Annotated in this window: 108 protein-coding genes, 2 tRNA genes and 1 other RNA gene; 70 read left to right on the forward strand and 41 right to left on the reverse strand. The window is 65.1% G+C overall.

Annotation, left to right across the window (positions count from 1 at the left end; translation table 11 throughout):
• Positions 1-252: 252 nt before the first annotated feature.
• Entirely contained in the window at positions 253-1,812 is a 1,560-nt protein-coding gene (gene guaA / locus G404_RS0112335; RefSeq protein WP_028641358.1) for a glutamine-hydrolyzing GMP synthase, read from the reverse strand.
• 109 nt (positions 1,813-1,921) lie between these two features.
• On the opposite strand from guaA, the gene G404_RS20380 reads away from it, so the two are divergent.
• The 6 genes from G404_RS20380 (at position 1,922) to G404_RS0112365 (ending at position 5,307) form a co-directional block, all read left to right on the forward strand.
• A complete protein-coding gene (locus G404_RS20380) occupies positions 1,922-2,110 on the forward strand; it encodes a hypothetical protein (protein ID WP_156906294.1) in 189 nt (62 codons plus the stop codon).
• Between the two features lie 158 nt (positions 2,111-2,268).
• Positions 2,269-3,114, forward strand: coding sequence for a tRNA glutamyl-Q(34) synthetase GluQRS (gluQRS, locus tag G404_RS0112345; RefSeq protein ID WP_028641359.1), 846 nt, complete (start codon positions 2,269-2,271; stop codon positions 3,112-3,114).
• A complete protein-coding gene (locus G404_RS0112350; protein ID WP_028641360.1) occupies positions 3,111-3,347 on the forward strand; it encodes an HIG1 domain-containing protein in 237 nt (78 codons plus the stop codon). Before gluQRS ends, G404_RS0112350 begins: the two co-directional genes overlap by 4 nt.
• An 8-nt stretch (positions 3,348-3,355) precedes the next feature.
• Positions 3,356-3,934, forward strand: a complete 579-nt coding sequence (locus G404_RS0112355) for a cob(I)yrinic acid a,c-diamide adenosyltransferase (protein WP_028641361.1) — start codon at positions 3,356-3,358, stop codon at positions 3,932-3,934.
• 72 nt (positions 3,935-4,006) lie between these two features.
• Complete coding sequence (locus tag G404_RS0112360) at positions 4,007-4,879, forward strand: 3-hydroxybutyryl-CoA dehydrogenase (RefSeq protein WP_028641362.1); 873 nt, start codon at positions 4,007-4,009, stop codon at positions 4,877-4,879.
• A gap of 80 nt (positions 4,880-4,959) precedes the next feature.
• Positions 4,960-5,307 (forward strand): DMT family protein, encoded by a 348-nt coding sequence (locus tag G404_RS0112365; protein WP_028641363.1) that lies wholly within the window; start codon positions 4,960-4,962, stop codon positions 5,305-5,307.
• 1 nt (position 5,308) lies between these two features.
• Here G404_RS0112365 and polA read toward each other — a convergent pair whose 3' ends face one another.
• The 3 genes from polA to G404_RS0112380 form a co-directional block, all read right to left on the reverse strand.
• Positions 5,309-8,134, reverse strand: a complete 2,826-nt coding sequence (polA, locus tag G404_RS0112370; RefSeq protein WP_028641364.1) for a DNA polymerase I — start codon at positions 8,132-8,134, stop codon at positions 5,309-5,311.
• A gap of 145 nt (positions 8,135-8,279) precedes the next feature.
• Entirely contained in the window at positions 8,280-8,732 is a 453-nt protein-coding gene (locus tag G404_RS20650; RefSeq protein WP_169719706.1) for a hypothetical protein, read from the reverse strand.
• A gap of 51 nt (positions 8,733-8,783) precedes the next feature.
• A complete protein-coding gene (locus G404_RS0112380; RefSeq protein WP_245584513.1) occupies positions 8,784-9,692 on the reverse strand; it encodes a serine hydrolase in 909 nt (302 codons plus the stop codon).
• A gap of 283 nt (positions 9,693-9,975) precedes the next feature.
• Here G404_RS0112380 and G404_RS0112385 point away from each other — a divergent pair, with 283 nt between their 5' ends.
• Positions 9,976-11,316, forward strand: a complete 1,341-nt coding sequence (locus tag G404_RS0112385) for a phosphotransferase (protein WP_028641366.1) — start codon at positions 9,976-9,978, stop codon at positions 11,314-11,316.
• The gene (locus G404_RS0112390; RefSeq protein ID WP_028641367.1) at positions 11,316-12,596 is read left to right on the forward strand and encodes an acyl-CoA dehydrogenase family protein; all 1,281 of its coding nucleotides are present in this window, start codon (positions 11,316-11,318) and stop codon (positions 12,594-12,596) included. Before G404_RS0112385 ends, G404_RS0112390 begins: the two co-directional genes overlap by 1 nt.
• A gap of 23 nt (positions 12,597-12,619) precedes the next feature.
• Here the strand turns inward: G404_RS0112390 and metK are convergent, their stop codons facing one another.
• From metK to hisS, 6 genes are all read right to left on the reverse strand, one after another.
• Positions 12,620-13,837, reverse strand: a complete 1,218-nt coding sequence (gene metK, locus G404_RS0112395; RefSeq protein ID WP_028641368.1) for a methionine adenosyltransferase — start codon at positions 13,835-13,837, stop codon at positions 12,620-12,622.
• A gap of 37 nt (positions 13,838-13,874) precedes the next feature.
• Entirely contained in the window at positions 13,875-15,491 is a 1,617-nt protein-coding gene (lnt, locus tag G404_RS0112400) for an apolipoprotein N-acyltransferase (RefSeq protein ID WP_245584514.1), read from the reverse strand.
• Positions 15,492-15,508: 17 nt separating this feature from the next.
• A complete protein-coding gene (locus G404_RS0112405; RefSeq protein ID WP_028641370.1) occupies positions 15,509-16,483 on the reverse strand; it encodes a DUF4167 domain-containing protein in 975 nt (324 codons plus the stop codon).
• Positions 16,484-16,775: 292 nt separating this feature from the next.
• Positions 16,776-17,621: a peptide chain release factor N(5)-glutamine methyltransferase gene (gene prmC, locus G404_RS0112410; protein WP_028641371.1), complete on the reverse strand. Its 846-nt coding sequence runs from the start codon at positions 17,619-17,621 to the stop codon at positions 16,776-16,778.
• Positions 17,618-18,688, reverse strand: coding sequence for a peptide chain release factor 1 (gene prfA / locus G404_RS0112415; protein ID WP_028641372.1), 1,071 nt, complete (start codon positions 18,686-18,688; stop codon positions 17,618-17,620). Before prfA ends, prmC begins: the two co-directional genes overlap by 4 nt.
• On the reverse strand, positions 18,685-19,941 hold the full coding sequence (gene hisS, locus G404_RS0112420) for a histidine--tRNA ligase (RefSeq protein WP_028641373.1): 1,257 nt from the start codon (positions 19,939-19,941) through the stop codon (positions 18,685-18,687). Before hisS ends, prfA begins: the two co-directional genes overlap by 4 nt.
• A gap of 205 nt (positions 19,942-20,146) precedes the next feature.
• Here hisS and G404_RS0112425 point away from each other — a divergent pair, with 205 nt between their 5' ends.
• The 3 genes from G404_RS0112425 (at position 20,147) to ppa (ending at position 23,439) form a co-directional block, all read left to right on the forward strand.
• The gene (locus G404_RS0112425) at positions 20,147-22,111 is read left to right on the forward strand and encodes a M61 family metallopeptidase (protein ID WP_245584515.1); all 1,965 of its coding nucleotides are present in this window, start codon (positions 20,147-20,149) and stop codon (positions 22,109-22,111) included.
• A gap of 20 nt (positions 22,112-22,131) precedes the next feature.
• Positions 22,132-22,818: a DUF1345 domain-containing protein gene (locus G404_RS0112430; RefSeq protein ID WP_245584516.1), complete on the forward strand. Its 687-nt coding sequence runs from the start codon at positions 22,132-22,134 to the stop codon at positions 22,816-22,818.
• An 87-nt stretch (positions 22,819-22,905) separates the two neighbouring features.
• Positions 22,906-23,439: an inorganic diphosphatase gene (gene ppa, locus G404_RS0112435; protein WP_028641376.1), complete on the forward strand. Its 534-nt coding sequence runs from the start codon at positions 22,906-22,908 to the stop codon at positions 23,437-23,439.
• A 57-nt stretch (positions 23,440-23,496) separates the two neighbouring features.
• Here the strand turns inward: ppa and G404_RS0112440 are convergent, their stop codons facing one another.
• Positions 23,497-24,843, reverse strand: a complete 1,347-nt coding sequence (locus G404_RS0112440; RefSeq protein WP_028641377.1) for a TldD/PmbA family protein — start codon at positions 24,841-24,843, stop codon at positions 23,497-23,499.
• A gap of 117 nt (positions 24,844-24,960) precedes the next feature.
• Positions 24,961-25,362 (reverse strand): hypothetical protein, encoded by a 402-nt coding sequence (locus G404_RS18975; RefSeq protein ID WP_245584517.1) that lies wholly within the window; start codon positions 25,360-25,362, stop codon positions 24,961-24,963.
• Between the two features lie 207 nt (positions 25,363-25,569).
• Here G404_RS18975 and lptB point away from each other — a divergent pair, with 207 nt between their 5' ends.
• The 6 genes from lptB to G404_RS0112475 all read left to right on the forward strand — a co-directional run bounded on the left by lptB (position 25,570) and on the right by G404_RS0112475 (position 31,230).
• A complete protein-coding gene (gene lptB, locus G404_RS0112450; protein ID WP_028641378.1) occupies positions 25,570-26,361 on the forward strand; it encodes an LPS export ABC transporter ATP-binding protein in 792 nt (263 codons plus the stop codon).
• Positions 26,362-26,385: 24 nt separating this feature from the next.
• Complete coding sequence (rpoN, locus tag G404_RS0112455; RefSeq protein WP_028641379.1) at positions 26,386-27,924, forward strand: RNA polymerase factor sigma-54; 1,539 nt, start codon at positions 26,386-26,388, stop codon at positions 27,922-27,924.
• A 115-nt stretch (positions 27,925-28,039) separates the two neighbouring features.
• Positions 28,040-28,846 carry a tetratricopeptide repeat protein gene (locus G404_RS0112460; RefSeq protein WP_028641380.1) on the forward strand — a complete coding sequence of 269 codons (807 nt, stop codon included), beginning with the start codon at positions 28,040-28,042 and terminating at the stop codon, positions 28,844-28,846.
• A gap of 166 nt (positions 28,847-29,012) precedes the next feature.
• Positions 29,013-29,714, forward strand: a complete 702-nt coding sequence (gene ctrA, locus G404_RS0112465) for a response regulator transcription factor CtrA (RefSeq protein WP_028641381.1) — start codon at positions 29,013-29,015, stop codon at positions 29,712-29,714.
• 173 nt (positions 29,715-29,887) lie between these two features.
• Positions 29,888-30,619, forward strand: a complete 732-nt coding sequence (gene trmB / locus G404_RS0112470; RefSeq protein WP_028641382.1) for a tRNA (guanine(46)-N(7))-methyltransferase TrmB — start codon at positions 29,888-29,890, stop codon at positions 30,617-30,619.
• Between the two features lie 83 nt (positions 30,620-30,702).
• Positions 30,703-31,230 carry a hypothetical protein gene (locus G404_RS0112475; RefSeq protein ID WP_028641383.1) on the forward strand — a complete coding sequence of 176 codons (528 nt, stop codon included), beginning with the start codon at positions 30,703-30,705 and terminating at the stop codon, positions 31,228-31,230.
• A gap of 4 nt (positions 31,231-31,234) precedes the next feature.
• On the opposite strand, the gene G404_RS18980 is transcribed toward G404_RS0112475, so the two are convergent.
• Positions 31,235-32,056, reverse strand: coding sequence for a TorF family putative porin (locus G404_RS18980; protein WP_051280647.1), 822 nt, complete (start codon positions 32,054-32,056; stop codon positions 31,235-31,237).
• Positions 32,057-32,131: 75 nt separating this feature from the next.
• Between G404_RS18980 and G404_RS18985 the strand changes: the two genes are divergently transcribed.
• Positions 32,132-32,944, forward strand: a complete 813-nt coding sequence (locus G404_RS18985; protein WP_342663713.1) for a metallophosphoesterase — start codon at positions 32,132-32,134, stop codon at positions 32,942-32,944.
• A gap of 36 nt (positions 32,945-32,980) precedes the next feature.
• Here the strand turns inward: G404_RS18985 and mtgA are convergent, their stop codons facing one another.
• The 3 genes from mtgA to G404_RS0112500 all read right to left on the reverse strand — a co-directional run bounded on the left by mtgA (position 32,981) and on the right by G404_RS0112500 (position 35,830).
• A complete protein-coding gene (gene mtgA / locus G404_RS0112490) occupies positions 32,981-33,721 on the reverse strand; it encodes a monofunctional biosynthetic peptidoglycan transglycosylase (protein WP_084601297.1) in 741 nt (246 codons plus the stop codon).
• A gap of 59 nt (positions 33,722-33,780) precedes the next feature.
• The gene (gene rpoH / locus G404_RS0112495) at positions 33,781-34,698 is read right to left on the reverse strand and encodes an RNA polymerase sigma factor RpoH (protein ID WP_028641385.1); all 918 of its coding nucleotides are present in this window, start codon (positions 34,696-34,698) and stop codon (positions 33,781-33,783) included.
• A gap of 187 nt (positions 34,699-34,885) precedes the next feature.
• On the reverse strand, positions 34,886-35,830 hold the full coding sequence (locus G404_RS0112500; protein WP_028641386.1) for an RluA family pseudouridine synthase: 945 nt from the start codon (positions 35,828-35,830) through the stop codon (positions 34,886-34,888).
• Between the two features lie 162 nt (positions 35,831-35,992).
• Here G404_RS0112500 and G404_RS0112505 point away from each other — a divergent pair, with 162 nt between their 5' ends.
• From G404_RS0112505 to G404_RS0112515, 4 genes are all read left to right on the forward strand, one after another.
• Complete coding sequence (locus G404_RS0112505) at positions 35,993-36,646, forward strand: histidine phosphotransferase family protein (RefSeq protein WP_028641387.1); 654 nt, start codon at positions 35,993-35,995, stop codon at positions 36,644-36,646.
• Positions 36,647-36,651: 5 nt separating this feature from the next.
• Positions 36,652-37,356: an N-acetylmuramoyl-L-alanine amidase gene (locus tag G404_RS0112510; protein WP_028641388.1), complete on the forward strand. Its 705-nt coding sequence runs from the start codon at positions 36,652-36,654 to the stop codon at positions 37,354-37,356.
• Positions 37,357-37,386: 30 nt separating this feature from the next.
• Positions 37,387-37,824, forward strand: an RNA gene (rnpB, locus tag G404_RS19865) — RNase P RNA component class A.
• Positions 37,825-37,876: 52 nt separating this feature from the next.
• Positions 37,877-38,833 carry a cation diffusion facilitator family transporter gene (locus G404_RS0112515; protein ID WP_028641389.1) on the forward strand — a complete coding sequence of 319 codons (957 nt, stop codon included), beginning with the start codon at positions 37,877-37,879 and terminating at the stop codon, positions 38,831-38,833.
• A 43-nt stretch (positions 38,834-38,876) separates the two neighbouring features.
• On the opposite strand, the gene clpX is transcribed toward G404_RS0112515, so the two are convergent.
• Together clpX and clpP are read right to left on the reverse strand one after the other, a co-directional pair.
• Positions 38,877-40,130, reverse strand: a complete 1,254-nt coding sequence (gene clpX / locus G404_RS0112520; protein WP_028641390.1) for an ATP-dependent Clp protease ATP-binding subunit ClpX — start codon at positions 40,128-40,130, stop codon at positions 38,877-38,879.
• Positions 40,131-40,278: 148 nt separating this feature from the next.
• Positions 40,279-40,986: an ATP-dependent Clp endopeptidase proteolytic subunit ClpP gene (clpP, locus tag G404_RS0112525; protein ID WP_028641391.1), complete on the reverse strand. Its 708-nt coding sequence runs from the start codon at positions 40,984-40,986 to the stop codon at positions 40,279-40,281.
• A 168-nt stretch (positions 40,987-41,154) separates the two neighbouring features.
• On the opposite strand from clpP, the gene G404_RS0112530 reads away from it, so the two are divergent.
• On the forward strand, positions 41,155-42,630 hold the full coding sequence (locus G404_RS0112530) for an amidase (protein ID WP_028641392.1): 1,476 nt from the start codon (positions 41,155-41,157) through the stop codon (positions 42,628-42,630).
• Here the strand turns inward: G404_RS0112530 and G404_RS19855 are convergent.
• From G404_RS19855 to sppA, 4 genes are all read right to left on the reverse strand, one after another.
• The gene (locus tag G404_RS19855; RefSeq protein WP_051280651.1) at positions 42,627-43,331 is read right to left on the reverse strand and encodes a hypothetical protein; all 705 of its coding nucleotides are present in this window, start codon (positions 43,329-43,331) and stop codon (positions 42,627-42,629) included. The genes G404_RS0112530 and G404_RS19855 overlap by 4 nt on opposite strands.
• A 148-nt stretch (positions 43,332-43,479) precedes the next feature.
• Positions 43,480-45,027: a trigger factor gene (gene tig, locus G404_RS0112545; protein ID WP_028641394.1), complete on the reverse strand. Its 1,548-nt coding sequence runs from the start codon at positions 45,025-45,027 to the stop codon at positions 43,480-43,482.
• Between the two features lie 85 nt (positions 45,028-45,112).
• Positions 45,113-45,197: transfer RNA gene (locus G404_RS0112550), tRNA-Leu, on the reverse strand.
• Positions 45,198-45,257: 60 nt separating this feature from the next.
• Complete coding sequence (gene sppA / locus G404_RS0112555; protein ID WP_028641395.1) at positions 45,258-47,153, reverse strand: signal peptide peptidase SppA; 1,896 nt, start codon at positions 47,151-47,153, stop codon at positions 45,258-45,260.
• Between the two features lie 220 nt (positions 47,154-47,373).
• On the opposite strand from sppA, the gene G404_RS0112560 reads away from it, so the two are divergent.
• A complete protein-coding gene (locus G404_RS0112560; RefSeq protein WP_028641396.1) occupies positions 47,374-48,411 on the forward strand; it encodes an aspartate carbamoyltransferase catalytic subunit in 1,038 nt (345 codons plus the stop codon).
• Positions 48,408-49,643: a dihydroorotase gene (locus G404_RS0112565; protein WP_028641397.1), complete on the forward strand. Its 1,236-nt coding sequence runs from the start codon at positions 48,408-48,410 to the stop codon at positions 49,641-49,643. Before G404_RS0112560 ends, G404_RS0112565 begins: the two co-directional genes overlap by 4 nt.
• Before the next feature lie 17 nt (positions 49,644-49,660).
• On the opposite strand, the gene G404_RS18995 is transcribed toward G404_RS0112565, so the two are convergent.
• The 3 genes from G404_RS18995 to G404_RS0112580 are packed head-to-tail and all read right to left on the reverse strand — an operon-like array spanning position 49,661 to position 52,174.
• Positions 49,661-50,971 (reverse strand): SPOR domain-containing protein, encoded by a 1,311-nt coding sequence (locus G404_RS18995; RefSeq protein WP_245584519.1) that lies wholly within the window; start codon positions 50,969-50,971, stop codon positions 49,661-49,663.
• Between the two features lie 50 nt (positions 50,972-51,021).
• Positions 51,022-51,444 carry a hypothetical protein gene (locus G404_RS19860; protein WP_051280653.1) on the reverse strand — a complete coding sequence of 141 codons (423 nt, stop codon included), beginning with the start codon at positions 51,442-51,444 and terminating at the stop codon, positions 51,022-51,024.
• 7 nt (positions 51,445-51,451) lie between these two features.
• On the reverse strand, positions 51,452-52,174 hold the full coding sequence (locus G404_RS0112580) for a ParA family protein (protein WP_028641398.1): 723 nt from the start codon (positions 52,172-52,174) through the stop codon (positions 51,452-51,454).
• A gap of 230 nt (positions 52,175-52,404) precedes the next feature.
• Between G404_RS0112580 and G404_RS0112585 the strand changes: the two genes are divergently transcribed.
• The 3 genes from G404_RS0112585 (at position 52,405) to G404_RS0112595 (ending at position 55,541) form a co-directional block, all read left to right on the forward strand.
• On the forward strand, positions 52,405-53,532 hold the full coding sequence (locus tag G404_RS0112585; protein WP_245584520.1) for an SPOR domain-containing protein: 1,128 nt from the start codon (positions 52,405-52,407) through the stop codon (positions 53,530-53,532).
• A complete protein-coding gene (locus tag G404_RS0112590) occupies positions 53,516-54,769 on the forward strand; it encodes a DUF418 domain-containing protein (protein ID WP_245584521.1) in 1,254 nt (417 codons plus the stop codon). The genes G404_RS0112585 and G404_RS0112590 overlap by 17 nt, the downstream gene beginning before the upstream one ends.
• 76 nt (positions 54,770-54,845) lie before the next feature.
• Positions 54,846-55,541 carry a L,D-transpeptidase family protein gene (locus G404_RS0112595; RefSeq protein WP_028641401.1) on the forward strand — a complete coding sequence of 232 codons (696 nt, stop codon included), beginning with the start codon at positions 54,846-54,848 and terminating at the stop codon, positions 55,539-55,541.
• Between the two features lie 39 nt (positions 55,542-55,580).
• Here the strand turns inward: G404_RS0112595 and G404_RS0112600 are convergent, their stop codons facing one another.
• The 10 genes from G404_RS0112600 to G404_RS0112645 all read right to left on the reverse strand — a co-directional run bounded on the left by G404_RS0112600 (position 55,581) and on the right by G404_RS0112645 (position 63,612).
• Positions 55,581-56,375: an SDR family oxidoreductase gene (locus tag G404_RS0112600; RefSeq protein ID WP_028641402.1), complete on the reverse strand. Its 795-nt coding sequence runs from the start codon at positions 56,373-56,375 to the stop codon at positions 55,581-55,583.
• Positions 56,376-56,386: 11 nt separating this feature from the next.
• Entirely contained in the window at positions 56,387-57,169 is a 783-nt protein-coding gene (locus G404_RS0112605) for an SDR family oxidoreductase (protein ID WP_028641403.1), read from the reverse strand.
• A 148-nt stretch (positions 57,170-57,317) separates the two neighbouring features.
• Positions 57,318-58,049, reverse strand: coding sequence for a sigma-70 family RNA polymerase sigma factor (locus G404_RS0112610; protein WP_028641404.1), 732 nt, complete (start codon positions 58,047-58,049; stop codon positions 57,318-57,320).
• Positions 58,046-60,202 (reverse strand): flagellar biosynthesis protein FlhA, encoded by a 2,157-nt coding sequence (locus tag G404_RS0112615; protein ID WP_028641405.1) that lies wholly within the window; start codon positions 60,200-60,202, stop codon positions 58,046-58,048. The genes G404_RS0112610 and G404_RS0112615 overlap by 4 nt, the downstream gene beginning before the upstream one ends.
• Before the next feature lie 3 nt (positions 60,203-60,205).
• Positions 60,206-61,033 (reverse strand): transglycosylase, encoded by an 828-nt coding sequence (locus tag G404_RS0112620; protein ID WP_036521335.1) that lies wholly within the window; start codon positions 61,031-61,033, stop codon positions 60,206-60,208.
• A 155-nt stretch (positions 61,034-61,188) separates the two neighbouring features.
• Complete coding sequence (locus tag G404_RS0112625; RefSeq protein ID WP_028641407.1) at positions 61,189-61,569, reverse strand: hypothetical protein; 381 nt, start codon at positions 61,567-61,569, stop codon at positions 61,189-61,191.
• A complete protein-coding gene (locus tag G404_RS20100) occupies positions 61,569-61,862 on the reverse strand; it encodes a flagellar biosynthesis anti-sigma factor FlgM (RefSeq protein WP_028641408.1) in 294 nt (97 codons plus the stop codon). The genes G404_RS0112625 and G404_RS20100 overlap by 1 nt, the downstream gene beginning before the upstream one ends.
• A gap of 111 nt (positions 61,863-61,973) precedes the next feature.
• Positions 61,974-62,468: a flagella basal body P-ring formation protein FlgA gene (locus G404_RS0112635; RefSeq protein WP_028641409.1), complete on the reverse strand. Its 495-nt coding sequence runs from the start codon at positions 62,466-62,468 to the stop codon at positions 61,974-61,976.
• 17 nt (positions 62,469-62,485) lie between these two features.
• Complete coding sequence (locus tag G404_RS19005) at positions 62,486-62,962, reverse strand: hypothetical protein (RefSeq protein ID WP_051280656.1); 477 nt, start codon at positions 62,960-62,962, stop codon at positions 62,486-62,488.
• On the reverse strand, positions 62,959-63,612 hold the full coding sequence (locus G404_RS0112645) for a MotA/TolQ/ExbB proton channel family protein (protein ID WP_028641410.1): 654 nt from the start codon (positions 63,610-63,612) through the stop codon (positions 62,959-62,961). The genes G404_RS19005 and G404_RS0112645 overlap by 4 nt, the downstream gene beginning before the upstream one ends.
• A 276-nt stretch (positions 63,613-63,888) precedes the next feature.
• Here G404_RS0112645 and flgB point away from each other — a divergent pair, with 276 nt between their 5' ends.
• Genes flgB through G404_RS0112710 form a run of 13 tightly spaced genes read left to right on the forward strand, consistent with a single transcriptional unit; the run spans position 63,889 to position 73,680 of the window.
• A complete protein-coding gene (gene flgB / locus G404_RS0112650) occupies positions 63,889-64,236 on the forward strand; it encodes a flagellar basal body rod protein FlgB (RefSeq protein WP_028641411.1) in 348 nt (115 codons plus the stop codon).
• 4 nt (positions 64,237-64,240) lie between these two features.
• Positions 64,241-64,666 carry a flagellar basal body rod protein FlgC gene (gene flgC, locus G404_RS0112655; protein ID WP_036521338.1) on the forward strand — a complete coding sequence of 142 codons (426 nt, stop codon included), beginning with the start codon at positions 64,241-64,243 and terminating at the stop codon, positions 64,664-64,666.
• A complete protein-coding gene (locus G404_RS0112660; RefSeq protein WP_028641413.1) occupies positions 64,663-64,941 on the forward strand; it encodes a flagellar hook assembly protein FlgD in 279 nt (92 codons plus the stop codon). Before flgC ends, G404_RS0112660 begins: the two co-directional genes overlap by 4 nt.
• A gap of 34 nt (positions 64,942-64,975) precedes the next feature.
• Positions 64,976-65,797: a flagellar hook-basal body protein gene (locus G404_RS0112665; RefSeq protein ID WP_028641414.1), complete on the forward strand. Its 822-nt coding sequence runs from the start codon at positions 64,976-64,978 to the stop codon at positions 65,795-65,797.
• 13 nt (positions 65,798-65,810) lie between these two features.
• Complete coding sequence (locus tag G404_RS0112670) at positions 65,811-66,554, forward strand: flagellar basal body rod protein FlgF (RefSeq protein WP_028641415.1); 744 nt, start codon at positions 65,811-65,813, stop codon at positions 66,552-66,554.
• A 22-nt stretch (positions 66,555-66,576) separates the two neighbouring features.
• Positions 66,577-67,368, forward strand: a complete 792-nt coding sequence (gene flgG, locus G404_RS0112675) for a flagellar basal-body rod protein FlgG (protein WP_028641416.1) — start codon at positions 66,577-66,579, stop codon at positions 67,366-67,368.
• Positions 67,365-68,099: a flagellar basal body L-ring protein FlgH gene (locus G404_RS0112680; RefSeq protein WP_084601301.1), complete on the forward strand. Its 735-nt coding sequence runs from the start codon at positions 67,365-67,367 to the stop codon at positions 68,097-68,099. Before flgG ends, G404_RS0112680 begins: the two co-directional genes overlap by 4 nt.
• 23 nt (positions 68,100-68,122) lie before the next feature.
• Complete coding sequence (locus G404_RS0112685; RefSeq protein ID WP_084601303.1) at positions 68,123-69,298, forward strand: flagellar basal body P-ring protein FlgI; 1,176 nt, start codon at positions 68,123-68,125, stop codon at positions 69,296-69,298.
• Complete coding sequence (locus G404_RS0112690) at positions 69,295-69,615, forward strand: rod-binding protein (RefSeq protein ID WP_028641419.1); 321 nt, start codon at positions 69,295-69,297, stop codon at positions 69,613-69,615. Before G404_RS0112685 ends, G404_RS0112690 begins: the two co-directional genes overlap by 4 nt.
• Positions 69,612-70,979 carry a flagellar hook-associated protein FlgK gene (gene flgK, locus G404_RS0112695; protein WP_028641420.1) on the forward strand — a complete coding sequence of 456 codons (1,368 nt, stop codon included), beginning with the start codon at positions 69,612-69,614 and terminating at the stop codon, positions 70,977-70,979. Before G404_RS0112690 ends, flgK begins: the two co-directional genes overlap by 4 nt.
• A 37-nt stretch (positions 70,980-71,016) precedes the next feature.
• The gene (locus G404_RS0112700; RefSeq protein ID WP_028641421.1) at positions 71,017-71,949 is read left to right on the forward strand and encodes a flagellin N-terminal helical domain-containing protein; all 933 of its coding nucleotides are present in this window, start codon (positions 71,017-71,019) and stop codon (positions 71,947-71,949) included.
• A 28-nt stretch (positions 71,950-71,977) separates the two neighbouring features.
• The gene (gene motA, locus G404_RS0112705; protein ID WP_028641422.1) at positions 71,978-72,841 is read left to right on the forward strand and encodes a flagellar motor stator protein MotA; all 864 of its coding nucleotides are present in this window, start codon (positions 71,978-71,980) and stop codon (positions 72,839-72,841) included.
• 2 nt (positions 72,842-72,843) lie between these two features.
• Positions 72,844-73,680, forward strand: a complete 837-nt coding sequence (locus tag G404_RS0112710) for a flagellar motor protein MotB (RefSeq protein WP_028641423.1) — start codon at positions 72,844-72,846, stop codon at positions 73,678-73,680.
• A gap of 25 nt (positions 73,681-73,705) precedes the next feature.
• Here the strand turns inward: G404_RS0112710 and G404_RS0112715 are convergent, their stop codons facing one another.
• The 3 genes from G404_RS0112715 to G404_RS0112730 all read right to left on the reverse strand — a co-directional run bounded on the left by G404_RS0112715 (position 73,706) and on the right by G404_RS0112730 (position 76,456).
• Positions 73,706-74,128, reverse strand: a complete 423-nt coding sequence (locus G404_RS0112715; RefSeq protein ID WP_028641424.1) for a hypothetical protein — start codon at positions 74,126-74,128, stop codon at positions 73,706-73,708.
• A 205-nt stretch (positions 74,129-74,333) separates the two neighbouring features.
• Positions 74,334-75,221: a flagellin N-terminal helical domain-containing protein gene (locus G404_RS0112725; RefSeq protein WP_028641425.1), complete on the reverse strand. Its 888-nt coding sequence runs from the start codon at positions 75,219-75,221 to the stop codon at positions 74,334-74,336.
• Positions 75,222-75,568: 347 nt separating this feature from the next.
• Entirely contained in the window at positions 75,569-76,456 is an 888-nt protein-coding gene (locus G404_RS0112730; protein ID WP_028641426.1) for a flagellin N-terminal helical domain-containing protein, read from the reverse strand.
• Positions 76,457-76,675: 219 nt separating this feature from the next.
• Here G404_RS0112730 and G404_RS0112735 point away from each other — a divergent pair, with 219 nt between their 5' ends.
• From G404_RS0112735 to G404_RS0112820, 18 genes are all read left to right on the forward strand, one after another.
• Positions 76,676-78,004 carry a sigma-54 interaction domain-containing protein gene (locus G404_RS0112735; RefSeq protein WP_245584522.1) on the forward strand — a complete coding sequence of 443 codons (1,329 nt, stop codon included), beginning with the start codon at positions 76,676-76,678 and terminating at the stop codon, positions 78,002-78,004.
• Positions 78,001-78,366, forward strand: a complete 366-nt coding sequence (gene fliE, locus G404_RS0112740; RefSeq protein ID WP_028641428.1) for a flagellar hook-basal body complex protein FliE — start codon at positions 78,001-78,003, stop codon at positions 78,364-78,366. Before G404_RS0112735 ends, fliE begins: the two co-directional genes overlap by 4 nt.
• Before the next feature lie 6 nt (positions 78,367-78,372).
• Complete coding sequence (gene fliF / locus G404_RS0112745) at positions 78,373-80,040, forward strand: flagellar basal-body MS-ring/collar protein FliF (protein WP_028641429.1); 1,668 nt, start codon at positions 78,373-78,375, stop codon at positions 80,038-80,040.
• Positions 80,037-81,053, forward strand: coding sequence for a flagellar motor switch protein FliG (gene fliG / locus G404_RS0112750; RefSeq protein WP_028641430.1), 1,017 nt, complete (start codon positions 80,037-80,039; stop codon positions 81,051-81,053). Before fliF ends, fliG begins: the two co-directional genes overlap by 4 nt.
• Positions 81,046-81,642 (forward strand): FliH/SctL family protein, encoded by a 597-nt coding sequence (locus G404_RS0112755; protein WP_028641431.1) that lies wholly within the window; start codon positions 81,046-81,048, stop codon positions 81,640-81,642. Before fliG ends, G404_RS0112755 begins: the two co-directional genes overlap by 8 nt.
• Positions 81,636-82,964: a FliI/YscN family ATPase gene (locus G404_RS0112760; protein ID WP_028641432.1), complete on the forward strand. Its 1,329-nt coding sequence runs from the start codon at positions 81,636-81,638 to the stop codon at positions 82,962-82,964. Before G404_RS0112755 ends, G404_RS0112760 begins: the two co-directional genes overlap by 7 nt.
• Positions 82,954-83,376, forward strand: a complete 423-nt coding sequence (locus G404_RS0112765; protein ID WP_028641433.1) for a hypothetical protein — start codon at positions 82,954-82,956, stop codon at positions 83,374-83,376. The genes G404_RS0112760 and G404_RS0112765 overlap by 11 nt, the downstream gene beginning before the upstream one ends.
• A 69-nt stretch (positions 83,377-83,445) precedes the next feature.
• The gene (locus G404_RS0112770; RefSeq protein WP_028641434.1) at positions 83,446-84,726 is read left to right on the forward strand and encodes a hypothetical protein; all 1,281 of its coding nucleotides are present in this window, start codon (positions 83,446-83,448) and stop codon (positions 84,724-84,726) included.
• A 37-nt stretch (positions 84,727-84,763) separates the two neighbouring features.
• Positions 84,764-85,354 carry a flagellar basal body-associated FliL family protein gene (locus G404_RS0112775; RefSeq protein WP_028641435.1) on the forward strand — a complete coding sequence of 197 codons (591 nt, stop codon included), beginning with the start codon at positions 84,764-84,766 and terminating at the stop codon, positions 85,352-85,354.
• Complete coding sequence (locus G404_RS0112780) at positions 85,351-86,247, forward strand: FliM/FliN family flagellar motor switch protein (RefSeq protein ID WP_028641436.1); 897 nt, start codon at positions 85,351-85,353, stop codon at positions 86,245-86,247. Before G404_RS0112775 ends, G404_RS0112780 begins: the two co-directional genes overlap by 4 nt.
• A 40-nt stretch (positions 86,248-86,287) precedes the next feature.
• The gene (gene fliN, locus G404_RS19010; protein ID WP_051280658.1) at positions 86,288-86,590 is read left to right on the forward strand and encodes a flagellar motor switch protein FliN; all 303 of its coding nucleotides are present in this window, start codon (positions 86,288-86,290) and stop codon (positions 86,588-86,590) included.
• The gene (locus G404_RS0112790; RefSeq protein ID WP_028641437.1) at positions 86,590-86,871 is read left to right on the forward strand and encodes a flagellar biosynthetic protein FliO; all 282 of its coding nucleotides are present in this window, start codon (positions 86,590-86,592) and stop codon (positions 86,869-86,871) included. The genes fliN and G404_RS0112790 overlap by 1 nt, the downstream gene beginning before the upstream one ends.
• On the forward strand, positions 86,861-87,667 hold the full coding sequence (gene fliP, locus G404_RS19015; RefSeq protein WP_084601305.1) for a flagellar type III secretion system pore protein FliP: 807 nt from the start codon (positions 86,861-86,863) through the stop codon (positions 87,665-87,667). Before G404_RS0112790 ends, fliP begins: the two co-directional genes overlap by 11 nt.
• Positions 87,668-87,680: 13 nt before the next feature.
• Positions 87,681-87,953, forward strand: coding sequence for a flagellar biosynthetic protein FliQ (locus tag G404_RS0112800; protein WP_028641439.1), 273 nt, complete (start codon positions 87,681-87,683; stop codon positions 87,951-87,953).
• On the forward strand, positions 87,950-88,732 hold the full coding sequence (fliR, locus tag G404_RS0112805) for a flagellar biosynthetic protein FliR (RefSeq protein WP_028641440.1): 783 nt from the start codon (positions 87,950-87,952) through the stop codon (positions 88,730-88,732). The genes G404_RS0112800 and fliR overlap by 4 nt, the downstream gene beginning before the upstream one ends.
• 1 nt (position 88,733) lies before the next feature.
• On the forward strand, positions 88,734-89,888 hold the full coding sequence (locus tag G404_RS0112810; protein ID WP_028641441.1) for an EscU/YscU/HrcU family type III secretion system export apparatus switch protein: 1,155 nt from the start codon (positions 88,734-88,736) through the stop codon (positions 89,886-89,888).
• A gap of 30 nt (positions 89,889-89,918) precedes the next feature.
• Positions 89,919-91,475, forward strand: a complete 1,557-nt coding sequence (gene fliD, locus G404_RS0112815) for a flagellar filament capping protein FliD (RefSeq protein WP_028641442.1) — start codon at positions 89,919-89,921, stop codon at positions 91,473-91,475.
• Between the two features lie 4 nt (positions 91,476-91,479).
• Positions 91,480-91,860: a flagellar export chaperone FliS gene (locus G404_RS0112820; protein ID WP_028641443.1), complete on the forward strand. Its 381-nt coding sequence runs from the start codon at positions 91,480-91,482 to the stop codon at positions 91,858-91,860.
• Positions 91,861-91,958: 98 nt separating this feature from the next.
• Here G404_RS0112820 and G404_RS0112825 read toward each other — a convergent pair whose 3' ends face one another.
• Positions 91,959-92,987, reverse strand: coding sequence for a chemotaxis protein CheB (locus tag G404_RS0112825; protein ID WP_028641444.1), 1,029 nt, complete (start codon positions 92,985-92,987; stop codon positions 91,959-91,961).
• Positions 92,988-93,208: 221 nt separating this feature from the next.
• Between G404_RS0112825 and G404_RS0112830 the strand changes: the two genes are divergently transcribed.
• The 9 genes from G404_RS0112830 to G404_RS0112870 all read left to right on the forward strand — a co-directional run bounded on the left by G404_RS0112830 (position 93,209) and on the right by G404_RS0112870 (position 100,098).
• Positions 93,209-93,493, forward strand: coding sequence for an STAS domain-containing protein (locus G404_RS0112830; protein ID WP_028641445.1), 285 nt, complete (start codon positions 93,209-93,211; stop codon positions 93,491-93,493).
• The gene (locus G404_RS0112835; RefSeq protein WP_028641446.1) at positions 93,490-95,664 is read left to right on the forward strand and encodes a chemotaxis protein CheA; all 2,175 of its coding nucleotides are present in this window, start codon (positions 93,490-93,492) and stop codon (positions 95,662-95,664) included. The genes G404_RS0112830 and G404_RS0112835 overlap by 4 nt, the downstream gene beginning before the upstream one ends.
• The gene (locus G404_RS0112840; RefSeq protein ID WP_028641447.1) at positions 95,661-96,533 is read left to right on the forward strand and encodes a CheR family methyltransferase; all 873 of its coding nucleotides are present in this window, start codon (positions 95,661-95,663) and stop codon (positions 96,531-96,533) included. Before G404_RS0112835 ends, G404_RS0112840 begins: the two co-directional genes overlap by 4 nt.
• On the forward strand, positions 96,530-97,567 hold the full coding sequence (gene cheB / locus G404_RS0112845) for a chemotaxis-specific protein-glutamate methyltransferase CheB (RefSeq protein WP_028641448.1): 1,038 nt from the start codon (positions 96,530-96,532) through the stop codon (positions 97,565-97,567). Before G404_RS0112840 ends, cheB begins: the two co-directional genes overlap by 4 nt.
• A 3-nt stretch (positions 97,568-97,570) precedes the next feature.
• Entirely contained in the window at positions 97,571-98,131 is a 561-nt protein-coding gene (locus G404_RS0112850) for a chemotaxis protein CheD (protein WP_036521347.1), read from the forward strand.
• A gap of 46 nt (positions 98,132-98,177) precedes the next feature.
• Positions 98,178-98,549 carry a response regulator gene (locus G404_RS0112855; RefSeq protein WP_084601306.1) on the forward strand — a complete coding sequence of 124 codons (372 nt, stop codon included), beginning with the start codon at positions 98,178-98,180 and terminating at the stop codon, positions 98,547-98,549.
• Between the two features lie 25 nt (positions 98,550-98,574).
• Positions 98,575-99,018 (forward strand): chemotaxis protein CheW, encoded by a 444-nt coding sequence (locus G404_RS0112860; RefSeq protein WP_028641451.1) that lies wholly within the window; start codon positions 98,575-98,577, stop codon positions 99,016-99,018.
• Between the two features lie 32 nt (positions 99,019-99,050).
• Positions 99,051-99,305, forward strand: coding sequence for a hypothetical protein (locus G404_RS0112865; RefSeq protein WP_028641452.1), 255 nt, complete (start codon positions 99,051-99,053; stop codon positions 99,303-99,305).
• 121 nt (positions 99,306-99,426) lie between these two features.
• The gene (locus G404_RS0112870) at positions 99,427-100,098 is read left to right on the forward strand and encodes a glutathione S-transferase family protein (protein ID WP_028641453.1); all 672 of its coding nucleotides are present in this window, start codon (positions 99,427-99,429) and stop codon (positions 100,096-100,098) included.
• 32 nt (positions 100,099-100,130) lie between these two features.
• Here the strand turns inward: G404_RS0112870 and G404_RS0112875 are convergent, their stop codons facing one another.
• Positions 100,131-101,075 carry a complex I NDUFA9 subunit family protein gene (locus G404_RS0112875; protein ID WP_028641454.1) on the reverse strand — a complete coding sequence of 315 codons (945 nt, stop codon included), beginning with the start codon at positions 101,073-101,075 and terminating at the stop codon, positions 100,131-100,133.
• Between the two features lie 224 nt (positions 101,076-101,299).
• Here G404_RS0112875 and G404_RS0112885 point away from each other — a divergent pair.
• Positions 101,300-101,386 (forward strand) — tRNA-Leu (locus tag G404_RS0112885).
• 179 nt (positions 101,387-101,565) lie between these two features.
• Positions 101,566-101,952, forward strand: coding sequence for a DUF6538 domain-containing protein (locus tag G404_RS20995; RefSeq protein WP_028641455.1), 387 nt, complete (start codon positions 101,566-101,568; stop codon positions 101,950-101,952).
• Positions 101,953-102,135: 183 nt separating this feature from the next.
• On the opposite strand, the gene G404_RS20105 is transcribed toward G404_RS20995, so the two are convergent.
• Entirely contained in the window at positions 102,136-102,447 is a 312-nt protein-coding gene (locus tag G404_RS20105) for a transposase (RefSeq protein ID WP_211230780.1), read from the reverse strand.
• Between the last annotated feature and the right edge of the window lie 67 nt (positions 102,448-102,514).

The raw sequence follows: 102,514 nt of genomic DNA on the forward strand, positions 1-102,514 counted from the left end.
CGCTGCTCGATAAGAACCTTATCAAACAGCCAGATTCTGCCGTCGTTTGCCTTGACGCGATGTGACATTAGCCACCCCCAGCTATGCGAACCCAAACATCAACGTCGCCTACGATTGAGAGTAGTGACACGAATGTGCAGGTCCTTGTGCAGATAGAAACGCACTGAGACTGGAAATCAACGGTTTTTTGAACGTCACGGAAGTTTTGTGTAACTAAATAACTTAATAAAAACAGTTATTTAGAAACGTATTCTACTCCCACTCGATCGTGCCCGGCGGCTTTGATGTGTAGTCGTAGACCACCCGGTTGATGCCCTTGACCTCGTTGACGATGCGCGTGGCCACGCGCGCCAGGAACGCGGCGTCAAACGGATAGATGTCGGCGGTCATGCCATCGGTGGACGTGACGGCGCGCAGCGCGCAGACCGAATCGTACGTGCGGAAATCACCCATCACGCCGACCGTGCGCACCGGCAGCAGCACCGCAAACGCCTGCCAGATCGCATCGTACAGCCCCGCCTTGCGGATTTCATCAAGATAGACCGCATCGGCCTTGCGCAGGATATCGCAGCGTTCGCGGGTCACTTCGCCGGGGATGCGGATGGCAAGGCCCGGGCCCGGGAACGGATGCCGGCCGACGAAAATGTCGGGCAGGCCCAGTTCGCGGCCCAGCGCGCGCACTTCGTCCTTGAACAGTTCGCGCAAGGGTTCGACCAGCTGCATGTTCATGCGTGCGGGCAATCCGCCGACATTGTGGTGGCTTTTGATCGTCACCGACGGGCCGCCGGTGAAAGACACGCTTTCGATCACATCGGGATAGAGCGTGCCCTGCGCCAGGAAATCGGCCCCGCCGACCTGGCGCGCCTCCTGCTCGAACACGTCGATAAAGGTCTTGCCGATGAACTTGCGCTTGGCCTCGGGGTCGGTGATCCCGGCCAGGCCACCCAGAAACAGGGTCGACGCATCGTGATGCACCAGCGGAATGTTGTAATGGTTGCGGAACAGGCCAACCACCTGTTCGGCCTCACCCAGCCGCATCAGCCCGTGATCGACAAACACGCAGGTCAGCTGATCGCCGATCGCTTCGTGGATCAGCACCGCGGCCACTGCCGAATCGACCCCGCCCGACAAGCCGCAGATCACCCGCGACGATCCGACTTGCGCACGGATCTCGGCAATCTTGGTCTTGCGGAATTCGGCCATCGTCCAGTCGCCGCGGCAGCCGCAGACATGCCGCACGAAATTGGCGATCAGCCGGCCGCCATCGGCGGTGTGCACCACTTCGGGATGGAACTGCGTGCCGTAATATTTGCGTTCATCGTCGGCAATCACCGCAAACGGTGCGCCGTCGGACACCGCCACGAGCCGGAAACCCGGGGCAAAGCGCGTGACTTTGTCGCCATGGCTCATCCACACCTGGTGGCGTTCGCCCACTTGCCACAGACCGTCGAACAGCACGCACGGCTCGGTCACGGTCAGGAACGCACGGCCAAATTCGCCCGAATCGCCCGGATCGACCTGGCCGCCCAGCTGCTCGCTCATCACCTGCTGGCCGTAACAGATGCCCAGAATGGGCAATCCGCTGTCGAACAGCACCTGCGGTGCCCGCGGGCTGCCGTCTTCGGGTACGCTGGCGGGCGATCCCGACAGGATGATCCCCGAAGGCTTCATCCGGGCAAACGCCGCTTCGGCCTGGGTGTAGGGCGCAATTTCGGAATAGACCCCGGCTTCGCGCACGCGGCGCGCGATCAGCTGGGTTACCTGGCTGCCGAAATCGACGATGAGGATGGATTCGCTGGGCTGTGTGCTCATGGCTGGCGGATAGAGATGCGCGCGTGGCCTGTCCAGCCTGCGCACATTGTCCACCAATTGCATTATTTGCAACTTGCGGCGCGCGATGCGCATTTGCCCTATACGCTATTTGGCGTATTGGCGGCGGCGTTCAGTTTGCTCCGCGCATTTACACCCTGCCGGCGCACCGAACTGGGAGAAGAGCCTGGAAGTGCCTCAACCTTTGGAGGACTCCATGCGCAGCATCACATCCATCGTGCTGCCGATCATCCTGGCTGCTGGTATCAGCGGCCTGATGTTCACCGCCACGCTCGCGTAAGCGTCTGGCCGCAAGGACCGGTTAACCCCGGGCGGCCATGATGTTCGCGAACCACGGTTCGGCAACCGATCTTTCCGCACGGCGGCTGGTCATGGGGGCGATTTAGCCCCTTTGGCCGGCCGTTTTGCTTTTTGGCGCGGCCTGGCCAATATGGCGGCGTGACTGTCACCCGCTTTGCCCCCAGCCCCAACGGACCGCTGCACCTGGGCCATGCCTATGCGGCGATCGTGGCGCATGATCGCGCGCAATCCTGCGGCGGCGAATTCCTGCTGCGGATCGAGGATATCGATGGAGCGCGCAGCCGCCCCGAATGGGCGGATGAATTCCGTGCCGATCTGGCCTGGCTGGGCCTGACCTGGCGCGAGGTGCCCGCGCAATCGACCCGCATCGCGCATTATCGCGAAGCGCTCGAATCGCTGGTGATCAACGGCCTGGTCTATCCCTGCCGGTGCACCCGCACCGATATTGCCCGCAATGCCCTGCGCATGGGGCCCGATGGCCCGGCCTATCCGTCGACCTGTTTGCGCAACCCGGTGCCGCCCGGGCCCGATGTGGTGTGGCGGCTCGACATGGAACAGGCCATCGCGCTGACCGGCGATCTGACCTGGCGGGATGAACGGCGCGGCTTGCAACAGGTGCGGCCCGATCTGTTTGGCGATGTCGTGCTGTGGCGCAAGGATGCGCCGGCCAGCTATCACCTGGCCGCCACCGTCGATGACGCCGCCGACGGGGTCAGCGTGGTTACGCGCGGCGCCGACCTGTTTGCCGCAAGCCATGTCCACCGCGTGTTGCAGGTCTTGCTGGGTCTGCCCGAGCCGGTGTGGCACCATCACCCGGTGCTGATCGAGGCGGACGGCCGCAAACTGGCCAAGCGACGCGGGGCCGACGCGATTGCCCGGCGCCGGCTTGCCGGAGAGGACGGCCGGGCGGTTGCCGCCGAATTGCGCGCGGCCCTCTTTGACACTGGCCTTTCGCTGTCGGAGTACGTAAACCCTCCGTCATGATATTTGTCCTGATCCCCGTTCTGCTCGTGCTGATGGGCCTCGTCGTGTGGTCGCTGGCGCGGGGCATTTACGCATTCCTGAACACGACACGCGCCGGGCTTGAAGGCGGCGATGCGGCGCTGCGCGAAATGCAGGACCTGCAGAACCGGATGATGTTCAACCGCGTCAAGTACCAGGGTCTGGCGATCGTTGTGGTCGCCATCCTGCTGGCTGTCGGTGGCGGGCACAAGTAAGCACCGACGTGGTCAAGCTCAACAAGATCTACACCCGCACCGGCGATGACGGCACCACCGGGCTGGTCGATGGCTCGCGCCGCGCCAAGCATGATGCGCGCATGATCGCGATCGGCGAAGTCGATGAACTGAACAGCGCGCTGGGCCTGGCGACGATGGCGGTGGCATATGACGTGCACGGCGAACTGGTGCGCATCCAGAACGATCTGTTCGATCTCGGCGCCGATCTGGCCACCCCGCTGGGCGCATTCGACACCCCCGATTTCGCGCCGACCGACATGGTGCTGCGCATCGTGCCCCGCCAGGTCGACTGGCTTGAAGCCGCGATCGACCGCCACAACGCCGCGTTGCCCCCGCTGACCAGTTTTATCCTGCCCGGTGGCAGCGAAGCCGCCGCGCGGGTGCATCTGGCCCGCGCCATCGCACGTCGCGCCGAACGCGCCATAACCGCGGTGGCAGGGGCAGAGCCGGTGAACCCGGCGGCGCTGGCCTATGTCAACCGGTTGTCCGACTATCTGTTCGTGCTGGCGCGTGCGATCAACGCAGGAAACGATCCCCTGTGGGTACCGGGCGCCTCGCGCACCTGATCGGCAAACTCCATCGATGACGTTGCGTCGTGCATGTGGCAAAGGCCCCCGGCACAAGCAAAGGAACAGGCGATGAAGACAGTTGGCGTGATCGGTGCAGGGCAAATGGGTTCGGGCATTGCCCAGGTCACCGCGCAGGCCGGGATCCGGGTGCTTCTGTGCGATGTCGATCTGGCGCTGGCGGAAAAGGCCGCAGCCAGGATCGCCAAGGGCCTGGCCCGTCTCGTCGAAAAAGACAAGATCACCGTTGCGGCCGCCGATACGGCCATCGCGCTGATCCACCCGGTGGCCGACTATGCGCCAATGGCCGAGGCCGACCTGATCATCGAGGCGGCGACCGAACGCGAAGACATCAAGGCGCGCATTTTCGATGCCGTGGGCAAAGTGCTGGGCGCGCAGGCCATCCTGGCATCGAACACCAGTTCGATCCCGATCACCCGCATGGCCGCCGGCACGACCGACGCGGCGCGCTTTGTGGGGGTTCACTTCTTCAACCCGGTGCCGCTGATGAAGCTGGTCGAGATCATTCCCGGCCTGGCGACATCGTCTGCCACCATCGACACGGTGCGCAGCTTTGCCGCCGACCGGCTGGGCAAGGACGTGGTGCTGTCGCAGGACGAGCCCGGCTTTATCGTCAACCGCATCCTGGTGCCGATGCTGAACGAGGCGTGCTTTGTGCTGGGCAGCGGCACCGCCAATGTGGCGGACATCGACAAAGGCGTGAAGCTGGGGTTGAACCACCCGATGGGCCCGCTCGAACTGTCGGATTTCATCGGGCTGGACACGATCCTCGAAATCATGCGCGTGCTGCTGAACACCACCGGCGACAGCAAGTACCGCCCCGCGCCGCTGCTGATGAAATATGTCGAGGCCGGCTGGTTGGGGCGCAAGACCGGTCGCGGGTTTTACGATTACAGCGGCGAAGTGCCCGTCCCCACGCGGTAAAGCGGGGTGCGCGCAACGCTTGCCACCGGGTTGACCGGATCCCATGTCAGCCCGCGAAACCCGCGCGGAAGGGCCCCCTTGTGCAGACCATCCTCCTGCTGATCGCATCGAACACCTTCATGACCACCGCGTGGTACTGGCACTTGCGCGGCGGCGTCGCCGTGGCCGAAGCGCGATCGCTGCCGATGGTCATTGCGATCAGCTGGGGGCTGGCATTTTTCGAATATTGCCTGGCGGTGCCGGCAAACCGCGCGGGCTTTGCCGCCGGGTGGAGCGCGGGTCAGTTGAAAGTGACGCAGGAGGTGATCGCGCTGGTCATCTTTGGCGTGTTCATGGTCGTGGTGCTGGGCGAACCGCTGCAATGGCGGCATTTCGCCGCCTTTGCCTGCCTGATCGGCGCGGTGGGATTCATGTATCTGGGCAAATGATTCAGTGCGCCGCACCCCATGACGCGCCATGGCCAATCTCGACGCCCAACGGCACGGTCAGCTTCACGCTGGGTTCGGCGGCGCTGACCATCACGTGTTCGATCACCGCGCTGGCCGCGGCAACGTCGCCTTCCGGCAGCTCGAACACCAGTTCGTCGTGCACTTGCAGCAGCATGCGCACATGGCCCAGCCCCGCCTGGTCAAGCGCGGGCATCATCCGCGCCATCGCGCGCTTGATGATATCGGCGCACGTGCCCTGGATCGGCGCGTTGATCGCGGCGCGTTCGCTGCCGGTGCGTTCGTTCTGGTTCTTGGCATTGATCCGGGGAAACCAGGTCTTGCGCCCGAACAACGTGGTCGAATGGCCGCGTTCGCGCACCTGTTCCAGCGTTTCGTGGATATAGCGCTGAATACCCGGAAAGCTTTCGAAATAGCGGTCGATCATCGCCTGCGCTTCGTCGGCGCTGGTGCCCAGCCGCGCCGCCAGGCCCCAGCGGCTGATACCATACAGGATCGCGAAATTGATCGTCTTGGCACGGCCGCGCGTGTCGCGGTTGACCTCGCCAAACAGTTCGAGCGCGGTGCGCGCGTGGATGTCCTGGCCTTGCGCAAACGCCTCGCGCAGCGCGGGCACGTCGGCCATGTGCGCCGCCAGCCGCAATTCGATCTGGCTGTAATCCGCCGACAGCAGCACATGGCCGGGCGCGGCCACGAACGCGGCGCGGATCTGGCGGCCGATCTCGGTGCGCACCGGAATGTTCTGCAGGTTGGGATCGTTTGAACTCAATCGCCCGGTCTGCGCACCGACCAGCGAATAGCTGGTGTGGACGCGGCCAGTAGACGGCTTGATCGCGGCCTGCAGCGCGTCGGTATAGGTCGATTTCAGCTTGGACAGCTGGCGCCATTCGAGCACCAGGGTGGCGACTTCGGCGCCCTGTTCGGCCAGGCCTTCCAGCACCGACTGATCGGTTGAATATTGTCCGCTCTTGCCTTTTTTCCCGCCCTTGTAGCCCAGCCTGTCGAACAGCACGTCGCCCAGCTGCTTGGGGCTGCCGATGGTGAACGGTCCGCCGGCCTTTTCATGAATAACCGTTTCCAGATCGGCGATGCGTGCGGCAAATTCGCCCGACAGGCGGGCCAACTGGTCGCGGTCGACCTTGATCCCGGTCGCCTCCATCCGGGCAACCACGGGCACCAGCGGGCGATCGACCCGCTGGTAGATGCGCGATCCGCCTTCGTCGGCCAGACGCGGGCTTAACAGCTGATGCAACCGCCAGGTCACCTCGGCGTCTTCGGCGGCATAGCGCGTGGCATCGCTCAGCGGCACTTCGCCAAAGCCGATCGCCTTCCGGCCGGTGCCGGTTACGTCCTTGAAGCTGATCGTGGTGTGCCCCAGATTACGCTGCGACAGTTCATCCATGCCATGGCCCCACGGCGCCACATCGCCCTGCCCTGCATCGAGGCAGAAACTGATCACCATGGTGTCATCGATCGGCGCCACGGCAATGCCGTGGCGCGCCAGCACGACCATGTCGTATTTGATGTTCTGCCCCACCTTCAGCACCGCATCGCTTTCCAGCAGCGGCTTCAACAGCGCGCAGGCGGTGGCGCGGTCGATCTGGCGCGGCACTTGTGCGAACATGTCGGTGCCGCGATGGCCCAGCGGGATATAGCACGCCGCGCCCGGCCCGGTGCACAGGCTGATCCCGACCAGATCTGCCCCCACCGCGTCCAGCGCGCTGGTTTCGGTATCCACCGCGACCACGCCGGCCGCAAAGGCGCGCGCGATCCAGCCCTGCAGCGCATCGACATCCTGCACGCAGGCATAGCCCGCGGTGTCGATCGCCGGCCATTCGGGGCCTGCCTGGCGATCGCCGGCAGGGGCCGTTGCAGACGTCACAGGCGATTCGCCCGGCAAAGGCGCAGGCGTGCGCATGCCCAGCTTTTTCAGCAGGCTGGTAAACCCGTGCTGGCCCAGAAACGCCGCCAGCGGATCGGGCGGGATCGGCCCCAGCGCACAATCGTCGAGCGGAACCGGCAGCGCGCAATCCTCTTTCAGCGCCACCAGGCGGCGCGACAGGCGCGCCATCCCGGCCTCTGCAATCAGGCTTTCGCGCAATTTGCCCGGTTTCATCGTGCCGGCATTGGCCAGCGCGGTTTCCAGATCGCCGTTTTCCTGGATCAGCTTGGTCGCGGTCTTTGGCCCCACGCCGCGAATCCCCGGCACATTGTCGACCGCATCGCCCATCAGCGCCAGCACATCGCCCACCCGTTCAGGCTCTACCCCGAATTTTTCGATCACTTCGGGGATAAAGATGCGCAGGTTCTTCATCGTGTCGAGCATGTCGATGCGCGCACCATCGGCGCCTTCGCCCACCAGTTGCATCAGATCCTTGTCCGACGACACGATCGTCACGTCCCAGCCGCGCGCCGCGGCGGCGCGCGCGTAAGACGCGATCAGATCATCGGCTTCAAGGCCCGCCTCTTCGATGCAGGGCAGGCTGAAGGCGCGCGTGGCATCGCGGATCAACGGAAACTGCGGCACCAGATCTTCGGGCGCAGGGGGGCGATTGGCCTTGTACAGCGGGTACATGTCGTTGCGAAACGTGATCGACCCTTTGTCGAGCACCACCGCCATGTGCGTCGGACCATCGGCCGCATGGAGATCCTCGGCCAGTTTCCACAGCATCGTCGTATAGCCATAGACGGCCCCGACCGGTGTCCCTGCCGGATTTGTCAGCGGCGGCAGGCGATGATAGGCGCGAAAAATATAGGCCGAACCATCGATGAGATAGAGGTGGCTACGGGGCTTGGCGATTGGCTGCATAGTTTGCGTGTTAGAGCCTGACGCAAAATTCGCCAGAGGGCATTTTCCGGCACGATTTGCCGCACTGCACACCAAAAAACGGTCTGGCGTGCATGGAAACCGGCTTGGCGCAGGGCCGTTAAAGGGGAAAAAACCCTTGGCTTCCCTAGGTATATGACAAGGGTGGGGGCGAAGGTGCGTTGAAAGCTTGCAACGCGATGAATTGCCGATTAATTGGGGCGCGAAGTCTATCGCCAGAATAGGCTTTGCGGCGGGCTGCTTGCCCGGCGCGGTTCACTTCAATCCAGGGATTGTAACGCATGCGCAAGCTCATCCTCGCCGCTGTGATCGGCACTTCTTTTGCTCTCGCAGGCTGCACCGGCGAGAAGCCGGCATCGACCGAAGCTGCTGTTGAAGCCACCGACACCGGTTCGGCCGGCGCTTCGGACGCAGCTGAAGCCAGCACGCCTGCTGCTGACGCGACCAAGATGTAATCTTCGTCCTTTCGGGACAGATTGCGTCCGAGCTTCGGCTCGACGAAAATATAGGGAAGGGAGTCTGGCGCATTGCGCCGGGCTCCCTTTTTCTTGTTTGCGCACCCTGACAGACGGCTGCGCATGAAAAAGGCGCCCGAAGGCGCCTTGTTTTTGCGAAACCGGTGCGCGCGCAGTCAGCGACGGCTTTGCTGCGCCTCGTAGTGCGGCGTGAACGGCGTATAACCATCATACAGCGCCCGGGTGATCTGCGCGATCAGCATCGCGTGCGATGTGTGCCCTTCGGGCCCCGCCACGAAAATGACCAGCGCCAGATGCCGCCCGTCGGGCAGGCGAATGATGCCGACATCATCGGTGACCCCCTGCAAAGTGCCCGTCTTGTGCGCAAACACGGTGCCATCGGGCAGGCCCGCACGCATCCGGTTCTTGCCGGTACTGGTGCGCGTCATCGTATCAAGCAGGACAGCGCGCGATTGCGGGCTAAGCGCGGTGCCCCGATCAATCGCCGCCAGCAGCGACAGCATCGCCCGCGGCGTGCTGGCATTGCGTGTATCGATTGTCGTTGCCGGGTTTACCCGGCCGTCGTCGCGCACCAAAGTGGCGATCGTGCTGTCGACGTGCTGCCCGACGATTCCGGTGCGGGCAAGCCAGGCGTTGACCGCGCTGACCCCGCCGACTGCGGAGATCAGACCATCGGTGGCATGATTGTCGCTGCGCGTGATCATCAGTTCCATCAGCTGCTGCGCCGACATCACCGGGCCCGGGCGCACCGGCGCCTGCGCCGATCGTGCGCCGCGTTCCGCCACGGGCATCATCATCGGCAGCGACTGGTCCAGCCGGTAGCGGCCCTGTTCGACACCCGTCAGAAAAGTGCCGGCCACCGCGATCTTGACCGTGCTGGCCATCGGAAACGGCATGTCACCGTGGATCAGCACTTCGCCCCCGCCGTCAAGATCGGCCGCGGCCACCCCGACTCGGCCCCGCGCGCGCGCAACGATCGATTCGATATTCTGCTGAATCGCCAGATCGCGCTGATCCTGAATGGTGACCGGGGCGCGGCTGTGCACGCTGGACGTGGTAACCAACAGCGCGCAAAAGGCCGCGACGGCGGCAAGTGCGGGGACAAAAGTTCGTGGCGTGCGGCGCGGCATGTAAGACCCTGATCGGCAGCGCGCGAGCGGCGGCAACGCGGATCGCCCCGATTTTGACCGCGTGTCTAACCGATTGTGATTCGCGCGCAAACCCCTGCGGTAATCATCCGGACGCGGGCGACGGGCGGACTGGCTTGACGCGCATTCGGCGCTGGACTTTAATTGATCGATTAAGGATAGTTTCCCGAGCCCGGTCAATCGGGCCGATGGAGGATGCATGACCGACGATGCCGCCACCCTCGCACACGGGCTGGCCAAGGCCATGGCGCGTGCGGGCCATGCCGGCGGGATCGACGATCTGCGCCGGCTGAGCGGCGGCGCCAACATGGAATCGTGGCTGTTCGCGTGCGCCGGCCGCCGCTTTGTGCTGCGCCGCGCGCCGTCGGCGCAATGGCTGGCCGGACGCAGCCTGACCATGGTTGACGAGGCGCGCCTGATTCGCCTGGCCAGGGCCGGCGGGGTGCCGGCGCCCGACGTGGTGGTGGAACTGTGCCCCGACGATGCGCTGGGCATCGGGTTCGTGATGGCGTGTCTTGAGGGCACCGCCGATCCCGAGGCGGTGCTGGCGTCACCCCCGGCGCTGGCGGCTGAAATCGCTGCGGCAATGGCAAAAATCCATGCGCTTGATGCGGCGCAGGCCGATCATCTGCCCGTGCTCGATGCTGCAACCGGCATTGCCAGGCTTTGCGAACAGTTTGCGGCCGCAGGCGGCGATCGCCCGATCATCGCGCTGGGGCTGGCATGGCTTCGCGTCAACTGTCCGCCAAAGGTGCCGCTGTGTGTGGTCCATGGCGATCTGCGCATCGGCAATGTGATGGTCGATCAGGGACACCTGACCGGTGTGCTCGACTGGGAACTGGCGCACCTGGGCGATGGGCACGAGGATCTGGCCTATGGCTGCATGACAGTCTGGCGATTCGGGCGGCTGGACAAACAGGGCCTGGGCCTGACGGATCTGGCCGATCTGGTGCACGCCTACCGCCGCGCCGGGGGGGAACGGTTTGACCCGGCACGATTCCGGTTCTGGCTGATCTATCGCACGGTGTGGTGGGCGCTGGGCTGTCTCGACATGGGCAAAGCCTGGCGGTCGGGGGCGGACCGTTCGCTGGAACGCGTGGTGGTGGCCCGCCGCGCCGCCGAGCAGGAGCTTGACCTGCTGCTGTTGCTAGAAGACGACGCGCCAGAGGCCGAACGCGCGCGCGTCCTGCCCCCTGCACCGGCCGCATCGCCACAGCCGGCGGGCGAACCCGATGCCGGCGAAATCCTGACCGCAATTTCCGAATGGCTGGCCGCAACGGTCAAGCCGCGCCTCGACGGGCGCGAACGTTGGGAACTGGCCGTGGCGCAAAACGCGCTGGGCATTGTCCGGCGCGAACTGGCCGGTCGTGCGGCACCGTGCGATCGCGTCATGGCGCAGGCGATTCTCGATGGCACTGCGGGCCTTGCTACACCTGGCCTGCTGGCCGATCTCAAACGCCGTGCGCTGACCACGCTGGCCTCTGACATGCCGAAATATCCCGCGTTGGCCCGGGCCCGCGCGCTATGGGAGACACGCTGATGGATTTTGACCTGCCCGCAGATCTTGTTGCCTATCTGGCCGAACTCGACACCTTCATCGCGGCAGAGATCAGGCCGTTGGAGGCTGCGGATGACAACATCCGCTTTTTCGATCACCGCCGCGAATGGGCGCGCACCGACTTCGACAATGGTGGGTTGCCGCGCCACGAATGGGAAGATCTGCTGGCGCAGGCCACCCGGCGGTCCGACCGCGCCGGGCACTGGCGTTTTTCCGCGCCGAAAAAGTATGGCGGCAAAGACGGGTCCAATCTGTGGATGGCGGTAATCCGCGAACATTTTGCCGCGCAAGGCCTGGGCCTGCACAACGATCTGCAGAACGAACATTCGATTGTCGGCAATTTTCCGTTCGTTGCGATGTTCGAACATTTCGGCACGCCCGAACAGCAGCAGGAATTCATTGTCGGCGGGTTCGAACGCACCCGCCGTGCCGCGTTCGGCCTGACCGAGCCGGGTCACGGGTCTGACGCGACGCATATGGAAACCCGCGCGGTGCCCGAAGTGCGCGACGGGGTGCCGGGCTGGCGTATCGATGGCGAAAAGATGTGGACCACGGGCATGCACGTGGCGACGCATTGCGCGACGTTTGCCCGCACCGGTGGCAACGATGGCGATGCGCGCGGGATCACCTGTTTTCTGGTGCCCAACCCCACGCCAGGTCTGGTGATCGAGGAATATCTGTGGACGTTCAACATGCCCACCGACCATCCGCGGGTGTCCTTCACCAATGTGTGGGTGCCCGATAGCGCGATCCTTGGCCCGGTGGGCGGTGGCCTGGCAATCGCGCAAAGCTTTGTACACCAGAACCGTATTCGCCAGGCCGCCTCGTCGCTGGGCGCAGCCAGCTACTGCATCGCCGAATCGGTGCGCTATGCCCGCGAACGGAAACCGTTCGGCCAGGAACTGGCGCGCAACCAGGCGATCCAGTTTCCGCTGGTGGAACTGGCGACGCAGGCCGAAATGCTGCGCCTGCTGATCCGCAAGACGGCGTGGGAGATGGACCGCCTGGATCACAAGGCGATCGAGCGCGAACTGTCGGACAAAGTGTCGATGTGCAATTACTGGGCCAATCGGCTGTGCTGTGAAGCGGCCGATCGCGCGATGCAGGTGCATGGCGGCATCGGCTATTCGCGGCACAAGCCGTTTGAACACATCTATCGCCACCACCGCCGGTATCGCATCACCGAAGGATCCGAAGAGATCCAGATGCGCAAAGTGGCGGGGTTCCTGTTCGGCTATATGGGGCCTGACAAGACACGCTGATCCGGGCTGTCTGCGAAAACGATTTACACCCCGGCGGCGGCGTTCAGCGCGTCGGCCAGGTCGGTGCGTTCCCACGGGAACAGATCGCCCTGGGCCTTGCGACCGAAATGGCCATAGGCGGCGGTGGGCGAATAGATCGGCTTGTTCAGCGACAGCGCGGTGCGGATGCCGCGCGGGGTCAGCCCGCCCAGCCGGTCGCGCGCGACGGTCGTGACCACGGTTTCCAGATCGCCATCGGCAATCACCCCGGTGCCGTGGGTGTCGATATAAAGCGACAAGGGTTCGGACACGCCGATGGCATAGGCCACCTGGATCGTGCAGCGCCGCGCCAGGCCGGAAGCGACCACGTTCTTCGCCAGATAGCGGGTGACATAGGCGGCCGACCGGTCGACTTTGGTCGGGTCCTTGCCCGAAAAGGCGCCGCCGCCGTGCGGGCTGGCTCCGCCGTAGGTATCCACAATGATCTTGCGCCCGGTCAGCCCGGCATCGCCATCGGGTCCACCCACGACAAAGCTGCCGGTCGGGTTGATATGATAGACCGTGTTGGCGGTCAGCAGGTGCGCCGGGATCACTTTGGCAATCGCGCCCTTGACCCAGGCCTTGAGCTGCGCGTCGTTTTCGCCTTCGTCCCAACCGGCCTTGTGCTGGGTCGATACCACGATCGCGGTTGCCTCTACCGGTTCGCCACCGGCAAAGCGCAGCGTGACCTGGCTTTTGGCATCGGGCTCAAGGAACGGAGCCGCGCCCGAATGGCGATCATCGGCCAGTTGCTGCAGGATCTTGTGGCTGTAATCCAGCGTGGCCGGCATCAGGTCGGGGGTTTCATCGCAGGCAAAGCCGAACATGATGCCCTGGTCGCCCGCGCCTTCGTCCTTGTTGTCGCCCGCATCGACACCCTGGGCGATATTCAGCGACTGCCCGTGCAGGTTGTTTTCAAAGCGAAGGTTCTGCCAATGAAAACCGGCCTGTTCGTAACCGATGCGCCGCACCGTGGCGCGCACCACCTGTTCGATTTCCTCGGGCACACCGGGCGCCCACTGGCCGTCTTCGTAGATGCCCTTGCCGCGGATTTCACCCGCCAGCACGACCAGCTGCGTCGTGGTCAGCGTTTCGCAGGCGATCCGCGCCTCGGGATCCTTGGTCAGGAACAGATCGACAATCGCGTCGCTGATCTGGTCGGCGACTTTGTCGGGATGGCCCTCGGACACGCTTTCGGAAGTGAACAGGTAGTCGCTGCGCATTGCCACACCATATAAAGGATTCTTTATATGACGCCCCTTAGCGCGACTTGCGCCGTGTGGCAACCAGCCCGCACACAAGAACAACTACGGCCCAGCCAAGCGAGAGAATGTTACCAAGCCGTGCAAACACCGTCGGCGCGCGCGCCTGTGGCACAAATCCGTCGACCCGCGCCGCCACGCCGTGGGCGATCGCCTGGCGCACGCCGCCGCCCGGATCGATCACTGCACTGATCCCGGTGGTGGTCGAACGCAGCACGGGCAGGCCTTCCTCGATGGCCCGCAGCCGCGCCTGGGCCAGATGCTGCGGCGGGCCCCAGGCACCGAACCAGCCGTCGTTCGATGGGTTGAACAGGTAATCGGGGCGATTTGCGCGGTCGGCAACATGGCCGGGAAACACGATCTCGTAACAGATCTGGAACCCTGCACGGCCCCAGCCGCCCCGCGCCGGCGTGCCCAGGTCGATCGTGCGCGGACCAGGCCCGGGCGCGAAATCGAGATCGCCCGACACCAGTCGCGACAGGCCGATCGGTGTCAGCCATGATCGCAAGGGCAGGTATTCGCCAAACGGCACCAGGTGCGCCTTGGCATAACCGCCGCGCAAGGTGCCCGCCGGATCGATCAGCGTGATCACGTTCCACGCGCCCCTGACCTGCCGGTTGGTGACGACAAGATCGGTGGCGCCGGTCATCAGCAGGCTGTTTGCGCCGATGACCCGCCCCATGCGTTCGCGCGCCAGCGCGGGATCGCCGCCAAAGGTGGTCTGATCGTACCAGGTCTGATCATAGCCCGGGCGAAGATAGTCGGGTATTGCGCCCTCGGGCCAAAGCACGATCCGCGGCCCCGTCCCATCTGCCGCGATCCGGCCGGAAAGTCCGGCCAGGACACGAAACTGGGCTTCGAAAAGACGCTGATCGTTGATCTGATCCTGCGCCAGATCGGGCTGCACCAGGGTATAGGCAAGGCGGCTGTCGCGCTGATCACCGGCAATCGGCAGCAGCATCAGCCCGATCGGCACCGTTGCCAGGGCCAGCGCCGCGATCCGTTGCCCGCGCAACCCCGCACGCATCGCCGCGTACCAGGCCCCGGCCAGCAGCACGACCAGCCCCGACAGGCCATACGTGCCGCACCACGCGGCAAGGCTGGCCAGGCCGGGCCGATCAAACGGACCCAGCGCCACTGCGCCCAGCGGATTCCAGGGAAAGCCGGTAAAGACCCAACCGCGCAGCCATTCGCCCACGATCCACCATGCAGCCAATCCGGGCACCACCGCGACGGCAAAGCGCCGGCGCAGCCATGCCGCGCCCCAGGCGGCCAGGGCCGGATAGATCGCCAGAAACAGGCCCAGCAGGACCACTGCGATCCAGCCGAGCCACGCCGGCATCTGCGCCTGATAGGTAAAGGCGGTGGCGATCCAGCAATTGCCGACGGCAAAAATACCGACGCCGAACAACCACCCGGTCAGCGCGGCATGGCGCGGGCACGGCGCAGCGTCGATCATGAGGATCAGCGCCGCCACGCCTGCCAGCGTGGCCGGCCACAGCATCAGCGGCTGAAAACCGCACGCGGCAAGGGCCCCTGCGAACAGCGGCAACAACCAGCGGATTACACCGGCGCGCAGCACCGCGCCGGGATGCGCATCGGTCGGTTTACGCATCCCGGATCAGGTCCCGATCAGCCTTCGTCGACAGGCAGCGGGTTCTTGCGCGGGCGGCCGCGCTTTTTGGGTGCGGGGGAATCCGCCTCGGCGGATTCGATCGGTGATGGTGCGGATGCAGGCGCCGGCGCGGCGGTGGCGGCGCGCAGCGTGCGCGAACGCTCGGCACGAACCGGGGCCTCGTCGATCACTTCGCTGCGCGGGCCAATCGCGGGGGGCAGGCTGGCCGGATCGAAGCGCGGTGCGGGTTCGGCGGCTTCTGGCTGTGCATCGGCGAAATTGCGCGGCGGACGCGGCGCATCGTTTTCGCCGCGACGACCGCCACGGCGATCGTTGTTGCGGCCACGCTGGCCGCGGGCATCGCGCACAAACGGATTGTCGGACGCCGAAGTGATCGGTTCGCCTTCGACCACGCGCGGCCCTTCGGGCGGCGCCGCGTCGGTTACTGCGGGTTCGGGCGCGCGATAGCGCGAATCGCGATCCTGCCGCGGTTCACGGTCCTGGCGCGGTTCGCGATCCTGGCGTGGTTCGCGATAATCGCGCTGCTCACGCTCGGGCCGCGGTTCACGATCGTCGCGGCGGGGGGCCTGCGGCGCACGTTCGAAGGTCGGAAAATCGCGATCGACACCGAATTCCATCGAATCGTCTTCGCCGTCGGCATCCTGCCAGTTGTCGCCGCTGACACTGCCACCGGCGGGATAGGGCTGACCATAGGCTGCCCCGCCGTTCTGGCGCAGGCGCTGTTCTTCCTGGCGGACGCGGGTATCGGCCACGACGCGAAAATAGTGATCGGCAAATTGCAGATAGTATTCCGCCTGGACCCGATCGCCGTTGAGATGCGCGTCTTGCGCCATCTTGCGATATTTTTCCAGCATCTGCGGGGCATTGCCCCGGGCACGGCTGTCAATACGGTTGATCTGCTGCCCACCGTTCTGCGGGCGGTTGTTGTTCCCGCGACCGCGCCGACGGTTGTTTCCACGATTGTTGTTCAAGTCAGGCACGTCCTTGTTTCGGCGGGCTTTTCACAGGGCTTGTCCGGAATTTTCAGGAAACAGCCCAGATGCAGCGCAACCTTTGCCTACGCTCCCACGCCGTTGCACATACGGGGCGGGTAAAACCCAGCACTTGCCTTGCACCGGTGTAACACCGGCCAAGCGTTGCAAATGGTGGAGCAGACCGGGGGTGGGAAGCGATCATCCACCCCGCTGTCTGTGCTGCTAATTAGTGGGGCTGTTGCAGCTTGCCAAGTGAAATATTCGGTCAAATTTCATGAATTTGGGCAATTCATGCAACAATTTCGACCGCGCGGGGCCTGCCGGCCAGGTCGTGATGCACCCGCGCGGCAAGCCCGGCCGCCTGCGACAGCGCACCAACGGCGTCCGCCTGGGTCCAGCCGATCTCGATCAGCGCGATCCCGCCGGGGGCCAGCAGATCGGCCAATTGCGGGATCAGCACGCGGTAATCGTCAAGCCCGTCTGCCCCGGCAAACAACGCGCCATGCGGTTCGTGCGCCACGACCGAGGCATCAAGCCGCGCGCCGGTTTCGACATAGGGCGGATTGGCAAGAATCAGGTCAAACCGGCCAAGCGTCGCCGCCCAGCCGTGTTGCGTCCAATCGGCCGCAAGCATCTGTGCGCGTGCGTTCAACCCAAGCCGTGCCGCGTTGGCTTGCGCGATATCGAGCGCCGCGGTGGACCGGTCGATGCCGATGCCACGGGCGTCGGCCCAATGTGCCAGCGCCGTCAGCAACAGCGCGCCCGACCCGGTGCCAAGGTCGATGACGCGGGCGGGCGGACGCCTGGCCAGCCGATCGATCGCGACCGCGATCAGCGTTTCGGAATCGCCGCGCGGGATCAGCACAGCAGGGCCGACCAGCAGGTCCAGCCCCCAGAATTCCTGATGCCCGGTGATGTAGGCCACCGGTTCATGCGCGATTCGCCGTTCAATCAGCGCAGCAAACCCCGGCGGGGGCACATCGCGCATATGGCGCAGCAACAGTTCGCCGCGCGTTACCCCCACGGCGTGGGCCATCAACACTTCGGCATCGAGCCGCGCGGTGTCGCTGGCGGGCGTCAGCGCCTGCGTGGCGGACACCAGCGCCGCGGCAATCGTCGCGCCCATTGCGGTCATTCGCCCATCGCCGCCAGCCGCTTGGCCTGGTCTTCGGCAATCAGCGCGTCGACCAGTTCGCCAAGCCCGGTGCCCGCCAGCACTTCGGGCAGGCGGTGCAAAGTCAGATTGATACGGTGATCGGTGACGCGGCCTTGCGGAAAATTGTAGGTGCGGATGCGTTCCGACCGGTCGCCCGACCCCACCATCGCCTTGCGCGCCTCGGCCTCGGCACCCTGCGCCGCCTCGCGCCGCATGTCATAGACGCGCGTGCGCAGCACCTGCAGCGCCTTGGCCTTGTTCTTGTGCTGGCTGCGTTCGTCCTGGCAGATCACCACGATACCGGTCGGCAGGTGGGTGATGCGCACCGCCGAATCGGTGGTGTTGACATGCTGTCCGCCCGCGCCCGAGGCGCGATAGATATCGATCTTGAGATCCCGGTCATCGATCGTGACGTCGACTTCATCGGGTTCGGGCAGCACCGCGACGGTGGCGGCCGATGTATGAATGCGGCCGCCGCTTTCGGTAACCGGCACGCGCTGCACGCGGTGCACGCCGCTTTCATATTTCAGCCGCGCAAATACGCCCTGTCCTGCGATATGCGCCACGACGTCCTTGAACCCGCCGATGTCGCTGACACTGGCCGAGATCATTTCGACCTTCCAGCCCTGTTCGGCGGCAAAGCGTTCGTACATGCGGTACAGGTCGGCAGCAAACAGCGCGGCCTCGTCGCCGCCGGTGCCGGCGCGGATTTCCAGCATCGCAGGACGTGCATCGGCGGTGTCGCGCGGCAACATGGCTAGCGCAAGCGCGTGTTCGGCATCGGGCAATTCGGCGCGGATGCGCGCCACTTCCTCATCCGCAAGCACGCGCATTTCGGCATCGGCGTCGTCCATCGCGACCAGATCGGCCAGTTCGCTGCGCAGCGCGCGCACGTGGATCGCCGCGCGCGCCACCGGTTCGAGTTCGGCATAGTCGCGGCTGGCGGCGATGAACGCATCGCCTTCGAGCGTGCCCGAGGCCAGTCGCGCCTCAAGCTCGGCAAAGCGCGCGGCCATCTGTTCCAGCCGCGTGTCCGCGATCGTCATGCGGCGCCCGGTTCAGGCAGGATCGCGCGCAACGCAGCCTGCACCGCATCGTCCCCGCGCAGACGCCAGCGCGACGCACCTTCGACCAGCGACAGCCCGGCGATCACTTTGGCCGGAATCCTGGTGGCCTTGTCGTACCGTTTGCGGGGGCTGCCCGTGGCGACAATTTCGCCCGACAACCCGGCCCGGCGCAGCGCCGCAAGCGCGCGCAGCGCCTCGGTCAGCGCGGCATCGTCTTCGACCGCAATCACCACATCGGCTGCCGCTTCGTCGCGCGCGCCGACCAGCATGGCCAGCCGTTCGATCCCGGCAGCCCAGCCCACCGCAGGCGTGTGTGGTCCACCCAGCGCCTCGATCAGGCCGTCATAGCGCCCGCCGCCCAGCACGGTGCCCTGCGCGCCCAGCCGGTCGGTCACGAATTCGAACGCGGTGTGGCGATAATAGTCGAGCCCGCGCACCAGCGCGGGTGCGCGCACCCAGTCCACGCCCGCCGCATCGAGTCCGCCTGTCACCCGGCCAAAGAAATCCTGCGCCTCGGCCGACAGATAGTCGTCGATGCGCGGCGCCCCGTCGGTGAACGGTTTGTCGCGCGGGTCTTTCGAATCGAGAATGCGCAAGGGATTGCGTTCCAGCCGGTCTTGCGAATCTTCGCTGAGATCGGCGCGGTGATCGCGGAAATAACCGATCAGTGCGTGGCGCCACGCCTCGCGACTGGCGGCATCGCCCAGCGTGTTGAGCTGCAGCGTTACCCCGTCGGCTATGCCCAGTTCGTGCAGCAGATGGTCGGCCAGGCACAGCAATTCGACATCGGTTTCAGGCTCGGCCGAACCGATCACTTCGGCATCGAGCTGGTGAAACTGGCGATAACGGCCCTTTTGCGGGCGTTCATAGCGAAACAGCGGCCCGTGTGTCGCCAGCCGCAGCGGCGCATGGTGCTGCCAGCCATTGGTCAGAAAGGCGCGCGCGATCCCGGCGGTGAATTCGGGGCGCAGGGTCAGCGATTCGCCGCCACGATCGTCGAAGGAATACATTTCCTTCGACACCACATCGGTGGTTTCACCCAGGCTGCGCGAAAACACCTGGGTCTTTTCAAACACCGGCATTTCGACCCGGCGAAACCGGTACAGCCGCCGCACGCGTTCGAAGGTTTCGACAACATGGCCGAAACTTTCGGCTTCGGCGCCGAAAATGTCCTGCGTGCCGCGAATGGCCTGGGGGGTTTCAGGGCGGACGCTGTCTTTGGGGTTGGTCATGCAGGGCATCTAGGCGGCGTGGACAAATTCCGCAACGCCACGGTTGCCCTGTAAATGCCCCAGACAAGGCGCGCAGACGCAGGTGGAGCGGGCCTCCATCAAGGCGAAGCAACGCCGCTGACGCGGGATGACGCACGATAAAAGGCGGCGACAGCGCCGCTGGGGTGGTTGCGCGTTTCGCCTCAGCCCGGCATGGATGCGGTCTATGACAAAACCCTTTACGCTGTTGTGTGGCGCAGCGCTGCTCGCCGCCACGTTCGCCCCCGTTGCCCACGCCCAGGTTCAACCGGGCACCAACACCTTTCCCGCCAATGTGCCGGTGACGCGTGCGGTGCCCGATCCGCAGGATGTGGCCTATCCGGGCACGATCACGGTCGATATCGACGCCACCGATCTGGCGACAGGCGCCGAACGCATCACCGAAACGGTGCCCGTGGCACCCGGCGCAACGCAGCTGACCCTGCTGCTGCCCGAATGGATCCCCGGGCATCACAGCCGTTCGGGCCTGCCCGCCGAACTGGTCGGCATGCATTTCACCGCCGACGGCAAGGATCTGGCCTGGCACCGCGATCCGGTCGACGTCTATGCCTATATCATCGACCTGCCCGCGGGCACGCACGACGTGGTCGCGCGGATGATCCACACGCCTGCGCTGAAACAGGAACCGGGCGACCGCGTGACGGTAACGCGCGAAATCATCAATCTGGAATGGGACCAGATGGTGCTTTATCCGGCAGGGCATTATGTCCGCCAGATCCGGGTCAAACCCAGCGTAACCTTCCCCGAAGGCTGGACCGCCTATACTGCTCTGGATGGCAAGGCGCAGAGCGCCAACCGCTATGCCTGGGATGTCACCGATTACGAAACGCTGGTCGATTCGCCGATCTTTGCCGGCAAATATGCGCATCGCTATCCGGTCGGCGAAAACGTGTTCATCGACGCGGTGGCGGACAAGCCCGAATATCTGTCGATCAAGCCCGAACACCTCGAAACCTATCGCAATCTGGTCAAAGAGGCCGATATCGCGTTCGGCGCACGCCATTTCGATCACTATGATTTCCTGCTGGGCCTGACCGACAAGCTGAGCGGCGTGGGGCTTGAGCACCACCGTTCCAACGAAAGCACCTATCTGCCCAAGGCGTGGACCGACTGGGCGGCGATGGACTGGGACCACAATGTCGTGCCGCACGAATATTCGCATTCGTGGGATGGCAAATACCGGCGCCCGGCGCGGCTGTGGACGCCCGATTATCGCCAGCCGATGATCGATGATCTGCTGTGGGTCTATGAAGGACAGACCCAATTCTGGGGCCTGGTGCTGGCAGCGCGTTCGGGCGTGCAGTCCAAGGCGATGGTGCTGGCCGAACTGGCCGGATACGCGGGTGGCTTTTCGGTGATGGCAGGGCGCGAATGGCGATCGGTGGCCGATACCACCACCGATCCGGTGTTCGCATCGCGCCGGCCGAAGCCTTTTGCATCGATGTCGCGCGGCGAAGACTATTACACCGAAGGCGCGCTGGTCTGGCTTGAAGCCGATCAGATCATTCGCGACGGCACCGGCGGAAAAAAGAGCATCGATGATTTTGCCCATGCGTTTTACGGCATGCGCAACGGCGATTGGGGCGTCTTGCCCTATACCCGCGCCGATGTCGTGGCGACGCTGCAAGCAGTCTTTGCCTATGACTGGGATACGTTCCTGAAGACACGCATCGAAACCCCGGGGCAGCCGGTGCCGCTGGGCGGGATCGAACGCGGCGGATACCATCTGGTGTGGAAAGCCGAACCCAACGTCTATGACCAGGGCCGCATGTCGGAAAACAAGGCGCTGGGCCTGACGTATTCGCTGGGCATTTCGCTCGATCGCGAAGGCAAAGTGACCCAGACCTTGTGGGGCAGCCCCGCGTTCAAGGCGGGGATCGTGCCGGGATCGCAGATCATGGCGGTCAATGGCGATGCCTATGACGCCGATGGCATCAAGACCGCGATTGCTGCGGCCAAGGGCACCGACAAGGCGATTACGCTGCTGATCCGGCGCGACAGCCATTTCGACACGGTGACCATCGCCTATCACGACGGCATGCGCTATCCATGGCTGGAACGCGATGCCGCGGCCAAGGGTCCGGGCGGGCTTGATGCCCTGCTCGCACCGCATCGGCCGATGTCGCGCTGACAACGAGGGAGACGGCGCACGTGACCGAAACGACCGGACGTGCGCCGATCACCCAGATCGGGGGCTGGCTGGCCCCGCCGCGCTTTCTCGTGTTCATCGCGTTGTTCGCACTGGGCACCTGGGGCTGGCACCGGGCGGGGCACACGCTGGCCGATTCGCTCGATCTGGGGTTTGACGGCGCGGGCCTGGTGTTTCTGGCCAGCCTGGTACCGGTGGTCCTGACCCGCTGCGACAGCGGCGCGATGCGCCGACAGGCCGCGCGCAACGATGCCAACCGGGTGGTGGTGCTGGGGATTACGTCGCTGCTGACCGTGGTGATCATGGCCGCGATCGCGGGCGAATTGCCGCATGTCGGGCATGGTGGCGGGCATGGCGCACTGGTCAAGCTGATCGGCACGCTGATCCTGACCTGGCTGTTTGCCAACGTGGTCTATGCGCTGCACTATGCGCATCTGTATTACAGCCCCGGCGACGTGCCCGGCGAAGACATGCGCGGGATCGACATTCCCGGTGGCGAAGATCCGGATTATCTCGATTTCGTCTATTTCGCCTTTACCCTGGGCATGACCTTCCAGACCGCCGACATCAATATCACCGGCCGGCCAATCCGCCGGATCGCGGTGCTGCACGGATTTGCCGCGTTCATTTTCAACATCGGGGTCATCGCCTTTACCATCAACGCCATCGGTGGCGCGGGCGGCGGTTGAAGTTTGTTGCGGCGCACAACGGGGCAGGCTAGAGGCGGGCGCACCAGACAAATCGACCCTGCGGGGTCCATGCATTAAGGGCTCAGCATGCGCATCGACATGATTCCCACCGGCGAAAATCCGCCGGAAAGCCTGAACGTCGTGATCGAGGTGCCGGTTGGCGGCGAACCGGTAAAGTATGAATTCGACAAGGCCTCGGGCGCGCTGTTCGTCGACCGCATCCTGCACACACCGATGCGCTATCCCGCCAATTACGGCTTTATCCCGCACACCCTGTCGCCCGATGGCGATCCGCTGGATGCGCTGGTGATCGCACGATCGCCATTCGTTCCCGGATCAGTGGTGCGCGCACGCCCGATCGCGGTGCTGAACCTGGAAGACGAACACGGCGGCGATGAAAAGCTGATCTGCGTGCCCGACGACAAGACCTTTCCCTATTACACCGACGTCGTGGAAAAATCCGACCTGCCCGAAATCGTGCTTGCGCAGATCGAGCATTTCTTCACCCATTACAAGGACCTGGAAAAGGAAAAGTGGGTGCGTGTCGGCACCTGGGGCGGCGCCGAAGATGCCAAGCGCATCACGATCGAAGCCATCGAGCGCTACAACGCGAACAAGTGATCCAGACCAGGCGCGAACCCGATCCCCCCCGCAACCCGGGGGGGATTTTTTTGCGCCTCAGTCCCCCGCCACGGTCATGCCATCGACGCGCAGCGTCGGCACATCGATGCCATGGATGCGCGCCAGATCGTCGGCCGGGATCAATGCCGCAAACATGTCGATCAGATTGCCCGCCACGGTGAATTCGGCCACCGCTTCGCCGATCACCCCGCCGGTAATGCGGTATCCGCTGGCACCCCGGCTGTAATCGCCGGTCACGCCGTTGACACCGCTGCCGATCAGTTCGGTCACATAGACGCCATCGGCAATGTCGGCGATCAGCGCTGCCGGGCTGAGGGTGCCGGGCAACAGTGCGACATTGCCGGTGGTCACATGCGGCGCACCAGACCCGCCCCGCGCGGCATGACCAGTGGGTGCGCGGCCCAGCTGCCGCGCTGCGGCGCTGTCCATCAGCCATCCGGTCAGGCGTCCGGCATCGACCAGGGCACCGCTGGCGCAGGCCAGGCCCTCGCCATCGAAGGGGTGCGATCGCAATCCGCGCAGGATATGCGGATCATCGACAATCGTCACCGCGCTGTCGAACAGTTGCGCCCCGTCGCGATCCAGCAGAAAACTGGCCCGGCGCGCAATGCTGGCGCCATTAATCGCCCCGATCAGATGCCCGACCAAAGACGCACCGACCCGCGGATCGAACACCACCGGCATCGGGCCGCTGCGCATCCGTGCGGGATTCAGCCGGCGGGTTGCGCGTTCGCCCGCCTCGCGCCCGATCACGCAGGCGTCGGGCAAGTCTGTCGCATGGCGCGTGCTGCGATAGGCATAATCGCGCTGCATCGCGCTGCCTTCGCCCGCCAGCACGCTGGCCGAGATGCCGTGGCTGCTGGCCGAATAGGCCCCGGCAAAGCCATGGCTGGTGGCCAGCGCAAACACCGAGCGGCCGCTGCTGGCGCTGCCGCCATTGCTGTTGGTCACCCCCGGCACGGCCAGCGCGGCTGCCTCGACCGCCTCGGCCATGCGGCGCAGCGCCTGCGGCTCGGTTTCGCCACCATCGTCAAGATCAAGGTCGGCAGGCGCGACATGCATCAACAGCGCCGCGTCGGCCAGCCCGGCAAAGGCATCGGGCGGGGCCAGCCGCGCCATCGCCACCGCGCGCTGCGCCAGTTCGTCAAGCGCCGCATCGCCCAGATCGCTCGATCCGATCGAAGCCGATGCTCCGCCTGTGAACACGCGCAGGCCAATATGTTCGGATTCGGACCGTTCGACATCCTCTAGCAACCCCAGTCGCACCGACACGCTTTGCGAGGAACTGGCCACATAGACCGTATCGCCGGCGTCGGCACCGGCCGCCTTGGCGCGGCGCAGCAGTGCCTCGCACCGTTCGCGGGCTTCGTTGGGGGAAAGCATCGGCGGTCGTGATCCGTTCAATCTGGAGGAGAGCCGCGCTTAGCCCTGCCCCGCGCGATCATCAATGGTCAGCGTTTGTTGCGAAAGCCGCCTTCAGGCCGCTTTCCAGGCAAACGCTCAAAGATGCCCGAACGCCTTGAACAGGCCGGTCACGGCGAACGGCAGACCCACGGCAAACAGCCACACCGCCGTCTGATCGCGGCGATACAGCGGCCGCAGCGCGGGATCGGCGGCGGCCGCATCGTCCAGCCCTTCCCAATGGCGTTCGTAATGGCGAAACAGCGGGATGATCCCCGCCACCAGCACCACCAGCGCAAACATCGGCAGGGTGGAGGCATTGCCTTGCGACATCACGTGCATCGTCACCAGTATCTGCAACGCGGTATAGACCAGCAGGGCATAGGCGACAGTGTCGCTCATCTTCTTGCGCCAATCGCGCGCGCGTGCGGTGGGGCCGCTCCAGGCGGTTGTCGGCGCGGGTGCGGTGCCGTTGTGCGAACCGGTCGTGGCTTTGGCCATCACTGGGGTCCTTCTCTCCGATCGGCATACTAGATCATGCGCGCTGCCGGCTGGCAAGCGCGATCGTTTGCCACACTGCGCGCGCCGCGACAGGCAGGGCATAAATCGTGCCAGATTGGATCGCACAGGCTTTGCCGTTAAGAATTCAGCCGCTATGGCACACAGGATCGGTCCGTTCCGGCCGCCCCCAACACGGTTACGCCCATCATGACAGCGCTTGCTGAAACTGCCCCCCTCTCCCCCGGCAAGGCTGGCGATTTTCCCTCGGTCGCCGAAGCCGGCGGGTTGGAAGTGGTGTCGATTGCCAAGTCTTATGACAAGCGCGCGGTGCTGAGCGACATTTCGCTGTCGGTGGCCAAAGGCGAAGTGCTGGGCCTGCTTGGCCCGAATGGCGCGGGCAAGACCACCTGTTTTTATTCGATCATGGGCCTGGTAAAACCGGATTCGGGCCGCATCCTGCTCGATGGGGTCGATATCACGCGGTTGCCGATGTATCGCCGGGCGATCCTGGGGCTGGGCTATCTGCCGCAGGAAACATCGATCTTTCGCGGCCTGACGGTGGAACAGAACATCGCCACCGTGCTCGAACTGATCGAGCCCGATCGCGATACGCGCGCGGCCGAATTGGAGCGCCTGCTCGAAGAATTCGGGCTGACCCGGCTGCGCAACAGCGCCGCGATGGCGTTGTCGGGCGGTGAACGCCGCCGCTGCGAAATCGCCCGCGCGCTGGCGGCGCGGCCCTCGATCATCCTGCTTGACGAACCGTTCGCCGGAATCGACCCCTTGTCGATCAGCGATATCCGCCATCTGGTGACCGATCTGAAACGGCGCGGCATCGGTGTGCTGATCACCGATCACAACGTGCGCGAAACGCTCGACATCGTCGATCGCGCCTGCATCATCTATGGCGGCCAGGTGCTGTTTGCCGGCAGCCCCGAGGCGCTGGTTGCCGATCCCAATGTGCGCCGCCTCTATCTGGGCGAGGGCTTTACGCTCTGATGCCGGTCCGGGGGGACTGAGTCTATGGCGATCGGACCAAGGCTGGATCTGCGTCAGAGCCAGTCGCTGGTGATGACGCCGCAATTGCAGCAGGCGATCAAGCTGCTGACGCTGTCCAACCTCGAAGTCGAAATGTTCATTGGCGAGGCGCTTGATGCCAACCCGCTGCTCGACATTGCCGAGGCGGGGGAAAGCATCGCGCTGCCCGCCGATCCGGCCGACCCCGATTTGCGCCGCACCCATCTGGAATCCTCTCCGGTCGATCAGCTGGTCGGTGAAGGGCGCGCCGCCGAAGACCGTCCGCTCGACATCGATCCCGCAACGCTCGACCGCGATCGCGATACCGGTGATGGCGAACGGATGCAGACTGCCGATTCGGGCGACTGGAGCGCAGGCGGCAGCGGCACCGACTTTGGCGGGGCCGACGGTGAAGCGCCGGGAATCGATTCGCATGGCGCGGCTGCGGCCAGCCTGGCCGACCATCTGCACGCCCAGATCGGCGCGGCAACGCGCGATCCGCAGCTGTTGTTCGTGGCGCGCTGGCTGATCGATCAGATCGACGAGGCCGGATACCTGACGCAGCCGCTGCGCGAGGCGGCAGCGATGCTTGGCGTGCCGATCGCGCTGGCCGAAGCGGGGCTGGCGCTGGTCCACACGCTTGATCCGACGGGGGTCGGCGCGCGCAGCCTGGGCGAATGCCTGGCGTTGCAGGCCCGCGAAGCTGACCGATACGACCCGTGCATGGCACGCCTGCTTGACAATCTGGACCTGCTGGCGCGTGGCGAACTGGCCCGGCTGCGGCGGATGTGCGGCGTGGACGACGAAGATTTTTCCGACATGCTGGCCGAATTGCGCGGCTATGATCCCAAACCGGGCCTGCGGTTCGGCAGCACCTCGGCCGCGGCCGTGGTGCCCGATATCCTGGTGCGAGCGGCGATCGACCGCGATGGCAACCCGGGCTGGGACATCGCGATCAACCAGGCGACTTTGCCGCGCCTGATCATCAACCGCACCTATTACCTGGAAATGCGCGGGGCCGCGGTCAGCAAGGATGCGCGCGCCTGGCTGGGCGAGCGGCTGGCCGATGCCAACTGGCTGTTGAAGGCCCTGGACCAGCGGCAGAAGACGATCCTGAAAGTGGCCGCCGAAGTGGTGCGCCAGCAGGACGGATTTTTCCGGCACGGCGTATCGCATTTGCGTCCGTTGACGCTGCGCACGGTGGCAGAGGCGGTGTCGCTGCACGAATCGACCATCAGCCGCGTAACCTCGAACAAGTACCTGCATTGCGCGCGCGGCACGTTCGAGCTGAAATATTTCTTTACCTCGGGCGTCGCCTCGTCCGATGGCGAAGGCGCGGTTTCGGCAGAGGCGGTCAAGGCCGCGATCCGCCAGTTGATCGATGCCGAAGACGCCAAGGCAATCCTGTCGGACGATACGCTGGTCGATCTGTTGAAGGCGCGCGGGTTTGATCTGGCGCGGCGCACCGTGGCCAAGTATCGCGAGGCGATCGGCCTGGGCAGTTCGGTGCAGCGGCGCCGCCAAAAGACATTGGCGCGCGCGTGATAATGGCGCAAAGGCCATGGCATGACACCGGGCCTGCCCGGCACATCGGGGCAACAGAGGATCGGGGCGGCGTGCAGCGGGCACAAACGGCGGCAGAACGACCAGGAATCGGACGATGAGCGAAAGCGATCGGACTGCGCCCGACGCGCACGTGCTGTCGTGGGGTGCTGCGTTGCGGCGGCTGGCGGTGGGTGCGGCGATTGTCGCGGTCATCACCGCGGCGGGGCTTGGCATCTATCGCAACCAGCGCGATCGCGCCGGCATGCCGGTGGCCGTGGCGCCGCGCCCGCGCGAAACCCCCGCACCCACCGTGGAGGACGTGATCACCCGCTTTGAAAAGCAGGTGGCCAAATCACCCGACGATGCCGAAGGCTGGCGCAACCTGGGCTGGTCCTATTTTCAGCGCGGTCAATTTGACGAGGCCGCCGATGCGCTGCGCCATGCGACCGAGATCGATCCGACCGACGCGCGCACATTCTCGTTTCTGGGTGAAGCGCTGTTGCAGGCTGCAATGCCGAAATCACGCATGCCGCGCGAAGCGCGCGCAGCCTTTGACGCGGCGTTAAAGCTTGATCCCAAGGATGCGCGCGCGCGGTACTATCGCGCGGTCGGCTGGGATCTGTCGGGCCAGCATCACCGCGCCATCCACGCGTGGTTTGCCCTGTTGCGCGAAACCCCGCCCGATGCGCCATATGCCGGCGACATCCGCGCTGTGATCCGCACCGTCGGTGCGCGCCACCATATCAAGGTTGAAACGCGCCTGGCCGAAGTGCAGTTCACCCCGCCGGGTGCGCCCGCACCATCAACCAGGCCCGCTGTGCATCCCGGTGCAGCCACCCTGCCCGGCCCTGCCGGCGATCGCATGCGCGCGGTCGAAGGCGTGCCGCGCCCCGGCCATTCGGACGCAGCCCGGGGCGACTGAGCCGGGCAGGCCGACGGTGTTGCATCGAAACCCGATCAAAAGCACTGCTTTGGTCTTGACGATAAATTAACCTTTCATGTTCATTTGTCCTATGGTTAATGAACGGCGCGTCCCCCGCAACAGGGGTCGAGGCCATTCGGGGGTAATGGCAAGAAGGGATTGTTCGATGCGGGTTCTGCTGATCGAGGACGAGCCGACCACAGCCAAGGCGATTGAGCTGATGCTCTCGGCCGAAGGTTTCAATGTCTATTCAACCGATCTGGGCGAAGAGGGCCTCGATCTGGGCAAGCTGTATGATTACGATATCATCCTGCTCGATCTCAATCTGCCTGACATGCATGGGTATGATGTGCTGAAAAAGCTGCGCGTTGCCAAAGTGCAGACGCCGGTGCTGATCCTGTCGGGCATTTCCGAAATGGACAGCAAAGTGCGCTCGTTCGGTTTCGGCGCCGATGACTATGTAACCAAGCCATTCCACCGCGAAGAACTGATTGCCCGCATCCATGCCGTGGTGCGCCGTTCCAAGGGCCATTCGCAGTCGGTGATCCGCACCGGCAAACTGTCGGTCAACCTGGACGCCAAGACGGTCGAAGTCGATGGTGCACGCGTCCATCTGACCGGCAAGGAATATGCGATGCTGGAACTGCTGTCGCTGCGCAAGGGCACGACGCTGACCAAGGAAATGTTCCTGAACCACCTCTATGGCGGCATGGACGAGCCCGAATTGAAAATCATCGACGTGTTCATCTGCAAGCTGCGCAAAAAACTGGCGCATGCCTGCGGCGGCGAAAATTATATCGAAACCGTCTGGGGCCGCGGCTACGTCCTGCGCGATCCGGAAGAGGTTTCGGCCACCAAAGCCGCCTGACACAATGTCTGCACAAGGGTGCTGGCGCACCTTGTGCAACACGCTCCCTGGAAATGACCCGCCTGATGGCGGGTCTTTTTTTGGCATGGATGCCTGCGACGGTATCCTGACCAACCGTATCACCACACCAACCTGCTTGACCGCTTCGCCGCGCTTTGCCATCCGCCGCCGGCATGACCCCCCACGATCCCACCACGCTCAACCGGCTTTATGGCCGTTCCAAAGGCAAGCCCTTGCGCGTGGGGCAGCAGGACCTCGTCGATCGGGTGTTGCCGCAGATTGCGGTGCCCGCCGATGGCCCGGTGACGGCGGAGCGGCTGTTTGGCGATGATCGCCCGCTGCATTTCGAAATCGGGTTTGGCGGGGGCGAACATATGGCGTTTCGCGCCGATCTGCTGCCCGATCACGGCTTTATCGGCGCCGAACCGTTCCTGAACGGTGTGGCGCAGGCGCTGATGCATGTCGATGGCACGGCGGGCGCGCGGGGCGTGGGCGGACCGGCCACAAAATTGTCCAATGTGCGCATTCATCATGGCGATGCGCTCGAGGTGTTGCGGCGAATACCCGACGGATCGCTGTCGTTCCTGTACCTGCTGCATCCCGATCCCTGGCCCAAAGTGCGGCATATCAAGCGGCGGATGATGAACGACGGGCCGCTGGCGCTGTTTGCGGCCAAGCTGCGCCCCGGCGGCGAATTCCGTTTTGGCACCGATCACCCGGTCTATCTGCGCCATGCGCTGATGGTGATGCGCCGCCACACGCATGCGTTCGAATGGCTGGCGCAGGGCCCGCACGATTTCCAGACGCGCCCGGGCGGCTGGCCCGAAACCCGCTATGCCGCCAAGGCGCGGGCGCAAGGGCACGAAATCTGGTATTTTCGATACCGCCGGCGCGACCCTGCATGATTCGGTTAACCATTTAACCGATCGCTAACCATCGTGGCCTAAAGTCATGCCCGGGCAGGCACTGCCCGGGGAGCATACGGGCCATGTCATACACGCCAAGCGCACAGCTGATCCTGGCAGAAATGCGCGAATTTGCCGGCTTTTCGCCCTGCGAACAGCGCTATATCCGGCGCAGTCTGGATGTCGGGCTGGGACGTGGCGACGCCTTTGCGCTGTGGGCCCGCAATGCCGAGGAAACCGCATCGATCCGCACGCAATACGTGGTCTATCAGGATCTGAAACTGTTGCGCCGCGCGCTGGGGCAGCACGAAGGGCTGGATGCGATCGAGGCCATCATGGGGCCGCTGCTGCGCGTGACCACGTTCGACCTGTCGCAAAACCGGCTGAACGGATTTTGCGCCTATCGGTTTTTGTATGAACGCCTGCTTGGCGCCGAAGTCCGCCCGTGGCTGCCCGCGGCATTCTGTGGTGCGGCCGCGCTGCCGCGCATTCGCCCCGACCGGCGCAAGGGCCTGCTGCAATCGATCAGCGAAGCTGCCGCCACTGCGCCCGGCTGGTCACGCCGCGAACCGGTGTTCATCCCCGAATTCGTCGAACTGGAAGTCGCCTGACGCGTCAGAACTGATACGACAGGCCAATTACCGCGGCCCTGCGCGCCGCGCGCCAGGTGGCGGCAGGATCGGCGCCGGGCCCCTGCGGCATCATCAGCGCATCGGCATGCGACACTGTCGTGCCAACCAGCGAAAGATCGATCCCCCACGCCTTGTGGCTGGCGCCCAGGCCCAGGCGATAATCGCTATAGGCCCCGGTGTAATCCAGCCCGCCCGCGGTGTGCCCCAGATGCCCGTGCACATGCAGCGGCGTGCCGGGAATGTCGCTGCGCACTTCGCCAAACAGATAGCTGTTGTCGCGCAAGGCACCCTGCCGGTCGCGCCCAAGGTGCGCCTGCGGCGGCGCATAGGCATAACCGGCGCGCAAATCGATCGGACCGATCTGCTGATGCAGCGCCGCCGACAGTTCGAACAGATCGGCCCCGGCACGACCGGCATAGAGATACCCGCGCGCACCCAGATCGAGCATCAACCCGCCATGGCCCAGCGCATGGTCAAACCCGGCATAGAGATCCATTTCGCCATGGCCGTAATCGACCGCCGGGCCGGGCTGCGCGCTTGACAGCGTGACCCCGCCATACCAACCCGAGCTGTGGCTGACGGTCATGTCGCCCTGCACCGCGGGTTGCCCGTCAGACCGCGACAAGCCGCGAAAGCGGTATTGGCTCAGCACGCTGACGGTACCCGACACGGTGACAGGCGCGGACACGGCGGGCGGACCGGTGGGAAAATCCTGTGCCCATGCCGGCGCGGCCGATACGCCAAAGCCGGACCAGACGACCATCACGAACAGGCAGGAACGCAGCATGACCATCTGCGGATTCATGACCGCAAGTGCAACCCGGCGCAAGGGCGCACCCGGTGATGCGATTGCCCTTGCCAGTGCGCAACCCTTGCCCATATGGCCGGTACACCGGCTATGTTGAAGAAATTGCGCGCCCTGATCGCCGCTGCGCCCGCGCCAGCGGCCCCGCCCCCCGGGATACCCGCGGGCGAACGCGTCTATGCCATCGGCGATGTGCATGGCCGCGCCGATCTGATGGCGGACATGATCGAACTGGTCGAAGCCGACGATGCCGCGCGCGCGCCCGCACAGACCACGGTCATCATGCTGGGCGATCTGGTCGATCGCGGACCGGCCAGCGCGGGCGTGATCGCGCTCGCGCGCGATTGGGGCATGCGCCGCACGGTGCGCTATCTGCAGGGCAATCACGAGGAAATGTTCCTGTCCTCGTTCACCAACGACAATGTCCTGCGCCATTTCCTGCGGTTTGGCGGGCGCGAAACGCTGCTCAGCTATCCGATCACGCCCGAGGAATACCACTGCACCACGCTGGGCGAGTTGCAGGACCTGATGGCGCAGCGTGTGCCCCGGGCCGACATCGCGTTCATGGCGGCGATGGAAAACATGATCCGCATCGGCGATTATGTGTTTGTCCATGCCGGCATTCGCCCCGGTGTCGCGCTGGACGAACAGGTGGTGGGCGATTTGCGGTGGATTCGCGGCGAATTCCTTGACGATGCGTCGCCGCGCGATTTTGCCGTGGTCCACGGCCACACGATCACCCCGGCGCCCGAGGTGACGCCGATGCGCATCGGCATCGACACCGGCGCCTATGCCAGCGGGCAATTGACCGCAATCGGCCTGCAAGGCACCGACCGCTGGCTGATCGCCACCGCCGGCGAGACGCGCGACGAGCCGGGACCGGGCTGATTTGCAGGCGCCGCCTGCGCGCGGCCAGCCCGCGCGTCAGTTGTAGACGCAGGTGTCGTAATCGCCGCGCACTACGCTTTCGCGCGCCGCGATGACATTGCCGTGGCGACGGATGCGTCCGGTCGCACCGATCACGGCGCGCACTTTGGGCTGGGGAAAGGCGGCCGCGATGCGCGCCGCCTCAACCGTGCCCAGCGCGCTGGCGGGTTTGCCGAAATAGCGTTGCGCGCCGGCTTCGACCCCATAGGTACCAACGCCGGTTTCGGCCAGGTTGAGGTAAACCTCCATGATCCGGCGTTTGCCCCAGATCGCCTCGATCAGCAGCGTGTACCACGCCTCGATGGCTTTGCGCAGATAGCCGCCGCCCTGCCACAGAAACGCATTTTTGGCGGTCTGCTGGCTGATCGTCGAACCGCCACGGATGCGCCCGCCTTCTTCGTTGCGGCGCCAGGCATTGCGCATGGCATCGGGGTCAAAGCCGATGTGGGTGCAGAATTTCGAATCTTCGCCCGCGATCGCGGCGTCGACCATCGGGCGGCTGATCCGGCTGATCGGCACCCAGGTCTGCTTGTCTCCGTTGCCGTCAAACAGCATCGTATACGTGAACGGCACCGGCACGAATTTGTAGATCACCACTTGCGCCACGCTGAGCGCGACAAACGCCAGGATCAGGCGCGCCAGGATCGACAGCACCCGGCGCACGATGCCCGGTTTGCCCCGGCGCGCGGCGCTTTTGGGCCGCGGCGCGTTGCGCAAGCCATCCCATTCCTGATTCATCGGGTTACCGCCACCGCCATCGGGCTACTAGAACCGATCTGACGGTGGCATGCAACAGGTCACATTGCGGGCAGCAGATGGCGCTCGCCGGCGATGCGTTGAATCGCCTTTTGCAGCTTTTCAAATGCGCGCACTTCGATCTGGCGCACGCGTTCCCGGCTGACGTTGTAGACCTGGCTCAGTTCTTCGAGCGTGCGCGGATCGTCGATCAGGCGTCGGTCAGTCAGAATGTGCCGTTCGCGCTCGTTCAGATCGTCCATTGCCTCGACCAGCAGCGCGTGGCGCATCTGGGTTTCTTCGGCGTCGGCAACGGTTTCGTCCTGCAACGGCCGGTCATCGGCCAGCCAGTCCTGCCACGACCCTTCGCCGTCTTCGCGCATCGACACGTTCAGGCTGGCGTCGCCGCCCATCATCATGCGCCGGTTCATCGACACGACGTCGGCTTCGGGCACACCCAGGTCGGTGGCGATCTTTCGCACATCATCGGGATGCAGATCGGTATCCTCGAACGCTTCGAGGTTTTTCTTCATCCGGCGAAGATTGAAAAACAGCTTTTTCTGCGAGGCGGTCGTGCCCATTTTCACAAGCGACCAGCTGCGCAAGATAAATTCCTGAATCGAAGCCTTGATCCACCACATGGCATAGGTCGCCAGGCGGAATCCGCGTTCGGGGTCGAATTTCTTCACCCCCTGCATCAGCCCGATATTGCCTTCCGAAATCAGTTCGGACACAGGCAGGCCATAGCCGCGATAGCCCATCGCGATCTTCGCCACCAGCCGCAGGTGGCTGGTCACCAGCTGTGCCGCAGCTTCGGAATCGCCGTGTTCGGCATAGCGTTTGGCCAGCATGTATTCCTGTTCCGCAGTCAGCACCGGAAATTTGCGGATTTCCGTGAGATAGCGGTTGAGGCTGGCTTCGCCGCCCAGCGCCGGAACGCTGAGCGCCCCTTTGGATCGGCTTGTGTTCGTTTGCGCCACCAGACTTTCCTTTTTAAGAGCGTCGGTACCCGTATGTGTCCAACCCCTAAGGGGCGTCGGACGTCGAGACCACAGAGGATTTCTACTCAGTTTCAAACGACAACTGAATTCGCCTTTGCCAAGGCTGCACCATTCTCATGCGAATCGCCGCCTGACAACATGACCTTTTGGTATAGCTCCCTTGCTGTCACGCGCCCAGATCGACAAGCAGCGTCTGCATGTCGACCGGCGTCGGGCTGGTAAAATGGAGCGCGCGGGCATCAACCGGATGAATGAAGCCCAGTTCTGCGGCATGCAGCGCCTGTCGCCGGAAACCGAGCGCAGCAAGCACAGGGCGCAATCGCGGGGGGCATCGACCATAAACAGGATCACCCAATAACGAATGACCGATTGACGCAAGGTGAACGCGCACCTGGTGGGTACGCCCGGTTTCAAGCCGGCATTCAACCAGCGCCGCCGCATCGAGCGCGGACAAAACGCGGTAATGCGTCACCGCGTGTTTGCCGCGCCCGTCTTCGACCAGCGCCATCTTCTTGCGATCGTGCGACGACCGCCCGATCGATCCACGGATCGTGCCCGACGCCGGCATCGGCACCCCGGCGGTGATCGCGCGATAGGCGCGGGTGATCGAATGATCGGCAAACTGACGCGCCAGTCCTTCGTGCGCGACATCGGTCTTGGCCACGACCAGCAGGCCCGACGTGTCCTTGTCGATGCGGTGCACGATCCCGGGCCGCGCGACCCCGCCAATGCCCGACAACTGCCCCCGGCAATGGTGCAGCAGCGCATTGACCAGCGTGCCGTCGGGGTTGCCGGCGGCGGGATGCACCACCAGCCCGGCGGGCTTGTCGATCACGATCAGGGCATCGTCTTCATAGACCACCGCCAAGGCGATGTCCTGCGGCGCAGCCTGGGCGGTGGCGGGCGCGGGCACACGGATGGCCCAGGCCGCCCCGGCGCCGGCCTTGGCAGACGGCTGCGCCACGGCTTGCCCGTCCATCATGACCGCACCTTCGCCGATCAGCGCCTTGATCCGTTCGCGCGACAGGCCCGAAGCATCGGCCAGCGCCTTGTCGAGCCGTTGGCCGCCGTCGGCAATCGTGCCGGACAGGATTTGTGCGCGTTCCCCCATAAGACTTGCCGATATGGGGCCTTTGCCCCCGCTGACAAGACCGGCGCGGGTCGCGGCATCAGGATTCGAACTGCTTTCCTATGGCGGGCTTGGCGGTTAAGGCGGTTCATCGCCGGAACGTTCGACGCGCCCGGCCACCAGCAAAGGGCCCGAATCCGGATCATGACGATTGCATCGCTAGACCTTGCCAGCCTGCTCTGTTCACGCCTGTGCCACGACTTGTTGAGCCCGGTGGGCGCCTTGTCCAACGGGCTGGAACTGCTTGCCGACGAAAAAGACCCGGAAATGCGCCAGCGCTGTTTCGAGCTGCTGGAACAGAGCGCGCGCGCCTCTGCCGACAAATTGCGCTTTTTCCGGCTGGCGTTCGGTGCGGCCAGCGGATTTGGCGAATCGGTGCCCCTGGCCGAACCGCGCGCCGTGATCGATGCGCTGGTCGGCGGCAATGGCCGCATCGCCGCCAACTGGGCTTTGGCCGGCGACACGATGCCCAAACCCGCGGTCAAGGCGCTGCTCAATCTGGCGATGATCGGGATCGAGGCACTGGTCCGCGGTGGCACATTGGATATTGCCGCCGAAACGCATGACACCGACACGGGCCAGATCACCGAGATCGTGGTGCGCGCCACGGGTGCACGGATCGCGTTCGACCCGGTGATCGGCCACGCGCTTGACGGCACCCTGCCGTCCGAGACGCTGTCGAGCAAGGCGGCGCCGGCCTTCATGATCCAGCAACTGGCCGCAAGCCTGGGCGGTGGGCTGCAATATCACCTGTCGGCCGACACGCTGGTACTGGGCGCTATGCTGCCGACGCGCTGACCCCTATGGACCGGTGGCTGATCCATCACGAGGTGCCCTCGCCCAACTGGAACGAGCGCCAGCTGCCGGTTTCGATGGTCGTGCTGCATTACACCGGGATGGAAAGCGCCGGCGCCGCGCTCGAGCGGCTGTGCGATCCGGCGGCAGAAGTGTCGGCGCATTACCTGATCGACGAGGATGGCACCGTGACCCGGCTGGTCGACGAGGACAAGCGGGCGTGGCACGCCGGCCGGTCATACTGGCGCGGGATTACCGATATCAATTCGGCCAGTGTGGGCATCGAACTGGTCAATCCGGGGCATGAATTCGGCTATCGCCCGTTTGCCGACGCGCAGATGGAGGCGCTGCTGCCGCTGCTGTCCGATATCAAGCAGCGCCACGCGATTGCCGCGGCCAATGTGGTGGGCCATTCCGATATCGCGCCCGCGCGCAAGACCGATCCCGGCGAACTGTTCGATTGGGACCTGCTCGCGCGGTACCAGTTGGCGCAACCCCGGCCAAAGCCGCGGATGCGGCTTATCTATGACAACGACGGTGCATTCTTCCTCGCGCTCGAACGGCTGGGCTACGACATTTCGGACCGCGCGGCCGCGATCCGCGCGTTTGAACGCCGCTGGCGGCCGCACCGGATCACTGGTGAAATCGACAGCCAGATCGGCGCACTGCTGTTCGAATTGCTGATTTCGCGCGATCTGGGGACGGATTGTTAATTCCATCCTCTGCTGCTAGGCGCGTTCCTGCCAGGGGGCCGGGCAGCCGCGTCATCGTTGTATCGATGCCGAGGAAAGTCCGGGCTCCATGAAACAAGGGTGGCGGGTAACGCCCGCCGGCTAGCGGAATTCGTTCCGGGGGTCAGGGACAGTGCCACAGAGAACAGACCGCCACACCGGAGCAATCCGGCGGCAAGGGTGAAACGGTGCGGTAAAAGCGCACCGCGCGCGCCGGTAACGGCCGCGGCACGGCAAACCCCACCTGGAGCAAGACCGAATAGGGGCTTCGCGCCGGATATCCGGCAGGCGCGTTTCACGCCATGGGTCCACAAGACCCAGCGCAGCCCGGGTTGGTTGCTTGAGCCACGCAGTAATGCCTGGCCTAGAGGAATGGCTGCCCGTGCCGATACGGTCCGATATCGGATACCGTCGGCACGACAGAACCCGGCTTACAGGCCCCCTGGCATCCTGTTGGCCAAAGCGATTCCCTTGGACCCTGGTGTTCGCTACAAGCGCGCCCATGGCCCACGCACACCACCATCACGATCACGCCCACCACGATCACGGCCATCATCACGGGCACGGTCACGTCCACGCGCCCGCCAGCTTTGGCCGCGCATTTGCCATCGGCATTGTGCTCAACAGCCTGTTTGTGGGTGTGGAGGCGGTCTATGGCGTGCTTGCCGGATCGATGGCGCTGGTGGCCGATGCCGGGCACAACCTGTCGGACGTGCTGGGGCTGCTGATCGCCTGGAGCGCCACCGTTCTGGCCGCGCGGCCGCCGTCATCGCGGTTTACCTATGGCCTGAAGTCGAGCTCGATCCTGGCCGCGCTGGCCAATGCGTCGCTGTTGCTGGTGGCGCTGGGCGCAATCACCATCGAATCGGTGCGGCGCCTGCTTGACCCGTCGCCGATTGTGACCGGCCCGGTGATGGCGGTGGCTGCAGTGGGCATCGTCATCAACACCGCCACCGCGCTGATGTTCATGCGCGGGCGGCACGACGACATCAACTTGCGCGGGGCATTCCTGCACATGGCGGGCGATGCCGCGGTGTCTGCCGGGGTCGTGGTGGCCGCGCTGGTGATCGGCCTGACCCGCGCCTGGTGGATCGATCCGGTGGTCAGCCTGGCGATCGTCGGGCTGATCGGGTGGAGCACCTGGGGGCTGGCGCGCGATTCGCTGCACATGAGCCTGCTGGCGGTGCCGCCCGGCATCAGCGAGGAAAAAGTGCGCGGGTTCCTCGGCACGCAGCCCGGGGTGACCGCTGTTCACGATCTGCACATCTGGCCGATGAGCACCACAGAAACCGCGCTGACCGCGCATCTGGTGATGCCGGCCGGCCATCCCGGCGATGCGTTCCTGCACGGTCTGGCGCACGCGCTTGCGCACGATTTCAGCATTTGCCATGCCACCGTGCAGATCGAGGTTGACGATCACGCGCATGACTGCGCGCTTGTCAGCGAAGCGGTGGTGTAACGGCCGTTGATCCCCCCCGGCATCGGGGAGGATCACTACCGGTTCAGGCGGCTTCCTTGCCCTTGTGGACCTGGACCGGTTCCTTGCGGCCTTCGACCACATCGCGGTCGACCACCACCTCGACCACGCCGTCCAGCGTTGGCAGGTCGAACATCGTATCGAGCAGCAGGCTTTCGACAATCGAACGCAGGCCGCGGGCACCGGTCTTGCGCTCGATCGCGCGTTTGGCGATCGCTTCGAGCGCTTCTTCGGTAAAGGTCAGCGCCACGTCTTCCAGCTCGAACAGCTTCTGATACTGCTTGACCAGCGCATTCTTGGGTTCGCGCAGGATCAGCACCAGCGCCTCGATATCGAGGTCGTTGAGCGTGGCGATGACCGGCAGGCGGCCGACGAATTCGGGGATCAGGCCAAATTTGAGCAGATCTTCCGGTTCTGCCTTTTGCAGCAGTTCGCCCACCTTGCGCTTGTCGGGATCGGCGACATGCGCGCCAAACCCGATCGAACGCTTCTGCAGGCGGTCGGAAATGATCCGTTCCAGCCCTGCAAACGCCCCGCCGCAGATGAACAGGATGTTGGTCGTGTCAACCTGCAGGAATTCCTGTTGCGGATGCTTGCGCCCGCCCTGCGGCGGCACGCTGGCGGTGGTGCCTTCCATCAGCTTGAGCAGCGCCTGCTGCACGCCTTCGCCCGATACGTCGCGCGTGATCGACGGGTTTTCGGCCTTGCGGCTGATCTTGTCGATCTCGTCGATATAGACGATGCCGTGCTGCGCCTTTTCGACATTGTAGTCGCTGGCCTGCAACAGCTTGAGAATGATGTTTTCGACATCTTCGCCGACATAGCCGGCCTCGGTCAGCGTGGTCGCATCGGCCATCGTGAACGGCACGTCGAATGTCTTGGCCAGAGTCTGGGCCAGCAGCGTCTTGCCCGACCCGGTGGGCCCGACCAGCAGGATGTTCGACTTCGACAGTTCGACTTCGCCGCCCTTGCCGCTGTGCTTCAGCCGCTTGTAATGGTTGTGCACCGCCACCGACAGCACGCGCTTGGCGCGGTCCTGGCCGATCACATAATCGTTCAGGGTTTCGAAAATGTCGCGCGGCGTGGGCACGCCGCCATCCTTCTTGCCGGCGATGCCGGCCTTGGTTTCTTCACGGATGATGTCGTTGCACAGTTCCACGCATTCATCACAGATGAACACGGTGGGGCCGGCTATCAGCTTGCGCACTTCGTGCTGCGATTTCCCGCAGAAGCTGCAATAGAGCGTGCTCTTGGTATCCGATCCGGAAAGTTTCGTCATTCTTCGATCCCAGGCGCCTCTCCACGAGAGGCGGGTCCGTTTATCCTACTACCCCAAGGGCATTAATCAACCGGACACAAAACAGATTGCAAAGTCCCTGGCAAACGTGGCCCCGGCGTAACGCCAAGGCCCCGTTTGCAAGGGAAAATTACGCGTCAGGCGCAGCGCCTGTACCTTCGACAACGCCGGTCTGATCCGTTGCGGGACGCGACTCGATCACTTTGTCGACCAGCCCGAAGGCCTGCGCCTCGTCGGCTTCAAGGAACGTGTCGCGATCCAGCGCGCGCTCGATTTCCTCAAGCTCGCGGCCGGTGTATTTGACATAAAGGTCGTTCATCCGCTTGCGAATGCGCAGAATTTCGCGCGCCTGGATCTCGATGTCCGACGCCATGCCGCGTGCTCCGCCCGAAGGCTGGTGGATCATGATCCGCGCATTGGGCAACGCCATGCGCTGGCCTGGCTCACCCGCGGCCAGCAAAAAGCTGCCCATCGAACAGGCCTGGCCGATGCAGATCGTCGAAACCTTGGGCCGGATATACTTCATCGTGTCGTGGATCGCCATGCCTGCGGTCACCACGCCACCGGGCGAGTTGATGTACATGGCAATGTCCTTCGACGGATTTTCCGATTCGAGAAACAGCAGCTGGGCAATGATCACCGAGGCCATATGGTCCTCGACTTCACCGGTGACGAAGATGATGCGTTCGCGCAGCAGCCGCGAATAGATGTCGAAGCTGCGTTCGCCCCGGCTCGATTGCTCGACCACGACGGGAATCAGGGCCCCGGTCACGGGATCGTGTGTGAACTTTCCAAGGGCGCCGGAGATTGCGCCGGACGCGCCAAACATGTCGAGCATGGATATCCTCGTTCTTTGATTACCTGGCCTATGTCGCGTGCCACGGCGCGATGTTCAAGGGCATTAACCCGATGCTGCGCACAATTGCGGGGGGTATGCCCCCTTCGCCGCTTGCGATCGGGCGACTTCGTCCGCAAAATCGGACAAAATCACGGGGAACCATGCACGATGAACCGCCAGACCACCACCATGTTGATGGCCGCCGCCGCTTTGGCCGGAACCCCCGCGCGCGCCGACGAATCGGTTGATACCTATCTGGCGCGGATTGCCGCGCTGAACCATGCCGGGCCCCGGCTCAACGCGGTGATCGCGGTCAACCCCCAGGCGCGCGCCGCCGCCGAGGCGGCAAGCGCACTGACCGGACCGCTGGCGGGCAAGCCGATCCTGATCAAGGACAATATCGAAACCGCCGAGCCGATCCCGACGACCGCCGGCAGTCTGGCGCTTGCCGACAATGTTACCGGCCGCGATGCGCCGCTGGTCGCGCGGTTGCGCAGCGCGGGCGTGGTGATCCTGGGCAAGACCAACCTGTCGGAATGGGCCAATATCCGGTCAAGCCATTCGTCGAGCGGGTGGAGCGCCACCGGCGGTCAGACGCGCAATCCCCATGCCACCGACCGATCCCCGTGCGGATCGTCGTCGGGCAGCGGCGCCGCGGTGGCGGCGGGCCTGGCCTGGGCAGCGATCGGCACCGAAACCGATGGCTCGGTCACCTGCCCCGCGTCGATGAACGGCATTGTCGGGTTCAAGCCGACCGTTGGCCTGGTCAGCCGTACCCATGTCGTGCCGATCAGCCACAGCCAGGACACCGCCGGGCCGATGGCGCACAGCGTGCACGATGCTGCGCTGCTGCTGACCGCGATGGCAGGCAGCGATCCGGCCGATCCCGCCACGGCCATGGCCGATCATTACAAGACCGACTATGTCGCAGCCCTGTCGGGCGCCAGCCTGAAAGGCGTGCGGGTCGGCGTGCTGCGCAAGGCGGTGGGCGACAATCCCAAAGTGCGCGCCTTGTTCGACCATGCGCTGGCCGATCTGCGCGCCGCGGGTGCCGAGCCGGTGGAGATCGAATTCGACGCCGACCAGACGATGGGCCGCGATGAACTGACCGTCCTGCTGTACGAATTGCGCGTTGATCTGGGTGGGTATCTGGCGGGGCTGCCGGGCAAGGTTCCGGTACGCAGCCTGGCCGACGTGATCGCGTTCAACCGCGCCCATGCCGACAGCGAACTGCGCTGGTTTGGCCAGGATCTGTTTGAAACCGCCGAGACGCTGACCGATCACGCCGCCTACACCAGGGCGCGCGCCAATTCGCTGCGGCTGGCGGGCAGGGACGGGATCGACCGGCTGCTGGCCGAACATCGCGTCGCCTTTTTGATCGCGCCGACCGCGGCGCCCGCCTGGCCGATCGATCTGGTGACGGGTGATCACGGGATCGAGGTCGGTGCAGGCAACCTGCCCGCCATCGCAGGATACCCCCACCTGACCGTGCCGATGGGGGCGGTCGATGGCCTGCCGGTCGGGCTGTCGATCATCGGCACCGCCTGGGACGATGCGCATGTGCTGGCGGCAGGCGCAGCATACGAACAGGCCCGCACCGCACCCCTGCCTGCGCCAACGCTGGAACCCTGGCGCGCGCGCTAGTTGCGAACCCGTTGCCGGATCGCCTGCAGCGCAGCCAGTTGCGCCTCCAGCGCGCGCATTCGCGCTTCGGCCCGGGCCAGTTTGTCCTTCATGTCATCGGCGCGCCGGCGCGCCGATGACCAGCGCGCCAGGCGGCGCCCGCTGTCGCGCAAGGCAAACGCCAGAACATCGATAAAGCCCTGCCGCCGGGGGACCAGCGCGCGGGCGGATGGCAAGGGCACATCGGGATGGTGTGCAACCTCGGCCGGGGCTGGCCGATCCACCCGCGCCGCCGGCTCCGGCGGCAGGGATAGTGCCTGATGGCACTCAGGCGCGTCCCGGACGGGAATGGTTTCGGCATTGTCCGGGTACGATGGGGGTATGATCTGGTCTGCGCAACGCGCTGCATCGTGCTGGTGGGCGCGGGCCTGCGCTGCGGCGCGGCGCGCGGCTTTGCGTGCGGCCTTTTGGCTTTGCTGCGCGTGCGGCGGTCGGGCAGACCCGGCCGCCGGCTCGATCGGCGCGGGAACCGCGGGCAAGGGCCAGGGGGATGCGATAATCATGGCCCCGCGGTGCGGTGGCACAACCAGATCGGCGGGAAAATTGCGCGGTGGTGCCGCATCGCGCAGCAGGAACGCGACATCGTCGCGCGTGGTGGGCGGGGGCGCCTGTTTGCGGCCGCGGCGCGGGCTTTGGGCCAGGCGATTTCGCACGGTATGCATCGCAAGAGTCCCCTTCAGGTCTCGTTGACGATGCCACTGTCTCATAGCCCGATTCGCAGCGTCCATCCGGATCAACGCTACGTACGAAAACGGGGGCGACCCTTGCGGATCACCCCCGTTTTTCAGTCCGGTCTGCAAAACGCCTGCCTTATTCGGCGGCGGCATCCTTGGCCGCGGGCTTCTTCTTGGGCGCAGCCTTTTTCTTGGGTGCGGGCGCCGCTTCGGCAGCCGGAGCGGCATCTTCGACCGCTTCGGCTGTCGGCGCATCGGCGGCAGGTGCTGCAGCCGCCGCCTTCTTCTTGGGCGCAGCCTTCTTCTTCGGCTCAGCCTTGGCCGGCGCTTCGGCAGCGGCCGGCGCATTGCCGTTTTCGTCGGCTTCGATCGCCGCCTGCAGTTCGTCGCGCGTCACTTCGCGTTCTGAAACTTCGGCCTTGTCGAACAGGAAATCGACAACCTTGTCCTCGTACAGCGGCGCGCGCAGCTGTGCTGCGGCCATCGGTTCGGAGCGGATATATTCGAGGAAACGCTGGCGATCCTGTTCGCGGTACTGCTGCGCCGCCTGGCGGATCAGCATGTCCATTTCCTGATTGGTGATCGCCACGCCATTGGCCTGGCCGATTTCCGACAGCAACAGGCCCAGGCGCACGCGCCGTTCGGCGATGCGACGGTAATCGTCCTTTTCGGCCTCGATTTCCTTCAGCGCGTCTTCCGGGTTTTCTTCGTTCCCGGCTTCCTGCGTCAGCTGCTGCCAGATCTGGTCGAATTCGGCTTCGACCATCGACGGCGGCACTGCGAAATCATGGCCGGCTGCCAGGATGTCCAGCAGTTGACGCTTCATCTGCGTGCGGGTCAGCCCGGCCAGTTCCTGTTCGAGCTGGCCGCGCAGCAGGCCGCGCAGCTGTTCGATGCTTTCCAGACCAAGCTGCTTGGCAAATTCGTCAGTCGCTTCGAATTCGCCGGGCACTTTCACCGCCTTGACGGTGATGTCGAACGTGGCGACCTGGCCCTTGAGGTGGTCGGCGGGATAGTCTTCGGGGAACGTGACGTTGATCGTCTTTTCCTCGCCTGCCTTTACGCCCACCAGCTGTTCTTCAAAGCCGGGGATGAAACGGCCCGCGCCGAGTTCCAGCGGGGCATCTTCGGCGGTACCGCCGTCGAATGCCACGCCGTCAAGCTTGCCCACGAAATCGATCACGATCTGATCGCCGTCGCGCGCCTTGGCGCCCTTCTTGGCGTCGGTGAAGCTTTTCTGGCCTTGCGCAATGCGGGCCACGGCCTCTTCGACTTCGGCATCGCTGACCGGCACAACCAGCTTTTCCAGCGTCAGCCCGTCGGTCGACGGCGCTGCGATCACCGGCAGCACTTCGAGCGAAACGTCAAGCTGCGCGTCCTTGCCTTCGTCATAACCATCGGCCAGCGAAACCGCAGGCTGGGTCGCCGGGCGCAGGCCCTGGTCGGCAACCAGCTTGTCGAGCGCTTCGCGAATCGACGTCTGCAACGCTTCCTGGTGGATCGCCGGACCGTGCAGCTTGCGCACCAGGTTGGCGGGGACTTTGCCGGGGCGGAAGCCGGGCATGCGCACCTGCGGTGCGATCTTCTTGATCTCGCCTTCGATTCGCGCGGCGATGTCCGAAGCCGGAATGGTCACGGAGAAGGCGCGCTTGAGGCCCTCGTTGCTGGTTTCGACGATCTGCATCTCGGTTAGATCCAACTCTCTTGTCGACATCGTTGATACGGGTATTCGTGTCGTGTTCGAAAAAGCGGAGCCGGGCCGACGGCTCTGGTGCGGGCGAAGGGACTCGAACCCCCACATCTTGCGATACTGGAACCTAAATCCAGCGCGTCTACCAGTTCCGCCACGCCCGCGTCCGGCGAAAGGCGAGCGACGCCCCTATAGCAGCCAATCTAAAAGGGCAAGCGGTCGCTTCAGCGCTTTGGATCAAGCAGCCGCGACATCCATTGCGCGCGTTCGGCAGTCACCGCCACGGTATCGCCCGCAGGCGTCGCCAGGCCGGCGCATTCCAGGCAATAGGCCTGCGCCCCGTGGCCACCCAGCAGCCGCCCCAGGTCCGCAGCAAGCTGCCCGGCCAGCGCCGACTGCGCCAGCGAAACCCGGCCAAACAGGTCGTGCGCGCTGTCGTCATGGGTGTCGCCTTCGCTGTCGTCATCGAACACCTGTTGCAGAAAGCCGGCAAACCCGTCGGCCACATCGCCCAGATAGACCGGGTGATACTTGCCCGCGCCCAGCCGATGCCCCACCCAGGCCAGCGCCTGATCCATATCGCCGAATTCGTCGACCAGCCCGATCTGGCGCGCGGTGCCGCCATCCCAGATCCGCCCTTGCGCGATCTTGTCGATCGCCTCGGGGCTTTGATGCCGCGATGCCGCGACCAACCCGACAAACCGGCGATAGCCCATGTCGATATCCGCCTGCAGCACGCCCTCCATCGCCGGGCTGAGGCCGCCCAGCACGTCGGGCTGGCCCGACAAGGGGGTGGTGCGCACGCCATCGGTGCCGATGCCGTATTTGCCCAGCGTGTCTTCAAAGGTGGGGATCACGGCAAAAATGCCGATCGATCCGGTGATCGTGTTGGGTTCGGCAAAGATCCGGTCGGCGGGCGTCGACACCCAGTAACCGCCGCTGGCCGCAAGCCCGCCCATCGACACCGCGACCGGCGCGCCCTTTGCCTTGAACCGGGCAATCGCGCTGCGGATGCGTTCCGATGCCAGGACCGAACCGCCCGGCGAATCGACCCGCACCACCATCCCGGCATAGTCGCCGCTGGTCGTCGCCTTGTCGATCAGGGCCGCGATGCGATCGCCGCCGGCGGTGCCGGGCCCGGCGTCGCCATCGACGATATCGCCCGCAACGGTCACAACCGCGATCGCCTTGCCTTTGTCATTGGCCGGCAGGCGCGCCAGATACGTGGCATAGCGCGTGGCCTTGTAGGCCAGGGCGCCGGGCGCCTTGTCGCTGCCGACAAGTTCGGCAACCCTTTTGCCAAAGGCCGCCTTGTCGCCGATCTTGTCGGCAAGGCCGGCAGCCAGCGCAGCCTTGGCCGCGTCGCCGCCCGACGCATTCAGCCATTTGACCGGATCGGTCGTTACCAGCGACAGATCGGCATGGGGGCGCACCGCCTTCACTTCGTCCAGCCAATGGTGCCACAAGGCGCCGTAAACCTGATTTTCCGCCTCTTTCGCCTCGGGCGAAAGATTGCTGCGCACAAACGGTTCGACAGCGCTTTTGTAGGTGCCCACCTTGAACACGTGCGCCTTGACCTTCAGGCGATCGAGCAAGTCGTGATAGAACAGCATCGTTCCGCCCGGCCCGCGCACCATGACCCCGCCCAGCGGATCGACCCAGACTTCGCTGGCATGCGCCGCCAGCTGATACGCGCCATCTTCGTACAACACGGCACGCACCAGCACGGGTTTTCCGGCATGGCGCACTTTGTCGATCGCCGTTCCGATGCGCGACAGCGTGACCCGGCTGGCCCCGCCGAAATCTTCCAGATCAAGCGTGACAGCGTGGACACGGCTGTCGTTTGCAGCCGCCTCGATCACGCGCACCACATCGCGCGCCAGGTATTGCCGATGCGGCTTGCCGCCGCCCAGCAGCAGCGCGCGTGCCTCGACCTTGCTGCGTTCCTCGACCACCGGGCCGTCGAGCGTGATCGCCAGCGCGCCGTCCTGTACGCGCGCCTCGGTCGGCCGGTTGGACAGGGCCAGCGACAACCCGCCGAAAAACAGCAGGAGAAGGAGGAGCACGAGCCCGTCCTTGATGGCGACGAGGATGCTCCAGACAGCGCGTGCAAATTTCATGGGGGATATCTAAGTGCCATTCGCGCATTGCGCCAGTCGAAACACTTGGCAGATGGTGCAAGGGTGCTTTACGCGGGCGGTCACTTTCGTGAACGCAGACCACCCGCCCCGCCTTGCCACCCGGCCACCCATGGTACCATCCTGCTGCGATGGACGGATGGCAAGGCGGGGCGGGTGGTCTGAGCCGCGCCCTCGCGGCATGCAAAAGGTCTCGACTTCGATGCAGCCATCGAACACCACGCCCGTTTCGCAAGGTCGCGAATACCCCGCAGGCGGGCTTGCCTTTCCGCATCGCGATCTGACCGGGATCGGGCAACTGGCCCGGCATGAAATCCTTTATCTGCTCGACGAAGCCGAACAGTGGTTCGCGCTCAACCGCCAGTCGCAAAAACGCGCCGGGCTGTTGTCGGGCCTGACCATCATCAACGCCTTTTTCGAAAATTCGACGCGCACGCTGCTGTCGTTCGAAATCGCCGGCAAACGGCTGGGTGCCGATGTGGTCAACATGCATGCCGCCACCTCGAGCGTGAAGAAGGGTGAAACGCTGATCGACACCGCGATCACGCTCAATGCCATGCGCGCCGATGCCATCGTCATCCGCCATGCCAGTTCGGGCGCGGTGCGGCTGATCGCGGGCAAAGTCGATTGCCCGGTGCTCAATGCCGGCGACGGGCAGCACGAACACCCCACGCAAGGCCTGCTGGATGCCTTGTCCATCCGCCATGCGCTGCACTTGCCCCCGGGCAGCGACCTCAACGGGCTGAACGTCACGATCTGCGGCGATATCCTGCACAGCCGTGTGGCGCGATCGAACATCCTGTCGCTGACGGCACTGGGTGCAAATGTGCGCGTCTGTGCCCCGCCCGCGCTGATGCCGGCCGAGATCGAGGCGATGGGGGTCAGCGTGTTCCACGATTTTGACGCTGCTCTCAAAGGGGCGAACGTGGTCATGATGCTGCGGCTGCAGCAGGAACGGATGCAGGGCCAGTTCATCCCGTCCCCGCGCGAATACCGCCATCTTTATGGCCTGACGCTCGACCGATTGGCGCGGGCCGAGCCCGATGCGCTGGTGATGCACCCCGGCCCGATGAACCGCGGCATCGAAATCGACAGCCAGGTCGCCGATCATCCCGCGCGCAGCCTGATCACGCACCAGGTCGAATGCGGGGTGGCGATCCGCATGGCCTGCCTTGACGTGCTGACCCGCCGCACCCGCGGCGTGCCCGGCTGGGCCGCACTGACCGGAGAAGCGGCATGATCCCCCGGCCCGTTACCATCACCGGCGGCCGGCTGGTCGTGCCGCACGGCGCACCGCAACCCGGCGCGATCCGCCTGGTCGAGGGGCGGATCGCGGCCCTGGGCAATGTGTCACCCGAACCCGACGACTGTGTCATCGATGCTGCCGGGCACTTGATCGCGCCGGGCCTGGTTGATCTGGGCGTGTTCGCGGTGGACAAGCCGGCGTTCCATTTCGGCGGGATTACCCGTGCCGCGCTGATGCCCGACCAGGGTCCGCCGCTGGATCACCCGGCGCGGGTGCGCTTTGCCGCGTTGTCGGGAAAGCCCGATATGTGGATCCACCCGCTGGCCGCTGCGACGCGCGGGCTGGAGGGCGTGGAACTGGCCGAACTGGCGCTGATGCGCGATGCCGGCGCGCGCGCGGTCGCCACCGGGCGGCGCTGGATCGATGATTCGGGCGTGATGCTGCGCCTGCTGTCGTATTGCGCGATGCTCGGCCTGGTCGTGGTGACCCATGCCGAAGATGCCGGGGTGGCCGGTACGGCGGTGGCAACCGCGGGTGAAATGGCCACGCGTCTGGGCCTGCCCAGCGCGCCTGCCGCGGCAGAGGCGCTGGCCGTGGCCCGCGATATCGCCCTGGCCGAATTGAGCGGCGCGCAGCTGCATTTTCGCCAGGTGACCACCGCGCGCGCGCTCGACCTCGTTCGTGCCGCCAAAGCGCGCGGCATTCGCGTAACCGCCGGGGTAACGCCTGCGCATTTCATGCTGTCCGACCTGGAACTGGCCAATTTCCGCACGTTCAGCCGCATGTCACCGCCGTTGCGGCAGGATGCCGATCGCCGTGCCGTGGTTGATGCCATCGCCGACGGCACGATCGATGTGATCGCATCGGGCCATGACCCGCGCGGCCCCGAAGACAAGCGCTTGCCCTTTGCCGACGCCGAGCCGGGCATGGCCGGGGCCGAAACGCTGCTGCCGCTGACGCTGACGCTGGTGCGCGATGGCCGCATTGACCTGGCGCGCGCGTTCGATCTGGTGGCAGGCGCGCCGGCGCGGCTGTTGCGGGTGGATGCAGGCGTGCTGCGCATCGGCGCAGAAGCCGACATTGCCGTGGTCGATCCGCACCGCCCCTGGGTGGTGTCTTCGGACAAGATGGCCGCCAGCGCGGGCAACACGCCGTTTGATCGCCGCCCGGTCGAAGGCCGTGTAACCGCCCTGTTCAAGGGCGGTATGCAGATCGGTCAGAAATAGCGCGAAAACGGTCCGGCCTATTTCCGGGTCGCGTTGGGTTTTGCCGGGTGTGCCGGTGCCGGATGTGCGGCAGCCGGCTGCGCGGCCGGTTGCGGGGTCCCACGCGCCGAGGCCATCTGCACGGTGTTGACGCGCGCAGCAGCGTTGGCGGCCAGGACCATGCAGGCGTCGCCATGCGCGCGCACGGACCCGCACAGGTTTGCGGCAGAGGCCTGACCCGCAAAACCTGCCGCCTGCAAGCGCCAGAAGTCGCGCCCGTTCACTTTGACCTGCGTGATCATGTTGGGGTGGCCTTGCAGCCGTGCATCGCGCGCAAGGAAATGGCGCCAGGCGCGCCGCGCCGATTCCTCGCTGTTGAACGCGCCCAACTGGACAAGGTGCGTGCCGGGGCCGCGCGCCGGCTCGGCCCGGTGGGCCATGGCCGGGCGGACCGGCACAGGGCGGGCAACCGCGCCCAGCGCGACCGGAATCGGCTGCACCACGGGGTGCGAAACCATCGTCGGCGCCGCTGCCGGGGGCAGATCGATGCGTGCCAGTGCGCCCGATTCGAGCGGCGCCTGTGTCGGGGGCAATTCGCCTGCGGGCGCTGCGGCCATCGCCTTGGGCTCGGGTGCGGCCTTGTCGGGCGCAGCGCCCGGAAAATGTGCCAGCGCCAGCGCGTCGGGGCGGCCTTGATCGTTGACCAGCGGTGCGCCTACCAGACTGGCGATACGGCGACGGCCATCTTCGGGCCGGGCCATCGCGGCCCAGCTTTGCACGCGGGCATCGACCTGGTCGGCAGGAACATCCTGCCCGGCCATGATCCGTGCCTCGTTCCACATGCCCGACAGGGCATAGGCCAGCGCCAGATTCTGCCGGACTTTGGGCGCATTCTGGCCCTGGCGGATGGCGTTGGTCAGCACGGTCACACCGCGTTCGTTCTGCCCGGCCATGACCAGCGCCAGGCCAAGATCGGCTGCGGGCAGCACATCGCCATAGGTGTTGATCGTGTCGAGTGCGGCCGAGTTGCGGCCCATCGCCAGATCGCACAGCACCAGCCCAAGCGCGGCGCGGCTGCTGTCATCGCCCAGTTCGATGGCATCGGCAAATGACACGCGCGCCGATTCGAAACGGCCGCTGCGCAAATAGGCATTGGCCAGCAGGACGCGCAATGTCGGGTTGCGGCCATCGGCCAGCACAGCCTGTTCGGCCAGGGCGACCGCCCGTGGGGTTGCGCCCTGGTTCAGCGCATCGCGCGCCTGCTGCGCCATCTTTTCCGGATGCGGCGCATTGCTGGAACAGCCGCCCAGCAACGCCATACCGGCAATGCCGGCAGCGAGCAGGGCCATGCGCCGGGGCCTTGCCGTGCATCGGTCGGAGACAGTGCGAAAGGGATCGGTCATGGCTGGTTTCCGGTCGGTGTTGTGCGATGCGACGCAATGATCGCAGGGGATGAAGCGGCAGCGGCGCGGCCGCAGTAGAGGTCGAGCGCGTCGGTCAGCACGAGCTGCGCACTGCGCCCTTCTGCGGCGACGACCTGGCGCAGCCGGGCGTGACGCACCGGATCGATGCGCAAGGTAAAGGCGATGCGGCGCGCCGGTTCACCGGGCTCGGCCACCGCCGGCGCGGGGCCATCCAGACCCAGCGCAGCGGCCAGACGTTCGACCTGGCGAATGACTTCGGGCACTTCGGCCGGTCCGCCGGCTTCGGGCGCGCCGGCTTCGGGCGCGCCGAACGACAGCGGCACGCGCCGCGCCAGGCCGCGACGGCCCAGCATGGCGGCGTCGAGCGATGCCAATGGCTTGATCCCCCCGGCGTTCATGGCGGGCTCAGGACCCGATCACACGGCGGCCAAAGCCACCGCTGACCGGGCGCGCCATTGCGCCGGATGCTGTCGGCGCCTGCGGCACCGCGAACACGGTGCGCCGGAAATTTTTTTCAAGCCGTTCGGACACATATGTCCACAAGGCGCCGACTTCGGCCGCCGAACGGCCGCTCGGGTCGACTTCCATCACGGTGCGGCCATCGATCATCGATGCGGCAAAATCGGTGCGCTGATGCAGCACCACGGGCGCAACCGTGCCGTGCTGGCTTAACGCGACAGCGGCTTCGGACGTGATGCGCGCGTTGGGTGTGGCCGCGTTGACCACGAAAATCAGCGGTTTGCCGGCGCGTTCGCACAATTCGACCGTGGCACCCACTGCGCGCAGATCATGCGGGCTGGGCCTGGTCGGAACAACGATCAGTTCGGCCACCTGGATCACCGACTGGATCGCCATCGTGATCGCAGGCGGGGTGTCGATCACTGCCAGCTTGAAGCCCTGCTGGCGCAGCATGATCAGGTCCGACGCCAGCCGGGCGACGCTGGTCTGGGCCAACGCGGGATAGTCGGCTTCGCGTTCATTCCACCATTCGGTGGTCGAACCTTGTGGATCGATGTCGATCAGCACGACCGGCCCTGCGCCCGCGCGCTGCGCCTGGACGGCAAGATGCCCCGACAAGGTCGTCTTGCCGGATCCCCCTTTTTGCGATGCCAGAGCCAGTACGCGCAACGCTGTTCCCCGTGATACCCAGTTTCGGTCCAGCTGCGATCAATTCCATATCTCCCTCAAATTTTGGTTAAGATCGGTACAGATTGGCCGATTGGGCGCCATTTCGGGCCGTTTTCGCCTGGCAAGAGCCGGTTCGGAGCGAATTTGCGCCTCGTGCGGCGATCACAGTGTTTTAAGTATCATTACTTATTGCTCGGATTCGTTTACCAAGCGGATGCGAAAGCAGGGGCATGATCACGATGGTTCGCAAGACTGCATTCCCGAACGGCGCAACGCGTTGGCCTGTGGCATTTTGTGCCGGTCTTGCGATGTTGTGCGCCACGGCGCTGCCGGCACGTGCCGATGTCAAGGATGGGGTCGATGCCTGGTCGCGCGGCGATTACGATGCCGCGGTCGCCCAATGGCAGGGGCCAGCCGCCAAAGGCGATGCCGATGCCATGTTCAACATGGGCCAGGCGTACAAGCTGGGCCGGGGCGTGCCCAAGGACCTGGCCAAGGCCGAGGGGCTTTACGCCCGTGCCGCGCAAAAGGGCCATATCCGTGCGGCCGACAACTATGGCATCCTGCTGTTCCAGACCGGCCGCCAGGCAGAGGCTTTGCCCTGGTTGAATGCGTCGTCGGACCGGGGTGAGCCGCGCGCAATGTATATCCTGGGTATCGCTGCCTATAACGGTGATTACGCGCCCAAGGACATGGTGCGCGCCTATGCGCTGATGACCCGCTCGGCGCAGACCGGGCTGCAGCAGGCGATCACCAGCCTGGCCGCGATGAACGAGGCAATCCCCCTCGACCAACGCCAGCAGGCTGTCGCCCTGGCCGGAGAGATGGACCGCAAGGCCGCCGCAGCGCGTGCCAGCGAAATGGGATCGGCCGATCTTGGCGGGGCAAAACCGCCCGCGCTGTCATCCGCGGCCCCGCCTGCCGCCATGCAACGCGTCGATCTGCCGCCTGCGCAAGTGGCGATGCCCATGCCTGTGCATGTGCCTGCGCCTGCGTCCACGCCTGTGCCAGGACCGGCCTCGGCCGGGGCGGATTACGCCCGGCCCGCGCCGGTGCGCATGGCTGCGGCAAAACCGCCGGTGGCGATTGCCGCGCCGCGCCCACCGCATTCTGCGCCGGCGGCCAGCACCGAATCGGGCGGCTGGCGCGTGCAACTGGGCGCGTTCGGACAGAAGGCCAATGCAGATGCGCTGTGGGCCAAACTGCGCGGGCGCCCCGAAATCGCCGGGCATGTCCGGATCGACCAGGGTACCGGCGTTGCGCGCCTGATGGCGGGTGGCTATGCGCAGGGTGAAGCGCAACGGGCCTGTGCCGCGCTGAAATCTGCGGGCTTTACCTGTATTGTCACCAACCACTGATCACGCTGCCATTGCCGACCCGGTCCCAGCCCGCATCGCCGGGCTGGATTTTGTGCGCGCGGTCGCGCTGCTGGGTATCCTGACGATCAATGTGACAGGGTTCTGGGGTCCGGCGATGGCCACATTCAGCCCGCATCTGCCCCGCGCAGAACCGGGCGGCGACTTGTGGTTCCTGATCGCCTTTGTCCTGTTCGAGGGCAAGATGCGCGCGCTATTCACCCTGCTGTTCGGCGCCAGCCTGCTGCTGTTTGTCGACGCAGCCGACCGGCGCGGGCATTGGGGCCCTGGGATACAGGCGCGGCGCCTGATCTGGCTGGCGGTGTTCGGCTATGCCCATTATCTGCTGTTCTGGTGGGGCGACATCCTGTTTCCTTATGCGCTGTGCGGGCTTGGCGCGCTGCTGCTGTGCCGTTTGCCGGCCATGCCGCTGCTGATCGGCGGGCTGGCGCTGTTTGTGGTCAGCCACGGGCTCGATGCGATCGGGGTGATCCAGGGCATATGCGCCGAACAGGCGGTGCTGGCAGGCCACGGCCTGGCTGCCGATCGCACCGACGAGGCATCGATGATGGTGCGGATTGCCGACTCGATCGCCGAAGACCGGCACATCCTGGCCGCATCGTTCGGTGCGGCGCTTCGCCTGCGGCTTGAAACCGCCCCGTGGCGGCCGTTTCAGACCATGGCATCGATCTTTACCGAGACCATGCCGCTGATGCTGATCGGCATGGCGCTGCATCGCACCGGACTGTGGCGCGGGGCGTGGAGCCGCAGGACCTTGTGGCAGATCGCCGGCTGGGGCATCGGACTTGGCGGGTCGATCACCATGGGGCTGGCCTGGTGGATCGATGCGCACGGATTTCCCCCGCGCGCGATGTTCGGGGTGATCGAAAATCTGACCGCGCTGCCGCATCTGGCGATGGCGCTGGGCTATGCCGCGGCGCTGATGCTGGCCTGGCCGCACCTGGCGACAACGGCGGCCGGCCGGACCATGGCGGCCACCGGGCGCACAGCCTTTACCAATTATCTTGGCACCACCATGCTGATGACCGCGCTGTTTTCGGGTTGGGGGCTGGGCCTTGGCACGTGGACGGGGCGCGGCTGGGTGCCGCTGTTCATCCCGCTGGGCTGGGCGGCGATGCTGGCCTGGCCCGGCTGGTGGCTGGCACGCCATCGCCAGGGCCCGTTCGAGGCGGTCTGGCGGCGGTTGACCTGGCTTGGCGTGGCGCCAAGCAAATCTTAACCATGCCGATCAACCGATCTGCACCCCGGTTCGGGCTATGCGGGTCTGGTCGCGTGTGACGAAAGGACCAAAGGCAATGGCCGCTGTGCCGCCGGGATGGCGCAAATGGACCAGGCGCCGCCTGCCGCTGGTGGCCGCCGGCGTGGTGGTTGCGGGTCTGTTGGCGCTGCTGTTGTTGCACATGGTCATGGATCTGGCGCTGGCGGTGTTTGACCAGCCATCGCCCCCCCCTGCACCGGCGATGGCCAGCGTGGCGCCGCCTGCAAAGGCGGCCGCGCCTGCCGCGCCGCGCGCCGATGGCCCGTTCGTGGTCCGTTCGATCCTGTCGATTCCCGGCCCGATCAAATTCGGGCAGTTTTATTGGGACGAGACCAGGGGTGAACCCGGCCCGGTCGTGATCACGGTGGATCTGACCGCGCGGGTGCTGTCGGTGTTCGAAAACGGCCACGAGGTGGGTGCTGCCGCGATTCTCAAGGGCTATGGCGACAAGCCCACGCCTCTTGGCGTGTTCCCGATCACCCAAAAGGATGCCAGGCACGTGTCCAGCATCTATGATGCGCCGATGCCGTGGATGTTGCGCCTGACCAACGACGGCGTGTCGATCCATGGCAGCAAAGTCCAGGCGGGCTATGCCACCAATGGCTGTATCGGCGTACCCGATGCCTTTGCCGCCAAGCTGTTCGGCGTGGCGCATCTGGGTGACCGGGTGATCATCACCGATGGCAAACAGCTGAAGCTGGGCGATCCGATCGTGACACCTGCCAAAGGCTGACGCTGCAGCCTTTTCCCGGCTGGATGCGCTGCAGGACGGTTATGCCAGCCCCCTGTCCACGTTCATGCGCGATGCATCGCCGATCTGGCTTCCCCCATCGACATCGAGGATCGTGCCCGTGATATAGGCCGCAGCCTGGCTCGACAGGAACACCGCTGCTTCGGCGATTTCGGCGCATGTGCCCCAGCGTTTCATCGCGATACGGTCATAATGCGCCTGGCGCGTCGCTGGGTCGGGCGCCAGCCGCACCATCCCCTCGGTGTCGGCGATCGGCCCCGGCGAAATGCCGTTGACCCGCACCAGCGGACCCCATTCCAGCGCAAGCACCCGCACCAGCTGGTTGATGCCGGCCTTGGCCGCGCAGGCATGGGCCTGCATCGCCATGGCATTGACCGCCTGGCCTGCGGTGATCGCAATCAACGAAGCGCGATCGGCCAGCAGATCGTGACAGCCGCGAAACACGTTGAAGGTGCCGACCAGATCGATATCCACCACCGCCTTGAACGCATTGGCCGACATGCCGAGCACCGGTGCCAGGAAATTGCCGGCAGCCCCCGACACCACGATATCGAACGCGCCCAGTTCACCCCGCACTTCGTCCATGGCGCCGCGAATTGCGCCGAAATCGCGCACATCGGCGGTCCGCCAGATCGCGCCATGGCCGATCTGTGCGGCAGCGGCGGCCGCTTTTTCGGGATTGCGGCCCAGCACGGCCACCGTGGCGCCCAGTTCGGCAAAGCGTTTGGCAATACCCAGATTGATGCCGCTGGTGCCGCCGGCAATGAACGCGACTTTGCCGGCCAGAAGATTGTCGCGAAACGGGGACTGTTCCATTGGTGTACCTTTCAGCGCGGGGCCATGCGGATACCGCCGTCGAGCCGGATCGCCTGCCCGTTGAAATAGGCATTGCGCACCAGTTCCAGCGCCAGACTGGCATATTCGTCGGGTCGACCCAACCGTTTGGGAAAGGGGACCGAGGCATTCAGCCCGTCGAGCACCTTTTGCGGCAGGCGGCCCAGCAGCGGAGTGCCGAAAATGCCCGGCATGATCGCGTTCACGCGAATCCCGAAATCCATCAGATCGCGCGCCATCGGCAGCACCAGGCCATTCACCCCTGCCTTCAGCGAACCATAGGCAACCTGGCCGATCTGGGCGTCCTGCGCGGCGACCGAGGCGGTCAGCACGATCGTGCCGCGTTCGCCGTCATCCAGCGGATCGGTCGCGGCCATGCCAAGCGCGGACAACGACGCCACGCGATAGCTGGCGATCAGGATGCCCTGCGCGGCAAATTCGTAATCCTGCGTCGACAGCCGGGTCAATTCGCCGGTTTCGCGGTTTCGACCCACGGTCTTGCCCTTGCGATTGGCCATCGCGCAGTGGACCAGCACGCGTTCCTGGCCATGCGCGGCGCGCGCCGCGGCAAAGCCGTCGACCACCGACTGTTCGCTCATGATATCGACATGGACAAACTGCCCGCCGATCGCGGTGGCGACCTCGGTGCCCAGGTCGTCGTTGATATCGAATATCGTCACGCGTGCCCCGGCTGCCGCCAGCGCCTCGGCCGTGGCACGTCCCAGACCCGAGGCGCCGCCGGTGACCACTGCGGCGATGGTTGAATCGATCTGCATCCCATCTCTCCCTTAATCAATCGATTAAAGCGAGCGATGGCCGGTGGCAAGAGCCAGGGCCCGGACCCTGGCCTTCCTCAAGGCCAAACAAGATGGGCTGGGCCTTTTACAGGGTAACCCCACAGGCTGCGCAATGTGTCTGCGCCGCTTAAAGCAGATCGAAGCCGTCGCCCAGCAGGCCCTTCAGCTTGTCCAGCGCCTGTGCCTTCAACTGGTGCACACGCGGCACGCTGACCTCGAGCACACCGGCAATTTCGGCCAGGTTCAGTTCCTCGACAAAATAAAGCTGGATGACCATTTGCAGCCGTTCGGGCAGCGCCGCGATCGCATCGGTGACCAGATGACGCGTTTCCTCGTCGGCAATCATGGTAAAGCTGTCGGGCCGGTCATCGGCAAAGGCCATCGAGCTGTCGGAATAGGCATCGTCGATCGGTTCAAAACGCAGCGGTTCGGCGGCCGCGCGCAGATTGCCAAGATCCGACAGGGTCACCCCCATCGCTTCGGCCAGTTCGCTTTCGGTCGGTTGGCGACCCAGCAGCGTCGCCAGGCTTTCGGTCTGATCGCGCAAGGTGCGGCGGCGGTCCGAGGCCGAGCGTGACATCGGCGCGGTGCGCCGGATCAGATCGACCATCGCGCCGCGCACGCGCAATTTGGCATAGGCGGCAAAGCCGTCCTCGGTCTGTCCGGTGTGTTTCTGCGCGCATTCGGTCAATGCCACCAGGCCCGCCTGGATCAGGTCATCGACCTCGATCCCGGCGCGCCCCGAGCCATGGGCGTGCCACGCCAGACGCCGGACCATGGGCAGAAAGCGGCGGATACGATCGGCGGTATCATCGCGATAGGCGCGCGCCGCGCCAAAGCTGCGGTGATGAAGGTTCATGCGGCAAGTCCTTCGGGTTGCGGCATCCGGGGGGCCGGGTTTGCGCTTGCGCCGCCGGTCTGGTCGGTCAGTGCGGGCGGGGGGGGAGCGGCATTGGCCTCGCCACCGATCACCGCGATCACTTCGATCGGCTGGCTTTGCGGCAGTTCGGAAATTGACAGGACCACGCAGGCGGGTGCGCGGAACCGCAGCGCAGCCGACAGCGTGCGCCGCGCGCGCGGCTGCACGATCAGCGCAGGCGGGATCGCGCCGGGGCCGCGTTCGGTGATGATTGCGGCGATGCGTTCGCCAAGGCCGCGCGCCAGATCGGGCTCGATCACGGGCAGTCCGCTGACCGGGTCCTGCATCCCCTGGACAATCATCGCCTCAAGCCCGGCCTCAAGCGTGATCACCGGCAATCGGTCATACGCGCTGCACACGCGGCCAACGATCATAGGTCCCAGTTCGGCGCGCAGGATATCGACCAACCGGTCGTGATCGGTGGTCTGCTGCACCGCCTGGCCCAGGGCCGCCAGGATTGGCAGCGGATGCGCGATGCTGACCCCGTCCTCAAGCAATGCCCGCAGGATGCGCGTGATCGCGCCCAGCGACAGCGGATTGGGATGGACCGTGTCGACCAGACCGGCCGAACGTTGCCGCACCCCTTCAAGAATGGCGCGCACTTCGTCGGGTCCAAGCATGGCCTGTGGCCGTTCGCCCAGCACCTGGTTCAAATGCGTGGCGATCACCGTGCCGGCATCGACCGTCAGATAGCCTTCGGCGATCGCGGCATCGCGGCTGGCCGGATCGATCCACAACGCGGGACAGCCAAAACTGGGATCGGTGGTCGGCTCTCCGCGCAACAGGTTGCCCGGACGCGCTTCGCCCGCGTTGATCGCCAGAATGCGGTCCGGCCGCACCGTGGACCCGCCGATTTTTACCCCGCCCAGCATGATGCGGTATTCGTTGGGCGGCAGTTCAAGCGAATCGCGCACACGGAAATGCGGCACGATAAACCCGCAGGCCTGGCTCAACTGTTTGCGCACGCCGGTGATCCGCGCGACCAGCGGCGATCCACGATTGACGTCGACCAGATGCACCAGGCCATAGCCAAGCTCGATCGTCACCAGTGTGTGATCCGACACTTCATCAAGCATGATGCGCGATGGGTCAGGCGGCGCATCGGGTGCCGGGGCATCGGCCACCTTCTGCCGCTCTGCGCGCTTTTTCAGATTCCACCACAGCCATCCGGCCATCGCCGCAGCGGGCAGGAACACCGTCTGCGGCATTGCCGGGATCATGCCGATCGCGGCCAGAATCACCGCCACCGGCAGCCAGGTCGAAGGCGCGGCGAATTGTCCGCCGATCTGCCCGGCCAGGTCGCGGCTGTCGGCCACGCGCGTCACGATCACCGCCGCCGCGATCGACAGCAACAACGAGGGCACTTGCGCAACCAGCGCATCGCCCACCGCCAGCGTCACGTATTTCTGCGCGGCGTCGGCGGCGGTCAGTCCGTGGCTGAGCATGCCAAGGCAGAACCCGGCAATTATGTTCACGCCCAGGATCAGAACCGCGGCAATCGCATCGCCTTTGACGAATTTGCTCGCACCATCCATCGAGCCATAGAAATCGGCCTCGGTCGAAACCTCGCGGCGGCGCTGTTTGGCCTCCGACGCGTTGATCAGTCCGGCGGCAAGATCGGCATCGATCGCCATCTGCTTGCCCGGCAGGGCATCGAGCGTGAAGCGCGCCGAGACTTCGGATACGCGGCCAGCACCCTTGGTCACCACCACCATGTTGATGATCATCAAGATCATGAACACGAACAGACCGACCGCGAAATTGCCGCCGATCAGGAAGGCGCCAAAGCTTTCGATGACATGCCCGGCCGCCGCGCCGCCATTGTGGCCATGCACCAGCACGACGCGGGTGGATGCGACGTTGAGCGACAGGCGCAGCAGCGTGGCAAACAGCAGGACCGAGGGAAACGACGAAAAATCGAGCGGCTTTTCCGCGTTCATGGCCGCCATCAGCACCGCCACCGACAGCGCGATGTTGAACACGAAAAACACGTCGAGCATCATCGCCGGGATCGGGATGACCATCAGCGCGATCAGGGTCAGGATACCGGCGGGCAACGCCAGCGCGCCAATATTGGCAAGCCGTTTGAACATCGGTTACATCCCCAGCGCGCGGATGCGGCCATAGGCGGCGCGCACCGCCGCCGGCACTGCACCATCGCCCGCGTCGGCCAGACCGAACGCGGATTGCAGGGTATCGGCCATCGAGCTGCGCCCGGGCGCGGTGGATTGGGCCAGTGCGGCAAATTCGCGCGCGATCGGCCCGCCGGCAGGTTGCGGTGCTGCACCGGGTGTCGCCGGCGGCAAAACGCCCCCGCCGGGCCGCGCCGGAGGGGCAGAAGCCGCACCCCCGGCCATCGCCGTTTCGATACGGTTGCGCAGCTGCTCCATCACTTCGCCCACGCTGCGCGGGGTAGAGCCGGAAAAGAATATCGCGTGATTGGCCGCGGCCGCCCTGGGCAGCAAGGCGGCCGCACTTTGGGTCGGATCGGCCGACAGTGCCGACAGAAACCGGGCCGAACCGTCGGGTCCCAGGAAATGCGCCAGATACAGCTCGGCATGATCGGGCTCGCGGCCAAGCACCCCATACAAAAAGGTGCGGTTGTCGCTGGCAAGTTCGCCCGCCATCATGGCCGACATCTGCGGATCATCACGCAGCGCCAGCCATTGTGCACGGGTTGCGGGATCCTGCGACGCGCCCGAGGGATCGAGGCCAAGCTCTGCACCATGGCGACCGAGCATTGTCATCCAGGTCGATCCGGTGAACTGGTACAGCCCGCGTGCGCTGGAGGTGCGCGCCTGTGCCGTTGGCACCAAACCGGATTCGAGCTTGGCCTGCGCCAGCAGATACTTGAAATCGACCCCGGTGGCCGCGGCCGCGCGCGCAATCGCGGCCTGCACCGGGCCTTGTGGGGCAACCGGCATTCCGCCAGAGGCCAAGGGCAGGGGGACCGGGACATCGGGCATGCTGGCTGATCAACCTTTCCGGCGCGCGCACGGCGCGGCTCGGATCATTGTTCAGCAAGAGGCGTGCCAATTTGACACTGTCGGGGACCTCGGTCGCGCGGCAGCGAACAAATTCAGCGCAGGCGGCGAACGCGTGCCGCATCGACATTGGCGCGATACAGCGCTGGCTGGCCGGTCAAAGCGTCCAGCCGCGCCGAAACATTGGCGGCAATCAGATTGCGCACTTTGCGGTTGGTTTCGTTCAACCGTCGCGCCGCATCGAGCAGCCCCCGGCATTCCTCGTCAACAGCGTGCGCTCCTGTGTCTTCCAACCGGCCGCACAGCACATTCTTGCGCACGGTGCAGCCAACGATCGAATCGACATCCAGAGCGGCCAGCGCGTGCCGCTCTGACTCCAGAACGGTCAGCATTTGCCGCAGGATTTCGCGCAGTTCGAACGGGTGCATCACGCCCGGCGCGGCGCCGGTTGCGTCGGGCATGGTTGCTGTAGCCATTACGAAGCCTTCTGCAGCAGGGCGCCGGCGGCGATCATCGCATCGCTGATCTTGGCCGGGATCACCGGGTATGTTCCGTTCTGCACGGCCTGGCGGATCTCGGCGACCCGCGCCTGATCGACCGGAACCGGGCCGGCGTCTGTCGACAGGCTGGTTTCCACCTGGGGGGTGGCACTGGTTGCCGCGGGGGTTGGCGCAGGGTTCTGCCCCGGGACACTCTGCGTGGCAGGCTGAACGGGGTTAAGCTGCACCGCGCCAACCGGGCGCGACGCTCCGATTTCAAATGATGACATGGCACGCTCCTGTCGGTTGCATCACAGCGAAGAACGGCAAGGCGGCAATGCAATTAAGCCATTCGGAAAAAATTTGCCGCAGCGGAGCATTTTTGCCGGGTCGGGCCGGAGCTATTCCACCCGCACCTCGACCAGACCGGGTCTTACGACTTGGGCCTGGAGCGGGTCGGACTTGGCCTGGGTGCGCACTTTAATCCATGCGCCCACCGCGCCCGATTCCAGTGCCTCGGCCGACTGCGACACGGAAAAACCGTCGCCGGTGATTGCCACCGTTACCGACTGGCCGCGCTCGATGACCGGACCAGCCGGGGTTGTGCGGGCCAGACCCGACATCGCGACAAAAATGTGCCAGCCGCCCGGATCGGGGCATTCGACCAGGATGCTGGCATGAGCATCGCCGCGCCACGACAAGGCGAGCGGTGCCGCACAGGCTGCCAGCCGCAGACGCCGATCGACCGGGCGGGCCGCGCCGCCTGCGGCACCGATCGGTTGCCCGGTGAACGCGGCCACGTCGCGATCGATCGCGGCGGGATCGTGAAGACCCTCGGCATGGGCCGCAACCAGCGGCACGACGAGGGCGAACGGCAGCACCGCAAGACGGCGCATCGAAGCGTTTGGTGTCATCATGTCCCTGACCTTGCAAGCGGCGTGCCAGCATCCGCGTCATAGCCGACCACCGCGCTGGCCCCGTCGGGTTGGCCCGGTTCGACCACGATCCGCGCGGTATCGCCGCGCGCGCCCGCCGCGCGATCAAGCTGCGCGGCCTCGGCCAGCGCGGCGGCCCGCCCGCCCGGCGCATAATGCACCGTGATCGTCAGCCGCAGACGCGGATCGCGCGCCACCTCGCCAAGCCAGCGCGACAGATCGGGCGCGCCCATGGCGGGGCGCCACACACCCACCGGTTCGGCCTGCGGGGTCGGTGCCATGATCGGCGATCGCGCGTCTGGACGGGCGGGGCCCGGCGCATGCCCACCGGGCTTGTCCGTACCCAACGGACCATCGGGGGCATCGCCAAGTGCCGAGGCGGTGACCATGAACAGGATCAGCGAAAGGTCGGCCAGAATCGTCTGCCAACTGGTGCTGACGGTGCGCGCGATCATGCCGCTTCGGCCCCGCCGCGACGCAACCGGGGGGATACGGCCGCAAATTGCGCGGCGATCCAGTCGATCAGGTCCTGCCGCGCAGCCTCTTCGCGTTCGGCACGCCGCTCGATCGCGCGCGCCAGCGGGGCCAGCAGCATGTTGGCCAGCAACAGGCCGTACAGCGTGGCCAGCACCGACATCGAAATCGCGTTCATGAACATCGCCCGTGCAATCCCGCGTCCTGACAGCTGCGCCAGCGAGACCAGCGTCCCGGCCAGACCGAACACCGGCGCCAGATCCGCCGCCTGCGCCAGCGTGACGGCCGCGCGCTGCGCCCGGGCCAGGCGTTTTTTGCGATCGATGGTGTGATGCATCAGCAGCATCGAGGCCGAATGCCCCTCGATCATCGCCTTGATCGCATCGTCGAGCGCCGGATCACCGGTGGCGCGCGCGCGCGCGCGATAGACGCCGTCCTTGCGGATATCGTTGGCCAGCGGGGCCAGATCGCGGCGGATCAGGTCGGGATTGAACGAAGGCCGCAGCAATGCCGCCAGCGCTCGCGCAGTCGATCGACAATCGGCGCGCCCCGCGCGCAGCACGGTTGCCAGCAGGGTTCCGCCCACCACGATGGCTGCGGGCACGGGATCGATCAGGTGGGCAAGGTCCATATGCGCAAGGGGTCCTGCCGGAACGGATGAAAGCACGGTGGGCGCAGGAACCAACCGCCTCGGGGGATGACGTGGCTGGTTCCTGCAGGTCAAAGGACGGCGGCCGGCCGGCGGATTTCAGGGCGGGCACGACTTTGCCGCCGATCCGGCAATCCGGCAGCGGTTTGCCGCCAATGCCACCGGCAATGGCCATCACAGGCCTCGCCACAGGGTTTGGCACGCGCCTTGCAGTCCATGGTCCCGTACGACGTTGCACACAGGAGCATCGAGACCATCATGGGCGACAGCCTGTTCGGCATTCATGGCATGGCGCTGGAACTGCGCGCGCAGCGATTGGGCGTGCTGACCTCCAATATCGCCAATGCCGCCACCCCGGGTTACAAGGCGCGCGACATCGATTTCGCCAGCGCGCTGAAATCGATGACCCAGGGAGCCAGCACCAGCCAGGCGATCGGATCGGCCACGCAATACCGCGTCCCGGTCATGCCCAGCCTTGATGGCAACACTGTCGAAATGGCCACCGAACAGACCGCGTTTGCCGAAAACGCGATCGGCTACGAAGCCACGCTCAACATGATCCAGGACCGGGTTCAGACCGTGACCCGCGCGCTGAAGGGGGAATAGCGCGATGCCGTCCGCCCCCACCGCACGCCCGATGACACTGTTCGATGCCGCCAGCCGCGCGATGTCGGCCCAGCTGGTGCGGATGAACGCCGCCACATCCAACCTGGCCAATGCCGGCACCGTCGCCGGCAGCGCGCAAGCCGCCTATCGCCCGATCCGCCCGGTGTTCGCCACCGAGCTCGATGCCGCCAGCGGCCTGGCCACGGTCAAAGTGCAGGGCGTCTATCAATCGGGCGCGACCCCGGTGCGCAACCACGATCCCGACAATCCGCTGGCCGATGCCAATGGCGATGTGTGGGGATCAGGGGTCGATGAAAACGCCGAAATGCTCGAGATCACCGATGCGTCGCGCCAGTACCAGAATGTGGTCGAGGCGTTGCAGACCGCCAAACAACTCACCCTTGATACGATGAGGATCAAACCATCATGACCAGTGTATCCAGCACCAGCGCGACCACGCCGAACACCCCGGCCTCGTCGACCAGCAGCGCGTTCAACAAACTGAACGAGAACGATTTCCTGACGCTTTTGACCACCCAGCTGGCCAATCAGGACCCGACCAACCCGGTCGACAACACGCAGATGCTGGCGCAGCTGGCACAGTTTTCGACGCTGGCTGCTGCCAATCAGACCAATTCCGACCTGTCGACGATTTCGAGCCAGATCGGCGCCGCAACCGGCAGCACCCCGGTCGCCGGCACCTGAACCCCACCGCCCCACCAGCGAAAGAGTCTCCGCCATGTCCTATTATGTCTCGCTCAGCGGGCTGCAGAACGCCCAGACCGATCTCAGCGTGATCGGCAACAACATTTCCAACGCCGACACCACCGGCTTCAAGAAAAGCGATGCGCAGTTCGCCAACCTGGTTGCCGCCAGCGCCTACAGCAATCCCAAGGACATCATCGGCATCGGGTCGACCGTGTCCGAGATCAACCAGAACTTCAGCCAGGGTCCGATCCAGCAGACCGGTTCGGCGCTTGATCTTGCGATCAGCGGCGACGGTTTTTTCGCGGTCAAATCGACCGCCACCGGCCAGATGTCGTATACCCGCAACGGCAATTTTTCGCTCGATTCGACGGCGGCCGCGTCCAGCGGCAAAAGCTATGTCATCGATGCCACAGGCAACCGGTTGCAGGTCCTGCCCGCCGGCGGAACCTCGACGACGCTTGGCGATGCCGTCGTGCCCACCACCGATACCGGCGGCGCCAGCTTTTCGGGCGTGACGGTTGCGGCCAATGGCAACGTCAGCGCGGCCTATGCCGATGGCACCAGCACGGTGATCGGCACGGTGGCACTGGCTGCGTTCAATTCGCCCGAGGGCCTGCAACAGACCGGATCGGCCGATTATATCGCCACCGGACTGTCGGGTGCGGCCATTTACGGCACCCCTGCCAATGGCCAGTACGGCGGGCTGCTGTCGGGTGCGCTCGAGGCGTCGAACGTCGATCTGTCGTCGGAAATGGTCAACCTGATCACCGCGCAGCAGTATTTCCAGGCCAATGCCAAGGCGATCGACACCAACACCACCGTGTCCGAAGCAATCATCAACCTGCACAGCTGATCGGATCTGACCGATGGATCGCCTGATCTTCACCGCGTATTCGGGCCTGTCGGCGTCGATGACCCAGCAACGGGTCATCGCCAACAACATGGCCAACACCCAGACCACCGGATTTCGCGCCGAAATGCTGGTCGCGAGCCCGACCACGGTCAGGGGCGCCGGGCTGGAAGCGCGCGCGATGACCGATGCCGAGGTACAGGGCGCCAACATGCACCAGGGCGACCTGATGCAGACCGGCAATCCGCTCGACGTGGCGCTGACCGGCGATACCATGCTCGCCGTCCAGGCCAGCGATGGCTCCGAGGCCTATACCCGGCGCGGCGATCTGACGGTCGATGCCAACGGTACGCTGGTCAATGGCGACGGGCTGCCCGTGCTGTCGGACAATGGCCCGATCACGGTGCCGGCGGGCGACAGCCTGACCGTTTCGCCCGACGGCACGGTGCTGGCCACCGACCCGGCGCAGGGCAATGCCCCGCCCGAAGCGATCGGGCGGCTGAAGCTGGCGACCACCACCGGCACCGCTGTCGCCAAAGGCCTGAACGGGCTGTTCCAGGTGATTGGCGGCGGCATCCTGCCCACCGATGACGCCGCGCGGCTGATCCCCGGATCGCTGGAAAAATCAAACGTCAATCCGACGCAAGTGCTGGTCGACATGGTCGATGCCCAGCGCCTGTTCGAAATGCGCGCCAAAGTGGTTTCGACCGCGAAGGACAATGACGAAAAATCCACAGCCCTGATGGCGTTGCCATCCTAGACCCTGAGCGGAGCCATCCCCCATGCCATCATCGGCCCTTTATGTCGCGCGCACCGGTCTGCAGGCCCAGGACACGCGCATGCAAGTCATCTCCAACAACCTCGCCAATGTCAGCACCACCGGGTTCAAGCGCGAACGCGCCAATTTCGCCACGCTGGCCTATCAGGATGCGCGCGTTGCCGGGCAGCAATCATCGGGACAGACTGCCTATGCCACCGGGTTGAACCTGGGCACCGGGGTGACGGTTCAGGCCACCACCACCGACATGACCCAAGGATCGCTGCAATCGACCGGCAATGCGCTTGACATGGCGATCAGCGGCGACGGTTATTTTCAGGTGACGATGCCCGACGGACAAATCGGCTATACCCGCGCAGGCAATTTCACCACCTCTGCCGAAGGCCTGCTGGTCACCGCGCAGGGCTATCCGGTGCAGCCGCAGATCACCGTTCCGCAAGGCGCCGGATCGATCACCGTGGGGCAGGACGGCACCGTTTCGGCGCTGCTGCCCGGCTCGAGCGCACCAAGCACGCTGGGCCAGCTGACCACGGCAACCTTTGCCAACCCGGCGGCGCTGCAGGCAGCCAGCGACAATTTCTACAAGGAAACCGGCGGCAGCGGAGCCCCCCAGGTGGGCGCACCCGGCGCGGCCGGACACGGCACGATCCGCCAGGGCTATCTCGAGGCATCGAATGTCAGCGTGGTGACCGAACTGGTCGACATGATCGAGTGCCAGCGCGCCTACGAGGTCAATTCGAAAATGGTCAGCGCGGTCGACGACATGCTGAAGAACGCCAATCAGAGCCTGACATGATCACGCAGGGCCCGCTTGACCGGCACCTGGGTGCACCCGGTCGCACGCGTAAGCCGCGCGGCGCCCCGCCCTGGCCCCGCATCGTGGTGCCAGCCGTGCTTGCGCTTGTGGCGATCGCCACCCCGCACATTGCCCATGCCGCGCACCCGCAAAAAGGCTTTGATGCAACCGCACCCAAAGAGGATGCGATGGCGCCGTCGGCCGGTGCAATCTTCAACGTCAACGCCGGCTATGCCGGGCTGGTCGAAGGGCCGCGTGCGCATGCCGTGGGCGATGTCCTGACGATAACCCTGGTAGAAAACCTGACCACATCGAAACAGGCGATCGGCAAAACCACCAAAAGCGGCAGCTTCTCGGTGACTCCACCTACGGCCGGTCCGTTCGCCATAAACCCCAATGCCCTTAATGCTTCGGGCGCTTCGGCGTTCAGTGGTGAAGGCGACGCTTCGGAAAACAGCCAGCTGGGTGGGCAGATCTCTGCCACCATTGCCGAAACACGCCGCAACGGAACCGTATTGGTGAAAGGAACAAAGCGACTGCTGCTTAGCCAGGGCGAAGAATGGGTCCAGATTTCGGGCATCGTGCGTATTGCCGACATTGACCAGAACAACACGGTTCAGTCGGGCCGGGTGGCCGATGCGCACGTGGTCTATACCGGCAACGGATCGATCGGCCGCGCCAGCCGCGAAGGCTGGCTGTCAAAATTCTTCAGCATAATCAACCCTTTCTGAACGCCGCATTCGGGACATCTGCCATGACCGCGCCATCTTTGCCCCTGCCCATCACCCTGTCCTGCGCATGTCTGCGCCAGGCGCGCGCGCGCGCGCCGGGCTGGCGCATTGCGGTGCTGCTGATCGGGCTGGCGCTGGCCGTGTGGCTGGCCCCGCCCGTCCGTGCCGAACGCGTGCGCGATCTGGGCGCGTTTCAGGGGGTGCGTTCCAACCAGCTGACCGGATACGGCATTGTCGTGGGCTTGCCCGGCACTGGCGACGATACGCTGGAATATGTCACGCAGGCGATGCGCGGGGTTTCGGGGCGACTGGGCCTGCAATTGCCGCCGGGCGTTCAACCGGGGCTGAAAAACGCCGCCGCCGTCCTCGTCACCGCCGATCTGCCCGCCTTTGCCAAACCGGGCCAGCGCATCGATGTCACGGTCAGCACGATCGGCAAGGCCAAGTCGCTGCGCGGCGGATCGCTGATCATGACGCCGATGTATGGTGCCGACGGTCAGATCTATGCCATGTCGCAGGGCAATCTGGCGGTAGGTGGTCTTGGCATCACGGCCAAGGACGGATCGCAACTGACGGTCAATGTGCCCACGGTGGGCCGCATCGCCGACGGGGCGACGGTGGAACGCGCGGTCGATACCGGGTTCGACCATGGCGATGTGCTGCGCTGGAACTTGTTCCAGGCCGATTTCCTGACCGCGTCGCGGGTGCGCGATGCGATCAATGCCAGATATCCGCAGACCGCCACGGTCGAAGACGGGGTGACGCTGGCGCTGCGCCTGCCTTCTGGCGCCGATCGGCGCGCCAGCCTGATGGCATCGATTGAAACGATCGATGTCACTCCCGGCGAAACCGCCGCCAAAGTGATCGTCAACAGCCGCACCGGCACGGTTGTCATCAACAGCGCGGTGCGGCTGAGCCCCGCCGCGATCAGCCACGGCAGGCTGGTGGTGCGGATCGATGAAAAACCGCAAGTGTCGCAGCCCAATGCGCTGAGCCAGGGCCGGACCGCGGTCACCCCCAACAGCCGGATTTCGGTGAACGAAGGCGATGCCCATGTCGCGCTGTTCAGGCCCGGCGCATCGCTGTCGTCGCTGGTCGATGCGCTGAACAAGCTGGGGGTCAGCCCGTCGGACCTGGTCGCCATTCTTGAGGCGCTGAAACAGGCAGGCTCGCTCAAAGCCGAAATGGACGTGATATGACCACGATTGCCGCCAGCCCTGCTGCCGCAGGCAGCACCGCGACGCCGTCGCCCGAACGCGCCCGCCTACATCAGGCGGCGCAGGCGTTCGAGGCGATCTTCGTGCGCCAGATGATGGCCAGCGCCCGCCAATCGAATTTCGGCGACACGCTGTGGAGCGATGACAAAGGGCAGGACACGTTCACCGCGATGCGTGACGAACGCTTTGCCGATCTGACCGCGCAAAGCGGCGCGCTGGGTCTGGCCAGGCAGGTCGAGTCTGACCTGTCGGTGCGTCTCGGCACTGCGCCGGCCGCCGCGCAGGAGGGCACGCCATGACCAGCAGCCTGATGTCGATCGGTGCCAGCGGGGCGATGGCCGCCGAAATCGCGCTGGATGTCACCGGCCAGAATATCTCCAACGCATCGACCGATGGCTATGTCCGGCGCAGTGCGAACACCATCGAAGTTGCGTCGGCCAGCAGCTGGAGCACCGCCAACGACGTGTCGCTGTCGGGCGTGACCGTGTCGGGGATCACCCGCAACGCCGACACCTTTCTCGAATCCGAAGCGCGCCGCACCGCATCGGGCACTGCGCGCGCCAACAGCACCGTGACCGGCCTGACCGACGTTGAAAACGCAGTCGAAAATTCGGGCGTGTTCACCACGATCGGCAATTTTCAGAATGCGCTGACGTCGCTGAACCAGAATCCGGCCGATCCCAGTTTGCGCGCGACCGTGATCCAGGACGGCCAGACGATGGCCAGCGCATTCCAGATCGCCGCGCAAGGGCTGTCGTCCACCCGATCGGGTATCCAGGACCAGCTCGGCCAGGGCGTTGCCCAGGTCAACACGCTGACCACCCAGCTGGCAACGATCAACACCCAGCTGTCGGCCAGCGCCGGCGGCGCCGCGGTGGCGGGGAACACCACCACCAGCGATCGCGCCAGCCTGATGGATCAGCGCGACAGCCTGCTCGACCAGATCGGGCAATACACCGACATCGCCACCACCATCAATTCCGACGGCACCGCCAACGTCAATATTGGCGGCGTCAGCGGGCCGCCGCTGGTGACCGGGTCTGCCGCCAACACCCTGACCGCCATGGTCAACAGCGATGGCACCGAGCAACTGTCGGTGGGCAACGCAAATGTTGCGCTCAGCGGCGGTTCGCTGGCCGGAAACCAGACCACGCTGACCAAGCTGGACCAGATCAGCGGCGATCTTGACAGCCTGGCATCTTCGATTGCCACCACGGTCAACACCCAGCAGGCCCAGGGCGCCGACCTGAAAGGCAATGCCGGTGCTGCGCTGTTTGCAGGAACGACTGCGGCAACCTTGGTCATGGCCACGTCCGATCCGTCGAAAATCGCGACCGCCGCCGCCGGATCATCGGCCAACAGCGCGGACACCACCAACCTGACCGCGCTGGCCAATGCGTTGGGCACGCTGGGCCCGGCCAATACGATGAACGCCATCCTGACCGACATTTCAGGCACGGTACAAAGCGCCAAAACGACGCAGACCACGCTGCAGACGCTGTCGAGTGCGGCGGCGACCAGCCTGTCATCGCAGGCCGGTGTCGATCTGAACACCGAGGCGGTCAATCTGGTGAAGTTTCAGCAGGCGTTCCAGGCCTCTGGCAAAGTCATGCAGGTCGCCAGCGATATCTTCACCAGCATTCTCAACCTGTCCGCCCACTGACGCAACTGCCAACCGGTAACCAGCAAGGCCCAATGCCATGACGATCACCAGCTCCACCAGCACCAGCAGCTTTTACACCGCTTCGGCGCAGCAGCTTGGCGAGCTGCAGCAAGAGGTGAGCAATATCACCACGCAGATCAGCAGTGGCAACCAGCTGACGGCTGCATCGCAGGACCCGGTCGCGGCCGCACAGATGCGCATGCTGCAATTGCAGGACAGCCAGGCCACCACCGACACCGCCTCGTCCAACAAGGCAACGGCCAATCTGCAACTGGCGGATTCGGCCATGACTTCGATGGTCAACGACATCAACCAGGCGCGCACCCTGACCACGCAAGCCGCGAACGGCACGCTGACCGATGCGCAGCGCGCCTCGATCGGCACGCAGCTGTCGCAGATCCAGTCCGCGATGTTGAGCCTGGCCAACACCCGCGATGCCAACGGCAACGCGCTGTTTGGTGGCGGGTCGAGCGGCGATGCCTATGCCCTGGGCGGAACAGGCGCGGTGACCTACCAGGGCAATGCCACGTCGCTGACTCTGCCGATCGGCGGCGGCCAAACCGTGGCCTCGAGCATGACCGGCCCCGAGGTGCTGGACATGACCGATGCCGCGGGCAACCAGACCAATGTGATCGATGCGATCGGCACGCTGGCCAGCGCGCTGAAGGCGGGCGGCGCGGGCGCGCAGACTGCCGCATCGGCCGGGCTGACCACGCTGTCCAACGCGCTCGACGCGGTGACCACGGCGCAGACCGTGATCGGCAGCCGCGAATCATGGATCGCGCTCAACACCCAGAACCAGACTGCGCAAAGCACCGCCCGCGCCACCGAGGAATCGCACATCGGCGATACCGACGTGTCCGCCGCCGCGATCAAACTGCAGGAACTGACCACCGCGCTGCAGGCCAGCCAGTCATGTTTCGTGCGGTTGTCGTCGCTGTCGCTGTTCAACGTCATCGGCAACGGCTGAACCGGTTGGCCACGGAGAAAATCAGAATATGTACGCTGGCATCGGTATTGTCGTTCTGCTGGTCATGGTGTTTGGCGGGTTTGCCATCACCGGGGGGGCGCTTGGCCCGGTCATGGAATCGATCCCGCACGAAATGCTGATCATCGGCGGCGCGGCGCTGGGTTCGACGATCACCGGCAATTCGCTGCACGAACTCAAGGGACTGGGTGCCGGCATCGCCAAAGTGTTCAAAGGGCCAAAGCATTCGAAACAGGATCATGTCGATGCCATCGTGCTGTGCACCCGGCTGATGAAGATCCTGCGCAGCGACGGCCCGGTGGCGCTGGAAAGCCATGTGACCGACCCCAAGAATTCGCCGATCTTTGCCGAATTTCCCAAGATCCTGGGCAACGCGCCGCTGGTTGCGCTGATCTGCGACACGCTGACGCTGATCGTGGTGTCGTCGGGCACGCTGGAAGTCCACGCGGTCGAAGATGTCATGGATCATGCGATGAAGACGCATTTCCACGAAGCGGCCGAGGCGCAGCATGCACTGCAGGGGCTGGCCGACGCCTTGCCCGCGTTGGGCATCGTTGCCGCCGTGCTGGGCGTGGTCAAGACGATGGGATCGATCGACAAGCCACCCGCGATCCTGGGCGCGATGATCGGATCGGCGCTGGTCGGCACGTTCATGGGCGTGCTGCTGGCCTATGGCATTGTCGCCCCTTTGGCCGGGCGGCTGAAACAGGTGCTCGATCAGGACGAAATGATCTTTCAGGCGGTCAAGCAGGTGATCGTCGCGTCGTTGCATGGCTGGCCACAGCCGTTGGTGGTGGAATCCGCGCGGTCCGGGCTTGGCCATGCCTTCCGTCCCGGCCTTTCCGAACTGCTCGACGCGCTGCGGGGGCGGTAATCATGGCCGCGAAGCCCAAGGGCAAGGAAACCCCGCCCCCGATCATCGTCAAGAAGATCACGGTTGTGGCCGGCGGGCACCACGGCGGGGCGTGGAAAGTGGCCTATGCCGACTTTGTTACCGCGATGATGGCATTTTTCCTGTTGATGTGGCTGCTGGGCGCTACCACCGAAAAGCAGCGCAAGGGCATTGCCGACTATTTCACCCCGACACTGGTCAAGATGCGCGAAGGCAGCGCCGGGTCCTATGGGCTGCTGGGCGGATCGTCGCTGACCGATGTCGACAATTACCAGCATCGCGCCGGCCAGACCGGCACCAAATCGATGACCATCCCGCGCGACACGACAGGCGGCGCCAAGGAAGGCGGGTCAAAGGCCAAGCGCACCGCCGCGTTGCAGGAACGGCTGCAGAAGAAATTGCAGGCCAGCCCCAATCTGGCCAAACTGGCCAAGCAGGTGCGCATGACGATGACGCCCGAAGGCATCCGGCTGGATCTGATGGACGATGCCGATTTTTCGATGTTCCGGCTGGGCACGACGATCCTGACGCCGCAGGCGGTGGAACTGGTCCAGGCGATCGCCCAGTCGATTGCGCCCGAACCCAATGGCCTGACCGTGCGCGGCCATACCGACAGCCTGCAATGGCGACCGGGCGATCCGGCCAACAACTGGTCCTTGTCCGCCGGCCGCGCCGAAACCACGCGGCAGGCGCTGATGCGCTTTGGCGTCAACGAAAGGCGGTTCCGCCGGATCGAGGGCGTTGCCGATCAGGAACCGCTGGTGGCGGGCAACCCCGCCGATCCGCGCAACCGGCGGATGTCGATCCTGTTGATGGATTGACCGGTGCGGCAGTGCACGGCGCGGTTCATCCTCCGGCCTTGCGAACATAAGCGCCTGCCAACGCGCAGCCTGCGGCATCGGCCTCTGGTCCCGAGACGACCGCAACCTTGTGCCCGAAGGTCACGAACAAGCCTTCGCCCAGTATCAGCCCATCGCGCGTAACGGGCGCGTTCGAATGTGTATCCGCATCGCCCGACGCAATGATTTCCAATCCCTTCAAGGTTCCGGCGAAGACCATCCCGCATGGTTTGAAACCGTTGGTGCCGATACTTTCGACAACCCACGGACCCTGGGGTCTGTGCGTGATGATCAAATGGGCAGGATCGCCGTCGGTTCTGATCCAGGTGCCCGCGGGATCGAAAAGCCTGGTCTGCGATGAAGAAAGCGCCGCGTCATCGCCTGCCACAGGATGACAGCCGGCGGCGGCCGCGGCGATCAGAACAGCCATCCAACGCCGATCCATATGGCCTGCCCCCTTGCGCGCCGGGCTGGGTTTACGCAGCGGTGCAGCATGGATCAAGCGCATAGCCCGGCCTGCTGCTGCGCACATAGCTGCGCCCGGCGATCTGCGGATCGCCGGGCGCTGATGTTTTTTGCAAACCGGCCGCGCGGGGGGCAAACCCGTGCGGCCGGCAAGGGGATCAGACGGTGGTTTAGCCGCGCAGCAGCGACAGCACGTTCTGCTGGCTCTGGTTGGCCTGCGCCAACATCGCGGTCGAGGCCTGCGACAGGATCTGCGATTTCGCCAACTGGGTGGTCGATGACGAATAATCGGTGTCCTGGATCTGGCTTCGCGCCGACGACAGGTTGGTGATGTTGGTGTTCAGGTTGTTCACCACCGAGGTCAGCCGGTTTTGCGCCGCACCCAGCGAAGCTTCGGTGCCGTTCACCTCGGCAATCGCCGAATCCACATTGGTGATCGTCGTCGCCGCGGTGCTCTGACTGGTCACGTCAAGCGACTGGGTGGTGCCCGACGCGCTGGAATAGGACGTGTTGCCTGCCCCGAACAGAAGCGAGCCGTTGAATGCGGTCGAATCGATCGTGACGCTGTTGCTGTTGTTCGCGCCCGTCTGGATCGTGAACTTGGCGTCCTGCGATCCGTCGCTGGCCGGCGCACCCGATGTCACTGCAAACACGTTGGTTCCGTTGAACTGGGTCGTGGTCAGGATCGAGCTGATCTGCTGCGTCAGGTTCGACACTTCCGACTGCATCGAGGTGCGATCCGACGCCTGATACGTGCCCGACGACGACTGCACCGCCAGTTCGCGGATGCGTTGCAGCATGTTGGTCACTTCGTTCAGCCCGCCACCGGCGGTCTGGGCCAGCGAAATGCCGTCGTTGGCATTGTGCACGGCCTGGGTCATGCCATTGATCTGCGATGTCATCGTGTTGGAAATCGCCAGGCCCGCCGCATCGTCGGCGGCGCTGTTGATGCGCTGACCGGTGGACAGCTGCTGCATCGCCTTGGCGGTCATCTGCGACGCGGAATTCGACGCATTTGAGGCCTGCAAGGCCGATATATTGGTGTTGATTACCGTCATCTCTGGTCTCCAGGGTAAATAAAATTACCGAAAATGACTGTTGCCTCGGTTCGAATTTCGACAACTGCCATACGCTAAATCGGCAAAAAACTGCCGCATTTAAGCCTGAAACGGCAATTTTTTGCCGGTATTCAAAGATTTATTCTTTTTAATTGGCGACTTTTACAAAACTGAGCTGTGTAGTCGTATTTCGTCAAAACAACAAGATGCCCTGCGGCCCGGTGGAGACGGGCCGCAGGGCAAAGGTATTTCACGCCTGGCCGATCGCCGGGCCCGGGCCGGGCCGATCGTTGCGCGGGACGCTTCCGCCGCGCGGTGGAGACGCGCGGCGGAACGGATCAGACGGCTTAACCCTTGAGCAGCGACAGCACGTTCTGCTGGCTCTGGTTGGCCTGCGCCAGCATCGCGGTCGAGGCCTGCGACAGGATCTGCGATTTCGCCAGCTGGGTGGTCGACGCGGAATAGTCGGTATCCTGGATCTGGCTTCGCGCCGATGACAGGTTGGTGATGTTGGTGTTCAGGTTGTTCACCACCGAGGTCAGCCGGTTTTGCGCCGCACCCAGCGAAGCCTGGGTCGCGTTGACTTCGGAAATGGCCGAATCGATGTTGGTGATCGTCGTCGCCGCGGTGCTCTGGCTGGACACGTCGAGCGACTGGGTGGTGCCCGATGCGCTGGAATAGGACGTGTTGCCGGTGCCGAACAGAAGCGAGCCGTTGAACGCGGTCGAATCGATCGTGACACTGTTGCTGTTGTTCGCCCCGGTCTGGATGGTGAACTTGGCGTCCTGCGATCCATCGCTGGCCGGCGTGCCCGACGTTACCGCAAACACGCTGGTGCCGTTGAACTGGGTCGTGGTCAGGATCGAGCTGATCTGCTGCGTCAGGTTCGACACTTCCGACTGCATCGAGGTGCGATCCGACGCCTGATACGTGCCCGACGACGACTGCACCGCCAGTTCGCGAATACGCTGCAGCATGTTGGTCACTTCGTTCAGCCCGCCGCCGGCGGTCTGGGCCAGCGAAATGCCGTCGTTGGCGTTGTGCACGGCCTGGGTCATGCCATTGATCTGCGACGTCATCGTGTTGGAAATCGCCAGGCCCGCCGCATCGTCGGCGGCGCTGTTGATGCGCATCCCGGTCGACAGCTGCTGCATCGCCTTGGCGGTCATCAAGGATGCGGAATTCGATGCGTTGGATGCCTGCATCGACGAAATATTGGTGTTGATCACGGTCATGGATTGTCTCCGGGTGAAAAGGATCGGGTCACGGAAATGGTGCGGGCCGGGTCGGTTCGCTGTGATCCGGCTGTCACGGCAAAGACCGGCAAATCGCTGCCGGGTTTAAGCCCCTTCCCGGCCGGGAATTGCCGGACATAAGGGTTGACCCTAAGTGCAGCCTCGAGGCTTAAATTACCGGAGCCTTGGTCGTTTTCGCGCGAAAAGTGCCCCCAAGACATGGTTAAGACGGGGCAGCAATTGATGAAGCGCGAACAGTCCGGATTGCAGATTTCCGACGCCGCAGGCCTGGCCCATGGCGGCCTGGTACAGCGCGCACGCGTGGTGATGGGCACGCCCGGACCGCTTGCGCCGGTCTATCTGCTTGACGCCGACGAGATCACGGCGATCCCGATCCCGCTTGCGCGCACGGTGCGGCTGGCCCGGTCGGCAGGTGCACCTGCCATCCGGCGCGGCCCCGGAGAGCGCGTTCATCTGTCATATGCCGATGGCGCGGGCGAAGCGACGCTGGCCGCGCTGATCGCGTGCGCTGCGCCCGCCGGCGAACCGATTGCCGCCGATCCCGAAAGTCTGTCGGTGCTCGCCCTGGCCGAACGCATTGCCGCCAGCGACATCCCGGTGCTGATCAACGGCCCCACCGGCACCGGCAAGGAAGTGCTGAGCCGTTTTATCCACGATCGGTCGGCCCGAGCGGGCAAGCCGTTCATTGCCATTAACTGCGCCGCGATGCCCGAAACCATGCTCGAAGCCATGCTGTTCGGGCACCAGAAGGGCGCATTCACTGGCGCCAGCGCCGCGGCCGAAGGGTTTTTTCGCGCGGCCGATGGCGGCACGCTGCTGCTCGACGAAATTGCCGAGATGCCGCTGTCGCTGCAGGCCAAGCTGTTGCGCGCGCTGCAGGAACGCGAAGTCGTGCCGATCGGCGCGACCCAGCCTGTGAAGGTGGATGTGCGGATCATCGCGTGTGCCAACCGCGATCTGCCCAGCGAAGTCGAGGAAGGGCGGTTTCGCGCCGACCTGTTCTATCGGCTGAATGTATTTCCGATGCTGTTGCGTCCGCTGTGCGAGCGCCCCGACGATATTGCCCCATTGGCCTTTGCGATGATGCTGCGCCACGTACCACAGGGCGCCAGCGTACCGTGGATCGGCGATGCGGCGCTGGCGATGCTGGCGATGCATCCCTGGCCCGGCAACGTGCGCGAACTCGAGAATGTCGTGCGGCGCGCACTGTTGTTGTGCGGCCACGCGATGGGCGAGGGTTCGGGCGAAATCGGACCGCAGCATATCGTATTTGACCGTCCGGTCCGCGCAGCGGGCGAACCGGGCAGCCCCGACAGCGTCGTGGCCCTGGCCAGCGCCGCCTCGGGCGCGCGGCTGTCGAACATCGTGCAAATGTCCGAAGCGCGTGCGATTCTTGCCACGCTTGAGGCCTGCGGCGGCAGCCGGATCGCAGCCGCGCGCCAGCTGGGCATCAGCGAGCGCACCTTGCGCTATCGCCTGGCCTCGTTCCGCGAGGCCGGGATCGCAGTTGCCGGGGGCCGGCGATGAGCAGCCTGTCGGGCATTGGGGCCGCATCGGGCGTGCACGAGATCATGGCCTTGCGCCAACAGATCATCGACAAGACCCAGGTCCTGCAAAACGTCCACACCGGCGGCACCACCACCGGGCCTGCGCCGGCCGATGCGAGCGGCGGATCGTTTACCGGTGCGCTCAAGACCGCGCTCGACACTGTCAGCCAGACCCAGAGCCAGGCCGAAGCTGTCACCAATGCCTATCAGACCGGGCAGGTTACCGATGTCGCGCAAGTCATGCTGGCGCGTCAGCAATCCAGCGTCGCCTTCGAAGCCACCCTGCAAGTCCGCAACAAGCTGCTGTCCGCCTATCAGGACATCATGAAGCTGGGAATCTAACCTGCGATGGCTGATCTGGTCCCTGCCGGGGGTGAAACCGGCCGATCGCTGCTGGCGCCGCTGACCGATGCCGCAGGCGGCAGTCTGCCTGCGCGGCTTGGCCGTTTCCTCAATCAGGGCCCGGTGCGCCGCGCGCTGCCATGGTTTGGCGGCATTGCCGCGGCGGGACTGGCGGGACTGTTGTGGCTGGAAATGGCGCCTGCGCCACAGCGTGTGCTTTACAGCACGCTCAACGATTCCGAACGCGCGCAGGTGGTTGCCGCACTCGACAAAGCGTCGATCCGCTATGCCATCGACAACCGCACCGGCGCGATCACCGTGGGTGAGGACGATCTGTACAAGGCGCGCATGGTCGCCGCCGCCGATGGCGCGCTGGCCACGCCCGAAACCGGCGAACAGATGATCGACAAACTGCCGATGGGCGCCAGCCGCACCGTCGAAGGCCAACGCCTGCAGGCCGCGCGCGAACGCGAACTGGAACTGACGATCATGCAGATCGAAGGGGTGGAGGCGGTGCGCATCCATCTGGCCGAACCCGAAAAATCCGCGTTTGTGCGCGACAATGCCGCGCCCACCGCCTCGGTCATGGTCAAACTGGCCAAAGGCCGGCAACTGTCGGCCAGCCAGGTCACCGCGATCATCAATCTGGTGGCCGGATCGGTGCCCGGCCTGTCGGTCGAATCGGTCAAGGTGATCGATCAGCAGGGCCATCTGCTGTCCAGCGGCCAGGCCGGCGATGCCGACCGTATCGAGATGGAGGCGCGGCTGGAAAACAAACTGCGTGAACAAGTCGAAGCATTGCTGACCCCGATGCTGGGCGCGGGCAATTTTTCCAGCGAAGTGCAGGTCGATCTGAACATGGATCAGCAGACCAGCGCGCGCGAAAGCTATGACAAGCAGGGCGCGGTGCGCACCGAAACGCAAACCGCATCGCAGACCAGCCCGGGCAGCAGCGCGTCGGGGGTGCCCGGCGTGTTGTCCAACACCCCGCCGCCGCAGCCGCAGGCTTCGGCCGGGCCGCCCGCCGGCAACACCGGGCCCGGGGCGCCTGCGCCCAACCCGACCAACACCGACAGTTCGTCCAGCCGCACGTATGAACTGGGCCGCGAAGTGGCCGTGACCAATGCCGGACCGGGCAAGATCCGCCGCCTGTCGGTGGCCGTCGCGCTGAGTGCCGCAGCCATGGCCAAGGCCAAACCGGGCGAAATCGACCAGATCAAACAGCTGGTCAGCGCCACTGTCGGCGTCGATGCAACGCGCGGTGATCAGGTGGCGGTGGTGGTGCGCAATTTTCAGCCGGTGACCATCGACCAGCCCAAATTCTGGGAAACGCCGTGGTTTGCGATGGCGGTGCGCAACGGCGTTGCCCTGCTGGCCGTGCTGCTGAGCCTGCTGCTGGGCGTCAGACCGCTGATCAAGGTGTTGAAACGTGATCCTGTGCCGCCCGACACCGCAAGCTTGCTGCCCGGCCCTGCCGGCGAAGGCGACGATGGCGAAGCCGCCGCTGCCGGCGCGGCCCGCCAGGATACCCGGACGCCCGACAACCGGATCGACCCCGAAATGCTGGGCAAGCAGGTGGGCCTGGCGCAGCGCCTGGTCCGCGAAAAGCCCGACACCGCGGTCGCCGCGCTGCGCCAGATGTTGAATGATCCCCAGCCGGAGCCGGCCCCATGAGCGACATGACCCCCGATGGTCTCAACGTGACCGACGCCGAACGCGCGGCGGTGATGATCATGCTGCTCGAAGACGATCAGGCCAGCGCGCTGCTGGGCCAGCTCGACCCGGCCGAACTGCGCCAGTTGGGCGAACGGATGTGCGCGTTGGGCGAAATCAGCCCGGCGGTCATCGAGGATGCCATTGCGCGCTTTGTCGAAAAGACCGAGCGCATGGGACTGGTCGTGCCCGATCGGGTGGGCCAGGTGCGCACGATGATGACCCGCGCCATTGGCGAGGTCAAAACCGAAAGCCTGATGCAGCGCATCGCGCCCGAACAGCGCACCAGTTCGCTGGAACTGGCGCGCTGGCTGACCCCGCAAGTGCTAGTGCCGCTGGTCAACGCCGAACACCCGCAGGCAATCGCGGTGCTGCTGGTCCAGCTTGAGGCCGAGGTGGCCGCAGGCGTGCTGCATGGCCTGCCCGAAACGATCCAGGGCCAGGTGGTGCAGCGCGTCGCCACGCTGGGCCCGGTCGCACCCGAAGCAATCGCCATGCTGGAAGACATGCTGGCCCGGCGCATCACCGAACGCCACGGGCGCGCCGCGCTGACGATGGGTGGCCCGCGCGAAGCCGCCGATATCATCAACGCCGCCGCGCGCACCGTCGAACGCCGCGTGATGCCCGAAATCGCCAAGGCCGACAAAGCCCTGGCCAAGGCCATCGAGAACGAGATGTTCAAGTTCGAACACCTGTTCGTGCTCGATGACAAGTCGATGGGCACGCTGCTGCGCGAAGTCGACAGCGACACGCTGATCGCCGCGTTGAAAGGCACGCCCGAGGACAATCGCGATGTGTTCTTCCGCGCGATGTCGTCGCGCGCCGCCGATGGCGTGCGCGATGAAATCGGCGCGCGCGGGCGGATGAAGATGGCCGAAGTGCTGGAAGCGCAAAAGGCCATGGTGACCGCCGCACGCCGTCTGGCCGCCGAAGGGGTGATCGTGTTCGGGGCCGGCGAAGACGATTATGTCTGACGCGCGACGTACGCGCGGCCTGTCGCTGGCCGCGCTGGCCGGTGGCAACAGCGGGTTTGCGCGCGACACCCGGTTTGCGTGGCCCGACGAAATTGCCGGCGCACCCGACAGCCCCGCACCCGACCCTGTGGCGCAGGCTTATGCCCGAGGCTATGCCGAAGGGGTGCAGGCCGGCGCCGCCGCTGCGCAAGCGCAAGCCGCCGCCGACGATGCCGCGCGGCATCGCATCGAAACCGTGCTGGCGCAGATGGACGCCGCCGAAGGCGACGCCTTTGCCCAGCGGCTGAAGGACACCGTGCTGGCGCTGTGCCACGCGGTGCTGGCGGATGCGGCGCTGGTGCCCGAGGCGCTGGCGCGGCGGGTCGAAACGGCCGCGGCCATGTTCAACCGCGCCAGCGACGATCGCCTGATCCGCCTTCATCCCGAAGACCTGGCCTTGATTCATGCACGGCTGCCGTCGGCATGGCATTGCGAACCCGATCCCGCGCTCGAACGCGGGACCGTGCGTATCGAAACGTCGGGTGGCGGGGTCGAGGACGGCCCGTCGCAATGGCGCGCCGCGCTGGACGAGGCGCTGCGGATATGGTGACGCATGCGCTGCCGTTGCTGGAACGCATGGCTGCAATCACGCCTGATCTGACGCCGCGCCGTTATGGCGTGGTGTCGGCCTGCGATGGCGGGCTGCTCGAAGTCAGCGGACTGGCCCTGCCGATCGGCGCGCAATGCCGGATCGCGCACGGCCGCGGCACGCTGTCGGCCGAGGCGATCGGATTTCGCAATGGCCACACCCTGATGATGCTGCTGGGCGATCCGGTGCTGTTGCGCCCCGGTGCACGCGTCCGGCCCGAAGGCCGACCCGGCATGCTGCCGGTGGGGCCGGCGTTTCTGGGCCGCGCGGTGGATGGCGAAGGCCATCCGATCGATGGCGGACCACCGATCGCGGCAGCGCAGGACTGGCCCGCCGGCGGGGTGCGCGCGGGTGCGCTCGATCGAGCGCCGGTGCGTGTGCCCTTCGATGTGGGCGTGCGTGCGCTCAATGCGCTGACCACATTCGGCGTGGGCCAGCGTATCGGCATCATGGCAGGATCGGGCGTGGGCAAATCGGTGCTGCTCGACATGATCGCCCACGGGGCCGAGGCCGAAGTGGTTGTGGTGGGCCTGATCGGTGAACGCGCGCGCGAAGTGTCGGACTTTGTCGAACGCCACATGCACGGTGCCAAGCGCGCACGCAGCGTGATCGTCGCGGTGCCGGCCGATCATGCGCCCAATCTGCGCATCCGCGGCGCCATGCTGGCCACCGGCATGGCCGAACAGTTCCGCGCGCAAGGCCGCCGCGTGCTGCTGATCATGGACAGCCTGACCCGCGTGGCGCACGCCGCGCGCGAAATCGGCCTGTTGCTGGGCGAACCCGGCGCAGCGCGCGGCTATCCGCCGTCGGCGCTCTCCACCATTACCAAGCTGGTCGAACGCGCGGGCAATTCGGCGGCCAGCGGCGGCTCGGTCACCGGGATTTACACCGTGCTGGCCGACGGCGACAACCAGGACGATCCGGTGGTCGACACCGCACGCGCGATCCTTGACGGGCATGTCGTGCTGTCGCGCGATCTGGCGCAGCGCGGACAATATCCCGCAATCGACATCGCCGCCTCGCTCAGCCGGGTGATGAACGACATTGTCGATCCCGATCACGCCCGGCTGGCGCGGCGGTTTCGTGCGCTGGTCGCCGCGTACGAGGCCAACCGCGACCTGGTGCTGATGGGCGCCTATCGCCAGGGTACCGATCCGCAGCTGGATCGCGCGATTGCCATGCACGATCAGCTGACCGCATTCCTGGCCCAGGCGCAAGCCGAGATCGTGCCGCTGTCGGTGTGTATCCGGCAACTGGGCGGATTGCTGGGCGATGAAGGCTGAACGCACCCGGTTGGTCCGGTTGAAACGGCTGGAAACGCTGCGTGGCATCGCGCGGCAGACCGCTCTGGCCGAAGCGGGCAAGGCCGAAGCGCGGCTGGCAGAGCTGGAACACCTGGGCAGCCGCACCGCCGCGCTGATCACCGGTTATGCCATGCGTAGCGATGCGCAAAGCGGAGGCGATCTGGCGCGGCAGCGGATCTATCTGGGCGAACTGGAGCGGATGGTCGCGCGCAACGCGGCCGATATCGCACGGGCGCGCGAACAGGCCGATGCCCGCGCCGCACAAGCCGCTGCCGCCGAACGCAGCCGCGCGGCCGCCGAAACCCGCGCCAATGCCACCGAAGCACGCATTGCCCGCCATGAATCCGCGGCCAGCGTGCCGCTTGGCGCGCGGCCGCCACGGCCAACCTGATGCCTTGGTCCGGAATTGGCACGATTCTCGCTTAACCACGATCACCATCCCACCGGGAGCCTTGCGCCGATGACCCTTGCGATTGCCGTTTCCGCCAGTTCCCGGGCTGCGCGCTCCCGCCTTGCGAGTGCGGCGACGTCCGGCGTCGAACACGCTGGCCCGGCAATCGGCGATGGCGCCGCCAAACCGGCAGTCCGCGCGGGCTTTGCAGCGGTGCTCGCCGTGCAGCAGCCGGTTTCGGCGGTACTTGCGCCGGTGCCCGCTGCCCTTGCACCGGTGGCGGCAACGACCGGCACAATCCTGCCGCCGGCACCTGCCAGCATTGCCGGCGCTGCGCCTGCGCCGCAGGGCAAAGGCCGGCCGGCCCCGGCGGCGCATACCCCTGCCGGCAGCGCGACGGCACAGCCGGTCGATCCCGCACCCGCTGTACCGCAGCCGACAGTGCCGGCCACACCGCCAACGCCAGCAACCGACGCAACACCGGGCGACGCACAGCCCGCCGACCCGTCGCCGACCGCGGGCGCCATCCAGGTCGCACAGACGGCCCTGGCAACAGCGGCAACCCCGGTGCCCGGCGCCCCGACCTCCGCGCTGCAAAGCCTGGACGCACCCGGCGAACAGCGCCCAGCCAAGCCCGGCCCCCCATTGACCGCGCGCGCAACGGTGCAAACCGGCATGGTACCGCGCGCCGCCGAGGCGCCAGGCACGGCGGCCGCTGCGCACGCACCGGCGCCGTCGCGCCCTGCCCCGGCACAGGCCAGGCCCGCCGCGGCAGGCCCTGCGTCGGCAAATCAGCCGACCGCGCCAACCCCGCCGCAAACCGGGACCGCCGCGCCGCTGATGCCGGCCACTGCGCCCTTGTTCACGCCGGCACCCAATCCTGCGACACCGGCGGCCGAAACACCCACCGATTTTGCCACGCTGGTCGATTCGATTGCGCGTGCGCGGTCCGAAAACCCGATAGTGGGCACGGCGACTGTCGGTATCGCGCTGACCCATGCCGATTTCGGGCGCGTGGGCCTGCAGTTCAGTCCGCGCGACGACGGTCTGGCGGTAACGCTGCACAGCACCGATCCGGGTTTTGCCCCGGCGGTGGCGGCCGCGACTGCAAGCGCGACTGCGCCTGCGTCGGCGGGCAACCACCAGGGCAGCCAAACCGGACAACAGCCTGCCGCCCCACCGCAATCCGAATTTGCCGCGCGCGGCAATGGCGGCACCCTGCACGGCAGTCCGGACAATGCCCCGCGTGGCGACACCCGCCGCCAGGATACCGCGCCGCCCCGGCGCGGCAGTCCGGGCGCGGCTGCCACAAGCCCCGACGCCACCGACACAACCGGCATTTTTGCCTGACCATCTCGCCAATTGAACAGGGGGCGTACGATCCGCAATGAGTGACAAGAAGGACAAGGACGCCAAGGCGGCCAAAAAGGGCGGCGGCATGATCATCAAGATCGTGGCCGCCGTCGCCTTGCTGGGCGCGGGCGGCGGCGGGGTGTTCGCGCTGGTCGCCACGGGCGTGATCGGCGGGACCAAGCCGGTGGTCAAGGAAGACAAAAACCCCAAGCTGATCCGCAAAGGCGAAACCGATCCGTTTGCCCCCGCCGCCAAGGAAGGCGAAGGCGAGGCCGGCAAGGGCACCGAAGGCGATGGCGGCACCGAATACCGCACCTTGTATTTCAGCTTTTCCGAAGACTTCACCTCGAACCTGAAAGGCGCAGGCGCGCTGGTGCAGGTGTCGATCGCCTGTTCCACCCATCGCGATTACCGCGTGCTGCTGTGGCTGAAAAAGCACGAGCTGGCGATCCGTTCGGCAATGCTGGCGGTGCTGGCCGACACCGGCGAAGAGGATGTGCAGACCCCACAGGGCAAAGAAGCCCTGCAAAAGCGGCTGGCGCAGGCCATCAACAAGGTCCTGGTCGAAGCAGAAGGGTTCGGCGGGGTCGATGCGGTCTATTTCAAGAACTTCATCATCCAATGAAGCAGGATTTCGCCTTTTTGGCCGAACGTGCGCTGGCACAGCACAGCGCCGCGCTGCTGCGCCCCGGCCCCGCCGACGCCGACCTGATCGAGGCGTTGCGTCAGGCCGGATCGCGGCTGGCACGCGGATTGCGCGGATCGCTGGCCCGGCTGTGCGGCGGCAATATGCCCGAAGTTTCGATCGACGGTCCGCATGACATGGCCATGGCCGATTTTGCGCGCAGCGGATTGTGTGCATACAGCCTGTACCACGCCGCGCCTTCGGGTGAACGGATGGTGGGCGCCATTGATGCCGAAACGCTGATGCGGCTGGTCGATCGGGCCTTTGGTGGACCAGGCGATGCACCCCACCCCTTGCCCAGCGAATTGCCGATGTCGGCCGATCTGATGCTGCAAAGCGTCGAAGCGGTGCTGGCGGCGCAGCTGGGCGCGGCGCTGGGCGGTGCGGGTGCGGCGCGCCAGACCATCGATCCGGTGCGGCGGGATACCGATCTGGCGCAGCTTCAGTCGTTTGCGCCGGCCACCCGCCTGGCCGTGCTGGACATCGCGGTGACCGAAGGCCTGCGCGCACCGTGGCATATCCGGCTGGCACTGCCGATCGGCGCGCTGGCGGTGCTGACCGGAATGGCCATGCCAAAAGCGCAGACCGCGCCTGATGCCGTATCGGGCGATCCCGAGGCCGAACCGTTTGCCGCAATGCCGCTGACGCTGACCGCGCTGTTGGTGGACACGCGGCTGCCGCTGCAGGCTGTATCGCGGCTGGAACCGGGCCAGGTGCTCAATCTGCCGATCGCGCGCCAGGTACCGCTGATCGCGGGCCGGCACACCATCGGCCACGGCACGATCGGCGCGGTCGACGGCTCTGTCGCGATCCAGGTCACCCGGCTGACCTGATGCCCACATCCGCGCGCACCCCATTGAACACGAGGTACCCATGACTTTCACCCCCCGCGGTTTTGACCTGATCAAGGATGTCGACGTGCGCGTTACGGTCGAACTTGGCCGCACCGACATGAAACTGAAGGACGTGCTGGGCCTGACCACCGACAGCGTCGTCGTGCTGGACCGCATGACCGACGAACTGCTTGACGTCATGGTCAACGGCACGCTGATCGCGCGCGGCGAAGTCGTTGCGCAAGGCGAACGGTTTGGCCTGCGCATTGTCGAACTGGTCGGCCAGGACGCACCCGCCGCGCCCGAGGGGCCGCGTCGTCGCGCCGGCGCAGGTGGCCAGTGATGTGGTGGTACCTGGCCAAGCTCGCGCTGTTTCTGCCACTGATTGCCGGGCTGGCCTGGGGATCGCTGCGCCTGGCCAAGCGGCTGGAAGGGCGGTTTGTCTCACCCGAGGGCAAAGCCGGCCTGCGCATCATCGAAACCCGGATGCTGTCACCCACGATGCGGCTGGCGGTGATTGCGTTTCATGACCGCGAGATCCTGGTGTCCGCGTCGAAACACGGGCTGGTGCGGCTGGCCGAGGCGCCCGCGCGCAGCCACGGGGGCGGCGATCATGCCGATTGAGCGCTGGCGCCGGTTGGCCGGACTTGCTGCACTGGCGCTGATCGCGATGCTGGTCATGGCCAGTGCCGCGCACGCCCAGTCCGTGCCCGTCCCTGCGCCGTCGGGCGCCGCGATCCCCGGCGCGCTTGACCGGGCGTTTGGCGCGCTGTCGGGCGCGCAAGGCAAGGGCAGCCTGGCGTTGTCGATGCAGCTGCTGCTGATCATGGGCCTGCTGACCATTCTGCCCAGCATCGTGCTGATGATGACCAGCTTCACCCGCATCCTGATCGTGCTGTCGCTGTTGCGCCAGGCGCTGGGCCTGCAACAAAGCCCGCCCAACCCGGTCTTGATCGGGCTGTCGCTGTTCCTGTCGCTGTTTGTCATGGCACCCACGCTCGACCGCGTGAATGCCACCGCGATCCAGCCTTATTCGGCCGGCACGATCAATGCCGAACAGGCGTTTGTGGCGGGAGGCCGCGAATTTCACAGCTTCATGATCCGCCAGACGCGCGAACGCGATCTGTTGATGTTTGCCGACATGGCGCATGCCCCGCGCTTTGCGGCGCAGGCCGACGTGCCGTTTTCGATCCTGCTGCCGGCATTCGTGACCAGCGAGCTGAAAACCGCATTCCAGATCGGGTTCATGCTGTTCCTGCCGTTTCTGGTGATCGACATCGTCGTGTCGTCGGTGCTGATGAGCCTGGGGATGATGATGATGAGCCCGACGGTCGTGTCGCTGCCGTTCAAGCTGTTGCTGTTCGTGCTGGTCGACGGCTGGTCGCTGCTGATGGGCAGCCTGGCCGCAAGTTTTACCTGAAGGGCACGCGACAATGGACGATACCGCAACCCTGCTGGCGCTGGCCGACCGCATGCTGTGGACTGCAGCGCTTGCCGCCGTGCCGGTGCTGGTGGCCAATCTGGCAGTCGGGCTGGTGGTGGGGATCATCCAGGCGGCAACATCGGTCAACGAACAGACGCTGACATTTGTGCCCAAACTGGCGGTGACGGTGCTGGTGCTGGTCCTGCTGGGCGGGGCGATGCTGGGTCTGGCGGCCGATTTTCTGAAAGATGTCATGGCCCAGATCGCGATGATCGGAAAATGATCGGGCTGGATTTCGGGTTTGGCCCGCTTGAGGCGGAATTCTGGCGGTTCGTGTTCGTGATGACGCGGATCGGCGCCGCGCTGTTCGCCGCGCCGCTGTTCGGCGCGGCCGCGGTGCCGGCGCAAGTGCGCGTGATGCTGACCGCCGCGCTGGCCGTGCTGGTGTGCAGCTGGACCCAGGTTGCCGCACCGCCGGCGCTGCTGTCGCTGGCCGGCCTGGTGGTGGTGGCGGGCGAGGTCGTGATCGGTCTGGCACTGGGGTTTGTCATGCAGCTGGCCTTTGCCGCGCCGGCTATCGGGGCCGAACTGATCGGGGCGGGCATGGGGATGTCGATCGCGGCCAGCGCCGATCCGATCAACGGCGCGCATTCGGCAGTGTTCGGGCAATATTTCAGCGTCGTTCTGACCGTGCTGTTCTTTGGCATCGGTGCCCATCTCGACTGGATCAGCCTGCTGATCGAAAGCTATCGCACATTCCCACCCGGCACGCCGTGGCTGACACCAGGCCGGCTGCACCTGATCGATATGTTCGCCGCCGACATGTTCCTGGCCGGATTGAGCATCGCGCTGCCGGTGGTGGTGCTGTTGCTGGTGGTGCATATCGTCACCGGCATCATTGGCCGGTCGGCGCCCGCGCTCAATCTGTTTGCGCTGGGCCTGCCCGCGGGCGTGCTGGCAGGAATTGCCGCGCTGCTCGCGTCGGCCCCGTTGATCGGTGAACGCATGGCCGATCTTGCGCATACTGCGGTGGCACACAGTGCTGCCTTGCTGGTGAAATAGGATGGCCGAAAGCGCGGGCGAAAAAACCTTCGAGCCGACCGCAAAGCGCAAGCGCGAAGCGATCGAGGGCGGCGATGTCCTGCGATCGCGCGAATTGACCGTGGCCACGGGCACGGCGGTGGGCGTAACCTGGCTGGTGCTGGCGGGTCCGTGGATGATGCGCGGCCTGACGCGGGTCATGCGGTTGGGGCTGGTGTGGAATCGCGACAGTCTGGACCGGTTCGACCCGGGCGCACTGTTGAAAGAGGCGCTGACCGGTGTTCTGCCGCCGGTGCTGCTGTTGGGTGTGGGCGTGCTGGCCGCGTCGCTGTTTGTGCAGCTGGGCCTTGGCGATGGCGCGTTTGTGGCATCAAACCTTGCCCCCAAACCATCACGCCTGAACCCTGCCAACGGCCTGTCGCGGATGTTCGGCGCGCAAGGGCTGATCGAAATCGGTAAAGGACTGGCCAAGCTGGCGCTGCTGGGCACACTGGCCTGGGTCTGGCTGCGATCGCGGCTGGCGGTGCTGATCGGGCTGGGTGCGGGGCATCTGCAGGTGCAGATCGGTTATGCCTGGCATGCCGTGACGACGCTTCTGATCTATCTGGCGGTCGGACTGATGCTGATCGCGATGAGCGATTTTCCGATCCAGTGGGTCCGCCGCCAGCGCCGCCTGCGCATGAGCCGCGAGGAAATCCGCGACGAAAACAAACAGACCGACGGCAATCCCGAAAACAAGGCAGCGATCCGGCGCCGCCAGCGCGCCATTGCCAAAGGATCGGTGCGCAAGGCGGTGCAGGACGCACAGTTCGTGATCACCAACCCCACCCATTTCGCAGTGGTCATGCGCTATGACCCCGATCTGGCGCCTGCGCCGATCATGCTGGCCAAGGGGCGCGGCGAAACCGCACTGGCGATCCGCGAACTGGCGGGCGAATTCGGCGTGCCCACGCTGGAATACCCGGCGTTGGCCCGCTCGGTCTATTACACCACGCGTGAAAACCAGATGATCCGCGAAGATCTTTATGTGGCGGTGGCCGCGGTGCTGGCCTTTGTGCTGAGCCTGAAACGCGGCGAAAGCCCGCCGGCGCCACGCGTGGATGTGCCGCTGGCGGTACGGTTCGACGCCGAAGGCAATCCGGAAATCATCGCCGATGCCGCCAGTACGATCACTTAAAGTGCCTGACAATCAGCCGTTCTTGGCAGTATGACCACGATCTCTTCAACCAGTTCGTCAACCGGCGCGACCAGCAGCACGGCAGCGGGCACCGCTGCGACGTCGGCCACCACGACGGCAGCCGCGTCGACCAGCGCGTCCACGACTGCAACGGGCAGCGCCACCGAAGCGCTGCTGACCAGCCTGGGCGTCAGTGGCACCATCAACGCCACGAGCCTGGCCGACGAATTGTCGACCGCTGAATACGCCGGCCAGGTCGATCAGCTCAACACGCAGAATTCGACCCTGTCGACCGAGATTTCGGACGCGTCGACGCTGATGAACATGACCTCGACGCTCGCCAGTTCACTCGATTCGATGATCAACGCAGGCCAGCTGTCGTCCACCCCGCAGATCGCCAACAGCGGTGTCGCCACGGTCAGCGCCGGCACCGCCACCGGCAGCGGCACGACCACGCTCGAAGTCGATGCGCTGGCCCAGGGGCAGACAATCGCCAGCCCGACAGTGTCATCAGGCGCCACCGATGTCGGATCGGGCAGCCTGACGATCACCTTGGGCACGATCGCAGGATCGACATTCACGCCCGGCAGCCAAAATCCGATCAACGTGACCATCGCGCAGGGATCGACGCTGGCCCAGATGGCCAGCGCGATCAACAGCGCAGGCGCGGGGGTTTCGGCCTATGTCGCCACCAATTCCGATGGCCAGCGGCTGGTCATCACCGGCCCGCAGGGCGCGGCCAACGCCTTTACCGTCAGCGCCAGCGAGAACGCGTCGGACCCCGGGCTGTCACAATTTGCGTGGAGCCCGGCCGCGTCGGGATCGCCATCCGGCAGCGGCGCAACTTTGGCCGCGTCGGCCACGGACGCCAGCTATATCCTGGATGGGGTGCAGCGCACGTCTGCGTCGAATGCGATCACCGATGCAGCGCCGGGCATTTCGCTGAACCTGACCGGGACCAACCGCGGCAACCCGACCACGATCAGCTTTACCGATCCGACCAGCGCGATCACCACCGGCATGAACGATCTGGTGTCGGCGCTGAACACGATCGTGAACCAGCTCAACACCGACAGCGCGGCAGGCGCCGCGCTCAACAACAACGCCGGCGCACGCGCGCTCCAGCAATCGCTGTCGAGCCTGAGTTCGACCGTGGTGATGCCCGATGCCACCACCGGACAGCCGGCAACGCTGGCCGATCTGGGGCTGACCACCAACAAGGACGGCACCTTCACGCTCGACACCAGCGTGCTCGACAAGGCGCTGCAGGCCAATTCTTCGGCGGTGGCCGCAATGTTCACCACCGGGGCGAATGGCGTCTATGCGACGGTGTTCAACCTGTCGCAGGCCGTCAACGACCCGACCAACGGCAATTCGCTGGCCGGGTCGGTCAAGGACATGCAAAGCCAGCAAAGCACCATCACGACGCAGCTGAGCACGATATCGACCCAACAGACCACGCTGCGCACCCAGCTGGTCAGCCAGTATTCCGCGCTTAACTCCACGGTGACTGCGTATAAATCGACCCAGTCGTTCCTGACCCAGCAGGTGGCGCTGTGGACCAATTCCTCCAGTTCGTCAGGCTGATCCGATGCTGCTAAACCGTGACCCTTCGGAAGCCTATCGCCGGGTCGATTTCGACGCCCGCGTCAAAGGTGCGGATTCGCGCCAGCTGGTCGACCTGTGCCTGGAACAGGTGGCCGGATCGCTGGGCCGTGCGATCCACGCTGCGGGTACCGGCGACAATGGCGCCAAAAGCAACGCGCTGACCCGCGCGGTGGCCGCACTGACCGCGCTGCAGATCGGTGTTGATGGCAACGTTCCCACAGGGCAGGCCTTGCTCCAACTGTATCAGTCGGCGCGCACCACCATCCTGGACAGCGTGCTGACGTTCGATGCGGCAAAACTGGGCCAGATCCGTCAGGATTTCATCGAGATTCGTCAGGCCATGCTGGGCGCCGTTCCGGCCTGATCGGCCGGCAGGTGCGTTGCGCACAACACATCGCCCGCCACAGCTCCATGGCTGCTGCGGGCGACGTATTTTCACAAAAAGCAACCCGCCGGTTGCCGTCAGCCGATTGAACATCCGCCCAGGATCACCGCGCCAAGTTCCGACAGCGGCACTTCGCGGCTGGCCGCATCGAGCGCTATCACCGCTTCGGGGGCTTCGCTGACCAGCGCGGTCTTGCGATCCTGGACAAAGGTTTCGCTGCCGCCATCGCGCAACATCTTCATCCCGTGCGCGCCATCGCTGCCCATGCCGGTCAGGACCGCACCGATCGCGGGGATCGCACCGCGCGCGATCGATCCGAACAGCAGGTTGGCCGAAGGCCGCGCGCCGTCAACTGGATCACGCTCCATCAGGCGCAACCGCGGAGGCGAACCCGGTTCAACCACGACATGGCGCGCCGGATCGGCGGCGATGGTGATTGTGCCGGGGGTCAGCGTTGCGCCGTCGCTGGCGGCGCGGACATGGCATTTCAGCATTTCGTCCAGCCGGCGGACAAAGGTTTCCACCACCATCGGTTCGGCCTGAAGGCACACCAGCGTCGGCGGACAGTTGCCCGGAAACTGCGCCAGGATGGTGGTCAGTGCGTCAATCCCGCCCATCGAGGCGCTGATCGCGGCGATATGACCGTTCCACTGGAACTGGGCATCGCTGGCCTTGTGTTCGACGCGGGGTTTGCGGTCGCGCACATTGGAATTGGCCGCGGCCAGCACGATCTTGCCCAGCTTGCCCACCGATTTCGAAAACTGTTCGGGCGTTGCCTTCAGCGGTTTGGGAAAGCATTCGACCGCGCCCAGTTCAATGGCGCGCAGCGAAGTTTCGGTGCCGGCCTGGGTCAGCGATGACAGCATGACCACCGGCATGGGATTGTTCCCCATGATTTCCTCAAGGAATTCGATCCCGCTCATCCCCGGCATTTCAACATCGAGGGTGATCACATTGGGTTTGAGTTCGGCAATCTGTTCGCGCGCGTCATCGGCGCTGCGCGCGGTTCCGACCACCGTGACGTTTTTGGCCTGGTCCAGAATGTCTGAAAACAGGGCTCGCATCGCTGCCGAATCATCGACAACCAGAACGCGTGCTTCGTGCATGGGGCTCGTTATCCCTGGTTTGAGCGCGCCGCGCATGCCGCAGCGCCTTCCTGCACAAAGCGTTAACCGCCAAGCCGCCAGCAAATCCTGAGGCCCGAGGTAGGTATCTCACCCTAAGCGTGCCGCAAGCCGACCTTTGCGGGTTGCGGGCTAAGCCGTGGTGTCGGGCAGGCATTCTTCGCCGCATCCCGGCCAAGTCCAAAAGGGAACCTTCGTTGTCCATGGAACCGATCAGCCTGCCATCCCGATGCGACCGGGCCGCTGCGGAGGCGTTGTTGCCGGAAATGATTGCCGCGCTGGGTTCGGGTCCGCTGGCCATCGATGCGCGCGCCTGCACCCAGATCGGCCAGGCCATGCTGCAGATCCTGATCGCATCACGCCGCACGGGTGAAGGCGCGGTCATCGATGCATCGCCGCACTTGCGCGACACGGCGCGCAGGCTGGGGCTTGAGGCCGAACTGTTCGACGATGTGCCGGTGCTTTCGAAGGGGAGTGCAGTGGCATGAATGCCGATGAAATCCAGGCAATCTTCTTTGCCGAATGCGAAGAATCACTCGCCGCGGCCGAACAGGGCCTGGCCGCGTGCAAGGCCGGCACGCATGACCACGACACGATCAACGCGGTGTTTCGCGGGGTCCATTCGATCAAGGGCGGCGCGGGCGCGTTTGGCTATATCGCGTTGCAGGGCTTTACCCATACGTTCGAAACGCTGCTGTCCGACGTGCGCGATGGCACCGTGGCGATCACCGATGGGCTGATCGACCTGATGCTGGGCGCGCTCGACACGCTGAGCGATCATGTCGCGGCCGCGCGCGGACTGGGCGAAACCCCCGACGATGGTGCGCTGCAGGCCGAATTGACGGCCGCGATGGCTGCCAACGCCGGCGTCGCACCGATGCCGGCGCCCGCACCTGTCGTTACAGCGGCGGTCGCGCCCGCGTTTGACGATGATGACGGCGAACCGCTGAGCGATTTCGACTTTTCCGCGATGCTTGACGACATTGCCGGTGCCCTCGATGCCGCTGGTGCGGACAGCACATCGGGCGATGCCCCCGTCGATGCGGCCTGGGCCGTCAAAGTGCGCCCCCATGCCGGCGCGATGCGCAACGGCAGCGAACCGCTGCTGATGCTGCGCGAAATTCTCGACCTGGGCGGCCAGTGCGTCGATTGCGATGTCAGCCAGATCCCTTCACTCGACACGATTGATCCGGGTACCGGGTATCTTGGCTGGACGTTTGCGCTGCCGTCAGGCGTGGCGCAGGCAGCGGTCACCGACATTTTCGATTTTGTCGGCGACGGGTGCAGCCTGGTGTTCGGCGATGCCACGCCGATGCCGCCGGTGCGCCCGCAGGCAACCTCGATCAAGGCGGCGTCCCCCCCCGCGACACCGCTTGCCACACTGCCATCCAGCGCGGCCGTTGCCGGGGCCGAGCCGCCGATTGCGCCGGTGCCGGCCCCCACCAGTGGCGTAGCCACACCACCCGCACCGCCCGCGATGGGCCAGTCGATCCGTATCGAACTGGGCAAGCTGGACAAGCTGATCGATGCGGTGGGCGAACTGGTCATCGCCCAGGCGATGATGGCCCAGCGACTGGCCGGCGATGGCCTGGCCGTGACCGAAGAGCTGACCATGCTCGAAGGCCTGACCCGCGATATTCAGGAATCGGCCATGGCGATCCGCGCCCAGCCGATCGGTTCGGTGTTCAGCCGGGTGCCGCGCATCCTGCGTGAATTGACCAGCAGCACGGGCAAGCACGTCCGGCTCGAGGTTTCGGGCGAAAGCACCGAGCTGGACAAGACCGTGATCGAAAGGCTGGGCGAGCCGCTGACCCACCTGATCCGCAATGCTGTCGATCATGGCATCGAACCGGCCGAGGCGCGGCTGGCCGCGGGCAAATCACCCGAAGGCACACTGACCCTGTCGGCAGAACACCGTTCGGGCCGCATCCTGATTCGCATCGGCGACGATGGAAAAGGCATCGATCGCGATCGGGTCCTGGCCAAGGCGGTGGAAAAAGGGCTGGTGGCCCCCGATGCGCAACTGTCGCGCGAAGAGATCGATCAGCTGATCTTTGCGCCCGGTTTTTCGACCGCACAGACGATTACCAATGTCTCCGGACGCGGCGTCGGCATGGACGTGGTGCGCCAGAACGTAAAGGACCTGGGCGGGCGCATCACGATCGAATCCGAACCGGGCAAAGGCACCACGTTCACACTGACCCTGCCGCTGACACTGGCGATCTCGGACGGGATGGTGGTCAATGTCGGCGATCAGACGCTGGTCGTGCCCCTGGCCAACGTGGTTGAAAGCCTGCGTCCGGAACCCGGCGAGGTCAAAGGCCTGGGCGCAAACCGCGCGATGATCAATGTGCGCGGCCGGTTCATTCCGGTGCTGCCGCTGCACATCGCAGTGGGCGCCGCGGGCGCGGTCGAAGCCGCCGAACACGGCGTGCTGATCGTGGTCGAAACCGAAGGCGCCGGCCGTGCCGCACTGCTGGTCGATGCGATCTGCGATCAGCGCCAGGTGGTGATCAAAAGCCTCGACACGCATTATCGCTCGGTCGAGGGGGTTGCGGGTGCAACCATCCTGGGCGACGGGCGCGTGGCGCTGATCGTCGATGTCGACGGGCTGGTCGCCCACAGCCTGGCCGATATCGGCCTGAGCGAGGCGGCATGAACCTGTCTGCCGCCTTTTCCGATGCCCTGCCGGGGATCAGTCCCGACATCTATGGCGCCGACGATTTTCGCGCGATCAGCGAAATCGCCTATCGCGAAGCCGGGATTGTGCTGCCGCAGGGCAAGGCGATGCTGGTCTATTCGCGTATCGCCCCGCTGGTGCGCGATGGCGGGTGCGCCACATTCGGTGCCTATGTCATGCGCATCCGCGAAGATGCGGCAGAGCGTCAGAAGGCGATCTGCGCGCTGACCACCAACCACACGTTCTTTTACCGCGAATCGCATCATTTCGAACACTTCCGCGACACCGTGCGCCCGCACCTGCTGCAACGGCTGGACCGGGGCGGAAAAGTGCGGATGTGGTCGGCCGGCTGTTCCAGCGGCGAGGAAACCTGGTCGCTGGGCATGACATTGCTCGGTCCCGATCGTCAGGCGGGGCTTGCGCTGGCAAAACGCGACATCCGCATTCTGGCCAGCGATATTGCCACCCACGCGCTGACCAAGGCGATGGCCGCCCGTTATCGCGCCGACGATCTCAAGCCCGTGCCCGAAGCCTTGCGCACGGCATGGACCACCCCGTGCGGCGACGAGGCCGAGATTGCCGCAGAATTGCGCGCAATGGCACGTTTCCGGACGCTCAATCTGCTGGGCGATTGGCCGATGCAGGGCCGGTTTGACGTAATTTTTTGCCGCAACGTCATGATATATTTTGATAATCCCACAAAAGAACGACTTGTGGCGCGCTTTGCCGAAATGCTCGAACCCGATGGCACATTGTATGTCGGACACAGCGAACGCGTCACCGGACCCGCGCTTGATCACCTCATGCCGATGGGGCCCACCGTCTATCGCCGGAGAACTGCCGCATGAGCGCTGCCCAACCCGCCATACGCGTGGTCATTGTCGAGGATTCTCCGACGATGCGCGCCATTCTCAAAACCCGGCTGGAACGCGATGGCGATATCGTCGTGGTCGGTGCCGCAGCCGATGCGGCCCAGGGCCGCATGATGATCCGCGAACTCGATCCCGACGTGGTCACACTCGATGTTGAAATGCCGGGCATGAACGGGCTCGATTTTCTCGAAAAGATCATGGCTTTGCGGCCAACCCCGGTGATCGTGGTGTCGGGCTCAACGCAAAAGGGTACCGAAACGACCGCGCGCGCGCTCGCGCTGGGTGCGGTCAATTGCTATGCCAAAACCGGACATTCGGGCGGCCTGCCGTTCGACGATGGCGGGATGCTGGCCGGCCTGATCCGCGAAGCATCGCGCGTGCGCTTTGGCGAGCGGGGCCCTGCACCGCAACGCGTGGCCAGCGATCTGCGCACATCGCTGAAAGAGCGGCCGCGCCTGATTGCGGTCGGATCGTCCACCGGCGGGGTCGAGGCGTTGCAAATTCTGCTGGGTGGATTTCCGGCGGATTGTCCGCCCACGCTGATTGTGCAGCATATCGCCATGCGGTTTGCCCCCGCGGTGGCCCGCACGCTCGATCAGAATTGCCCGCCGCGTATCCAGCTGGCCGAACCCGACCTGCCGCTGCGCGATGGCCATGTCTATCTGGCGCCGGGCGATGACCGTCACCTGAGCGTCGGCGGCAGCGCTTTGTGCTGTCGACTGCGCCAGGGCGAACGGGTGTCGGGCCATGTGCCATCGGTGGATGTGCTGTTTCAATCGGTGGCCAAGTCGGTGGGGGCCAACGCCATCGGGATCCTGTTGACCGGCATGGGCAGCGATGGCGCGCAAGGGCTGCTCGCCATGGCCCAGGCCGGCGCGCACACGATCGCGCAGGACGAGGCAACTTCGATCGTGTTCGGCATGCCCCGTGCGGCGATCTCGCTCGGCGCGGCCGGAGTGGTCGCCCCGATCGGGCAGATCGCCCGCCATGCCTTCAGCAAGGCGGCCTGAGCGATGTTCGAACAAAGAATCCAGCCTGCCGGCACCCTTGTACCCGAACGCATCACGGTCATGCAGGGCCAGGCCATGGTCAGCGGCGAACCCGGCGCCGAAATGTCGACCGTGCTGGGCAGTTGCGTCGCGCTGTGCCTGTTCGACCCCGATGCGCGACTGGGCGGCATGAACCATTTTTTGCTGGCCGAACCGCCCGCCATGGCCAGCGGTGCCTCGGTCGACGAATTCTATGGCACATATCTGATGGAACTGCTGGTCAACCAGATGCTGGGCAGGGGCGCGCGCAAAAGCCGCCTGAAGGCGCACCTGTACGGCGGGGCCAACGTCAATCGCAACATGATGCGCATCGGCTCGGCCAACGCCGATTTTGCCCGCAGCTTTGTCCAGCGCGAAGGGATCGAGTTGGTCCGTGCGGATCTGGGGGGGAACAGCGCACGACGCGTCGATTTCCGGCCCGCGTCGGGCCAGGTGCGGTGCCGCACTGTAGAAGACCGCTTTGCCCCGCCCGTCCAGCCCTCCACCCGTCCAGCAAAGGCCACCGGCGATGTCGAACTTTTCTGAAACCCAACCCGCCCCGAATCTGACCCCAACCAGCGAGCCAGCCTGCATGAACACCACCACCCGCATTCTTACAGTTGACGACAGCCCGTCGATGCGGGCGCTGCTCAACCACGCGCTCACCACCCAGGGGTTTGACGTTGCCCAGGCCGAAGACGGTCTGGCCGCACTTGACTGGCTGGCGTTGAACGAGGTCGATGTCGTGATTACCGACATCAACATGCCGCGGCTTGACGGGTTTGGCCTGATCGAGCGGCTGCGCGAAGGCAGCCGCCATCGCGATCGCCCGATCCTGGTGCTGACCACGGAAAGCAGCGAAGAGAAAAAGGCGCGCGCGCGCGCCGCCGGCGCCACCGGATGGATCGTAAAGCCGTTCGACCCCGCAAAGCTCGTCGCCGCCGTGCGCCGCATCGCGCATTGATCATCCTGCACCCTGGAGAATGGTGATGCCCCGTGAACTCATCACGTTTGAAGTCGAAGGACAGGTGTTCGGGCTCGACATCATGTCGATCCGCGAAATCCGTGCGTGGAGCCCCACGACGCGCCTGCCGCGCGTGCCGCATTATGTCGCGGGCGTGGTCAATCTGCGCGGAACCGTGCTGCCGGTGGTCGACCTGGCTGCCCGGCTGGGCTGGCGCGCCACCGAGCCGACCCCGCGGCATGCGATCATCGTCACCCAACTGGGCGCCCAGGTCGGCGGATGGATCGTCGATTCGGTCAGCGACATCGTGACAGTGCCCGACAACACCCTGCAACCACCTCCGCCAAGCGCGGGGCACGACACGGTCGTGCCGTTCCTCGACGGGCTGGCCGCGATCGATGATCACATGGTCATGGTGCTCAATCTATCCGCGCTGAGCGACGGTGCACAGGTTGCAGAAGCCGCCTGACGCACCCGCGCCCAGGTCCAGGAGAAACACGCATGGCCAATGTCGCCACCCATCGCCAGATCGCGGTGGTGCTGGAAGAACTGTCACAGGAGGTCGAAGCACTGGGCGGAGCCCTGTGCGTCGATATGGACATCGTCATGCGCCATATCGACACCTTGCAGGCCATTGATCTGATTGCCCAGAAGCAGCGGTCGCTGGCATCGCTGCTGGTCGCCGATTGCCCCGAGGCGAGCATCGAGGACATCGCCATAGACACGTTGCGCGAACGGATGCGTCTGCTGCGTTGAAGCCGCGCGCGCGCCGGCCAGGACCGTCCCGCCCACCCCGGCGATGCCGGCAATGCGGAAAGACCCTGAAGTCTGATCGTTTTGCTTGGCTTTGCGGGGCTGGCCATTATGGCATGTGACGATGTGGTACCTTTACCAATTCCCGATCTGCCCCTTCAGCCGCAAAATCCGCCTGCTGCTCAGCGAAAAGGGCGTCGGCTACGAACTCGTCCGTGAAAACCCGTGGGAACACCGCGAGGAATTCCAGATGCTCAACCCGGCGTTGCGCACCCCGGTGCTGACCAATCCCGAACGCGGGCTGGTGCTGGTCGACAGCCGTGCGATCGCCGAGTATTTCGAAGAAACCGTCGACAAGGCACCCATGATCAACGGCAGCGCGGCAAACCGCGCCGAAATCCGCCGCCTGGTCGCGCTGTTCGACGAAAATTTCTTTGCCGGTGTGACCGGCCCGATGCTCGATGAACGCATGAAAAAGCGGCTGATCACGCGCCAGCCGCCCGATGCGCGCGCGCTGCGCCAGACCATCCGCCTGGCCAACGACTATCTCGATTATGTCGATTTCCTGATCGACAACCGCCCCTGGCTGGCGGGAGCGACGATGAGCCTGGCCGATCTGGCCGCCGCGGCGCAGATCTCGGTGGCCGATTACCTGGGGGGGATCGACTGGTCACAGCACGAACAGGCCCGCGGCTGGTATTCGGCGCTGAAAAGCCGCCCCAGCTTTCGCCCGCTGCTGACCGAACGCATGGACGTGATCAAGCCACCCGAACACTATGGCGACGTCAACGCCTAGCCGTTCGGGGCCCCGCCTGCCGAACCGCCTGCTTACGCCACCTTTGCGCCAAACCGGCCGTGCTTGCGGAATGTCACCAGCCAGCGGTTCAAAAACAGATCGAGCGGGCGCGGATTGACACCGAGCGCGCGGATACCGGGCAGCGTATCGGACGCAACATTGCCCTGGCGCAACAGCGCCAGCTGATCGCGGCTGATCGGGGTCAGTGGCATTGCGGCAATCAGCGATGCCAGGCGTTCGGGCAGGGGCACGATGATCGGTGAACGCTGCGTCGCGCGGGCGATCCGGCGATTGAGGTCCATCACGCTCAAGGCTTCGGGGCCGCCCAGTTCATAGATCAGCCCTGCATGGGGCACAGGGTTGGCCAGCACGTTGCCCACCGCCCGGGCCGCATCGTCGACATCAAGCGGCTGCAACAGCGCCGTGGGCGCAAACACGGGCAGGATCGGCAGCGCGGTGAACCCGGCAAACAGGTTCAGGAAATTGTCGTCAACCCCGAACAGCACCGAAGGGCGCAGCACCACCGCCTCGGGCCATGCGGCCAGCACGGCCGTCTCGCCTTCGGCCTTGGTGCGGGCATAGCCCACAGGCGATGCCGCATCGGCACCGATCGCGGAAATGTGCACAAAGCTGGTGGCCCCGCGCGCGCGCGCAATCGCGGCGATCTGCCCCGCACCCCTGCCCTGCACCGCATCCAGATTGCCGGCAAATGCGCCGACCAGATTGACCACCGCATCCACCCCGGTCAGTGCAACCTCGAGCGTGTGCGGCTTGGTCACATCGACGGCAACCATCTGGACCTGACCCAGGCCCGCCAGCGGTTTGACCTTGAACGCCTTTTCCGGATGGCGGCTGGCAATGCGCAGCCGCGCGCCGCGATCAAGCAGTTCCTGCGCCAGGTGGCGGCCGAAAAACCCGGTCCCGCCGACCAGCGCCACAAGCTTTCCGTCCAGATCGCGCACTTTGCCGATGGTCATGCCCAGTCCTTGCCAAAAATCATCCGCGATTCGCCGGACCACACCGGCCCGGACCGCACTGTCAGGCGGCCCAATGGCACACCGGCCCCCATCGATTCAATCACCAACCACACCGCCAGGCGGCGGATTCGCAATCTTTGACGCAAACCCTTGTTGACAGCCCCGCACACACCCCTTATCGGCGCCCTCCTACCCGGCGGAAGGCCCACAGCCCAACGCCCCGTGCCCAGATGGCGGAATTGGTAGACGCACCAGCTTCAGGTGCTGGCGCTCGCAAGGGCGTGGAGGTTCGAGTCCTCTTCTGGGCACCAGTCTTTCCCAAGACATTGAAAATATTGTAAAATTACCCCTAAAGGGTCCCATAAATCGCGTCTGCTACACCGGACTGCTACGGGATTCGGCCTCCAAAAGCCTTGGAAATCCTGAGAAAACCGCCAAAAACGGTGTCAGAAACTGCTACGGTAAACTGCTACGGAAAATGCCCTGTGGCATGTTTCTCAGGGGTGGACAGTTCTATTACCGTAAGACGGTGCCTCAGGATGTTTTCAGGCTGATTGGTAAGGCTGAAATCTGGCGATCATTGCGGACTGATAGTTTTCAGATTGCTGCCCACCGTTTGCCCATGGTCATGGCTAACATTGAATCTCAGATTGAGAATGTAAGGCTAAAGGCTGGCTTTCAGTGTGATCACTATCTTCTCAAGGGGTTGAATAATTTAGATATTATTGAGAGTGAGAAGAGTAGTGAATCATTGTCACTGGTAAGTCAGCGTAGGGATGATCAGCCTGCTTCACCGTCCTTGACGCTTGGAGAGGCTTACCAACGCTATATGGATGATCCTACACACACCTGGAGCGTCAGGACGCGTGAGGCGTAACCATCACCGTCCAAGACGGCCGTCCATCGCACGCGATCGGCCAAGTCCTCCCGCCCCATTTTGCGCAGAATTCCACATTCATGCGCCAGTATCAGTTCCTCTCCGGCCTTACCCAAGGCACGGTTACGAGCATCGCGTTCGGCCACATCATACTTGCGGCTCATTGCTACCATGAAATCAGGATCAACCGGCGGAGGTTCGTTTCGTTGTCCGGGCGCAGGGCCTATCCGCCATGATCTCGGCCAGCGTCACGGCAACGTTCTCCCAGACACCGGCTTCACTCCATCGCCGGAACCGACGGTAGATGGTGTTCCAACTGCCATATTTGGGCGGCACGTCGCGCCACGGAGCGCCGCAGCGGAGCCGCCACAGAATTCCGTTGATGATCGAGCGATTCTGCTCGGGCGGCCTGCCTCGGCCACGGTTCTCAGGCTGAATGGGCAACAAGCCCTTCAGAACGCGCCATTCCGCTTCGGTGAGATCGCCCCTGCTCAAGCCTGCCTCCAAAAAGCAGCCTTGAATCAATCCTCTCGCGCCTCGTCAATCGTTCTCAGCGTAAGGC

Source organism: Novosphingobium acidiphilum DSM 19966 (genome assembly GCF_000429005.1).
In the GTDB taxonomy this organism is placed as follows: Bacteria; Pseudomonadota; Alphaproteobacteria; order Sphingomonadales; family Sphingomonadaceae; genus Novosphingobium; species Novosphingobium acidiphilum.

What these genes read in the sequence shown, in the direction of transcription:
- guaA (WP_028641358.1), bottom strand. Translation starts at nt 1,812, where the DNA reads ATGAGCACACAGCCCAGCGAATCCATCCTCATCGTCGATTTCGGCAGC.
- G404_RS0112350 (WP_028641360.1), top strand. Translation starts at nt 3,111, where the DNA reads ATGATATTTGTCCTGATCCCCGTTCTGCTCGTGCTGATGGGCCTCGTC.
- G404_RS0112360 (WP_028641362.1), top strand. Translation starts at nt 4,007, where the DNA reads ATGAAGACAGTTGGCGTGATCGGTGCAGGGCAAATGGGTTCGGGCATT.
- polA (WP_028641364.1), bottom strand. Translation starts at nt 8,134, where the DNA reads ATGCAGCCAATCGCCAAGCCCCGTAGCCACCTCTATCTCATCGATGGT.
- G404_RS20650 (WP_169719706.1), bottom strand. Translation starts at nt 8,732, where the DNA reads ATGCGCAGCCGTCTGTCAGGGTGCGCAAACAAGAAAAAGGGAGCCCGG.
- G404_RS0112385 (WP_028641366.1), top strand. Translation starts at nt 9,976, where the DNA reads ATGACCGACGATGCCGCCACCCTCGCACACGGGCTGGCCAAGGCCATG.
- G404_RS0112390 (WP_028641367.1), top strand. Translation starts at nt 11,316, where the DNA reads ATGGATTTTGACCTGCCCGCAGATCTTGTTGCCTATCTGGCCGAACTC.
- metK (WP_028641368.1), bottom strand. Translation starts at nt 13,837, where the DNA reads ATGCGCAGCGACTACCTGTTCACTTCCGAAAGCGTGTCCGAGGGCCAT.
- lnt (WP_245584514.1), bottom strand. Translation starts at nt 15,491, where the DNA reads ATGCGTAAACCGACCGATGCGCATCCCGGCGCGGTGCTGCGCGCCGGT.
- prmC (WP_028641371.1), bottom strand. Translation starts at nt 17,621, where the DNA reads ATGACCGCAATGGGCGCGACGATTGCCGCGGCGCTGGTGTCCGCCACG.
- prfA (WP_028641372.1), bottom strand. Translation starts at nt 18,688, where the DNA reads ATGACGATCGCGGACACGCGGCTGGAACAGATGGCCGCGCGCTTTGCC.
- hisS (WP_028641373.1), bottom strand. Translation starts at nt 19,941, where the DNA reads ATGACCAACCCCAAAGACAGCGTCCGCCCTGAAACCCCCCAGGCCATT.
- G404_RS0112425 (WP_245584515.1), top strand. Translation starts at nt 20,147, where the DNA reads ATGACAAAACCCTTTACGCTGTTGTGTGGCGCAGCGCTGCTCGCCGCC.
- ppa (WP_028641376.1), top strand. Translation starts at nt 22,906, where the DNA reads ATGCGCATCGACATGATTCCCACCGGCGAAAATCCGCCGGAAAGCCTG.
- G404_RS0112440 (WP_028641377.1), bottom strand. Translation starts at nt 24,843, where the DNA reads ATGCTTTCCCCCAACGAAGCCCGCGAACGGTGCGAGGCACTGCTGCGC.
- G404_RS18975 (WP_245584517.1), bottom strand. Translation starts at nt 25,362, where the DNA reads ATGGCCAAAGCCACGACCGGTTCGCACAACGGCACCGCACCCGCGCCG.
- lptB (WP_028641378.1), top strand. Translation starts at nt 25,570, where the DNA reads ATGACAGCGCTTGCTGAAACTGCCCCCCTCTCCCCCGGCAAGGCTGGC.
- rpoN (WP_028641379.1), top strand. Translation starts at nt 26,386, where the DNA reads ATGGCGATCGGACCAAGGCTGGATCTGCGTCAGAGCCAGTCGCTGGTG.
- G404_RS0112460 (WP_028641380.1), top strand. Translation starts at nt 28,040, where the DNA reads ATGAGCGAAAGCGATCGGACTGCGCCCGACGCGCACGTGCTGTCGTGG.
- ctrA (WP_028641381.1), top strand. Translation starts at nt 29,013, where the DNA reads ATGCGGGTTCTGCTGATCGAGGACGAGCCGACCACAGCCAAGGCGATT.
- trmB (WP_028641382.1), top strand. Translation starts at nt 29,888, where the DNA reads ATGACCCCCCACGATCCCACCACGCTCAACCGGCTTTATGGCCGTTCC.
- G404_RS0112475 (WP_028641383.1), top strand. Translation starts at nt 30,703, where the DNA reads ATGTCATACACGCCAAGCGCACAGCTGATCCTGGCAGAAATGCGCGAA.
- G404_RS18980 (WP_051280647.1), bottom strand. Translation starts at nt 32,056, where the DNA reads ATGAATCCGCAGATGGTCATGCTGCGTTCCTGCCTGTTCGTGATGGTC.
- G404_RS18985 (WP_342663713.1), top strand. Translation starts at nt 32,132, where the DNA reads ATGGCCGGTACACCGGCTATGTTGAAGAAATTGCGCGCCCTGATCGCC.
- mtgA (WP_084601297.1), bottom strand. Translation starts at nt 33,721, where the DNA reads ATGAATCAGGAATGGGATGGCTTGCGCAACGCGCCGCGGCCCAAAAGC.
- G404_RS0112500 (WP_028641386.1), bottom strand. Translation starts at nt 35,830, where the DNA reads ATGGGGGAACGCGCACAAATCCTGTCCGGCACGATTGCCGACGGCGGC.
- G404_RS0112505 (WP_028641387.1), top strand. Translation starts at nt 35,993, where the DNA reads ATGACGATTGCATCGCTAGACCTTGCCAGCCTGCTCTGTTCACGCCTG.
- G404_RS0112510 (WP_028641388.1), top strand. Translation starts at nt 36,652, where the DNA reads ATGGACCGGTGGCTGATCCATCACGAGGTGCCCTCGCCCAACTGGAAC.
- G404_RS0112515 (WP_028641389.1), top strand. Translation starts at nt 37,877, where the DNA reads ATGGCCCACGCACACCACCATCACGATCACGCCCACCACGATCACGGC.
- clpX (WP_028641390.1), bottom strand. Translation starts at nt 40,130, where the DNA reads ATGACGAAACTTTCCGGATCGGATACCAAGAGCACGCTCTATTGCAGC.
- clpP (WP_028641391.1), bottom strand. Translation starts at nt 40,986, where the DNA reads ATGCTCGACATGTTTGGCGCGTCCGGCGCAATCTCCGGCGCCCTTGGA.
- G404_RS0112530 (WP_028641392.1), top strand. Translation starts at nt 41,155, where the DNA reads ATGAACCGCCAGACCACCACCATGTTGATGGCCGCCGCCGCTTTGGCC.
- G404_RS19855 (WP_051280651.1), bottom strand. Translation starts at nt 43,331, where the DNA reads ATGCATACCGTGCGAAATCGCCTGGCCCAAAGCCCGCGCCGCGGCCGC.
- tig (WP_028641394.1), bottom strand. Translation starts at nt 45,027, where the DNA reads ATGCAGATCGTCGAAACCAGCAACGAGGGCCTCAAGCGCGCCTTCTCC.
- sppA (WP_028641395.1), bottom strand. Translation starts at nt 47,153, where the DNA reads ATGAAATTTGCACGCGCTGTCTGGAGCATCCTCGTCGCCATCAAGGAC.
- G404_RS0112560 (WP_028641396.1), top strand. Translation starts at nt 47,374, where the DNA reads ATGCAGCCATCGAACACCACGCCCGTTTCGCAAGGTCGCGAATACCCC.
- G404_RS0112565 (WP_028641397.1), top strand. Translation starts at nt 48,408, where the DNA reads ATGATCCCCCGGCCCGTTACCATCACCGGCGGCCGGCTGGTCGTGCCG.
- G404_RS18995 (WP_245584519.1), bottom strand. Translation starts at nt 50,971, where the DNA reads ATGGCCCTGCTCGCTGCCGGCATTGCCGGTATGGCGTTGCTGGGCGGC.
- G404_RS19860 (WP_051280653.1), bottom strand. Translation starts at nt 51,444, where the DNA reads ATGAACGCCGGGGGGATCAAGCCATTGGCATCGCTCGACGCCGCCATG.
- G404_RS0112585 (WP_245584520.1), top strand. Translation starts at nt 52,405, where the DNA reads ATGATCACGATGGTTCGCAAGACTGCATTCCCGAACGGCGCAACGCGT.
- G404_RS0112595 (WP_028641401.1), top strand. Translation starts at nt 54,846, where the DNA reads ATGGCCGCTGTGCCGCCGGGATGGCGCAAATGGACCAGGCGCCGCCTG.
- G404_RS0112600 (WP_028641402.1), bottom strand. Translation starts at nt 56,375, where the DNA reads ATGGAACAGTCCCCGTTTCGCGACAATCTTCTGGCCGGCAAAGTCGCG.
- G404_RS0112605 (WP_028641403.1), bottom strand. Translation starts at nt 57,169, where the DNA reads ATGCAGATCGATTCAACCATCGCCGCAGTGGTCACCGGCGGCGCCTCG.
- G404_RS0112610 (WP_028641404.1), bottom strand. Translation starts at nt 58,049, where the DNA reads ATGAACCTTCATCACCGCAGCTTTGGCGCGGCGCGCGCCTATCGCGAT.
- G404_RS0112615 (WP_028641405.1), bottom strand. Translation starts at nt 60,202, where the DNA reads ATGTTCAAACGGCTTGCCAATATTGGCGCGCTGGCGTTGCCCGCCGGT.
- G404_RS0112620 (WP_036521335.1), bottom strand. Translation starts at nt 61,033, where the DNA reads ATGCCGGTTGCCCCACAAGGCCCGGTGCAGGCCGCGATTGCGCGCGCG.
- G404_RS0112625 (WP_028641407.1), bottom strand. Translation starts at nt 61,569, where the DNA reads ATGGCTACAGCAACCATGCCCGACGCAACCGGCGCCGCGCCGGGCGTG.
- G404_RS20100 (WP_028641408.1), bottom strand. Translation starts at nt 61,862, where the DNA reads ATGTCATCATTTGAAATCGGAGCGTCGCGCCCGGTTGGCGCGGTGCAG.
- G404_RS0112635 (WP_028641409.1), bottom strand. Translation starts at nt 62,468, where the DNA reads ATGCGCCGTCTTGCGGTGCTGCCGTTCGCCCTCGTCGTGCCGCTGGTT.
- G404_RS19005 (WP_051280656.1), bottom strand. Translation starts at nt 62,962, where the DNA reads ATGATCGCGCGCACCGTCAGCACCAGTTGGCAGACGATTCTGGCCGAC.
- G404_RS0112645 (WP_028641410.1), bottom strand. Translation starts at nt 63,612, where the DNA reads ATGGACCTTGCCCACCTGATCGATCCCGTGCCCGCAGCCATCGTGGTG.
- flgB (WP_028641411.1), top strand. Translation starts at nt 63,889, where the DNA reads ATGGGCGACAGCCTGTTCGGCATTCATGGCATGGCGCTGGAACTGCGC.
- flgC (WP_036521338.1), top strand. Translation starts at nt 64,241, where the DNA reads ATGCCGTCCGCCCCCACCGCACGCCCGATGACACTGTTCGATGCCGCC.
- G404_RS0112660 (WP_028641413.1), top strand. Translation starts at nt 64,663, where the DNA reads ATGACCAGTGTATCCAGCACCAGCGCGACCACGCCGAACACCCCGGCC.
- G404_RS0112665 (WP_028641414.1), top strand. Translation starts at nt 64,976, where the DNA reads ATGTCCTATTATGTCTCGCTCAGCGGGCTGCAGAACGCCCAGACCGAT.
- G404_RS0112670 (WP_028641415.1), top strand. Translation starts at nt 65,811, where the DNA reads ATGGATCGCCTGATCTTCACCGCGTATTCGGGCCTGTCGGCGTCGATG.
- flgG (WP_028641416.1), top strand. Translation starts at nt 66,577, where the DNA reads ATGCCATCATCGGCCCTTTATGTCGCGCGCACCGGTCTGCAGGCCCAG.
- G404_RS0112680 (WP_084601301.1), top strand. Translation starts at nt 67,365, where the DNA reads ATGATCACGCAGGGCCCGCTTGACCGGCACCTGGGTGCACCCGGTCGC.
- G404_RS0112685 (WP_084601303.1), top strand. Translation starts at nt 68,123, where the DNA reads ATGACCGCGCCATCTTTGCCCCTGCCCATCACCCTGTCCTGCGCATGT.
- G404_RS0112690 (WP_028641419.1), top strand. Translation starts at nt 69,295, where the DNA reads ATGACCACGATTGCCGCCAGCCCTGCTGCCGCAGGCAGCACCGCGACG.
- flgK (WP_028641420.1), top strand. Translation starts at nt 69,612, where the DNA reads ATGACCAGCAGCCTGATGTCGATCGGTGCCAGCGGGGCGATGGCCGCC.
- G404_RS0112700 (WP_028641421.1), top strand. Translation starts at nt 71,017, where the DNA reads ATGACGATCACCAGCTCCACCAGCACCAGCAGCTTTTACACCGCTTCG.
- motA (WP_028641422.1), top strand. Translation starts at nt 71,978, where the DNA reads ATGTACGCTGGCATCGGTATTGTCGTTCTGCTGGTCATGGTGTTTGGC.
- G404_RS0112710 (WP_028641423.1), top strand. Translation starts at nt 72,844, where the DNA reads ATGGCCGCGAAGCCCAAGGGCAAGGAAACCCCGCCCCCGATCATCGTC.
- G404_RS0112715 (WP_028641424.1), bottom strand. Translation starts at nt 74,128, where the DNA reads ATGGCTGTTCTGATCGCCGCGGCCGCCGCCGGCTGTCATCCTGTGGCA.
- G404_RS0112725 (WP_028641425.1), bottom strand. Translation starts at nt 75,221, where the DNA reads ATGACGGTAATCAACACCAATATATCGGCCTTGCAGGCCTCAAATGCG.
- G404_RS0112730 (WP_028641426.1), bottom strand. Translation starts at nt 76,456, where the DNA reads ATGACCGTGATCAACACCAATATTTCGTCGATGCAGGCATCCAACGCA.
- G404_RS0112735 (WP_245584522.1), top strand. Translation starts at nt 76,676, where the DNA reads ATGGTTAAGACGGGGCAGCAATTGATGAAGCGCGAACAGTCCGGATTG.
- fliE (WP_028641428.1), top strand. Translation starts at nt 78,001, where the DNA reads ATGAGCAGCCTGTCGGGCATTGGGGCCGCATCGGGCGTGCACGAGATC.
- fliF (WP_028641429.1), top strand. Translation starts at nt 78,373, where the DNA reads ATGGCTGATCTGGTCCCTGCCGGGGGTGAAACCGGCCGATCGCTGCTG.
- fliG (WP_028641430.1), top strand. Translation starts at nt 80,037, where the DNA reads ATGAGCGACATGACCCCCGATGGTCTCAACGTGACCGACGCCGAACGC.
- G404_RS0112755 (WP_028641431.1), top strand. Translation starts at nt 81,046, where the DNA reads ATGTCTGACGCGCGACGTACGCGCGGCCTGTCGCTGGCCGCGCTGGCC.
- G404_RS0112760 (WP_028641432.1), top strand. Translation starts at nt 81,636, where the DNA reads ATGGTGACGCATGCGCTGCCGTTGCTGGAACGCATGGCTGCAATCACG.
- G404_RS0112765 (WP_028641433.1), top strand. Translation starts at nt 82,954, where the DNA reads ATGAAGGCTGAACGCACCCGGTTGGTCCGGTTGAAACGGCTGGAAACG.
- G404_RS0112770 (WP_028641434.1), top strand. Translation starts at nt 83,446, where the DNA reads ATGACCCTTGCGATTGCCGTTTCCGCCAGTTCCCGGGCTGCGCGCTCC.
- G404_RS0112775 (WP_028641435.1), top strand. Translation starts at nt 84,764, where the DNA reads ATGAGTGACAAGAAGGACAAGGACGCCAAGGCGGCCAAAAAGGGCGGC.
- G404_RS0112780 (WP_028641436.1), top strand. Translation starts at nt 85,351, where the DNA reads ATGAAGCAGGATTTCGCCTTTTTGGCCGAACGTGCGCTGGCACAGCAC.
- fliN (WP_051280658.1), top strand. Translation starts at nt 86,288, where the DNA reads ATGACTTTCACCCCCCGCGGTTTTGACCTGATCAAGGATGTCGACGTG.
- G404_RS0112790 (WP_028641437.1), top strand. Translation starts at nt 86,590, where the DNA reads ATGTGGTGGTACCTGGCCAAGCTCGCGCTGTTTCTGCCACTGATTGCC.
- fliP (WP_084601305.1), top strand. Translation starts at nt 86,861, where the DNA reads ATGCCGATTGAGCGCTGGCGCCGGTTGGCCGGACTTGCTGCACTGGCG.
- G404_RS0112800 (WP_028641439.1), top strand. Translation starts at nt 87,681, where the DNA reads ATGGACGATACCGCAACCCTGCTGGCGCTGGCCGACCGCATGCTGTGG.
- fliR (WP_028641440.1), top strand. Translation starts at nt 87,950, where the DNA reads ATGATCGGGCTGGATTTCGGGTTTGGCCCGCTTGAGGCGGAATTCTGG.
- G404_RS0112810 (WP_028641441.1), top strand. Translation starts at nt 88,734, where the DNA reads ATGGCCGAAAGCGCGGGCGAAAAAACCTTCGAGCCGACCGCAAAGCGC.
- fliD (WP_028641442.1), top strand. Translation starts at nt 89,919, where the DNA reads ATGACCACGATCTCTTCAACCAGTTCGTCAACCGGCGCGACCAGCAGC.
- G404_RS0112820 (WP_028641443.1), top strand. Translation starts at nt 91,480, where the DNA reads ATGCTGCTAAACCGTGACCCTTCGGAAGCCTATCGCCGGGTCGATTTC.
- G404_RS0112825 (WP_028641444.1), bottom strand. Translation starts at nt 92,987, where the DNA reads ATGCACGAAGCACGCGTTCTGGTTGTCGATGATTCGGCAGCGATGCGA.
- G404_RS0112830 (WP_028641445.1), top strand. Translation starts at nt 93,209, where the DNA reads ATGGAACCGATCAGCCTGCCATCCCGATGCGACCGGGCCGCTGCGGAG.
- G404_RS0112835 (WP_028641446.1), top strand. Translation starts at nt 93,490, where the DNA reads ATGAATGCCGATGAAATCCAGGCAATCTTCTTTGCCGAATGCGAAGAA.
- G404_RS0112840 (WP_028641447.1), top strand. Translation starts at nt 95,661, where the DNA reads ATGAACCTGTCTGCCGCCTTTTCCGATGCCCTGCCGGGGATCAGTCCC.
- cheB (WP_028641448.1), top strand. Translation starts at nt 96,530, where the DNA reads ATGAGCGCTGCCCAACCCGCCATACGCGTGGTCATTGTCGAGGATTCT.
- G404_RS0112850 (WP_036521347.1), top strand. Translation starts at nt 97,571, where the DNA reads ATGTTCGAACAAAGAATCCAGCCTGCCGGCACCCTTGTACCCGAACGC.
- G404_RS0112855 (WP_084601306.1), top strand. Translation starts at nt 98,178, where the DNA reads ATGAACACCACCACCCGCATTCTTACAGTTGACGACAGCCCGTCGATG.
- G404_RS0112860 (WP_028641451.1), top strand. Translation starts at nt 98,575, where the DNA reads ATGCCCCGTGAACTCATCACGTTTGAAGTCGAAGGACAGGTGTTCGGG.
- G404_RS0112865 (WP_028641452.1), top strand. Translation starts at nt 99,051, where the DNA reads ATGGCCAATGTCGCCACCCATCGCCAGATCGCGGTGGTGCTGGAAGAA.
- G404_RS0112870 (WP_028641453.1), top strand. Translation starts at nt 99,427, where the DNA reads ATGTGGTACCTTTACCAATTCCCGATCTGCCCCTTCAGCCGCAAAATC.
- G404_RS0112875 (WP_028641454.1), bottom strand. Translation starts at nt 101,075, where the DNA reads ATGACCATCGGCAAAGTGCGCGATCTGGACGGAAAGCTTGTGGCGCTG.
- G404_RS20995 (WP_028641455.1), top strand. Translation starts at nt 101,566, where the DNA reads ATGTTTCTCAGGGGTGGACAGTTCTATTACCGTAAGACGGTGCCTCAG.